Consider the following 105712-nt stretch of genomic DNA (forward strand, 5'->3'; position numbering starts at 1 on the left):
CGCCTGGCCGTTGCGGGCAGTCGTGGGCAACATTCTCGCGGGAATGGTCTCGGCGGTCCTGATGGTCGCGCTGATCCCACTCCTACTCGTGGGCATCACAGCCAACCTCCGGACCGCGATCTGGACGCCGGTGCTGGAGTTGGAAGCGGCGCGCCTGGCACTGATCGACCCCGAGATGTCCGATCGCGTTCGCGGCGACACTCGTGCGGCCATGGCCCGAGGCGGATTTCCCGCGTTGCGTCATCTCGCCTACCTCATGTTCCTGACCGTAGTGATCGGCCCCGCCGCGTTCTGTCTGACCGTATTCATGCTCGGGCTCGACACGGTGTTGCTCGCCGCGCCATGGCTTCTCGACGACCGGCCGATCAGTGTCCTGTGGTGGCGGATCGAGACGATGCCGCAGGCGTGGATTGCGATGGCATGTGGCGCTCTGGCCGTGGCACTGACCGCCTATCTGCACGGCCTGCTCGCGGCCGCCGGTTCGGCGCTGGCGGGGCTCACGCTCGTCGGAGATTCCGAACTGCGGCGCGAGGTGGTTCGGCTCACCGACTCGCGCGCCGCTCTGCTCGAAGCCGTTGAGCAGGAACGTCGCCGGATCGAGGCCGAGTTGCACGATCGCGTTCAGCATCGACTGGTCGCCCTCGCGGTAACTCTCGGGATCGCCGAAGCCGCCCACGGCGACAACGACACCGGCAAGCTGGCAGCACAGGCTCACCAGCAACTCGACGCCGTGCTCGCCGAGCTGCGCTCGGTCATCCTCGGCGTGCAGCCGCGCGCGCTGAGCGAGCACGGATTGGCCGCCGCGGTCACCGACCTCGTCGGTCACTGCCCACTGCCGGTGCACGTCGATCTCCGGAACACGCAGTCCCCGAATCGATTACCCGCCGCGGTCGAACAGACCGGCTACCTCGTGATCACCGAGTCGCTGACCAACATCATGAAGCACTCCGACGCTCACAATGTGACCATCTCCGCCGACCGCACCCGATCAGCGTGGCGCCTGAGCATCACCGACGATGGCCGCGGCGGTGCCTCGGCCGTGCCCGGTCACGGCCTCGACTCGCTGATCAGCCAGGTCGCGGCCATCGATGGCATGCTGACGATTACCAGCCCACCCGGAGGACCGACCGAGATAGCTATGCGATGCCCACTGCCGAAGAACTAACTCCGCCAACGAAATTGCGAATCGTCCTGGCTGAGGACAGCCCGCTGCTACGCGCCGGGATCGCCGCCGTCGTCGAAACCGACGGGCATACGGTATGCGCCGCGGTGGATACCGGGGACGGCCTCCTCGACGCCACCGAAGCGCACAATCCGGACCTCGTCATCACCGATGTCCGCATGCCTCCCACCCATACGGACGAAGGGATCCGCGCCGCGGTGCGACTGCGGATAATCCGACCGGAGCTACCGGTGCTCATCTTGTCCCAGTACACGACGGTCGCCTCCCTGGACCAGCTCATCGACAAGAACGCTCGAACCGGACAAGGCGGCCTCGGGTACATCCTCAAAGACCGGGTCGCGCACGTACGCCACTTCCTGGACACGATGCTCACCATCGCGCACGGCGCGACGGTGATCGACCCCGACGTGATCACCGCCCTGATCGGAAAATCCCGCCACCACGGAGCGTTGGCCGCCCTGTCGCCGCGCGAACAACAGGTACTCGCCCTCATCGCGCAAGGAATGACCAACAACCAAATCGCCCGAGAACTAGTCGTCTCCGAAGCCGCCGTCCGCAAACACGTCGGCAGCATCTTCGCGAAACTCCCCCTCGACGGAACCGGAGACCGCCGAGTCCTCGCGACAATCGCCTACCTCAACAGCCGCCAATGAGCCGCCATGCTGCGCGAAGGGCGCATCGAGTAGAACGAGAACGCCTCCGCCGCAGGCCCGTTCACTTGGCCGGTAGCCCACGTTAGGACCAAACAGCGCCGCAAGCACCGTCCAATACTCAGGGCAGCCGTGGCCAGACCTCCATCCAACCGTGAACTTCGGTTGCCTCAGCCGCACTGGAGTGTTGAAGATTCCGAAGCACGTTGAGCTCGTTCTTGATTCGCCGGAGCTCAGCGATCCGGTCAATCGGCAGACTCTGCCAGTGCGACGAATCGGCAGTCGCGCAGGCAAGTTGACCGGAGTGGCGGTCGAGAAACCATCGGTAGACGGAGGTGCTATCGCGCACCGGATCGTCGATGGCGGGACCGAACCTGTTGATCATTTCCACACGCAGGTTCATGGCATTCCGGATCTGAGTCTGCCGATAGGACTCGTCACCGGTCGCCTTGGCGATCAGTTCGCGCACAGCGATCGAGACGCGAGCCCAGTCGAGAGCGGTGTTGTCCCGGATGCGCATCGCTTCGTGTCCGGCGACTTCGGCGAGCCCGAGCCAGTTCGATTCGGCCGACGGCGCGTGTGCCCGCAGCCAGTCCTCGACGTCGGCCGGTGGCAGCAGAACAAGCTGATCCAGCAGTTGCGCAATGTCACTCATCACCGTTCTCCGCAGGTAGGAAGACGATCCCGAAGTGCAGTCCGAAAGCCGAGATGTCCGGACGATTGTCGGAGAGCTCAGGCGCGGATCGCGGCCTGAGCTCGACCGGTGTCAGATCGCCTGGGCGTGGGTCCCGTAGTCCGAGCGGTCCTCCTCACGCGCGGTCATGCGACCGTTCACGAAGATGGCGGCGTAGGCGTAGTGCGCATCCTTGTTGCTGACAGCCGACCACACGTAGGTCTCCTTGGCGAACAACACGTCGACCGAACGGCACCAGGTGCCGCCCTCTTTGGCCTCGGGGAAGGTGGCGATCTCCTCGCGCTTGCCCAGGTTGTCGTAGTACGTGATCTTGTTGTTGTCCTGGGAGTCCGAGCAGAAGACGTAGCGTACGTTGCCGTACTTGGGCACGTCGGCGGCGTGTGCGGCACCCGCGCCTGTGACGAGAGCTCCGGCGAGTGCGCCGGCCACGCCACAGGCGGAGAGTGCACGTCGCGACAGTGTCCGTGTCATATGAGAAATCCTTCCGATCCTGACCGGAGCCGGGTGGTTCCCGTCTCCGGTGGCCCGCGTGGCTGTGCCAGCGAACCGGACATTTAACCATGCCAACATGTTTGGTGGTCTACTCGGGACGAGCAGATCAGCGCGCTCAGCGTGAGGACGGACGCCAAGGCAACACCCTCGCTGTAACTGTCCGGTGGGCACTGCAACCACTAGCCAACAAACGGCAGTTGTTCGCCAATCCAACTAGGCTGCAAGGCAAATCGGGAGAGGGGGGACCACAGTGACGAACGTGGTCTTGATTCTGGCAGTCCTGGATATCGCGTTGATGACGGTGCTGGTGATCCTCCTCCGCATCCCGCCGCTAGCCCGCAGGCTGACGACAATGCTTGTTGCGCACGGCTATTGGCGGCCAACGTGGCCGACAATTGGGGGTCTGATCCCGGTGCTACTTCTCGCCCTGGTGGGCGCGTTTTGGGGACTCGTACTCCTGCTGTGAGGTCCACAGTCACCAAAGGTGCCTGGACTGCCGTGCCACTGGCACCTTCAGTTGGACACCGAGGTATCGGTCACCTGCATACGGTCGGGGTCGAAAGTGGAGATCTGCATCGGCTCGCCGTTGCGCCGGTCGATGCGGATGGTGGTGTTGTCAGGGAACCAGACACGGGGGCAACCGGATTCGGTCATTTGCCAGATCAGGGTCTGGCGGGCGAAGAGGCCGTCGGGTTCGCGGAGCAAGACTCGGCAGGACGGGTCGATGATGCCGTAGAAGCTTTCGGTGACGGCGTGTACCCGGCCGTCGGGACTTGGCTGGACGGCCACAATTCTGGGGGCGGTGACATCGTTCGGATCGGACTCTTCCAGCGCGTACAACCACAAGGGAAACAGCAGAATGCAGAGGAAGGCGGAGAGCGTCATCAACGGCACCGCGCGTTTGGCGGCCAGTCGGGGTGCGAAGATTCCAAGGAGAGCGAAAGCGGCAGTCCAACAGGTCAGTTCGAACAATGGGTGAACGAAATCGAGCCGGTAGAACCGCGATACGTCAACCACGAGCAACACCGCGCATCCCGCCCCGAACAGCGTGAGCATGGCGAGAATCCAGACGATTCGCTGCCGACGCAGTGGCCGAGCAGCATGCTCGGCACTCGCCCCGGTGAGCGAAACCTGCTCTCCAGCTGTCCTTTCCGTCAAGAGCCCCCCACCTCACGCGATTCTTTCCGCCCCGCCCCACAACAGCCTATCGGCCTTCGGGCGGCACCAGATTTGGGCAATCCTCCGTCCAATGGCGGTAAACCGCACCCACCCCGACACTGACTACTCCGAGTAGTCAGTCGTGATGTAGAAGAACGCGTTCGGTCTACGGATTTCGCGCGGCATGTCTTCGTCCAGCCAGTCCTGATGGACACCACCGTCGAGATGGCCGTTCCCGACCCCCACAATCACTCGCCACGCCGTTGCCTGAAGCTTCCCGATCACCTGGCAGGGGAGGCCATCGGGCACCTTGGTCAAGTGGACTACGTAACGCATTCGGTATCGGTCCTCTCGCACTTGCAGGGCGTTCCACAAGCTACGTGCGATACGCCCACCCGGATATCCATGTATGTCGTGGTAATCGGTGATGCCGCTACGTTGCAACACCCCCGGAACGATCTTGCTAGGTTGACTGCGTGCGCGTGCTCGAAGTGTTCAACGACTATGTCAACTGGCTTCGAACGAACGTGCCGTTGGCGTACGAGAACCTCGCCGGGCCTGCTCGTCCCCGGGAACTTCTCGCGCTGGAACGAACCATCGGCCGGCCACTTCCCGATGAGGTGAAAGCTGTTCTGAGCGTGCACAACGGCCAGGTGGCCTCCGAAGTCGGCGACTACGACCACTGGCGTGCCGTGCATCCCGACCCTGGTCTTCATGTCCACCAGGAAGATTCGCCGGACGTGGACGCTCTGGCGCAGCATCGAGCAATACCCCGACACCGAATCACTCCAGGAGTCGGGTGCGGTCTACCCCGGAGCCGAGGGAATGATCAAGCCGCTCTGGACATCTCCGGGCTGGATCCCGCTGTGGTCCGACCCGACACGGCCCGATTACATCGGTTTGGATCTCGACCCCGGCCCCGCGGGCACCCCGGGCCAGATCATCAACTTCGGCCGCAACGAGGAACGCCATTTCCTCTGCGCGCACAACTTCACCGATCTACTCGAGTTCTTACTCGCCGAAGTCACCACCGGCGCATGGCCTGCCACGGCAATCGTCGATGATGACGAGGACGAGCCCTTCCCATGGTTCGGCGACCCTGAGAAATCCTTCTTCAACACCCTCCACGACCGATTCGAAACCCACTCCCGGCAATGACCACACACAACCCGCGTGCCTGCACCGTCGATGTTCTTGTTCGTACGTCATCCCGACCAGCGCCTGTAGGTCGTGTGCGGGCTGGTGGTGCTGTCTGTGGCGCTGGTGGCTGTTCGATGGTTCGTAGGGTGCGAAGTCGTACGTCAGGGGCGCGAAGGCAAGATCGATCAGTCCTCAGGTGGGTCGAAAGTTCAGTAGCCAGTTAGTGTCCGGCCGAGGGGAAACGCCGGTGCGCGCCAATGTCGAATAACGTGCAATCTCCCGGCGAAGCGCTCTGGGTCGGGCAATGTCGGCTTGGCCTGGTGTACGAGGATGAGCAGGGTGCATTCACCGATCTCGAATGACCTCGAAAGGCGATTGACGAGCAGCATCAAGTCTGCAGTGTGGGGCGGGCTGATGGAAGAGTCCGAGCGATTCGCCGTCGTGGCAATTTCGCTACGGCGAGAAATTGACGTCAAGCTGAGCACTGACCAGCAGCGCGTGGTTGAACCAGATGTCGAGGTGCAGCAGGCCGCACCAATCTGGCACACAGGTAGCAGCGGGGATCTTGAAATGCCGCTTTGCCTGCTGATCGAATCGGTCGCGAAGTAGATGGGCTGTCGCAGCCTCGAACCGCCTGAATGCTCAAACGGCAATCGCGTCGAATTGCTTCTCTAAGCCACTGAAATGCCCTCTGTGACAGTCGGTATCGCCATCATCCAACATCTCAACGGTCAGACGGGGTCGGAGAGTGGCCGTAGATATTGAGTTGCTGTGTGAGGGGTGGGCCGCCAGTATCGGCCGCATGGATGTCGAACTGCCTGCGGCTCTGGCGCCGGGCGTGTGTCCTCCGCAGCGAATTGTGGTGGAGGATATGCTGATACGCCGGTGGGAACCGGAGGATTTCATGCCGCGGTTCGAGGCTATCGCGGCGTCGTACGAGCACATCCATCCGTGGATGGCGTGGCTGGCGGAGCGGCCCACCCTGGATCAGCAGCGCGTGTTCGGTGAGATCGTCGCCGAGAGTTGGCCGACCGCGGATCGGGCTTTCAACTACGGCATCTTCGGTGGGGACGGCTCAGTGCTCGGTGCGATCGGGTTGCACGACTGCCTTGGTCCGCCTGCCGTCGAGATCGGCTATTGGTGCCATGTAGAGCACACCGGTCGAGGGGTTGTGACTCGCAGTGCGGCTGCCCTGACCAGAATCGCGTTCGCGTTGCCCGGCGTTGACAGGGTCGAGATCCATTGCGATGAAGCAAATGTCCGCAGTGCGGCCGTCGCGCGTCGGCTCGGCTATCGCCTTGATCGGATCGAGCCGCGTGAGAAGCGTGCTCCCGCCGAATCCGGTCGCGGGATGTACTGGGTCATGGAACGTTAACTGCCGCAACAACGGTCGGCAGGGCCGGTAATCTCACCGGGCGTCGTGTCACCAGGCGCCGTGATCAATCAGGCCCAACACGAGGACCGCGACGGCGGTTGCGAGAAAGACGATTCCGCCGATTATGTTGCGTGAGCCCACTCGCAGGTGCGCGGCGATGGCTCCGATGAAGTACAGCACCAGGCCAATGGCGGCCAGTGTTCCGAGGATCGGCACGGCGAGACCGGCCAGCAGGCCGATGGCGCCTGCGGCAAGCAAGGTACCGAGGACGGGCACGTACTTGCGGGGGATCCCCTTCATATCCGCTTGGGTTTTGGGGTAGTCGTGGCCGATCAGATACGTGACGGCCGCAGCGCCGTTGAAGAGCACGCCCAGGATGCTGACCGTAACGAAAGCGACAAACACGTTCTCTCCGAACATTCGGCTGATAGTTCAGCGCCGCTGTCGCGATCGATTCGTGGCCCGTAAACGGTCAAGATCCTCCAACGGGCACCTGCCGAGACCATACAACACCAGATACAAACAGCTATTCCCAGGCTTGGGAATTCTGGTGCCGCAGTTAGTTTGTCGACCTGAGAACGGAGGTGATCATACGGTCTTGATCGCTCCGCCGTCGATTGCGTAATCGGCGCCGTGGACGGCTCCCGCCAGCGGCGAGGACAGGAAGGCCACCAGTGCGGCGACTTGGCGTGGGTCGGCGAAAGCGCCTGTGGTGACGCCCATTTCGCGTGGAATATCGGTCAGGACCTGTTCGACGGTTACGTTTCGGGCGGCCGCGTATTGCGCGCCGTAGCCGCCGGGCGCTGTCCACTGTTCGGTGAGTACGGGTCCGGGGGAGATCGTGTTCACTCGGACGCCGCGGGGTCCGAACTCCTCGGCGATTCCCTTGCTGAATGTGCTCACCGCGCCCTTGGCCGCGGCGTAGGCCAGCGGTGAGGTGTGCGGGATTCGCGCGGTCATCGACGAGAAGTTCACGATGCTGCCGCGGCGTTGGATCAACTCCGGCAGGAAGGCGCGGGTGGTGCGAACCATGCTGAAGAAGTTCAGGTCGAAGATCTCCGACCATTCGCGGTCGGTGGAATCCAGGAAGCCCGTGGCCATTTCGGTTTCACCGCCCCCGCCGAGGTTGTTGACCAGGACATCGACTCCGCCCAGTTCGTCGCGTGCCTGATCGAGCAGTAGCGCGGGGCCGTCGGGGGCGGTCAGGTCGGTGATGATCGGAACGGCCCCACTGGTTTTCAGCCCGTCCGTGAGAGTGCGCGCACCGGCGCCGACACGCATGCCACTGGCGATGAGCTCGGTGGCGATCGCCAAGCCGATGCCGCGGCTGGCTCCGGTGACGACGGCGGTCTTGCCTGCCAATTCCAAATCCATCATGCTCCATCCCTTCAGTACGACTGTATGGCATTTATCGTACAGTAGTTCGGGAACGGTACGTAAGTATGTAATTAGACGTACAATCAAACTATGACCACCGCACACCACCCCCGCCGCGAGGAACTGCTCGTTGAAGACGTGCTGGCCGCACTCGGCAATCCCGTGCGCCTCGGCATCGTGCGCGACCTCGCCACCTCCACCGGTGAGCGCACCTGCGGCAGTTTCCCGGTCGAGGTCACCAAGGCAACCGCCACCCATCACTGGCGGGTACTGCGCGAATCGGGTATCACCCGCGAACAGAAGATCGGCCGCTACAAAGCCGTCGAATTGCGACGCGAAGACCTCAACGCTCGCTTCCCCGGATTGCTGGACGCCGTACTCGCCGCGGCACCCCCGACCTCGGTCGGCGAATAGCGGCCGGTCCGTTCGTTATTACCCGGACCGTGGGGAGGTGCGGGTTCGAGCGCTAGGTTCTGGCTCTCCTGGCACGCATCTTGTGTCTGTTGCCGCAACGGTCCATGGAGCACCAGCGGCGGGCGCCGGGGCGGGAGGTGTCGAGGAACATGAGGTAGCAGCGATCGCCGCCGCACATTCGGATTCGGTCTGCCTGGGGGCCGCTGAACAGGTCGATGGCATCTCTTGCCACGGTTGATAGGAACTGCGTGCAGTGCACTGGCGTGGCCCAGCCGTGGTGCAGGTCCTCGCCGAGTAGAGGTACGAGCGGCGGTGCCGCGGCCACCGCATTGAGGGTGGCTACCGGTCCGAGGGCCGACTGTGCGGGCTCGGAGATTCCAGGGCCGTTTTGCTTGGCCGTGTCACCGGCAGCTTGGACGGCCAGTCGGTGTATGGCCGCGCGCAACTGTTTGGCCGTGCGCAACTCGGTCTCGGTTACTGCCACCGGGGACGCAATTCCCAACCGCGCCTGCGGGATCCACGCGGCCAGATCCTCGGGCGAGTGCAGCGACTCCCACGGTTCGAGCGAGCCGGTCAGCAGGAACTCCAAGGACAGTGCGCCCGCGTCGAACCCGAAACTGTGTCCGTCGTGCCCGGTGAGAACCATCTCCATTGCATCCATTATACGACACCGGTTAAAGTGGTGTCCGTGGACAAAGAGATTATCGAGCTGACCGAAAAAGCCTGGGAAGCCAACCGCAACGGGGACGCGGCCTTCTACGACAACTACCTCGCCGACGACGTCATCAGCGTCTCCCCGTGGGGCGTGATGACCGACCGGCCGGCGATCCTGAAGATCTTCGAGGCCAACAACAATCCCTACACCCGCACCGACCAGTCCGATCACCACGTGATCCGACTGAGCGACGACGTCGTGCTGCACTCCAGCACGATCGAAATCGATTCCGCGGGACCGCCGCCGCGCACGACACGCATGCTCGCCACCACCGTGATGGTGCGCCGCGACGGGCAATGGAAGGCCTCGCTGTTCCAGGTCACGCCCGCGGCCTGAGCCGCGACACCGGTCGAGGATGGAACGGGCAGCTGGTTCGCGGGTACAGCTCACCGCACTCGGAAGTCTGCGGATCGCGGCGACGGTCGGTCTCGTATGGGGAATCCGGTTCCCGCTGTTCGCGATCGCCGCCGCGATCGGGTTGGTGCTCTACTTCATCGGGGCGATCGTCGCCCATATTCGCAGCGGCGACCGGAACATGTTGGGCGCCAGGGTCTTTCTCGCGCTCAGCCCAGCGTGAACGTCGCGCGGCCCGCGATGTGCTCGAGATCCGCGTTCTGCGGATAGACCTCGGAGTACGTGTCGATCCACGCCTCCACCTTCCCGGCGCCGGGGCCCATGCCCATGCCGGTGATCACGTTGTCCGGCAGGCCGACCACGCTGGTGCCTTCGACCTTTTGCGACTGTCCACTGGTCAGGCCGGTGCCGACGTTCTTCCAATGCACGGTGAGGTAGTAGGCACCGCAGGACTGCCCGGTCTGGGTGATCTTGACCCGAACACCGAAGGTACCGGACTGCGGCTGGGCCACGGTCTCGGCGTTGAGAATGGCGGCGCAGTTGGATCCTGGAACCCTGGTCAGGGTCGAGGTGAACTGGGCCACCGGATCGGTGGGGTTGGCACCGGCGGTCCCGGTGAACCCGCTCCATACGGCCACCATCGCCGCCGCGACCACACCCGTACGGAACGTGAATTGTTGCAGGGAAACGTTTTTCAGGCTCATGCCTTGTTAGTCGTGCTGAGCGCGAACGGCGTTAAGCCTTCCCGAGCCCTCAGTTTCATGGGCTGGCCATCGCCCGGCGCCGGGTGAGATCGCGCGCGAGTGCGATATCGCGAATCCGGCGACCACCGATGAATTTCGGGTGGATACGTCGTCAGAGGAGCAGGATAGATCGACTGAAGGAGTCCGGACATGACCAGACCATTTCGTTTCGGGGTTGTCGCCCCGCTCATGACAGATCTGCCGACGTGGCGAGATGGTGTGCGCCGCATCGCCGATAGCGGCTATTCGACGCTACTGGTGCCCGACTTCCCGCTGACGCAGCCGGCCCCCGCCGCCACCTTGGCCACCGTCGCGGCCACGACCGACCTGCGCGTGGGCACCTGGGTGTACGCCTCCCCGTTCCGCCCGCCCTGGCTCACGGCCTGGGAGGCGCATTCGCTGTCGCTGCTGACCGAGGGGCGATTCGAAATGGGCATCGGCACTGGCCGCCCGGGAATCGAGGATGAGTTGCGCGACAAGGGAATTGCCGATGTACCGTCGCCATCCGAGCGGCTGGGACAGATCCGTGAGGTCGTCGCGAGGCTGCGAGATCTCGACGGCCCCGAGGTACATACACCGGTCGCGATGGCCGTATTCGGTCCGAAGGCCCGGGCGCTCGCGGCCGAGGTCGCCGATACCGTCACCTTCGTGCTCGGCGGTCAGCCCCGGGACGAAGTAGCCAGGCTCGCAAACGATTTCCGCGCTGTCGCGGATACCGAGCTCGCACTCGCGGTGCCGGTGGTCGGTGATACGGTCGCGCCGCATATGGCGGGTCCCGGCACCGACCCCGCCGTGTGGCGCGCGGCCGACGCGATGACCGTACTCCCGGATGACCCGGCGGCCGCGATCGAGGAGATCCAGCGCCGACGCGAGGAAATGGGCTTCTCCTACTTCGTCTTCGGTGCCCACGTCGCCGAGAGCTTGGCTCCCGTCGTCGCGAAACTCGCCGGGCACTGATCGGCCGGAAAGCCCGGTCCGGCGCTGGATCGTCCGCGACTTCCTATGCGGCAGAGGGGTTTTCCAGGACGATGGCGACGCCCTGGCCGGAGCCGATGCAGACCCCGATCGCCCCGTACCGCACATTGCGTTCGCGCAGTTCGGTGGCCAGGGTCAGGACATAGCGCGCGCCGGTGGCGCCGAACGGATGGCCGATCGCTACCGCGCCGCCGTTCGGCGTCAACTTCTCGTCGGGAATGACGAAGCCGCCCAACTGATTCGGCAGTTCGCGCAGTACGCCCAACGCTTGGGCGCTGAACGCCTCGTGCACTTCCCAGATGTCGATTTGCTCGGGTGTCAGTCCGGCCCGCTTCAGCGCCAAGGGCAGCGCCCATGCCGGAGCCAGACCCATATAGAGCGGATCGATTCCGTACACCGCGGAGGACACCACCCGCGCCAGCGGTTCGACGCCGAGTTCGGCGGCGCGCTCACCCGACGCCAGCACCAGCGCACTTGCCCCATCGGTCAGGGGAGTGGAGTTTCCGGCGGTCATCTGCGTGGTGCCGGGCTGCGGCGGCAGTGCGGCGAGGCGTTCGGCCGTGGTGTCGTCGCGAATGAACTCGTCGTGCTCGAACAGGCGAGCGGGCACCTTGCGGGTCCCGGCGATCTCGACCGGCATGATCTCCTTGGCCAGCCGTCCGGAATCCCTGGCCGCCTTGGCATTTCGCTGCGTGCGGAGCGCGAACGCGTCGATCTCCTCGCGGGTGAGCCCGTAGCGGTTGGCCACGTTCTGGGCCGTCTCGATCATTCCGATGTAGGCGTTGCGCGCCAGCAGCGCCGGATTGGCCGGACCGCCCGCACCCGCCCACATGGTGTCGAGCAGGATCACCGGCCCGCGCGGCCCGAATGGTGCGTCACTCTTCATGTACGCCCAGCCCGACCGCGACATCGATTCGACGCCGCATGCGATCCCCACGCCCAGGTCTCCGGCTTTGATCGCGTGCGCGATATTGACCGTCGCGCTCAGCGAGGATCCGCAGAACCGGTTGATCGTCGCTCCGGCGACGGTGTCCGGAAATCCCGCCGCCAGTGCGGCCCAGCGCGCGACATCGCCCATGCCTTCGTGGGCCGGGTTCACGCAACCCGCGACAATGTCCTCGATCTGGTCGAGTCCCACGCCGACGCGCTCGCACGCGCCCTTCATGGTCATTCCGAGCAGGTCATCGGCCCGAATGTGCGACAGCGAACCCCCGTAGCGGGCGAACGGGGTCCTGACGCCACCGAGCACGAACGCATCCGTCATCACGATCTCCTTCGAGGAGGGTCCTCAGTGTCCGCGAGGATCGACCGATCTTGGCGTTATCGATCTTGCCAGTTCCGCTGTCAGTCGGCGATGCCGAAGAGGGCCGCGACGTCATCGTCGGTGCCGTCGGCGACCGTGAGCGTCAGGTGGGCGAAGGCCGGGGCCAATGCCGCGAGGGCGGCCGGACGGTCGCCCTCGATGTCGTGCTCGTGGATGTACACGCTGCGGAGGGTCAGGGATTCCAGTTGGGGCAACAACGGGGAATCGGCCAGCGTGACGAGCGTGTCGTAGTCGTCGGTGTCGAACTCCGCGGCACCGAGGTCGAGATGGCGTAGTGCGGGGAACCCGGCCGGGTCGAGGGCCGCCAGTTGCTCGCCGGGGCATACGGTGCCGAATACGTCGGGGCCGAACTCCAGGGTCAACGAGCGCAGGCTGGGCACCTGCTGCGGGAAGACCGCGCCGTCGGCGAAAACTGCTCCACGCAAACGCAATTCGGTCAGCTCGGGCAGTGCCTTGCCGTCGATGTCGTCGAACAGCAGGCCGCCCTCGGCGCTGAGTTCACGCAACGCGGGCAACGCCTCCCACAGGTTGTTCGCGATATCGTCGACGAACCCTTCGTGCAGCCATTCCAGCGGGTCGATCGTGCTTCCGGCCGAGGTCGGGGCGGGCTCGAAAAGGCACTCGAAGTCGTGCCCGAAGTACAGGACGGTCAGCTGTTCGCGCCGGAATCCGGCCAGCGCCCGTGCGGCCCGGCGTGCGGAATGATGAAAGTCCTTCAGGTGCAACTCGAGTCGCCGTAGACCTGCCGAAGTGGGGTCGGTGAGCAGCGCCTCGATCAGCGTTGCCTCCCACTGCTCGGGGTCATTCGCGTCCGCGTCGAGCTGTTCGACCAGCGCGCCCCGTGCGGCGGCGGTACTGGGGGACAGCCGGAAGACGGCTTCCTCCAGTCGGTTGTCGGACCAGGTGAGTTGCCAGGAACCATCGGCGGCCAGTGCTTCGAAGTCGATCACGGCGGCATAGTAATTGGCGCATAGGACATTCCACGCCGCACCCTTGGCACTTCCTCCGGCACCTGCTACTGTCTGAGACAGTTCGCTGTGTAATACAGCGCGAGCGACAGCAGGACTTTGGCAAAGGAGCCGACCATGTTTCGAGGCGCATCCGACCCCGACTCGGTATTGATCACCGGTGCGGGCAGCGGCATCGGCCGCGCCACCGCGCTGCGCTACGCGGGGATGGGCGCGCGGGTCATCGTCACCGATATCAATGGCGACACCGCCAAGCACACCGCCGACATGATTCGCGATCGCGGCGGGCGTGCGGAGGTCTACGTTCTCGATGTCACCGACGATGATGCCTGGAATGTGCTGGCACGCAGCGTAATCGAACACCACGGACTGCCCGACATTCTCATCAACAACGCCGGATTCGGGATCGCGGGCGGCTTTCTCGAGCACTCCAAAGCCGACTGGGATCGTCAAATGGCGGTCAATCTCGGGGGTGTGGTGAACGGCTGCCGAGCCTTCGCCCCCTTCATGGCCGAGCGCGGCAGTGGTCAGATCGTCAATATCTCCTCGGGACTGGCCTACATCCCCGTCGCGATGGTGCCCTCGTACTGCGTCTCCAAGGCCGCGGTTCGCATGTTCAGCGAATGCCTGCGCAGTGAACTCGCGCCGAAAGGCGTTGGTGTGACCGTGATTTGCCCCGGCGCGGTGGGTGGGACCGGCCTGCTGTCGAACGGGCAGCTGGTCTCGTCTCTCGATGGCATGGCCGAGGAGAACAAAACCGAACTGCAACGGGTCGCCGGTGCCTTCGCGGAGAAATACGGCCCGCTGCTGACCTCGCCGGACTACATCGCGCGCGGCATAGTCCGCGCCGCTCGGCACAATTGGGGAGTGGTCCCGGTTCGCCCCGAATCATGGTTGATGTTCGGGTTGCACCGCCTCTCCCCGGGGCTGCTCCGCAGCAGCGCGGCACTGCTGGCTCCCGAGCGCGTGGAGCGCGGTTTCGCCTTGGTCTCGGACCGAATTCCGCAGCGGCTCATCGAATTCGCACGCAGTCGCGCCAACATTTGAAGGTTCGCGGCGTTGTGCACCGTCGCCGACCCCGGCGGGCAACACTCTGAAGACAGGATTGAATGCAGATGGGCATCAGCTGCCGGCATTCCACTCCCGGCAGCGTGAAATCGCCAGCCGGACAAGGCGAATCGACGTGGAGTCCTGCCAAGACGCTGCACTGGCGCGGTGCCCGTCTGCTGAATATCGTTTTTCAGCCGCTGTTCGATATGACCTCCGGCCGCCTGCGGCTCGGGCACATTCGGATGGTGGAACTGGTGACCATCGGTCGCAGGACGGGATTGTCCCGGACGGTTCTCATGCCGTGTTTCCTCATGCGGGGCGACTCGTTCGTCCTGTTGGCCTCGTACGGCGGTGGTAGGAGCCAACCGGCCTGGTACTGGAACATCACCGCGAACCCGCAGGTCCAGGTCCGAGCCGGTGGCCGAACCCGCACGATGCGGGCGCGGATCGCCGAAGGCAGTGAGGCGCGCGGCCTGCTACAGCGGATATTGCTGCGCACGGGCGGTAGCTACCTGTTTCTGGTCGCGCCGGCGCGTGCGGCGGGGCGGACGGTGCCGATCGTGGTACTCGATCCGATATCCGGCGAGCCGCGCTAGGCGAGCTGGTCCTGCTCGCGCTCGGTGGCCAATGCTATTGCCTTGTCGAATGTTTCGGTGAGGACCGCGCGCCGCTGGAGTTTGAAATCGTCGCTCGGGCCGAGTTCGTCGATGTATTCGTCCCAGACGCGCAGATACCGTTCGCGCCATTCGCTGAGCACGGCCACCGCAGGGAAACTCACGCCGACCCGCGTGGGTTCGGCTATCTGGATGAGGATTTCGAGCCAGGCCGGGACCATGTCCCCGCCCCATTCGTCGGGTTGCAGCGCGGTGTCGTCGGAGGGGTCCTGGAATTGTTCGGTGATGTGATCGGTCAGCTCGCCGAGCCCGTCGGCGGCGGTATCGCTATCGAAATTTCCCGGACCCCAGACACCCATGACAACCCTTCCGACCGAACGCTTTTGGCGACGGCAGCCTAGCAACCTGTCTTCACGAGTTGCAGGGCGGTGGAACGATGACCGGCGCACTACCCAGCAAACGGCGGATCTCCTCGTCCGGATACGGGATCCTGCGGCTCTGCTGCTGGAACGCGAGCATGAACGTGGACATCACCGCGGCGACCGGTGCGTTCCGGGTGAGGACATCGGCGATGCCTTCCGAGATGCCTTCTGGCCGTTTACCTTCGGCGATATCGCGCACCATCGCGGCACGTGCCTCGCGCCCTGTCACCCCGCACACGGCGGTCAGCAACCAGTTCACCAGATAGGTGGCAGTGAATCCGCGGTCATAGCTCTGTATCCCGTCGAAGAACGCGGCCTCCTGCGGTGAGAGATCGAATCCGGAGGAGAGCGCGAGACCGTAGTCGGCGAAGTAGAGCCGTCGGCCATCGGTGAGAATGTTCCACACGTGCGCGTCGAGGTGCAGCAGCCCACGGCTGTTCATGAACGCGGTGCCCGCGGCCAGCTCCCGCTCCACCACGGCGCATGCCCGGTCGGCGGTCTCACCGCCGACATCGATCTGGTTGTTCAGCCATTCGTGCAGTGTCTGTGGGATGTACTCGAGGAACAGCGCGATGCTCGCCGAAGAGTCCCGGAGCGCCTCGATCCGGCGGCGTACTTGCGCTCGGCCATCCCAATAGTCGACGGCACGATCGATATCGGCGAGCTCCTGCGGCAACGGCGTCGAGTCCGGCAGCACGCGCCAGTGATACATCAGCGGGAATCCCGAATAGTGTTCCGCGAGCACCCAATTCGTCGTCATGGTGTGCACCGCGAGCTCACGCCAGGCCCCGAACCCCGCACCGCCGATGAGGCCGACGCCGTAGTGATGGAACAGCGGCAGCTCGAACAGATTCGCCGTGGACCGCACATGTTCGGGCTGCCGTTCCAGATCGGTGAGTGGCACGCGCTTCACGAAGACCGGGGTTCCGGCGATCTCCAGTAGCGCCGACTCCCCGCCGATTCCGGAACCGAGCGGAGTGGCCGCATCCATGAGCTCGCGCAATGCGAAGTCGCTGTGCAGTGCCAGTGCGGTGGAGACTTCACCATGGGTGTGCACGCGCGCCGTGCGAGACAGGTCGCGGGCCGCCGCCGGGTCGGGTGGCATGAACCCGGCTGCGGCAGGGCCTTTCGTATTCACGTTATGTCGACCTCGATTCGGTCAAGGCCGCGCGGGGATGACCCGCGAGGCGGAGCCGGTGCTGATTGATATCTTCACTGGGCGTACATGATCCGCCCAATCGGTGCGGCCATCGCGTTATCGAAGTCTTTCTCGACCTGGAATTGAAGGCATGTTGGATCGTCCCGCTCATACGACGGACTGCGGGTTCGCGGAGTGGTTGGAACAGGTGCTGGGCGCGATGGCGGTCACCGATCCCTGCGCGCCGGACTTCGAGCGCCGTGCGTTGAAATACGACTACAGCGGTGAGGCCGCGGTGCCGCGTGCGTGGTTCGATGACCCGGTGGTCCCGCGCGACTCGGAATTAGTTGCTGTCCAATGGGATTCCTTCTTCTCGGCAGCCTACGCCGGGAACAACCCGTACCTCGTGCCGGTCGCCGCGGTCTGAGTTTGTCGGCCCAGATCGGTAATGTCTCCCTGGTGAGCGAAGCTAGCGACCTGATGCGGATGTATCTGGCCGATCCGGACCAGCCCTTCCCGCCTGTCGAGCTCGCGGACGACGACGGGCTGATCGCGCTCGGCGGGGATCTCTCGCCGGAGCGGTTGCTGAGCGCCTACTCCGCGGGCATCTTTCCCTGGTACAACCCGGGCGAAACGATCCACTGGTACTCCCCGGACCCGCGCAGCATTCTGGTGCCGACCGATCTGCGGGTGTCCAAGTCCTATCGCCGAGCCGTCGCGGTCGCCGACTACGCGGTCACCATGGATCATGCCTTCGCCGATGTGATGTCCCATTGCGCCGGACCCCGTGCCAAGGAAGCCGGAACCTGGATCGGCTCCGACATGCTGGCGGCCTACCAGCGATTGCACGAGCTGGGTCATGCGCACTCGGTGGAAATATGGCGCGACGGTGATCTCGTCGGCGGACTCTACGGTGTCGCGCGCGGCCGATCCTTCGCGGGCGAGTCCATGTTCTCCCGCGCCCGCGACACCTCCAAGATCGCGCTGTACTGGCTCTGTACTCAGCTGGCCGCCTGGGATTTCGCCCTGATCGACTGTCAGGTCACCACCAGTCACCTCGCGTCCCTCGGAGCCATCGATCTGCCCCGAGCGGACTACCTGCACCTGCACACCCAAGCCGCCGCGCGCCCCGCTCGCCCCGGCCCGTGGCAATTCGAAATCCCAGTTCCCAACTCCGCCAACCACTTACCGGTGTGAGCGACTCTCGCCCTCTCCATCGGCGAGCGAGATGGAATCGGTGTCGGGTAGATGCGACATCATGACCGGGTAGCGCACCAGCCGCGCGCTGGTGAAGGAGATGTCGCGGACGTTAGTGAAGTTCGACCATAAGAGCTTGCCGCCTTTGAGCAGCAATGCGGGGCGAACTCGTTTGCGGACCTGCTCGAGTTCGGCGGCGGTCGCGGGGCGTGCGGCGCTGACCGTGCCGTACAGCCGTACACCCGGCGGGGAACTGAATCGGCCGAAAAGCAGTGCGCGGAGCCAGAATAGCGATCCGCGATTGACCGCCATCAGGCATACCTGCGGATTGGCGTCGAGATTGTGTGCCAATGCGGTTGTGTACTGGTCGAAGTAGAAGGCGGTGCGATCATCTCGAAGAAAGACGGTTCCCACCGGGGTGATGTTCGGCATGCCATCGGCATCGACCGACGCGATCGCGAAATGGCCGGTCGATTTGCGGCCCCGATCCACGATCGCGCGGATTTCGCGCCACTGTTCGTCGAGGTCGTTCATCGTGCGGCTGTGGTCTGCGCCGTGCCCGCCGGACTGCTGAAATCGCCACTGGCGCAAGGCATGACGTAACGAATTGAACCCCACCACTTCATGGATCGCACACTAACACTTGTTGTGACCTCAGCAGCCCGTGTACCCAGCCTTCGACCCTGGTCATTCGAAGTCGTTCTGCCACTGGTCTGCCCACTGTGACAGCGGTGCGAGTCGTTCGACGAGCGTGCGCCCGGTGGCGGTCAGCCGGTAGCCCTGTTCGTGTTCGACCAGACGTGCCTCGGTGAGCTCGGTCAGTCGACGGGTCAGCACGCTCGAGGACAGGTCGCCGCAGGCGGTCCGGAGTTCACGAAACGTGAGTGGGTTCGGGGCGCGGTCGAGTTCCCAGATCACCCGCAGCATCCAGCGGCGTCCGATCAGATCGAACAGGGCCATGATCGGACGCCCGGTGTTCGATCCGCGCACCTGCCGCCCGGGGAGTGGTGTTTCGGCGGCCATGATCACACCGCCTGGGGCGGGGGCGAATCTTCCAGTCGCCGAGCCATTTCCGCGATGGCGGCGCGCAGTACCCGATATGGCCGCAGGAACAATGTCACATGCGTCAGTCCGCCGGTCTCGGAGAGCTCTTCGCGCAGCACGCCCTGAAGCTCCTGATCGGCGAATCGCGCGGTGAACGCGAACATCGCCTGCCGGTCATCGATCCACTGCCGGGTCGGATGCACTGAGTCGAGCACGGTCGCGATCGTGCCGAGTAGATGCGCGGCGCGATCGCGACCGTGGTAGTCGGCGACCGGACTCGAGAACGTCGCCTCCTCGTCGAGCACGTCCAGCAGCTGTGCGGTGTCTTTGGATTGCCATACGCGTAATACGAGACTATCGGTCATGCCTCTATTTTAGAGGCAAGCCGGGATCGGTGCCAGGCCGCACGCGATAGACGATTTCGACCGAACCACCCGCAAGGGCGCGCGAACTCTCGAAATCCAACCCCGTCGAGGTGCTCAGCGCATCGGTCAAGCGCATCCCCGAGCCCACCAGAAACGGCAGCACAACCAGTTCCAGCTTGTCGAGAACACCCAGCGCGCGGAAGGTTTCGATGGTGCTGGGACCACCGATCAGGTGGACATCGCCGCCCCGGTTGGCAGCACGCATGCGATCGAGCAGCCGGACCGGGTCATCGTCGAACACGACGTCATCGGGTGTGCCTTCGGGTCGCTTCGAGCCGAGCACGAACACCTGCAAGCCCGGCCACGGCCATCGGTCGGTCGTCAGTGCCGGCTCGAAGGTAGTCCGGCCCATGACCGCTGCCTCGACCGTCTGCAGGAAATCAGCCACTCCATGGCTGCCCGGCCCGTGTACCGGGTCCAGCACCTGCGGTGGCCAGCCGTCAGGAGTGGTGACGTAGCCATCGGCGCTGATGCACAAGCGGGCGAGAATCTGCACGATAGGGCTCCTGTCGATATGTGGTCGCACTTGATCGGACGGAGCGGGCGATGGAAATTCATCGCTACCGGAACAACTTGCCGTGGTGCCGAGATGCGAGAAGTCCTCGCGCCCGGCCGCGAAGATCGGACTTGCTCCTGACGTAACGTCAGGTTTTAGCGTCGTCGATACCGGCGCGAGGTGCGCCGGTGGAAGCGAGTGGAAGCGGATGAACGTGCGGGGAACCGAGTCGGTGTGGAAAGTCGGTGAGCTTGCGGCCGAGGCGGGATTGACGGTGCGCGCGCTGCACCACTACGACCGCATCGGGCTGGTGAGTCCGGCGAAACGCAGCGGCACCGGGCACCGGCTGTATACGGCGGCCGATGTCGAACGCCTGTATCAGGTGCTGGCCCTGCGTCAGTTGGGCCTGAGCCTCGACCAGATCGCCGAGGTGCTCACGGGTGCCGTGGCTATGCCGGAAGTGCTTGCCACGCACCGTGATTACCTGGCCGCGCAGCTCGTCGCGACCCGGGAACTGCATGCCCTGGTGGCGAGGCTGGCCGCGACCGCGCAGGGTCGCCCGCAGATATCCGCAGATCGCTTCCTGGATTTGATCAGAAGGACAGTCATGGTCGACGACATTCTCGAGAAGCATTTCACGCCGGATCAGTTGGCGCAGCTTGCACAACGCAGGGAGGAACTCGGCGAGCAGCAGATCCAGCGCGCCGAATCCTCTTGGAGCGAACTGATTCCGGAGGTCGATGCCGCGATCGAAGCGGGTATGGACCCGACCTCGGCGCAGGCGCAGCAGCTGGCGGCGCGATGGATGGATCTGCTGGAGGAATTCCACGGCGGCGACGCCGGACTGCGCGAGGGCATGAACCGGATGTACACCGGTGCCGACGCGAGCCAGGCCGAGGTCTGTGGCCCCTCGCCCGCGCAGCTCGACTTCATCAACACCGCGAATTCCGCACGCCGATAACCAATTTCACGATGTGCGAGCGAACGTCCCGAGATCGTCTCGGGGCGTTCGCGCATCAGACCGCGCTAATAGACCTGCGCGTAGTAGTCACGCTTTGACCGGTCTCTGTCGTTACTCTCGCGTCATGGGAGTTGAAATGCGGGTGGATCGGGCGGGGGCCGTCGAGATCGCCGAGGCGGCAAAGAAATTCGAGTGGACCTGGACGCGGGAGAATATAGAGCGGTTTGCCGCGCACGTTGGGTGGAGTGCACCGGGGGGCTCGGGGACGGAGGGTGTGTGGCTCGAATCGGAGACCGGCCTGCTCGTGAACCGGCCGCGGGCAGAGGTTTTCGGTTCGGATGGCCAGGTGGACTATCTCGTGGTCACGGTTGCCGATATGACGGACGGTCCGGACGAGGCCGGGCCGGTCGTATCGGCGGCGCTCCACCACGTGGTGATGGGATTGTGGGTCCCGGTGGATCCTCCGTCCGAGCGAACTGTGCTGTTCGAATTCGGCGCCAGTTGGATTCTCGACGATGTCGTAGTGGGACTTCGGTCGGTTGAGCGGTCGGTCGAGCTGTGCCTGATCGCTCCGGCCGAGCGTAAGCGGGTGCTCGCGGTGCGGTGGGCGGCCATCGACAATTTCACCTCCGGTGCACAGTGGCATGCCGGTGCGACGGCGATATCGACACTGGCGCAGGTGGATCCGGCGGATTGGTCGCGGGCCGCGATGGATCGCATCGTCGCCGCGATCGGATGGGAGGTCGACGCCGAGGCCGAGGCGAAATACAGCGCCTTGCGATCGGAGTCCGAGTTCGGATCGCTGTGGGTGGGCCGGTCCGATGCCAACGACCATGGCTACGGATTCGGCGAGTACCACAGTGCGAGCCTCTCGCTGAGCTTCACGGAGGCCACATTTCGGATCGCGTACCTCACCGCGCTCGATCTGTGTGTACGGGAACTCGGTGCGCCTTCGCTGGTCGGCGGTCCGAGCGCGTTTGCGACGTGGCGGCGTGGGCCGATCACACTGACGCTGTCCCGGCGGATGCCCTGGCTGGGTTCGGGTGAGGTGAAGTTCGAGCTGATCCCGACCGAGGCCGCTGAGAACGAGGACTACACCTACTCGAAATACGATGAGCTGTGGGATCCGTCGTACTGGTGGCGGGTGCGGCCCGACCGCGACGCCGACCGATCCGACATCATCGGCATGTACACCCCCGGCGAACGGCTGGTCGGTGACTGGGAGGAGTTCGACGCTCGCGTCGACCAGGTTTTCGGTTCTCTCGGTGCCGATGTCCCGTACATCTTCCGCTTCGCGGCGAACGTCGTGTGGGTGATCACATCCGTCTCGGATTCGAAATTCGTTGCGCAGGGCTGGTTCTCGGCCGACGAATGTCATGTGGAAACTCATGAGTCCGGCGAAATCGTGTTCCGAGTCTTCCCTCCGGGCCGTTCGGGCGCCGAAGAGGTCGCGGGGATTGTGAAGTCCGCGGTCCGGGCCGCGGTCGATTCGCCGGAGCGGCTGCGGCACTACGCCTTCGTGCCCAGCGCGCCGCAGCAGCTGTGGGATTTCCGCCTGGGCCTGGCCCGCGACACCCGAGAAGAGCCCTGAGCGCGATCCGATATCTGCGGCAGTGTAGGAAAAGAGCTGTCGGCAGAACAACAGGAGATCGATCATGAAGTTCAAGACCGAGGTCGAGCCACCCGAGCCCATGCGCGGGCTGGAAGTCCCGCCCGAGGTGGTGGAAGCGCTCGGCGAGGGCGCACGCCCACCGGTGACGATCACGATCAACGGCCATTCCTGGAGAAGCCGCATCGCCCTCATGCGCGGCCGCCACCTCATCGGCCTCAGTCACGCCAACCGGCAGGCCGCAGGAGTCGAGATCGGCGAGCAGATCGAGGTCGAGGTCGAACTGGACACCGAGCCGCGCGTCATCGAGGAACCCTCGGACTTCGCCGCGGCCCTGGACGCCGACCCCATCGCCCGCGCCGCCTACGACAACCTCGCGCCCAGCCGCAAGCGCGAGCACGTGATCTCCATCGAGAGCGCGAAGAAGCCGGAGACACGTCAACGCCGCATCGAGAAGGCCATCACCGCTCTGCGCGGCTGAGACCCAAGGGTGCGTGGTCTGTGAAACGTCTTGGGCCGGTTACTGTTCGCGAATGAAGTTTGACATATCACGCTTCACTACTCGGACCGTGCACGGTAGAGCGACCGTTGTGGAAGCGCGTCGGCAACTTCGTCCAGGAGTTGGGTTCCCTCCGAGCTCGAACAACGCGTGGCGTACCTGCTCTCGCAGGGTGCGGGTCCCGGGGAGAATCTGGAACCGTATCCGCCGACGTCAGCCACCTGGGACCGCATCCGCAAGGTGACGGCATGGTCGGCGCTGCTGAGATTGGCCATCTTGGCCGGGGGCTGGCCCGAACCTGGCGAGACGGTCACAGATCTTGTCAGCGGCCAGGTACGCCTGAGCGATGTGCTGTCAGCGATCCTGCAGATCACTGCGATGATCGAGCCCTGCGAGGAAGAATTCCGCACGCATTATCAGCGACCCGGAGGTCCAGCTGCATTCTGTGCCGATCATCCGGATGCGTTCGCGGCGATCGAGGACGCAGAGGAGATACTCTGCGACCCCTCGCACATCCTGGATTTGTTGGATGAGATTTGGACCGGACTCCTCCGCCCGGAATCAGCGTGCTGGTGACCGCTTGGTTCCCGACCGAGAATCGAGAACGTCGTATGTCCTTGGGGCACAGCCGATCACGCTGGCCCGTTTCGCGTCGCCACGTTTCTCTCGTCCCAGTAGGCGGGGTCGCGGCCGTAGTTGGGTGTGGTGAACGCACGATCCCATTGCGCGCCTTCGGCTATGAGCTCCCGCCACGGAGCGACTTCGACATAGAGGACGCGCATCGAGTTGAGGGCGGCGTAGTGCAGGTCAGGACCGTCGGTGGAGACGGCGTCCTCGGCGACGGCAACTTCGTAGTTACGTTCGAGCGCGGCGCGCACGGTCGCTTCGACGCAGACGTTGGTCTGCAGTCCGGCGATCAGGAGGCGTTGTACGCCAAGGCTTCTCAGAATCGGATCGAGCTCGGTGTAGGCGAAGAAGCTGTGCCGGGTCTTGTCGATCACCAGGTCCCCGGCTGCGGGCGCGACGAGATCGATAATGCTGCTACGCCATTCGCGCTCGGCGGCGGTCAACGCCGGGAGCCTTGAGCCTCGAATTTTCTGGTGTCGCGCGGCTCGCGGGTTAGCGGCCAGCAACCCGGCCGGACTGGCTGTCTGCCGTGAATACACAATCGGTATATCGGCCGCTCTTGCCGCCGACAGCAGATTCGCGCATTCCTCGACCACGTCGGTCAAGCGCCAGATCGGCGGCCAGCCCAACAGGTCCCGGACGTGATCCTCGGCGATGTACCCGTTCTGCACATCGATCATCAGCACTGCGAGACTGGTCATTTCGAACCTTCCCTCACCCTGAAGCTGCCCCCTGACCAGCATGCCCGATCATGCTGATACTTACGGTCGAAGCGGATGAGCTGATCGAATCCATTGAGTAGCAGGCAAACTCCGCCGGAATCGCACATGCCGATCGTGTCCCTATTCGATGGCCGAGTTTCGATGGTGCCCATATAGTCGATGAGGTGGGGCGTGGGCTGTGGATTTCGCTGGTGTTGAGTGTGGGGTTGAGCGTTTCCGGGTGTGGCGTCGTCACGGACGATGAGCGCGGTGGTGACGATGTGTTCGCCTATCGAACGGATCGGGAATTGGTGCTCGCTGCTGCGGCGGGAACGATCGTCAGGGTTCCCGTTGGGGTTGATGACGATCCGAATGTTGATTTCACGTTGGGCCGGGATGTCGCATTCACGGTCACCGGCAAGACCATTGTCGGCGCGGCGGCGGCGCGGGGTTCGTTTGCCGGGGTTCCGTGCGATTGCCGGCGCGCTTTTCCGCAGTCGGGTTCACGGGTTGTGTGGTGGCGGGGGCCCGACACCATCATGTCGGTCAGGCTCGACCCTGTCGAGGATGCCGACGCCGGTGGGTCATCGGCCCCCGGGTTGGCGCCGAAAGTTCTTCGCACAGTGGTATTCCCGGACATGCAGGCACCCCTTGATGCTGTGGATACCGTGTCCGATGACACCGAGATCGTCGCGGCCTCACCGATGCATATCGTGCTGAATCGGCTCGAGCACCGGCTCGGCGACCGGGGGACGGTCAATCATCTGTACAGCGTGGACCTTCGCACCGGTGCGGTTCACTCGTACGGCACCGTGCCGGAAGTCAATATGCCCCTGCGCAATGGTGTCCATCAGCTGTTCGACAGCGCCTCTCCACCGACCGGACCCGACCACTTCTATGTGCTCGGGGAGATCCGAACCGACACTTCGCGCAGTGATGTCGTTCTGGACATCGACACCACCGCGGGGACCATTGTCAGCTCAACCCCGGTAAACGGTGCGCAACTGGTGAATCTGCGCGGCGAATCGGGTGGCATTGCGGTGACTGCGAGCCCATCGACTACCTCGGACCGCCCGATTCCTCTTGTCTGGCAACAACATAACGGCCGATGGTCTCAGGAACGTGATGAGGCACTCCTTGATAGAATCCGCCTACCAGGCTCGGACTCGGCAACCCTGGATCTGATCCCCGCCGATTCCGGGCGGGCGAACCTGTGCCTGAACCAGATCGCAGGTTCCAAGCAGTTGGCCACAAATGTCGTATCCATCGCGGTCGCACCGGCTGTCCTCCGGTTGTGAACCCGTCATCGAAAGGATGTGTGTGCCATGCAATCCGGTGGCTGCTTGTGCGGGAATATCAGGTATCGGGCGGCGGGGGAGTTGTCGTTTCCGCATTTGTGTAGTTGTCCGCATTGCCAGCGGTTGTCCGGCGCTCCGGTGATGTCGTGGGTGGATTTTCCTCGCGACGGGTTCGAGTGGACCGGGCCCGGTGGGGAGCCGATCTGGTACAACACGTTTCCCGATTCGCAGCGGGGGTTCTGTGGGGTGTGTGGGAGTTCTGTTGCGGCTCAAGATGATAGTGATGCGGAGTTGGTTGGTGTCACGATGATGAGCCTTGACGATCACAGTGCGCTGGTTCCCGAGCGGCAGAGTTTTCGTCCCAATGCTGTGTCGTGGCTGCCGATTGTCGGTGCGCAGGACTGACCTTCGTCATGGATGGGCGTTCGGGCAGTCGGTGATTGCGTGCCTCTTCCTAAGTTGTGGCGGTAGGTGTTTCGCCGAGCCGGAACGCCAATCCGTCGAGCAGGCAACGTAATCCGTATTCGAAGGCGGCGTCGGCGCGTGCAACTACCTCGGCGGGGGCGGCGGCGATCGCGGTGGTGAGGTGGGCGTGTTCGGTGGGGTTGGCGGCCCAGATTTCGTCGGGTGCGGATAGATCCAGGGCTGAGCCGAGGGCGAAGCTGTCCAGGACCATGATGACCGGGAGGGCTTCCTCGCGGGGGAAGCCTGCCGCGATGATGACGCCGGCGATGTATTCGTACTGTTCGAGGACCTCGGGGGCGGAGATGGTCTGGCCGATGAGCAGGCGCACCAGGTCGGGGTAGGGGCTGAACGCGGAGCGGTATTCGCGCAGCCAGGTGGCGAGTACCGTGCGCCACGGGCCGTTTCGGTCGAGGTCGCCGAATTCGCGTCCGGCGATGCGGCCGCGGATCAGTTCCACCAGTTCGGTCCGGTTGCGGACGTGGTGGTAGACCGAGGACACCGAGACACCGAGTTTGTCCGCCAGGCCGGGCATGGTCAGCCCCTTGGATGAGGAGACCAGCTCCAGCGCCGCGTCGACGATCATCGCCCGGTTCAGGCGCGGGGTCTTCGGTCTGGCCATGCCCGGGGACCGCCTTTCTGTTTTCACGAAGTTACCGCGACGCCTTGACGGGACCGCTGTCGTCCCTCAGCATAGTTAATCGAATCACATTCGATTAATCTTCGTGCCGGTGTCCGCGCCCGGAGAGCTCTGGAAGGCCGTGCGCCTATGTCTTCACTCGATCAGTCGATGGCTGCCGATCGTCCCGGTGACGGTCTGAAACGAAATGCCCTGGGAGCCAGTGGGATTGCCTTCATGGTGATCGCCGCTGCGGCGCCGCTCACCGTTATGGCGGGCGTCGCGCCACTGGCTTTGGCGGTTGCCGGGCCGGGTGCGCCGATCGCATACCTGGCCGCAGGCGTCATCTACGCGGTGTTCGCGATCGGATTTCTGGCCATGACCCGCCATATCGGGGGAGCGGGCGCGTTCTACAGCTACATCACTCTCGGGCTCGGCAAATCCGTCGGCCTCGCTTCGGGTGTGCTGGCGGTCGTCTCGTACAACGCGCTGCAGATCGGCGTGTATGGGCTGATGGCGGTGCAGACCCAAGCCGCCATCGATCGATTGTTCGGCGTCCAGGTCGACTGGCCGATATTGGCGCTGGGTGCGGTCGCGATCGTCTGGTTCGTCGGTCGGCGCGGCGTCGATGTCGGCGCGAAATTCCTTGGCGTGCTGCTGATCGCGGAAACCGCCATCCTGCTCGTGCTGGCGATTTCGGTGGTCGTCAAGGGCGGCGCGAACGGCATCACCTTCACCTCGTTCACCCCTAGCGCTGCCTTCGCTCCCGGCATGGCCGGAGTCCTGTCCTTCACCTTCGCCGCCTTCATGGGCTTCGAATCGACCGCCGTATATCGCTCCGAAGCGCGTGATCCCGACCGAACCATCCCGCGCGCAACGTATTTCGCGGTCGCGTTCATGGCGCTGTTCTACTGCTTCATCGTGTGGTCGATCGTGCAGGCGTTCGGTGACGCGAATGTGCAGGCGGCCGCGCAGCAGGACACCGCGGGGCTGTTCTTCACCGCGATCGAACAGTACGTCGGGGCCTGGTCATCGGATGTGATGTCGGTGTTGATCGTGACCAGTGCGTTGGCATCGCAGATCGCCTTTCACAATGCCATCAACAGGTACACGCTCTCGCTCGCTCGTGACGGTGTGCTGCCCGCGTGGCTCGACCGCACGCACCCGACGCTCAAGTCGCCGAATCGTGCGGGCGCGCTGCAAACCGTGCTCGCCGCTGTGGTCGTGATCGGGTTCGCTGTGGCGAAAGCCGATCCGTACCGTCGCTTGCTGATCTTCGTAAATACCCCGGGGATCGTGGGAGTCATTGCCCTGCAAGCGCTTACAGCCGTCGCCGTGGTGGCGTACTTCGTGAAGAAGAAGGCCGTCTCGGTCGAACGTGCCGGGGTCGTCGCCGCTGCTTTCGGGGCGGTAGCTCTCGGTATCGCCCTGTTCCTGGTGATCTGGTTCATCAATCTGCCCACCGCCACGACGGGCACCACCAACGCCGTCCTCATCGGTGTGGTGCCCCTGGTCATGATTCTTGGCGCGGCGGCGGCCCGCTGGTTCCGCAGGTACCGCCCGAAGGCCTATGCCGCCATCGGCGGTTTCGGCGAGGACCGCGACACAACCATCCCCATCAACCTGGAAAGCAAGGAAACCTCCCTATGACAACGGCCGATGTGATCATCACTGCCGCAACCGTTCACACTCTCGATGGTTCGCGCCCCGACGTGCGGTCGGTGGCCATCGCCGATGGGCGTATCGTCGCCGTCGACGATGAGGATGACACCCGGGCCTGGCGCGGTGCCGCCACCGAAGTCATCGACCTCGGAAACGCTACTCTGACACCGGGACTCATCGACGGGCACATCCATCCGGTCACCGGCCTGAATCTGACCTATGGCATCGACCTGTCCAGTGTTCGCGACCTCGACGGGCTGCGCGAAAGCCTCTACGAGGCAAAGGAAACCATCGACACCGACGGGTGGATCCGGGGTTGGGGTTTGGATCCCAACGTGTTCGGCGATCTCCCGGTCACCCACGCCCCCATACTGGCGGCGATCGGATCGGACATTCCGGTATTCATCGAAATGTTCGACGCCCATTCGGCATTGGCGAGCCCCGAAGCGTTGCGCCGCGCGGGCATCACAGGTCCCCGTGAATTCGCGCAGCACTCGCGCATTGTCTGCGACGACACCGGAACCCCCACCGGGCATTTACTCGAACCCGCCGCCATGGCCATCGTCCGCGAGATCCTGCCCCGCGAATCCACACACTCGCGCCGAATTCGCCTGCGCGCCATACTCGATGGCATGGCCGCCGTCGGCATTACCGCCGCGAACGCCATGGACTTCGAAGGCGACAGCGGCGACCTGATGTTCGACCTCGAATCCGAGCGAGACCTCCCCATCCACCTGCGCTTCGCCCCCTTCTGTCTCCCCGGAAGCGACCGCGCCACACTGGATCACATCATCGAACTGCAATCCACCCGCGGCCGCCGCTGGCGGGTCGACGGCGTGAAATTCATGATGGACGGCACCATCGACGGCGGCACCGCCTGGCTGGACGAGCCCGACACCCACGGCGAATCCACCGCCCCGTTCTGGCCCGACCCGTCCGAATACCGCCGCGCCGCACAGTATCTGGCGCAGCATGGCGTCCCGGTCGTCACCCACGCCATCGGCGACGCCGGAGTCCGCTATGCCCTCGACACCCTGTCCCGCGCCGCCGCGCCCGCCAACGGCGCGCGGCACCGCATCGAACACATCGAAACCCTCCCCGATGACCTGGTGTCCCGCTTCGCCGAACACGGTGTCGTAGCCAGCATGCAACCCACCCACTGCACCCACTACACCCGAGCCGACCACACCGACAACTGGTCCACCCGCCTCGGCCCCGAACGCGCCGCCCGCGCCTTCCGCACCCGCGATATCCGCGATAACGGCGGCACCCTGGCCCTGGGCTCGGATTGGCCCGTGGCCCCGTACGATCCGCGCGCCATCCTGGCCGACGCCCAACTCCGCCGCCCCGCCGGCCACCCCGACATCGCCCCCGTCTGCCCCAAACAATCCCTCTCCGCCCTGATGGCCCTCGAGGGCTACACCACCCACGCCGCCACCGCCGCAGGCCAATCCGCGCTGACCGGCCGCATCGCAGTCGGCATGCGCGCCGACCTCACCGCCTTCACCGTCGATCCCCTCGCGGCCCCGCCGGACGAACTCGCCGACGCCCCGATCGCCCTGACCCTCAACTCGGGCCGAATCACCCACCGCCACAACTGAAGAATGCCGCCATTGCCGGACTGCACCGAAAGCCTCGATGCAGTCTGGGCTGACGTGCAGTCCCGGGCATCATGACGAATACGTGGGTGCTGCTCCAAGCGGTGGAGACCAACTCTCGCCCGGGCGCGCATATCTCGCCGACCGTCGATTGGTTACCTACGTGGCGATTACGGACGGGTGTGCTGCCGTGACGCAGCGTTGAAGTGGGCTTGCGTGCAGCGAATGCACGGTCGGCTTGGTATGCGCGGCTTTTCGACAGGTCGGTCTTCCGCCGTGCAGGGGAGAAGCGTCGTTTTCCGCACCGCACGAACCGCTCGACACCGCACCCGATGTCCCGAATGTGGTTCTGCGGCAAGACTCCGGTCTGCGCAGCGATCACGGTCTGTGGTCAGCGTGTTCCGAGGAAGTACGTTCGCGGGTTGCCGCTGATCCCCGGTGAGTCAGGGCGATGCCCGATCCAACCAGGCCGATCAAGGTCAAGGCGATGGCGATGCTGGGCCAGCCCGCGGTCTTCCAGTACACGTCCTGCAAGGTGATGAGTAGCGCCGCCTCGTCGACGATCAGACCGAGTGCGATGCCCAGCACCAGACCCATCCAGGTGCGGGCACGCGGGCTGCGATCGACCAGGCCGAAGATGGCGACGCCCGCGAGTAGCAGGATTCCCCACAGGTAGTGATGCAGGTGAACGCCTCCGGCGGAGACGTTGCCGACATTCTTCGGGTCGATCTGGATCAACCAGGTCACCAGGCGCGCGCCGCCGAAGGTGATGGTGAACGCGATCCAGGCCAACACGATGCCGCGACGGGATTCGTCGATGTCCTTCCATCGCCGGGGTATCCGGAAATCCGATCGATCGCGCGCGAAGTTGATCATGCATACGGGCTACCCTTTCGGCGCTGCGGCAGTCGCGACGTGAGGTGGCAGGTGGGCGTCATGATCGTCACAATCCGGCGCGTGTCCGGAACTGGTCACCAATGAGCTGGATTCAGGGAGTCCGAGCGGTTTTCCTGGTGATCAGCTTGAGGATTCCCAGCAGGATCACTGCGCCGATCAGGCAGGTCAGCAGGCTGAACAGTAGGCCGCCGCCGGATACGTCGACCCCGAAGCCGCGTAGCAGGAACCCGCCGATCAGTCCGCCGACGATTCCGACCACGATATTGAGCAGGATCCCCATCTGTGCGTCCGTCTTCATGAGCTTGCTGGCAAGCCATCCCGCCAGACCGCCGATGACGATCCAGCCGATCACACCGAGTGTGAGCATGTGTCCTCCTTGGGTGTGTCGCGTCTGTCGTTACCGAACTGCCCACCGCGGCGGACTTTAACCACCGCCTGGTTAACTCCCTGGTGGACAGCGGGATTCGGTGTTCCGGGGTCAGTGGAAGCGTGCTCGCGGCTGACCCGTGCCACGTAGAATCGACTGATTCGAGGTCGATGGGGGTGGGTGGACGATGGCCGACAAGCCGCAGAGTTTCCGCAACGTCACTCAATACTGTGTGTTCGTCGATTCGGACAACCTCAAATTGCCTGTGGTTCTGGACATTCTGTCGCGGAATCAGGTGAACAGGGGTGTCCTCTACACCGCCGATTCGGCTCGTGCGAAGGTCGTTTCCAATGGGCTCGCGGAGCAGAGCTATCCGGTCCGGTCCCGATCGGAGGACTCGAGCGTCGACCAGGCGGCGATCAGCAAGTTCAACACCGGCGAAATCCGATTCCTGACCGCGCCGCACGCGTTGGTCGTCGAAGGTGCGATTCCCCTCGTGGTCAACTACGACCTGCCACCCGATCTCGATACCTACGCCGCGTGCGCGGCGAATGACTCCGGGCGCAAACGAATCATGATCAGTCTGGTGCTGCCTTCGGACAAGGACCGCCTCGATGCGATGAACCTAGATATCAGCACCCTGGTCCTCAACTCCGGCTAGCCGGCTATCTGCGGGCACTCGGTCCGCCTGGCTATGTCGTCGGCTGTTACGAAGCTGCCAGTGAAAGGTGGCAGGATAGCTGGGATGAGTGCGCTTAGCAGGAACAATGTCGTCGTCACGGGGGTTGTGGACGGTCCGACGGTGTTGTTGGCGCACGGGTTCGGGTGTGATCAGCACATGTGGCGGTTGATCGTTCCGGTGTTGGCGGAGCGGTTTCGGGTGGTGTTGTTCGACCATGTGGGAGCGGGGCGGTCGGATACTTCGGCGTGGAGTGCGGAGCGGTACGCGAGTTTGGACGCGTACGCGCAGGATATCGTCGAGATCTGTACCGAGATGGATTTGCGGGAGGTTGTTCTCGTCGGGCATTCGGTGTCGGCGATGATCGCGGTGCTGGCGGCGAATCAGGCGCCGGAACGGTTCGCGAAGCTGGTGCTGTTGACCCCATCGCCTCGCTATGTCGATGACGATGAGTATCGCGGCGGGTTCAGCGCCGACGATATCGCCGAACTGCTCGACTCACTCGACGCGAATTATCTCGGCTGGTCCCACACCATGGCGCCGGTGATCATGGGCAATCCCGAACGGCCCGAACTCGGGCAGGGGTTGACCGAGAGTTTCTGCCGCACCGATCCGAAGATCGCGCGGGTGTTCGCCAAAGCCACGTTCCTGTCGGACAATCGGGCCGATCTGCCGAAGGTCAGCGTCGAAACGCTGGTGATCGAGAGCGCGCAGGACGCGATCGCGCCGCGCGGGGTCGGCCGCTACGTGCACGAGAACATCTCCGGCAGTTCACTTCTCACCCTCGATGCGACCGGGCACTGCCCGCAATTGAGCGCCCCCGAAGCCACCGCAGCGGCCATCGTCGCATTCGCGGAAACTAGATGATGGCCTGGACCGGCGACAGCATCAGCCCGCAGCTGCCGGGAGACGGCGCGGCCGATCCGGTGTTCTCGGCATTGCTCGAGGACAGCGCCGAGGATCTGTACGAGAACGCGCCCTGCGGTTATGTGTCCACGCTGATGGACGGCACGATCGCGAAAATCAACACGACCCTGCTGGGCTGGCTCGGCTACGAACGCGAAAACCTGGTCGGGCGAAAGCATTTCGCCGATCTGCTCACCGTCGGCGGGCGCATCTACTACGAAACCCATATCTGGCCGATGCTCTCGCTGCACGGCGAGGCGGGCGGTCTGGCCCTGGAGCTGGTGCGCGCCGACCGCACCCGGCTGTCGATTCTGGTGACCTCGGTGGTCAAGGCCGGACCGGATGGCACTCCGCAATTGATCCGCACCACGATCTTCGACGCGACCGACCGGCGCGCGTACGAACAGGAATTGCAACGCGCCCGCGATAGCGCCGACCGCGAACGCGAGAAGGCCGAGCTGGAACACCAGCGGGTCCAAAAGCTGGTCACCACACTGCAACGGTCGCTGTTGCCGCCGGTGTTGCCGCAGGTCCCCGGTATGGAGGTCGCGGCCTACTATCACCCGGCCTCGGCGGAGAACGTGGGCGGCGACTTCTACGACCTGTTCCCCCTCGCGGGTGATCGCTGGGGATTCTTCCTCGGCGATGTCTCGGGCAAAGGCGCCGCGGCGGCCGCGGTGACATCGCTGACCCGCTACACCCTGCGCGCGGCCGCGGTCTACGACCCGGACCCCATCGCGGTGCTGGACAACCTCAATACCGTGCTGCACCACCGCTATCGCAATGACGAACCCCGTTTCTGCACAGTCGTTTACGGCTCGCTCACGCCGGGGGCCGACGGCGCGGACCTCGTGCTGAGCACCGGCGGGCACACGCCCGCGGTGCTTGTCCGCGCCGATGGCACCACCACGCTGGTGGAGTACCGCGGCGGAATGCTTGTCGGCGCGGTCCGCAAGGCCAAGTTCACCAGCGTCGAAATCCGTTTGTGCCCAGGGGATACCGTCCTGTTCTACACCGACGGTCTCACCGAGGCTCGCACTCACGATCGCGAACGCTTCAGCGAGGAACAACTACGCGACCTCGTCGCCGACCTCGGACCGACCACCGCGCCCGCACTGATCGAGGCGATCACCGCGGTGCTCACCCGATTCGGTGACGGGGTCGACGACGACACCGCCCTACTCGCCATGAGCATTCCACCGGCCGGAGGCCAGCAAGCGTGAGCACCGATTTCACCGTCACCCAGCACACCGGCCCGGCGGGTCCGGTGCTCACCTTCACCGGTGAGCTCGACGCCGCGAGCTCACCGACCGCGTTCGAGGCCATCCGGGCACTGAAACTCGTTGCCGCCCAATTGCTTCTGCTGGATTTGACCGCGCTGGGCTTCTGCGATTCGAGCGGCATCACCGCATTCCTGGCCGCGCGCAACAGCGCCGAGGACGCCGATGCGGCAATGGCATTGGTCGGGATTCCGGACCAGCTCGCACGCATCTTCAGCCTGATCGGCCTCGACAGCATTTTCACCATGTACGCCACCGTCGCCGAAGCGCATACCGCCTGGACCGCCGCCGGGTCGGCAGCGGCGGACTGATTCAGCCTTTGCGTGGAATCCGTTGCGGCGGTGCGGCAGTGGCGGATTCGGCGAGCTGAGCGTTCATCGCCTCGGTGAGCTCGGTCAGAAAGGTATCGAACTGACGCAGCTGCTCGGGGGAGTAGTGGGCCATGACGGCCGCGACGCGTTCGCCGAGCGGACGGAAGAACTCGTCGGCGAGGTTCTGCACGTGGGCGCTGCTGCGGAGGGTCACCACGCGCCGATCGCTGCTGTCGCGAGTGCGCTGGACGTGCCCCGCCTGTTCGAGCCGGTTCAGCAGCGCGGTGGTCGCGGGCTGGGACAGTGAGATTCGCTCGCTCAGGCGCGCGGGCGAGAGCGTCGCACCGCGTTCCTCGGCCGCGAGTATCTCGATGAGGGCCTCGGCATCGGTGGAATGCAGGCCCAGCCATGCCGCGAATTGCCGGCTGAACTCGCGAAAGTTCGCGCCGTAGGCCCGCAGTCCCTCGGTCACCTGCTCCTGCTGCGCCCGAGTAGCCGGGTGGTTCATCTGTTCCTGCCCACCTTTCTCATGCCGGAGCGGTACCGGCGACACCGTTTGACAACCTACCCGCATTCTAGATACTTTCACCATGGAATGATTCCACCATGGAAGTAGGTAAAATGGACGAGACGACGACGTCTTCCCGTCGCTGGCTCGGGTTGATCGCCATCGCGCTCGGCGTGGCACTGATCGTGGTCGACACCACGATCGTGAACGTGATCATCCCGTCGATCATCGAGGGTTTGCATACGGGATCGACTCAGGCGCAATGGATTCAGGAGTCCTACGCGATCGTGTTCGCGGCGTTGCTATTGGTGGTCGGACGGATCGCCGATATCGTCGGCGCACGGCGGGTGTTCGTCGCGGGCGTCGTGGTGTTCGGTGCTACCAGCATTCTGGCCGGACTCGCACCCGGTGGCGGACTGCTCGTCATTGCCCGATTCCTACAGGGAGCCGGCGCGGCGATGATCCTGCCGACCTCGCTGGCGCTGCTCAACGCCAACTTCACCGGCAAGGCGCGCGGTCAGGCGTTCGCGATCTGGGGTTCGACCATCGGCGCGGCTGCGGCACTCGGTCCGCTGCTCGGTGGCTGGTTGGCTGAAAACGTTTCGTGGCGTTGGGCTTTCGGTATCAATGTGCCACTTGCGGTGCTGATCGTGGTCGGCGTGCTCACCTGCGTCGCGCCCTCGCCGCGGGTGCCGGGGCGCATGGATATTCTCGGATCGATCCTGTCGGTATTGGGCTTGGGGCTGCTGGCCTTCGGTCTGGTCGAGGGCCGCACGTACGGCTGGATCACCACGACCCAGCCGCTGGGCATCGGCGGATTCTCCTGGGGCAGTGGACCTTCCCCGGTTCTGGTCGCGCTCGTGCTGAGCGTCGTCGCACTGGGCGGATTCCTGTGGCGGCAAGCGCAATTGCGTCGTGCGGGAGCCACCGACAAGGCGCTGATGGATCTGGGCCTGTTCTCGCTGGCCTCGTTCCGCAACGGCAATATCGCCACGCTGATCATCGGCCTGGGTGAGTTCGGCATTGTCGCCGTGCTGCCGCTGTGGCTGCAATTCACCCTCGGCTACAGCGCCGTACAAGCCGGTCTTGCGTTGGTGCCCATCGCAATCGGCAGTTTCATCGCCAGCGGTGCGAGCTTCGGTATGGCGGGCAAGGCCTCGCCGCTGAACCTGGTTCGGCTGGGATTGGCGCTCGAGGTGCTCGGGCTGGCCGGGCTCGCCCTGGTCGCCTCGACCGACAGCTCCTGGTGGTCGCTCGCCCTGGTGCTGTGCCTGTACGGCGTCGGCGTCGGTTTCGCGACCGCTCAGGTCACCAATGTCGTGCTCGCCGACATCCCGGAGAACGACAATGGCCAGGCCTCGGGCATCCAGAGTGCCTTCCGCCAACTCGGGTCCGCACTCGGAATCGCCATCCTGACAACGGTTTTCTTCACGACGCTGAGTTCACAGGTCACCGACCACCTGAAGGCCGACGGTGTGCCCGTGGCCCAAGCCGAGCAGCACGCGCACGCCATCACCAATAGCGCGGGCGCTGCGATCGAGGGGTATGCGGCCCAGCCGCAGACACAGTCGATCGCCGACGCGGGACGGGCCGCCATGACCGACGGCGTTCATCTGGGCGGGTATCTCGCAGCGGGATTCGTGCTCTTGGGCCTGATCGCCACGGCGCTGATCCCGAAATCGGAAGCGAGCGAAGAGGAATCGGGTAAGGCCGCCGCACCTCCGGCGCACGTCTGACCGAAGCGATCCCCGGCCCGGTATTCGATGGGCCGGGGATTTCGCATTGCTGGGCACCCGCCGTGCTTTGCCGGGGTCGCCGGTAGCGCTATGAGTTCTCGGCAGCCTTCTTGATCCCGCCGACCTGGGTCTCCCACATGCCGCGCGCATGCGCCGCTTCGTCTTCGCTGGCGTTGTTGTCCTGGCTCAGCGTGAGGTGGGTGGTCGATCCGTTCCCGGTCAGCTCATAGGTGAGCGCGTGGTAGTTCTCCGGCACGTCGGGCTGGCCGGTGAGCGGGCTGAAATGGGTGATCTTCAGGAGGCGGCCGGGTTCGAAGGCGAGGATCTCACCCTTGTCCTCGTACTGTTTTCCCTGGTATTCGCCCTTCCAGGTAATCGGGCTGCCCACCTGCCAGTCGGTGCGCACCTCGGCCCCGAACCACAGCTCGGCGAGCTGTGCGGGGTCGGTCAGCACGCTCCACACCTGCTCCGGGGTGGCGGTGATATCGGTTTCCGCGGTGGCGATGTATCCGGTCATGGTGCAACTCCCATGGGTAGTTTGCTTGCCTTCCACCCTAGGAGCGCGGTGATCGATGGTCTTGTACATACGCGTCACGCGGTGGCATTGGGTGGCTACCGACCAGTACGGGTCCAGTGGCGTCCACTCACGAAGTCCGCAGGCAGGAGCTTCCGGTATTCACCCCCTGGCCGACGACCTGGAAGGGGATGCCGCGGCCGCTGGCGAGTCCGCCGGGCTCGATTTGGATGGCGGCGATCATATGCTCGCCCTTCCAACCCGGAGTCCAGAGCGTGGTGACGGTGCGTGTGTCGGGGTGATAGTCGCCCGCTCCCGGTATCTGATTGGCGTGGTCGTAGAACGTCACCGCTCCGGGAACATACGGCGGGGTGCTGACGTCCGCGGCGACGGTGTAGGTGCAACCGGCCAGTATGCCCTCGGGGCCGGCGAGCACCGTTATGCCCGTCAGCTCGGAGGTCGCGTTCGGTGCCGAGAACAGCACCAGTGCGGCGAATGTCGCGGAAGCCGTTGTGGTGGAACAGAGTTGAGCTGCTCTCGGGCTCATGGGTCAGCCCGCGTTGCCGGTGCATTCGGTGTGCGCGATTGCGGCCGGGGGATCACCCGCGCTCAGTGAAACCAGATCGGGCGGGCCGAAGGCGTCGAGTGCGGCGCGTTCGGCGTCGGCGCGGGTGGGGCCGACTCCGCCGAGTAGGCGGTGATCGTGTTGGGCTATGGATCCGCAGCCGTCGACGAATCTGGCCAGCACCACGCAGTTACCGGATTCGCAGTGTTGCAGGGCGGCGGCATCGGCCTGGCCCCAGTCGGGAAAGTTGACTCCCCACATGACCTGGAATCGGTCGCCGAGGTCTCCGGCGGCCAGGGAGCCGTAGTAGCGGCCGTCCGGGCCCGGCTCGGCGGCAGCGACGCCGATGGTCGCGGCACCCGTCACGATCACGATGAACGAGAGAATCCCGAAAGCCTTGTGCGCCAGTACCATTGCCGTCACCCTTCCTGCTTTGGAAGAATCGATCTCGGACCGGACCCGAGCCACTGTGAGCGGCGGTCGGCCGAAGCCGGCCAGCTAATTGACAGCTAAATCGTTGGAGTCGGATTCCGTGCCGGAATCGCATAACGATCTTGAATCATCGCTGCCGATACCGGAGAAATAGCCGGTCAGGCGGTTGCTCACGCCGAGTCGGCGAGGCGCAGAGCGCCCTGGATCTGTGCCAGCGTCGTCGGGGTCAGTCCGAACATGGCTCGGAAGGTATCGCTGAAGTGCGAAGGGGAGGAGAAACCGGCATCGGCCGCCGCCCGGGTGAAGTCGTGGCCGTCCGAGAACGCACGCGCGACATGCAGCATTCGTGCCCACAGGATGTATCGCCGGAAGCTGGTCGCTGTTTGATCGGAGAAGAGCCGCAGAAAGTGCGAGGTCGACAATCCCGCCGTGCGGGCGGCGTCGGCGGCGGGATGCTTGCGCCCGGGCTCGGCCCGGATTGCCGCGGCCGCGGCGGCGATTCGCTCATCTCCGATATCGATGACCGGAACGCTGGCCAATTCCAGCAATCGCTCGAAATCGACTGTGCCGCTGCACACTTCGATCAGTTCGGTCTCGCGACGGTGGTCGACGCCGAACGGGCCGAGTGTGCGGTGCATTCCGGCGATGCATCGGGCCATTCGGGCCGATGTCGGATCGAAGAAGCAGAACAGCATGCGCCCGCTGCTTTCTACGATCTCGTGGGTGACGCGGGCGCGAAACAGGAAGCTGCGCACCGTTATCGGGGAGATCTCCGCGGCGGAGACCACGAACGGTTCATCGATTCCCACGGCCAGGCACGCGATCGCGGTGGAGTGCGCGCCCAGCGGCAGCGACGGTCCCAGATACACCGCGTGCCCGTGCCGCAGCCACAGCTGGGCCGATGCGGCAGGGGCGGGAAGTTCCGAGACCGTCATAGCCGTGAGAATACGGACCGCGGTGTTGACGGCTGGTCCGGAGTTCGGTGAAGGCACTGACGCGGGTGCGAGATCACACCCGGGACCGCACGTTTCTGGAAGCGCTCACCCCTGCCCGGTCGCGATGCTGGGAGTCGAACCACTCGAGGAAATGGGGTATCGGAGTGACAACCAGGGATGCTGCGGGCGAACAGCGCTGCGTACCAACACGATTGCGTGATGCTCCGTTCGAATCGGTGCGACTGCCCGCCGGTGAAGTGGAATACCGCCGGGTGGGGTCTGGGACGCCGTTACTGTTCGTCCACGGTGTATTCGTCAACGGTGAGCTGTGGCGTGATGTCGTGGACGGCCTGTCCGCGGATTTCGAGTGCATCGTGCTCGAGATGCCGTTGGGCGGGCACCGTAAACCGATGAATCCCACCGCCGACCTGACGCCGACCGGGTTGGCCGACCTCATCGGACAGGTCATCGAGACATTGGGGCTCGGGCCGGTCCGACTGGTCGCCAACGACAGCGGCGGAGCCCTGAGCCAGATCTTCGCATCCCGCCGCCCCGACCTGGTCCATTCGCTGGTGCTGACCTCGTGCGACACCTACGAATACTTCTTCCCACCACTGTTCCGGCCGCTGCCGCTGCTGGCGCGCAGCAGTGCGGCGATGGCGCTGATGAGCCGCGCCCTGCAATGGCGCTGGGTGCGCCGGACCCCGCTCGCATTCGGCTGGGCGACCAAGCGGCCCATGGCTGCGGAGGTGGAAAAGGGTTACGTCCGACCGCTTCTCGATCGCGACATCCGCCGCGATGTGGCCAAGGCGCTGCGCGATGTCCGCCCGAGCTACACGCTCGAAGCCGCCGAGAAATTGCGTGGCTTCCACAAACCGGTGCTGCTGCTCTGGGGTGAATACGACAGGTTCTTCCCCGTGCACACCGCGCACCGACTGGCACGCGACCTGCCCGACGCCCGGCTCGAGTTACTGGCCGACACCGGCGCGTTCGTGCCCGAAGACGCCGCTGACCGGGTCGTCGACGCGATCATCGATTTCTATGCCGCCGAGTCGCAGAGCTGACAGTCGTGCGCCCGGAGTGCGTTGAATTAGGCTCGATGGATGCGCGCTTGGCGGGTTGAGCAACCGGCGGCGATCGATGACGGGCCGTTGCGGTTCGCGGATCTGGCGGTGCCGGAACCGGCGACGGGAGAACTGCTGGTTCGGGTGCTGGCCTGCGGTGTGTGCCGGACGGATCTGCATGTGGCAGAAGGGGATCTGCCGGTGCATCGGGCCGGAGTCGTGCCGGGCCACGAGGTGGTGGGGGAGATCGTGGGGCTGGGCTCCGGTGACACCGGGGCATTCGCCGTCGGGGACCGGGTCGGGATCGCGTGGCTGCGGCACACCTGCGGGCAGTGTCGCTACTGTCTGCGCGGTGCGGAGAATCTATGCCCGAACTCGCGCTACACCGGATGGGACGCCGATGGCGGCTACGCCGAATATGCCACGGTCCCAGCGGATTTCGCTCATCGACTACCGACCGGCTACAGCGATCCCGAACTCGCCCCGCTGCTGTGCGCCGGGATCATCGGCTACCGGGCGCTCGAACGCGCCGCGATTCCGGACGGTGGGCGGCTGGGTATCTACGGCTTCGGTGGCAGCGCCCACCTCGCAGCACAGGTCGCTCTCGCCCGCGGTGCGCAAGTCCACGTCATGACCCGCGATGCCGCGGCACGAGAACTCGCGCTCGACTTGGGTGTGAGTTCGGCGCAAGACGCCGCGGACCCGCCGCCCGTCGCACTCGACGGCGCGATTCTCTTCGCGCCCGTAGGTGACCTGGTCCTACCCGCACTCGAAGCCCTGGACCGGGGCGGCATCCTGTCCATAGCTGGAATCCACCTCAGCGACATCCCGGTCCTGAACTACCAACGACACCTCTTCCAGGAGAAGCAGATCCGCTCCGTCACAGCCAACACCCGCGACGATGCCCGCGCATTCCTGGAATTCGCCGGAAAGCACCGCCTCGAAGTGACCGTCAACCCGTACCCACTCGACGCAGCCGACCGGGCGCTCGCCGACTTGGCACACGGACGCTTCACCGGCGCGGCAGTGCTGATGCCCTAGATCCGCCGCCGACTGGTGCCTGGTCTACCCGCCCATGAGGGGAAATCGAGAGGCGAGACTTTCTGCATTGGCTTACCTCGCTCATTCCGGGGGATGTTTGGCTGAGACCGTAGGATCGGGCGCATGCTGCACACCATGAGTCGAGTTCGGACCGTGCTTTGCGCGGTTGGGTTCGTTGGTGCAGTGTCGGTGCGGTTGTCCTCGTTGCCGAAGTCGGAATCGTTGGTGGGGCATTCGATTGCGGTGGGGGTTCTCGGGGTTGTGGCGCTCGGGGTGGTGCTGTTGTCGGTGGTGATTGGTCGGGGAGCGTTGGTCGCGCGCGGGCGTTCGTTTGCTGTTGCGATTGGTGCGGCGCTCTCGGTTCTTTTGCAGGTGGCGAAAGTTGTATTCGCGGCCAGGGGGCATCGGGAGTTGCGGTTCGAGGATCATGTTCTGGTTAATTCTGCGGAGTCGCTGGTTTACTTCAATGTTCCACTGGTGGTTGTGAATACGGTGGACATACTGATTTGGCTTGTGTGCCTGGTTCTTTCGGTCAGTGTGACGCGTTCGCTCGGGCGTCGGGAATTGGGCTGACGGTCGCGACGCATCGTCAATTCATTCCGCAGATGTGCCAGGTGTCTCCGATCTTCTGATATGTGCCCGAGAATCGAATGCTGTTGTCGGGGCTCAGGCCCTCGACGTGCCGCTCGTATCGGAGGGTTACCGCGGCGGTCGCGAACTCGTTCAAGGCTTTGATGTCGGTGATGTCGGCCACGGATCCACGGCCGCGAGCATCGAGGTCTGCGGCTGATTCCGCGGCGAAGCCATCGGGTTGTGCGGGGTCCAGTTCGGATTTGAGCTGACCGCAGGAGATCTCCAGGAGGTCGCGCAGGTTTCCGTTGTTGTAGTCGTCGACCGTGCGGGCGGTTACGGATTTGATCTGCTCGCGTGTCGTCGAATCAACCCTGTCGTCGCGACTCTTCAGTATCTGGCTGGCGGGCGTCGTGGAAGCCTTGTCGGTGTCGCCGCCATTGGTGCAGCCTGCGGCGAGCGGTAGCGAAAGGGTTATCAATGTCAGAGCTGTGACCAATCGTCGCACGGTGTTCTCCTCGGCTATTGGGGATGCTGATCGATGAGCGCTCGCCACTACCACGTCCCGTTCTTCCCTGGTAACGGTGGTTGCACCAATGTGACTGCCGCCCAATACACTTCGGCATTCTTGTAGCAATATTCCAGCCGGGGATCGACCGAACCGTACGTATATTTACAGTTCTGGCGCATATCCGTATAGAGCTGATTGTTGCAAAAATTGTTCGTGCCGCCGTTCTCCAGGCACATGTCATGGCGTGCGCACGGCCCACGGAAATCCGCGTTCGCACCGGGGCTCGGTAGTTGGTCCGGCGAGGCCGAACAGTAGTCGTGCATGTAGACCCAATTCGAGCAGGATCGGCCCGCGGGAACCTGTTCGCAATCCGGGTCGTAGATGTAGTCCTCCGGGATCTCGACCTTCTCGCCCGACCCGTTCAAGACGCCATGTCCTCGGCAACTGCCGTCGGGGTTGCGCCCCAGGGGGCACAGCGCGGCGTTCTGGACGGGGAGCGCCGGACCATCGACGTGCGGGACGACGGTCTCGGGCACCGGCGGTATCGGCGGTCCCGGTTCGCTGTTCGGTACGGGCAAGGGCGGGATGCTGTTGCGGGGCACTGGATCCGACGGAATCACCGGGACAATGGGCGTTCCGTTGCCCGGTCCGACCGGAGGCGGCGTGAGCGCACCGGCATTCGGTCCCGCGCCGGTGCCACCCGGCGGCTGTCCCGGCATCTCCAGTGTCGGGAGCGGAGGCGGGGTCGACGGTGGTCCCGGCGGGGGCGTCGGCGGATCGGGCACATCGATGCAGGGCCAGCCGGGGTGCATCTGCTGCCACTGTGCACAAGGAATGTACGGCCCGGCCTGCGCCGACGCTGCGAGCCAGCGTCCGGAGCAGGTGAGTGCGGCGAACACGAGCAGGGCGACCGAGATGCCCAGCACGACAGCGGGACGTGGCAGGTGTCGTTTTCGTGGGTGCGTGGAAGTCATCGCGCGGTCTCCTTCATCCGGCTCGGTGTGGTGCGGGTGGTCAGAGCCAGATGGGGTCGCCGTAGACGGTGACGGTGTTGTCCGCGGTGGGGGTGGAGATGCGGGCGGTCGCGTAGGAGCGCAGGGTGACCGGGCCCATGCAGGCGTCGATCTTGACTTCGATTTGTTCGGCGGTGATCGAGGCACGTGGTCCGGCAAGGGGTTTGGAGCCGAAGTCGATGGTGGCGATCGACCCTGGTTTCAGCGTGGTGGAGATATTGGGGTTGATCGCGGCCTGCGCGCCGACGCTGACCGAAGGGAATTGGGAGATGGTGACCGAGGCGTTGGGGCCGATGGAGAAACCCATGCCCAGGGTGAGGCCGTTGGAGACATCGACCTGACAGCCCATCTGATACCCCAGGGTGAGGGTGCCCGCGGAGATGGGTTGACCTCCGGTACCGGTGATCTCGGCGATGGCTTTGAGCGAGACGAAACCCTCGCGGGTGAACATGGTGGCGGCCAGGTTCGGGTAGCGGTCGAGATTCTCGCTGGTTTTCGTGACGGCCAGGGTCCAGCCGTCATCGGTGAGGGTTTGCCGGTTCTTGTCCGGCACTGTGTCCGCGTCGGCGATACCCGAGCTCAGGGCGAGCAGGCCGGTGGCCAGGGTCGCGGTGAGCGCGGTGGTGAGTGTGGTTCCCATGACCTGGTTCCCCCTTCGTGAATCGATGCGTCGGGCGGCATCGATGGGGGCAACTAGAGCTGGAACACGGGTGTCAACGGAATCGGCACGGCTGTCACATCGGCGTGGAAACCCGCTGTCACACCGGGGTTTCCACGGGTCGTGAGTGCATTCGAGGCCACCTATTCGGCGAGGTGATCCACGCCACAGTGACAGTGTGGGTGCCGAACTACACCGGGGTGGACCACCGTTGCGGCCTCGGTTTCACAAGCAAAATGTTCTTCTGATTTCGCCTGGTACGGTCGCGTTCTGTGATCGTGGGCGGGAGGGTTGGTGGCCAAGGCGTCGGGCGATATCGCGCGGACCGTGCCGATTGATTTCGTGCGTGCCGCGGTCGCGCTCGCCGCTGCGCGCGGTGTGGATACCGAGGAGTTGCTGCGGTCGGTGGGGGTGGCCCCGGATCTGATCGCGCAGGATCGCGCACGCGTCACCGTCGAGCAGATGAGCCGTACGGTGCGGCAGCTGTGGCGGATATCCGATGATGAGATGATCGATGTATCGGGGCTCAATGATCCCGCGCATCTGATGACCTCGTTTCTGCTGGCGTCGGCGCATCGGTTGATGGCGTGGGGTATCGGTCGGCGAGTTCCGTTGCGGCAGGTCGAGTTTCCGTTTTCCAGGCCGGGAAATACCGCCGACTTGGATCTGGTGTTCGATGCTCCGCTCGTGTTCGGATGTGACAGCGCCACCAACTCGCAGGCAATTACCGTGCCCTGGACGATAATCGGACCTGGCGTGCCCTCGACGGCAGTGTGCAAGGCCCATTTCACTCGGGCACCCGCGAATCGCTGCTCCCGGTGATGCCCGGGGAAATCACCGAATACAACATCAAGATCCGCCCCGCCTTCCATGTCTTCGCGCCGGGCCATCGCCTCCAAATCGCCATCGGCACAGGCGATTTCCCCACCCACCTGCTCAACCCCAAGGACTATCCGGCCCTGCTCGGCAGCTCCTACGACGTCCAGCGCACCGATACGCCGCATCGTTCCTGACAATTCCGCTCGCACCCGCCATCGGCCGGTAAGCACCGGTTAACGGGAGCGGTGCGGCATTACCGATACGGCGGTCCCGCGATTGTCTGAATGATCACCTTCGCAACCTCGCAAGCATTGGTTTTCTTGGGGGAGGGGTTGCGGCGCTCTACAGTGTGGTGGGCTGGCGGGTTTCCTCGCTGACTTCCCGGGTAGCCGGGGGCTATCCCGATCTGGCGAGTGGAGGGTGAACGCGATGACCGGACCCCTACCGGTGGTTCCCGAGGACGGCGGGCAGGTAGCACAGTTCGACCTCGAGGAAATGCACGGTTGGCAGGTCCGTGAGGCGGTGCGCGAACTGCTCGCGCCCGGCACCGGCGTCACCGTCGAGGATGCCGTGCTCGTGATCGAGGAAATGGTCGCCAACGCGCGCGAACACGGCCGCTCGCCGCGCCGATGCCGACTCGAACTACAGCCCGGGCGGTTGCGGGTCGAGGTCGACGACAGCGGCAGCGGCGACCCCCGCGTACGCACCCCCGACCTCGCCGGTGGGCGGGGCATGATCGTCATCGATCGCCTCGCCACCGACTGGGGCGTGATTCACTACGAGGGATTCAAGACCGTCTGGGCCGAGCTACCGCTGGATCGTCCGCGGTTCTCCCCGCTATCCAAGGCATTCGAACCGAACCCGCGCGACACTCGCAACGATTCCTAAGCTTCCGGCTCGCCGGCCAGGGCTTCTTCGACGGTGTGGTACAGCGCCAGGATCTTCTCCAGACCCGAGATTTCCAGCGGCCGGATGACCGGGCGATTGGCATCGACCACGATGCGCAACGGTTCCCGGCGGACCGCGGCTTCCAGATTGGTCGCGGCGAGTGTCTGCAAGCCCGCGCCACCTAGGAATTCGACATCGGTCAGATCGAGGATGCAGTACAGGGCGCGAGTCCGATCGAGACCGGTCTGTACAGCGTCCGCGAGCTGATTGGCCGTGCTGCCGTCGACTTCGCCCTGAATCGCCACCACGGCGACATCGCCGATCATCCGATGCTCGATACGAAGGTCGGGCGTACGCGATTGCTGCTCATGATCCGTCACAGTCCCGCACTATATGGGGTGCCGCCGACGGGTAATCGGCGGTTGACCGCGATCGGGCCGGTGCGAGAGCCGACTTTCGTGAGGTGTCAGCGGCTTTCGGCGTCGGCTTCGAGGTTGTGTGTCATGCGTTGCAGGACATCCATCATCAGCGAGAACTCGTCCTGGCCAATGTCTTTCGCGACGATATCCCTGATCGTGCCGACTTCTCGTTCGGCGGTGGCGGTTGCGGCGGTGCCCGCGGCGGTCAGTGTCAGCGTGCCGTCGGGTTGCCGTTGTGCCCAGCCGCGGCCGACGAGGTCGTCGGTGAGGTCGTTGAGGTTCTCGTTGTTCACTTCCCAGAACGGACGTAGCGCATCGATCAGTTGATCGCGGGACTGTGGGCCTCGGGTCAGGGTGTTGAGCGTTTGCCATTGGCGACGGGTGAGTCCCGCGGTGCCGAGCAGGCGGTCGAAGGTCGATTCGATCAGCTGGTCCAGGCGCTTGAGTCGATAGCCGATCATTCGATCCTGGCCGCCGTCCGGGCCGCCCGTCGTCGTTGTTGTGGCCGGAGTTGATTCTTGGCTGCCCGAACCACATGCGGCCGCCAGTGATGCGGCGGCCATGAGGGACAGGGTGATGACCAGTACGCGAAGTCTCATTGCGGTGTTCCTTCGAACGCGATGTAGATGAAGAGTTACATGTATATGTAAAACTACAATTACATGTCAAGAGGTATTCTGTTCGCGTGGATGAGGTCGAACGGGTCGAACGCGCGATGGTCGCGATCAGGCGCAGGCAGAGTCGGCGGGCGCTCGCTCCGGCCGGTGAACCTGCCGGTCAGGCCTTCGAGGTGCTGGATGTCGTCGAATCGACGACGGACGCGACGGTGTCGATGGTGGCGGCCGCGCTGGGCGCGGATCAGCCGCGTACCAGCCGTCTGGTGGCGGCGGCGGTCGACTCCGGGTTCATCGAACGGGTCGCCGATCAGCAGGACGGTCGCCGCTCCAAACTCGCGCTCACCGAGGCCGGGCAGGAGGTGGTGGCCGCCGCCCATCGCCGCCGGGCCGCGATGGTGGCCGAGGCGATGGATGACTGGACCGCGGCTGAACGCGCCCAGTTCGCCACCTTGATCACCCGTTTCGTCGAACGGCTACCAGGTTCGAGGACCTGAAATATCAAGCCCGTCAGGCGAATTCGCCGTGCATCTCCCAGATCAGGACTTCGCTGGAATCGACGGCGGTGATCGATTGACCCCCGGTGCGGGTCAGGCGCACCGCGTCACCCTGTTCGAGTAGGCCGGTCTCCTCGAACTCGACACGGCCGCGGGCGATGAACACGTGGCCGAAGGGGGCGTCGGGAATGGTTACGGTCGAACCGGGTTCGAGCCGCGCGACGTGTAATGCGGCATATTTGTTGTGCAGCGTGATCGCGGTCTCGTCGCGGTGGCGGCGCATCCCCGAGGCGACGGTGACGAGCGAGTTCCGCGCCAACTCCCCGGCGACATCCATTTCCTGATAGCCGGGGGTGAGACCGGATTCGTCCGGGGGAAGCCACATTTGGACCACGTGCAGCGCGGGCTTCTCATAACGCCCCGCACCGTTCTTCTCCGAATGCAGAATTCCGGTACCGGCCGTCATGCGCTGCGCCAGCCCCGGATTGATGATGCCCGAATTCCCCGCCGAATCCTGGTGCACCACACTGCCTTCCAACACCCAGGTGATGATCTCGGTATCGCGATGCTGATGCGTGTCGAAGCCCTCGCCCGGATCGACGAAATCTTCGTTGTGCACCATCAGCAGCCCGTGCGCGTTCGCGGCGAGATCGAAATTGCCGGTGGCGGGAAACGATTGCCGCGAGTCCAGCCATTCATTGCGCCAGTGGTGCCGATCCGCGCCGCGGATCACCCTGACCGCGACCGTCTGTGCCGACATCGAGAACCGCCTTCCGTGCGTAGCTGACGATCCAAGCGTGCGGCGGGCAATGGATATTCCCTCAGGAATTCTCGCCCGAATGAGGGATGCCGGACGAAAGCGGGGTATGCGGTCGATAGGGGTCCGGCCCGGAGCCGAGCGCCCGATGACACGCGAGCGTCGATGTTGATGGAGGTAGCCATGTTCCCCGCCGCCGAGAACGAGCCGTATCCCCCCAAGGGACTCGAACCCGAGCAGGTCCGGCCGCCCACCCATGACACACCGCCGCCACCCCCGCCGCCCGCCGCACCGCCGGTCGCCGAACCCGCACCCAAGCCGGTCCGAATCAGGCGAACCAGGGCAGGCAGCGTCTGGGTCGGCCTGACCGCAGGCGGCATCTTCCTGGTGGTCCTACTGATTTTCGTGGTCCAGAACACCGAAAGCTTCCGCTTCGGCTTCCTCGGCTGGCATTTCGATATGCCCGTCGGCGTCGCCATCCTGGTCGCCGCCTGCGCGGGCCTGCTGGTGATGGCCATGGCGGGCGGAGTCCGAATCATCCAGCTACGCCAGCAATTCACACGCGTCTCGCGTGCGAACCAACAGGTCCCGCCCGCGTGACAGCCTCCAAGACTCACGCCTCGCGTCGGCCTGAATAGCCGAAAAGGTGCCGGGTAGGCGCATCTGACATTTTCGTTTTCTGTCTCGGGCTCGCCGAACCGGGCGTAAACCGGACTGACACCGGCGGTGCGCGGGTGCGAGGCTGGAACGGCGTCAGGCCGAAGTAGGACACCGACTCGTGCATACGTCAGTCGGACCCGAGGCGAATCTGTGGCGCGGGAAGGTTCATTTTCATGACCAGCCACGGCACCATCACCGCTACCACCGCTCAGCCGCCGCGACGGCGGGAACATAACTCGTACAACGGAATTGAAACAGCACTGCTCGAGCTAGCTACCTTGATCGAAAGGTCCGGCGAGTATGCGCGGCTGCGCGAGGAGATCTTGAAGCGCTGCCTGCCTCTGGCCGATCACATCGCTCGCCGCTTCACCGGGCGCGGGGAGTTCTACGACGATCTATTCCAGGTCGCCAGCCTCGGATTGATCGCGTCGGTCGATCGATATGACCCGCACCGCGGCACTCCGTTCCTGGGCTTCGCGGTGCCCACGATCATGGGTGAGGTTCGCCGCCATTTCCGCGATCACGGCTGGGCGGTGCGAGTTCCGCGCCGTACCCAGGAGATTCAGCAGCGTCTGGCCGCGGCCATCGAGGCGTTCAGCCATCGTCATGCACGCATGCCCACGGCTCTCGATATCGCGGTCGAGCTCGGGGTGGATCTGCTCGAGGTGACCCAGGCGATGCTGGCCGCGAACGCCTACCGCAGCGATTCGCTCGACACCTCGAGCTACGAAAGCGACGGGGAGGTCCCACCCAATGTCGCTGCGGGACTAGGGGATACGGACCCCGGCTTCCAGTTCGTCGAAGACGCGATCACGGTCGCGCCCCTGCTCGAGGACCTGGACTCCCGGGAGCGCGCTGTCCTGCATCTGCGGTTCTATCGGGGCCTGACTCAGGTTCAGATCGCGGACCACCTCGGCGTCTCGCAAATGCAGGTGTCCCGGGTGCTGTCCAAAACCCTCACCGAACTGAGAGAGCGTGCACTGGACCAGGATGCGTGAGGTCCTCATGCCATCGACCTCGGTTGGTTGAATACTGCGATCGCGGGTAGCCGCCCGGAATGACCGACTCCGCGAGCGACGCGCTTAACGGCAATCCGGCCCCGCCGCACCCAACCGGGACCGAGGGCATGAGCGAGCCCGATATCGTTGACGCACAACTCTTCTCACTCGGTCATCGTAGTATGCGGCGACTGGCCGTACACGCGTCGATATGCGATCGCGAAACGGCCCGGATGCGGGAACCCCCACCCGGCGGCGATGCCGGTGACCGTCGCTCCGTCCCCCGGCATACAGTCTTCGAGCTCCTCGTGAGCCGCGCGCATGCGCAGGTCTCGCAGAAACGCCATCGGGGTGGTGTCGAGTTCGTGGCGGAACGCCAACTGCATCGCGCGGACCGAGACGAAGCTCGCCGCGGCGATATCGGCGACGTCGACCTCCTCGCGCAGGTTCTCGTTCATGAATGCCACCGCGCGTCGCACCGACTCACCGGCCGGACTCAATACGGCCAGGATCTGCGCGGGAGTGGGGTCGGGCGGCAGTATCGCCTCCGCGCACGCCGACAGATAGTCGGCGGACTCTCCGGCCAGCCCGAGCGCCGCGGTCATCTCCTTGATGCTGTGCTGGTGCGCGATGACCGCGCGCACCACGGCCACCGCTTCCATATCGGGGGCGGGCCCGTCGTACTCGGCGGCGGTCACCTCCCGCAGAAACCGCTCGATCGCTGGAACATCCCGACCGTCAAAACGATTCGCCCTCACCTGGGACACCTCCGGCCAACCTCCGCACTCCTCGGCCGGCACCGATGCCGGCCTACGCAGCCACTTCCTCCCGCCATACCCCCTCGTCTCACATTGACACCACCGGCCCGCCCGCGGCGAAGTCCACGCCGGTCATCCCCGGATGATTCCGGCACGGGAGTCTCGGCGCAGCCATGAGGCCGGTGCCGGAAGTGCTCGGTGGCGGGGAAATACGGTGGGATGTGACCGACGCCGAAGGGTGCTTCCTCATGCGCCCACAGGGTGAGCTGACGGCGTCGACCTACCGCGATTGCGCCGACAACCTGGTGAGGTTCGCCATGGACGAACCTCGCGCGCTGATCGTGGTCCTGGACGGGTTGCGGGTGGCGTCGCCGGCGCTGTACACCGCGTTCACCAGCGCCCGGCTGCGGGTGCACGAATGGCCGGGCGTGCCGATCGTCCTGGTGATTCAGGAGCAAGCGCGTCGGGATCGTCCGCGTACCAGCGTCGAACGGCGCTGGATTCCCCTGTACGCCAGTGTTTTCGATGCTCTGCGAGGACTGGGGGAGCAGCCCGCACGTCAACGAGCGGCCCTGGATTTGGCTCCCCTCGAGGACTGCGCTCGATTCGCCGTGCGCTTCGTCGACATGACCTGCTCGCGCTGGGCCATTCCGGACCTGTGTGCCCCCGCCCGACTCGTCGTCACCGAACTGGTCGAGAACTCACTGCGGCACAGTCGGGTGAACGGCGACCTGCGGGTGCGCCTGGAATTACGCGGCGGTCTGTTCACCATCGCCGTCGGTGACGACGACCCGCGCGAAGCGGTGCTGCGTGAACCCGGGGCGCACCCGTCTCCGCATACCGGCCTGCATATGGTCGCGGGCTTGGCACGCGCCTGGGGCTGCACGCCGCAATGGCCCAAAGGCAAAGTGGTGTGGGCCGTGCTGGGTGCCCGGAGGGCAGGCTGATATCAGTGCGGGGTGTCCCGGCGCTCGGTGAGCAGGTCGTCTATCGCACGGATTCGCGTTTCGATCACGGTTTGCTCCGTCCTGGCGGCGACATACTTCTCGCCTTCGGGCGGGGCACCGAACTGCCGCACGTGGAGAATGAACTTGCGAAGTTTCGAGTGGTCCGCGATGAGAACATCCCGTTCCGCGTGTAGTTTCTCGAGTTCGGATTCTGTTGTCCCCATAGGTATTTCCTCTCGTGTGGTAGCGCCCGCCAGGCTGCGGGCCAGCATCGCAATACCCGATTCGGCGGCGGTGATGTCATCCTGCGTGCGATTCGCGCGCGGTCGCCTCCGCCCGCAGTGATGGCGACAGGCCGTTCAGAGGTTGGCTGTCGCTCCGGCCGCGACCCGGTCGATGGGTACCGTCGCGGTGCGGCGGCCGAGGTCGTCGAGGAGGTGGCCGAACTGTTTGACGGTGCGGTAGGCGATGGCGCGGTCGTTGATGATCAGACTCGGAATGGACTGGCTCAGTTCGGCTTCCAGGCGCTGGGAGTCCGCGATGGAGTGCAGGTAGGAGACCAGCCAGACATTGCGGGGGCCCGCCAGCGCCAGGCACGTGCGAGTGTCAGGACGCTGTCGTAGCTGAGCGCCGATTCGCGGGAGTTCGGCGGCGGGTGCGGTGCCCCAGTACACGGCGGTCACTTCCCAGCCGACCTGGGAGCGGGCCAACTCACAGCGCAGGGCCAGATGGCCGCTCGTGGTGAGTGCGTCGATGCGGCGGCGCACGGTCGCGGGACTGACGGAAAGCTGTTGTGCCAGTTCAGCGCTGCTGGCTCGGCCGTCGACGTGTAATGCGCCGATCAGTGCGTAATCGGTGCGGGTCAGTGGTTTGGGGCGTGGGGCCGAGGTGAGCGCGGCTCGGGTGAGCCTGGCGCGCTGATCGCGGTCGAGCACGTCCAGGTGCCAGCCACCACCGTCCGCGAGCAGGTGGGTCACCAGGTTGGCGCGGACGCCGGTGACGCCGGACAGTCGGCCCAGATGGTCGTGGACGTACTCCGATATCGAGGCGAGGCTGCGGGTCGCCACCACGACGAGCAGGTCGCATCGACCCGCGATGTGCTCGACGGTCAGCGCGTGTTCGTCCTGGCTGATCCGTTCCGCGACCCGCAGGACGCGACCCGGAGCGCAGTCGAGTTCCACCAGCGCGGTGTACATCGGTTCGATCAGCATCGGCGTCGGTGAGGTGCTCACCCATGCCCAGCCGTCGGCGGCGAGCCGAGTCCAGCGGCGGCCGACGGTGGCGGGATCCATGCCGAGCACGGATCCGATCAGCTGCCAGGAGGCCCGCGGGTGCAACTGGAGGCTGTGAACCAATTCCTGGTCCATCAAATCGATAGTGACCGATTCCTGCGCCATTGATCAAAGTTTAGTCGAAACCATGCATTTTCACGGAGATTCTTGTCTCGGCCCGCACCATGGACTTTCGAGCACGCCCGCCTCGGCGGACGACCCGGAGAGGATCCATCGAATGGTTGAGACGGCAGACGAATGGCAGACTCGCGGGCGGTACCTCGAGGTTGGCGCGAATCAGATCTTCGTCGTCGAATTGGGGACCTCGGGCACACCACCCATCGTCATCGTGCACGGCTTTCCCGGTTCCTCGCACGACTTCGCCGAGGTGGCCCATCGCCTGTCCCGCGAGCGTCCGGTTGTGCTGATCGATCTGCTCGGCTTCGGCTTCTCCGAAAAGCCTTCCACCGCGCGCTATTCCCTGTTCGAACAGGCTGACCTGGTCGAATCGGTGTTGTCCCGCTTGGGTATTCGCCGGTGCGCTCTGGTGGCGCACGATATGGGCGACACCGTCGTCGCCGAGCTACTGCACCGGCACAATGCCGGCCTGCTCGGCTTCACCGCCGAGGCCGTGGTCCTGACCAACGGCTCGATTTTCATCGATCTCGCCGCGCTGACACCGGGCCAGCGCGCGCTGTTGCGATTGCCCGCCGCGCCGCTGCCATTTCCGCTGCCCCGATGGCTGCTCGCACGTGCGCTGGCACAGAGCTTCACTGCCGCGACCCCCGCGCCACCCGGCGCGATCGACACGCTCGTGGACTCCATCCAACGCGGCGGCGGAGCACGATTGTTGCCGCGCCAGAACAGATATCTGCTCGAGCGCCGACAGCATCAACCTCGATGGACCGCGGCTCTGGTCGACTACACCGGTCCGCTGTCGCTGATCTGGGGCGCACACGACCCCATCGCAACCCGGGCGATGCCCGATCGACTGCGCGAGCTCCGTCCACGGACCCGGGTCATCACCCTGGCCGAGGTGGGCCACTGGTCATCGCTCGAGGATCCGACACTGCTGGCCGTCCACATTGAGGAGGAACTGCGAACCAGCTGAAAATAGCTCGCCGCGAATCTGTTCCGTGAATCCATCAACATCCGGGAGGCATCATGAGCAAGATCGACGTTCTCGACTCGCACATCGCGTACACCGATGTCGGCGCGGGGGCTCCCGTGGTATTCCTGCACGGCAATCCGACATCGTCGTATATGTGGCGCAATGTCATTCCGCACCTCTCCGGTGAGATGCGTTGTCTGGCACCGGATCTTATCGGGATGGGCGATTCGGGTAAGCCCGATGTCGACTATCGCTACGACGACCATATGCGCTACCTCGACGCCTGGTTCGAGGCGCTGGATCTGAGCGATATCGTCATCGTCGGCCACGACTGGGGTGCCCCGCTCGGTGTGGACTGGGCGCGCCGACACCCCGATCGGGTGCGCGCGATCGCACTGCTGCAACCGGTGCTGCGCCCGCTCACCTGGCCGGAGCTGGGTCCGGTCGCGGAGCTGTTCGCCAAGTTTCGCGGTCCCGAGGGCGAACGCCTGATTCTCCAGGACAACGTCTTCATCGAAGGAACACTTCGCAGCACCACGCCCAGCCTGACGGAGTCGGATATGGCGATCTACCGCGCGCCCTACCCCGACCCGGAGTCGCGCCGTCCACTGCTCGCGTGGCCGCGCGAACTCCCGATCGACGGCGAACCCGCCGATGTGGTCGACCACGTGCTGACGAACGGCAAATGGCTCGGCACGACACCCGAAGTCCCCAAACTGCTTCTGCACGTCGATGATGAGCCGGGAATCGCGATCCCACCCGCCGCCCGCGCGTGGATAGTCGACAACGTTGCCGCCGTCGAACTGGTCGCGGTGGGTCCCGGCGGTCACCATTCGCCCGAGGATCAGCCGGACACGATCGGCCGGGCGCTCGTGTCCTGGCTGCGCGACAACAACTTTGGCTTCACGTCCCGTTGAAACGACGAGTGTCGGCAGCCACCGGGCGACGCGCCTCGGTGGCTCGGGCGAGAGTCAGTGCTGCGTCGCGATTTTGGCCTTGATCTTCTCGATGTCGGGGTGCGTGTTGATCCATGCCGGGAGTTCCGCGGGGCTGGTGGCGCGCAGGATGTGCTCGACGATATTGGGGTCGAGCCAATTGCTGTTGTCGCGGTACAGGATGCCGAGTTCTTCGGCCTGGAAGGTGTCACCGGTGTTGCGGGCGACCCATTTGGTGCCGAACCTGATGTGGCCGACGAATTCCAGTCCGGCGGGTTCGCCGTACGCGGCCGCGTAGTCGGGGACTTCGAGCTGAAGGCCTGTCAGGCCGATCTTGCCCTTGGGGTGCGTACCCACGTACGGCCAGCCGACCACGGTGATCAGGACCAGTCCGCGCGGTTCCCGGTTCAGCCGGGTGTTCTCCAGTACGCCGCTGAACAATGTGTGATTGTCGGTGGAGGACTCCAGGTACGACGACATGCCCGGATCCTGGCTGTTGCCGTAGGTTCCCGCGTGCGGGTTCCGGAAGATGATCACATCGAAGGGCCCGAATGAATTGCCCTGTGTCGCATCCACTCCGAGCGCCACATTGACTCCGTTGGCCCGCAGAGCGGTGATGTTCTGCTCGACCCGGTCACCGTACTGCTGCTTCAGGTCGGTCAGTGCCCGCAGCTCGGTGGCCACCAGGTCCACCGGCATATGCGGGTTGTCGGCGTTCGGGTCGAATGGAACGAATGGCGGCAGCTTCAGCACCTGCATGGTGTCGTTCAGGTAGTCGATCACGTGGGAGAAGTCGCCGCAGCCGTAGAGGAGTACACGCATGGGAATTACCCGCGATTCTGCATATCGAATGCGTTCCGGCCCGACGCCGGAAACACGCCCGCTAATTGTAGAAGCGGATGTTGTTGTGCCGCAGGGGATTAGGAGCGGCATACCATAACGTCCGGTCGGAATGCCGGCGGTGGTGTCAGCGGGCCGCGGAATCGTCCGGGGCGGCATCGAAGCGAGTGCGGGCGTCGTCGATATGGCCGAGGTACTCGTGGGTCCAATCGCACATCCCATGCACGAGCTCGCGCAGCACGTGGCCGGGCTGAGTGAGGGTGTAGTCCACGCGGGGTGGAACGGTGGGGTACACGGTGCGCTCGATCAGGCCGTTGCGTTCGAGCATGCGCAGGTTCTGGGTGAGCATCTTGTGGCTGATGCCCTCGATCGTATTGCGCAGCTCGCTGAATCGCATCGTGCGCTCGCCGAGCAGATCGACGATCAGGAACGACCATTTGTTGGCGATGTCGGTGAATATCTCGCGGGCGAGCGAATCCGCGCGCGTCACATCGGCCGCGTCGAGCGGGCTCTCGAAGTGCTTGGTTCCCATCCGGTTCCTCGGTTACCTGAAGGTGCGTTCTTCCCTGTCCGCGCTCACTCTCCTACGGTGACCGAGTATCCGCAAGTGACTAAGTGGGAGGACGGCGCTATGGGCATCGAACTGACGAATGTGGACGGACTGCCGAAGATCGAGCTGTACCACCAGGTATCGGTGGCGACCGGATCCCGGCTGGTGCATATCGCCGGTCAGGTGTCATGGGACGCCGAGGGAACCACCATCGGTGCCGGCGACCTGGCCGCTCAGGTGGAGCGGTGCTATCTCAATATCGGCGCTGCCCTCGCACAGCTCGGTGGCAGCTTCGACGACGTCGCCAATCTCACTGCCTACGTGGTGGATTGGACTCCGGACAAGATGCCCGAGCTCGTCGACGGCATGGCGCGCGCGGCGGCGAAGCTCGGGACCACCGCCACGCCACCGGCCACCCTGCTGGGTGTCGCCGCGCTCGATATCCCCGATCATCTGGTCGAGATCACCGCCACCGCGGTTCTGGAGTAGGTCCGGCTCTCAGGTGAGGGATTGGCTTGCTGTGCGCAGATCTCGCAGGGCCGCAAGGGTATACGGCGCGAGTTCGGCGTCCTGGCTGGCGTCGAGCCAGTTGGCGTAGCCGCATTTGAACGCGAGAATGCCCAATTCGGCCGCGAGGTGCGCGGTGGGATTGGGCACGTCGCGGGCGAGCAGGGCATCGGTCATGGCCGCTGCCATGCCGACGCTCTTGAGGGCGTCCCGCTCCTGGAGTTCGGCATTGGCGGCGATGGCCGCGGCCAGGCGCGGTGCGAGTTCGCGATTCATCGGACCCATTGCGCCGGAAGCGCGTTCGAGGCCCGCCGCGACCGCTTCGAGGGGTGTCGCGTCCGCGGGGGCTTCGGCGATGCCCTCGGTCAGCAGTTGGCTCAGGGTCTGCTGACCGGCGCTCAGAAGTTCGCGTTTGTCCGAGAAGTGGCGGAAGAACGTGCTTTTGGTGACTCCGGCGCGCTCGGCGATCTGGGTGACCGTCGTGGTGTCGAAGCCCTGTTCGGTGAACAGGTCCACCGCGGCCAGCACCAGCCGCTCACGTGCCCCGGGTTCCCATCGCGCCATGAGAGCCATGATAGGTGATGGGACAAAAGTTCCATCGGGGTGTTCCTTTCATGAATTCCCGATAATTTCTCGGCTATTCCTCGGATTCGGAAGAATATTCTTTTGTCGATTTTAATTCTCGAATACATTTCGGAGGCCGATTCGAAATACCGAGAGAAAGTAGGGTTGAAATGGCCATCTCTATTGAACGAAGCGCCGAGCAGCGCCGCAATCGCGTTCCCCGCACCCTGATGCGCACCGTCGCGGCGGGCGGCGTGCTGGCCATTGCCGCTGTGCTGGCGCAGCAGGCTGCCGGTATCGCATCGGCCGATGCGCCCGCGGCGGAATCTGTCGGCTGGTACGGCTACGACTGGCCGAACCTGGCTCGGCCGCTGTACGAGACCCCGCCGCCGGTCTACGGGCCGCCGGTGTACACCCCGCCACAGGTTTACGCGCCGCCGCCGGCGTACACCGCGCCGCAGATTCTGGTGCTACCTCGTTCCGGCAGCGCGGGCGGTGGCAGTTCGGCCGGAAGCTCCACCGGAAGCTGATCCCGTCTGGCCGAGGAATGGCGGATGATATGCCGATTCCTCGGTCAGCAAGGTGGAGAACGCCGTGGTGATGAAATCCCCGAGCATATTGATCGCGAGGGCCGAGGTCGGCGGTGGATAGTCGGCGAGGGCGAGCTTCACGCACGCGGTGGTGAGCGCGCTGGCACCGACATCGATCACCAGGTTCACCCGGTCCAGCTGATGTGCGGTCACGTCCGGTCTGCGCAGGTAGCACACCCCGATCACGATCTGGGACAGCGCACGGTCGATCACCGCGTGCAGACTGCCCTCCCTACTGCCGGGGATCTCCTGGTCGAGCAGCCGGATAGCGTCACGCTGTTGCCAGACGGCTTCGAAGATCGCGCGGGCCACCGCTACGGCGGCACCGCGGGGTCCGCCCGGATGGGCGCGGGAGGTCAGCTCGAGGAATGACGCGTCCAGTGCGGTCTGCACCCGGTGCGCGGTGCGGACCCGCACGGCCGTGATCAGATCCTCCTTATCGGCGAAATAGCGATACAGCGTGCCGATTCCGATTCCCGCGCGTTCGGCGACGGCGTTGGTGCTGAGTTCGGCGTATCCGACGCGGGCAAGGACCTGGGCGGTCGCCTCGATAATGTGGTCCCGGGTTTGTATCGCCCGTGATTGCACCGGGCGACGGCGACTTCCGGACGCGGGGGTGGTTCGGCCGTTCACGCTGATTTTGTCGATCATTCGATGCACTCCGTCCATTCCTTACACGTGTTCCATGAGCGCCGATGCGGGATATTCGGGCAGCATCAGCAAGGTCGCGATCAGTGGGGTATTCGGGCTCATCACCCCGAGCAAACCGGAGGCGCGCACCAGCGGAGCCAGCTGCCTGATTCGATGACAGTGCAGGCGATATTCCTCGGGAAACCGCCACGGGTCGATGTCGGTCACCGCTCCCGCCAGCATTACGAAGGCGGCTACCGCACCCTGCTGCGGATTGATCTGAGGTTTGGCGTGCGAACTCATATCCATGACACGAACTCCTGTCCTCGAGGTGCGGATCCAGCCCAGCTCGCGACTCGTAACCGGGGGATTGCGAATGAGAAGAATGTTTGAACGCGCTCGTTGTGCTGTCAACGAGGCTGACGCCTTGTGGGAGGCAAAACCGCAGGTGGGATGTCCACGACCAGGTTCCCGGGACGGTATCTCGTAACATGATGGAAACGCGAAATCTCTTGACAAGGTGCGATATCGCTTGCCGGCTGGCTGCTACCGTCTGCGTAGTCGCGAGCACGGTGTGTAGTCGTTCCGCCCATCGAATGTTCCGGGAGTCCGCGTGGTAGCAGGTGGGCGTGACCATTTCGCCGAGCGACTGACGAGATTGTTCGCCCTCGCGGGGAATCCCGTCCTCAAATCCGTTGTCCGTCGCGCCAACTCCCGCAGCGCGCCCGGTGCGCCCAAGGTGACCGGTCAGCGCATCAGCGACTGGCGGCGTGGAAATACCGTCCCCTCCAGTTTCGAAGCGGTGCTGCCGGTGCTCGCGGTGCTTATCGACACCGCGCTGGAACAGCCGCGGTCGAACAATGCGGATCCGCGGCTATTCGACCTGATTCGCTGGCGCGAGCTGTGGACTCGCGCGAAACAGGATTCCGCGCAGACCGCCCCGCGCGTCCGCGAATTCGGTTATCCGCCCTACCGCGGACTTTCGCCATACCGAATAGAGGACGCCGACCTGTTCTTCGGCCGTGAAATCGCGCACGCGTCGGTGCTGCGCGCGATCGACGCCGCCGAATTCGGTACCGGTGATCCGCGGATCGTTCTGATCGTCGGGGTCTCCGGGGCCGGGAAATCCTCGCTGCTCTCGGCCGGTTTGCAGGCGAATTCGGGTGGTCGCGCGACCTTGCGGGTGGCAGTGGGCGAGCGACCCGACATCGCATTGCGTGCAGCGGCCGGTCGGATGCGCGGTGATTCGGACGTGCTATTGCTCATCGACCAGGCCGAGGAATTGTTCACCCTGTGCCGAGACGTCGCGATCCGCCGGGCATTTCTCGACGACCTGCGGTCATTGACCCTCCCGAGGCCCGGTGGCAGGCGGGTGACCGCGGTCCTCGCCTTCCGCTCGGACTTCTTCACCGACCTCATCGGATATGAGCCGCTGGCCACCGCGATGCGGAAATCCTCGGTCATCGTTGGCGCGATGACCGAGCCGGAACTCCGCGAAGTCATCACGCGACCCGCGCAGGCATGCGGGCTGACGGTGGAACCCGCGCTGGTTGACGTGGTCCTGCACGACCTGACCGCCGCCACCTCAGAAGATGGCGGGGCCGCGTTGCTGCCCTTGCTCTCCCACGTACTCGAGGTGACTTGGCAACGCCGTCGCGGCCGCACCCTGACCCTGGAGGCCTACCGGGACGCGGGCGGACTGGCCGGTTCGGTCGCCGCCGCGGCCGAGCGAGCATGGACCGCGCTCTCACCGGCCGAGCGGGACTCCGCCCGCGGCATCCTGATGGCGCTGACGGTGATCGGACCGCATTCGGTCACCAGGAATCGGGTCGCCATGAGCGTGCTGGTGCTCGAATCGGCCGATCCGCAGGCGACGACATCGGTCGTCGCACGGCTCACCGACGCGCGCCTGGTCATCGTCCACGATGAGCAGGTCGAATTGCTGCACGAGGCGGTCCTGCACGCGTGGCCGCGAATGGCGGAATGGATCGAGGCGGAGAAGGAGTTCGGGCCGACACGCCATCGCATCGAGGAGGATGCGCGATCGTGGTACGCGCAGGGCAAACCACGGGAAATGCTCTACGACCGCAAACGGCTGGAAGTGGTCGATACCGTTGCGGGCGATACGGATTCGATCAATCCGAGGGCACGGCTGTTCGTCGCCGAATCGGTCCGGAATCAGCGCCGATCCGCGTCGCGGCGACGGACCGGGTGGATCATCGCGGCGGTGCTCTGCACGATGACCCTGCTGGCGGCCTCGATCGCGGTGGCGGAGCGGCACGCCACCTCGCACGAACGGATCGCGGCCCAGGTGACCCGTTTGATCCAGGAATCGCAACGCGTCGAGAACTTCGATCCGGTGGCATCGACGCGAATGGCGTTGGCGGCGTATCGAATGCGTCCGGACAGCGTCGACACCCAGGCACGTTTGCTGTCCACGCAGGCCGCTCCGATCGTCACCGCATCGGCGGAACGACATGCGGGGCCGATCACCGAGCTGGCGTACGACCCGAACAAACGTGTCATCGCCAGCGCGGGCAAGGATGCGCTGGTGCGGTTGTGGTCCCTCGACGATGCGGGCATTCCCCGTGAGATCGGGGACGGGCTGCACGGGCATCGGCGCAGCGTCATGGATCTGCTGTTTGTTCCGGGCAGTGATGTGCTGGTCAGCGCGGGCTATGACGGGAGCATCCGTTTCTGGGATGTGCGGGATCCTCGGCAGGTCGGTGCGCTGGGGGTCATCGAGACCCCGTTTCCTGTTCTGGCACTGGCGTATTCGCGGGCGGGACGGTCGATCGTGGCGGGGGGTGCGGACGGGCAGCTCACGCTCGTCGATGCCGCTGATGCGGCGGCACCGCGCCTACTGCGCAGAGTGCCCGCGCATTCGGATTCGGTCGAATCGCTGACGACGGATCCTGCGGGCACACGGCTCGTCAGTGGCGCCGACGATCACACGATTCGGGTCTGGGACATGGCGGAGCCGGGGACGATGACCCCGATCGGTGCCCCGCTCGCGACCACCGGCGCTGTCACGGCGCTGGCCTGGGGGCCTGACGATCGTGTTGCCGCGGGAACCGGTGAGGGCGCCGTCGGCATGTGGTCGCTGGCCGACCCCGCTGACCCGCGCGGGCTCGGGTTGCCACGCACGGTGCACCAGGGCGCGGTCACAGCGTTGATTTTCAGTCCGAATGGCGAGATGGCATCGGGCAGCACCGACGGCATGATCTGCCTGTGGCGACTGACGCCGTCGGAGTTCTATCCGTCATCGCAGCCGGTCGGCGGCAATCGAGGCGCGATCAACGGGTTGCGACTGATCGGAGCGGACCGTGTGATTTCCGGGGGCGACGACGGCCGGGTCCGGGTGTGGTCTCGCGCGTCCGCGGATGTGCCCGTCGCGACCTCGTCGCCGTTCACGTCGGCTGAATTGAGCGCCAGCGGTTCGCGGCTGGTCACCAGCGGTAAGGACGGTCGTTTCCAAACCTGGTCGGTCGGTCCGGCGGAGGTCCGAATGACCGCCGATGTACAGGTGGCGACCCAGCCGTTCAGCGGTGTGGTGGCGGATATCCGTCCGGATGGCCAAGTGGTGTCCATCAGCGATATGAAGGGCGGGAATTTCCGGCTGTGGAGTTTGGCGGATCCCTCGGCGCCGGTTCCGCTCAGTGCCCCGATCAGCACCCGCACCAGGTATTTCACGGAGGCGGGCTTCACCTCGGACGGCAAGATCCTGGTCACCGGCGACACCGATATCGCGATTCAGCTGTGGGATGTCAGCGCTCCGGAGAATCCGCGCCGGCTGGGCAGCGGCACCGTGGAGGGGAGTCGGGTCTTTCGATCATTGGCGATATCCGCCGATGGGCGGTTGGCCGCGGTCGGATCGATGGACGGCACCATATATCTGTGGGATATCGCCGATCGCGATAAACCGCACGTCCAAGCTCGGCTGACCGGTCACCTGGGACCCGTCGCGACGTTGAGTTTCGGTGCGGACGGGCGATATCTCTACAGCGGCGGCCAGGACGAATCGATTCGGACCTGGGACGTGGCCGCGGCGGTGGCCGGTCGGCCCGCCGCCGCCGGTGTCATTCGCACACCGTCGGTGACGAATATGGCGCTGGATCGGACCGGCCGCCGACTGGTGACGGCAGGCGTCGATCAGTCCGTGCGGCTCTGGACTCTCGGTGATCCCGCGCATCCGCGGCCGCTCGGCGGCTCGATCTCCACGGCCGGGAGTTCGAACTGGTTCGTGCATTTCGACAATTCCGATGGAAGCCGGGTGCTCGGCGTCTCGGATATGGCGGCCGAGCGCTGGAGCACCGATCCGGAGCGGGTCGCGGCGATGCTCTGCCGAACACCGCTGACTTATCCGGGCAATGACAGTCCGCTCGAGGCATCGGTGCTCGATTCGAGCGTGGACCTGTGCCCGAAGTGAATTGTCGAGCAAATTCACTATTTGCGGACTGATCCTCGCTTTCGACGGAGTTTGCGTTGACGGTGAATTGGCGACCAATTAGCGTCCTGTTTCGGGGAAGCGAAAGGGAAGCCAATGAATCATCAGCTACGCAATGTCGTCATTATGGCGGCCGCCGCAATTTCGATCTTCGGCGCAGCTACTGCCGAATCGTTCGCCGCACCGGCGAACTTGGAGCCCGTGGCATCGTCGGGTAGCGGCGGCTCGAGCAAAAGTTCAGGATCGAGCGATATCACCCAATTGCCGTCCACACTTTCGGCTGACGCGAAGACCGCGTTCTGCGTATTCGAAAACGGCAGTTCGCTGTGGAAGCTCTTCTGGAAGTGCGTGCTGTAGCAGGAAATAGTCTTCGGATCGAGTCACGATCCGATCGAAAGAAATACAGGAGATTGACGTGGGAATTTCTGGCAATTCACATCGCGGTGGTATCCGGGTGATCGCCGCTGCCGGGGCAGGCGCGGTCGCGCTGTCCGCCGCCGCGCTGCTCGGCACCGCTGTCGCCAACGCCGACATCGAACTACAGCAGGTCAGCCCGGTTGCGGCCGACCAGAACACCGGTTCGGCCGGGTCCGGTTCGTCGCAGTCCAAGATCGAGGACAAGTCCTCGGGCTCCTCGCACTCCAAGACGGAGAATTCGTCGGGTTCGTCCTCCATTCTGTTGGACCTCGGGCGCCTGGGCTCGGGTTCGGGAAGCAAGGGCAAGTAGACGATCCGAAGTAGAGACTGCCGCCCGGCCGAATAGATTCCGGCCGGGCGGCAGTCCCTCACCCGAGAAGGTGCGGCATGCTCGATATCGTGCTGATGGTAGAAGCCGCGGACCGTGTGGCGGCATTGTTCGACGACCCGCGATTTCGGAAGAAGATCGCGTCGATCTGTGAAACCCGGCAATTGGCGGCCTTCGCCCTGCTGCTGGAGCGAGCGGGCAATATCGAAAGCGCCGAGCACTTGGTAACGTCTGATCGCCGGGCACATGCCGGGTCGAATTCGGTCATTGCGAATGTGCGGCACCGATTGTGACTGTGCGTCAGGGGAGCTGAGCGACGGTCGGTGTGGTCAGTTCGTGGCCTGGTCGTTGAATTCGGGGCAGTAGAAAGTGATGGCCTGGTTCACGATCTTGCGGGCCTCATCGCTGGTGTACAGCGGAGATGAGGTGGTTGCCGGGATGGCGGCGACCGTTTTCACCTCGTCGGCGGCCGTGCGCCCCTGTTCGCGCATCTCCCGGCAGACGGTTTTCGCGGTGGCGAAGATGTCTCCGTCCTCGGTGGGCACCTGCTCGTGCTTGACCGCGGCCAGGAACGCGACGTCTTTGGTGGAGGGTGACTCGGTATCCGAGCCGCACGCGGTCAGGACGGCAATGCTGATCGCTATCGGCAACGCGGCCAGAAGTCGTGCGCTCATGCCACCTCGAATTGCCTCGTGGGATACGGCGTTTCAGGATCATCACACAGTCGCGCGGCCCGGCGTGAGATTCGCCGCCGAGGCCGGAGGCGTGTCGGCGATGCCGGGTATGCGGGTCAGTCGTCGATCACAGCGTGCAGCGCGCGTCGGCGGGTGGGCTTCGGAGTTCGACGAGGTAGTCCTCGACGGCTTTGTTGACGCAGGCGTTGGTGGCGGCGAAGGCGACGGTGTGCTGGTTGCCCTCGACTGTGAGCGCGGTGCCGCCGAGGGCCGCGGCCAGTTTCAGGCCGCCCTCGTAGGGGGTGGCGGGGTCGCCGGTGATCGAAATGGTGAGGGTCGGGGGCAGGCCCTTGATGCCGGTGGCGTACGGGTAGCTGAGAGTTGTTGTGGCGGGCCAGAATTCGCAACCGTCGCGGGCTCCGTCCGGGCCGCGGCCGGGATCCAGGAAGGGGGCGACGCGGTAGATGTCTCTGCGCAGGTCGGTTTCCTGTTCGGGGGTATGACGCTGCTCGTCCATACAGTTGATCGCGTAGTTGGCATCGGCGATATTGGGCCAGCGGCCGTCGGTGCCGCGGCCGCCGAAGGCATCGCCGATTTTGCGGAGTGTGTCGCCGTGCCCGGTGCGGATCTGGGCGAGGCCGGCGGTGAGGGCGGGCCAGACCGCCGAGTCATAGAGTCCGGCGATCACGGACCCCACCGCGAGTGGATAATCCGCAATTCGGTTGTCTCCCGCCGGAATCGGATGATCCAGCAGCGGCCGCACAATGCGCTGAAATTCCGTGACGGCCTGGCTCGCGTCGGTGCCCAGCGGACAGTCGGGTCGGGTGGCGCAGTCGGCGGCCATGGCGTCGAAGGCTCGCTGGAAGCTCGTGAACTGCGAAATTCGACGCTCGGCCGTGCCGGTGGTGGGATCGATTCCACCGTCGAGCACCATCGCGCGTACTCGATCCGGAAAGAGCTCGGCGTACACCGCGCCCAGCCGCGTGCCATAGCTCTGCCCGAAATAGGACAGCTTGGTGTCGCCGACAGCGGCGCGCAGGATATCCATGTCCCGTGCCGCATCGCGGGTGCCCACATGGGCGAGTGCCTCTCGGCCTCCGGAGCCCTTCGCGCACCGGTCGACCAATGCGCGGGTGTCCGACTCGGTGAACCGGCCCACCGTGGCGGCGGTGGGGAAAACGGCTGCGCCACTGTCATCTTCGGCATCGGTATAGCAGCGCATCGACGGGCTGGAAGCGCCGACGCCGCGCGGATCGAAGCCGATCAGATCGAATCGCTCGCTGAGCCTGCTCTGCGCCCACGTTGTCGCCGCCGCGGCGGCCATACCCATCCCCGGCCCGCCCGGCCCACCGGGATTGAGCAGCAGCGACCCGAGGCGCTCACCCCGCGCGGGCACCTTCAGCACCGCTATCCGCATCGTGTCCCCGCCCGGGTCGGCGTAATCACGCGGTACCTCCAGCCGCCCGCACCCGAATCGGGGATCGCCGAAAGCCTTCTCGTCCGACGCGGTGGTCGCGTACCCGTCGCATGAGGAGAACACCAGTTTCTGGTCATAGAACCGCTGCAAGCGCTCGGAATCCGACTGCGTGCCGGAACACGCCCCGAGCGCCACGGTCAGCGCCAAAACCGAAGCGGCCGTTGTCGATATCCTCATTCCCGCCACTCCCGAGCCCCGCGAATACTCCACGCCATTGCGCTCCTCCTCGCTGATCCAGGACCGGTTGATTCACCCCACTGGCTGTGCCCCATCGGCGAACACACAAACACGCGAAGTCCATTCGCCCCCGCCGCAACGCCGAGCGGTAACAGGCAGACACGCCGGTTCTCTCACTGGAGCGGCCCGTTGGTCTTTTCGACTACCGCGCCGGCTGCAATGTCCCGCGGTGTGGCGAATACGCGAGATGATCGTCAGCCACACACTCGCAGACCATAGAATTGATGCTCGCTCAGACTCTGGCACAGAGCTTGACGTAGATGTCGAAAACCTGGAGGGACGCACGACTTCGACCTGTATGGCGATCCGGTAGATGTCGATGACCTCAGCTGACAGAACGGCGCAAGCAATCAAAGAAGGGGTTGGTGCGGGTGCCCGGTCCGAGGCTCTCCAAGGGACAGAATCTGCCGTTGCCGGACTACGTGCGGCGGATCCGCGTAGTAATCGGGTGGACGGATCCGCAGATCGATATCGATGCCTCCGCGCTGCTACTCGGGAGCAACGGAAAGGTGGCCTCGGACAGCGATTTCGTCTTCTACAACCAACCCGCGTCACCGGGCGGATCGGTTCGATTCCTGGGCATCAGTGCCACCGATGACGGCGTGGAGGCTCGAATCGCGATGGACCTGTCGACATTGTCCAGTGCTATCCGCTCCGTGGCTGTGGTCGGAAGTCTCGATTCCCACTCGTTCGGTGCTCTCGGCGATCTGACCCTCACCATCGTCGATGAGAACGAGCACGTGCTGGCGGAGTACATCACGGTCGACGCCACCACGGAATCAGCGCTCCAGTTCGGGGAGGTATACCGTCACGGTAACGGCTGGAAGGTCAGGGCGATTGGACAGGGCTGGGCGTCTGGACTCGCCGGTCTGGCAACGGATTTCGGTGTAGACGTCGACGGAGAGGCCGGGCTCGAGCCTGCCGAGGTTTCGGTTGAGTCCTCTGCGCCGGAACCATCTCGGTCTGCTATGCCTCCGGTCGAGATTGCGCACCACGATATTGGCTCTCCGTACAGGCTGTGGACCCAGGCGCGGAAGTTCTGCGACTACGAGCTCACCGTCGAGCCGCAGTATCTGCCGGCGATTCGCAGCCTGTACCCGAGGGACTTCCCGGAGAAGGACGGTGAGCTGAGGCCAGTGGTGGAACTCATTCCCGAACCCAATGGGCCATTGGGGCAATGGGCGGTATCGGTTCGAACAGCGGACCGGACGATCGGTTATCTCGGAACCGAGGACGCTCGGCGCTGGGCAGGGGTTGTGCGGAGAATCATCGCTTCAGGATTTGTGCCGACGACCTCCAGCCGAATTTGGGCCAGGGAGGACGACGGGTTCGACGGAGTCGAATTCCGTGCGTATGTTCAGCTCTCACTCGGCGATCCCGACGATGCCATCCCGCTGAATGAGCCGCCTGCGGCTCCGTACACAATGCTGCCGCGGTCGTCAATCGTCCAGGTTACGAAAGAAGATGAGTATTTCGATTCGCTTCGGAAGTTCGTCCCGCACAAGGGCTTCGGACTGCTGTTCGTCACTCTGGGGGAGAGCGTGCCCGATACGGGCAGAGGCAAGCCGCATGTGGAGGTGCGCGTCGACGGTGAGAAGGTCGGGCAATTGACCCCGCAGATGAGCCAGCGATTCCTTCCGATGATTCGGCACCTGCGTGAACGCGGACTTATTACGGCTTGCTGGGCAGACATCACCGGCTCGGCGGTTGCGGCGAAGCTCCGCATCGACGCGATCAAGGCCAACGAAGCAACCTCGGAGGTGCTGGACGGTCCACCTGCCACCATTCCGAAGCTGGGGTCCGCGTTGCCGGATCCACTCGCCTACGACCTCACACCTTTGCGGACGAAACTCGTGCCGCTCGCGCCGATTCCCCCGTTGCCGACAGCACCCATACCCGCGGAGCCGCCGGAAGGGTCGGTAGTACGTTTCGAGAAGGGCGGTCGATACAACTATGTCGCCGTCCGGCGTGGTAACCGATGGGAGACCACTGCGACAGGGGACTGGGGATCTATCAACGAAGCAATGGCCTGGACGCAATTGGCGTCCAGGGTCCGCAAGTTCGACATCGCGACCGCCTGGAGTCCGATAGATCCACGCGACGACGCTCGGGTGCGTGTTCCTCTGGCGGTCATACGATTCACAGTGGGTGCCACGTACATCGCGGCCATCAATGTCCGCGTCGGCGGCCGCCAGGACGGTGATTGGTACACGACAATCACAGCGCAGGCTGAGGAGCGATTACCGCTCAGCGCCTGTCCGGATTGGTCGGAGATAGTTCAGTCCGGCCGACAGATTCAGGTGGTTACCGCCTGGGCGCCGATCCGTGTGTCTTGACGCATGACGGAGTTCGTATGGCGTGCCGGATCCACTGCACTCCAACGCTATTCGATGCTCCATCGACCAGATAGAGTCGAGTGCGGTCTTTGTTCGAGGGGAGCTTCCAGGTGTCGATTGCGTCAAATCCATTGGTTGACGGCGAATTCTGGTACATCGAAGCCGAATCCTTGCCGGAGGGCCTGCAGTCGAAACTGCGTGAGCGCAGTCAAGCCGGATACCGCGAGCCACGCCCGGTCTCTCCGAATGAGCTCAGGCGCCTGGATTCAGAGGTAGTGCGGTTGGAGGACCGAGCCCGGCAAGCACTGCTCGATAGGGCTGACCCGAGCCATATTCGACACCTCAAAGATCTCGTCAAGCACACCAAATCGCAACGGCTAGAGTCGATTTCTGGGGAATCTCCGGATGCGCTCGTCGTCGAGTTCGGGCGATGGTCGATCATCGCCGCGCCGTTCGTCGCGATGGCGAGTTTTGCGGCTCTGGCAGCGAAGGACGCGGGATTTCCGACAGCGGTAGTTGTCCCGGTTGTGCTGGCCGCCTTCATGGTTGGGCTGCCATTCTTACTTCGGCCCTCGGGCTCGCTCGCGCTGAGCGGTGCCGAACTCACGTTGATCCGAGAAGCGACTCGTAGCATCCGGATATCCGACAGGAACCGGGCCGTCGCGCTACTGAGGAAGCATGAGCGTCCCAGAGACGCTGCCGATCTGGTAGCCATCGCTGCCCATCTCGGAGAGCTTGTCACAACAAGCCCAGCCTGGACCAGCCGCTATCTGGAATCGCATCGCTCGCAGTTCGACGTGCACGAAGAGGTCCGGCAGATCGCGAGGAACGCCGCGAAATACCACACGATGTTGCAACGGCTGAAGGTGGCGCCGACGGGCGCCACCCGCACCGCGGAACTTGCGAGCACAGCCCAAGACAGAGCGAGACAGCAACTTTCGGTCGTCTGGACGACGCTGCAGAAGCGTGTTGATGCGCTCGCCGAATTCTCTTCGCACATAAAGCAACTCGAGATCGAGCTGCACAATGCCGAACTGACCCGTCAAGCGCTGGACATGGATGATGACTTGGCCGAACTCATGGCCTCGTCCGCGGCAAACGAGATCGCGGCAAGCCAATTACGCCACATGAGTGACCAGGCCGAGGGATTGACCCTCGCCATCCATGAGCTCGTCGACCAGCTGCACGCCGACCTGCAGACGTTGCGCGCGCTCGCGCCATCGGCCTAACAACGCGCGGGCATCTTTTCCGGTGCGGCCTGCTGGAAGATCTGGAGAATACTCAGCCGTGATCGGCTGAGTACGGAAACCCGGACCTGCCGTCCTGTACTTGGCGGTCGACTATGAGACCGTTTGCAGTACAACGAGTTCTACTCGCCATCTCGAGGAGCGGGCAGGAGCAGGCCGTCGGTGACGGTCCAGGTCGATCCGTCGAGTTCGACGCCGGTCAGCCCTTCCAGGTAGGCGGTCCCGACCAGTGCCAGCGCGGCGGGGTCGGCGATGGTGGCGACGATCGTGTCGCGGGCGGACCAGGTGGTCGACCACAGCAGCCGCCGGGTCATCTGCGCCCACCCCAGCCGAGGCCCCGTCATGATCCACAAATCCGTTGGGGCGGTGGTGAATCGGCGGGCTTGGCGCAGCCACGATGCCGCGGTCTCGGGCCAGGTGATGTGGTCGGCGATCAGCCCGCCGCCACGTTCCCATTGGTCCGCGACCGCGGCCGTTGTCGCTATCGCGGCGGGTGTGCGCCCCGATCCCAAAGTCAGGGTGCGGGCACCCCGCGCGCGAGCCGCCGTGATGATGGCGGCGATCAGGGCGTCGGTCGGAGCGGGAATGTCCTCATCCGTGTGGGATATGTTGTGCAGCAATGGGGTTGGTGACACCGCGGTCATCGACTTCGTTCCTTCCAGGTGAGGTAGCGGTCCGGGCAGCAGATCGCGCACGGTCGGTAGCCCGCTGCGACCGCGGTTGCCTCGTTCGCGAAGAACACCCGGAACTTCACGTAGTGTCCGGCCGCGATCGCGCGCACCGCCGAGCGGCAGTCCAGCCGCCCGTAGATCCTGCTGCGCCGATGCCCACCCCACCGCCCGGGTGTGCCGGAGCGATACGCATTCCCGGTGGCATCGAGCAGCAGGTAGGTGCGCGGCAGGTCAGGCATTGGGGAACGCCGTGGCCGTCATGCGGCCTCCAGGTCCAGCAGCAGATGCTTGGCCTCGGCACCGCCGACATATCCGCCGAGGCTGCCGTCGGAGCGCAGCACCCGATGGCACGGCACGACCACCGGCAGCGGATTGGTCGCACATGCCGTGCCGACCGCCCGCACCGCCTTGGGATTGCCGACCAGCTCGGCGACCTGGCCGTAGCTGCGGGTCTGCCCGTATCCGATCTCGGGCAGATGCTGCTGCACGATCTGCCGGAAGCCGTGCGACAGCGAAAGATCCAGCGGCAGATCGAAAGACGTACGCCGCCGGGCGAAATACTCGTCGATCTCACGTACGGCGTCATCGAGGCGTCCCGGGGCCCGCAGGATCCGCGGGCTCACCTTGTGGGCGAGGGTCTCGAGCACGCCGTCGTGGCCCTCCCTGGCATAGGCCACTCGAATCAGGCCCTTCGGTGTGGCGGCCAACAGCAACCGCCCGACGGGGGTGTCCATGGTCGTGTAGGCGATGTCGATCAGCTCGGCCTGCTCGGCCTTGCGCTCGAGCAGTCGGTGCAGCCGAACCATCGTGGTTTCGTCCACGGATGCCGACAGAGCGGCGAGCACGTCATCGTCGTGGTGCAGCTCGTTCATCGTGTCGCTCCTTTCAATGTCGCGTCCGGATAGGTTTTGCGCAGGTTCTTCACACCGTCGGCCGCCGCGCGTCGTGCGGCGTCGGTGCTGCCGCCGAGGATCTGCGCGATCTCGGTGTAGGGCAGTCCGGCCACATAGTGGTAGGCGATGGCTTGACGTTGTTTGTCCGGCAATGCCGCCACGGCCGCCCAGACTCCGGCATCGTCGGCCCCGACAACTCCGTTGCCGATCGGCTCGTCGGGCATCTGCTCGACCGGCAGCGGATTGCGTTTGGTCGCGCGGACCGCGTCGATCGCTTTGCGGTGTGCGATGGTCACCAGCCACGCCTCGATATTCGCGGTGTCCGGCAGCTCCGGGTACGCGCGCATCGCGGCCAGAAATGTCTCGGACCAGGCATCCTCGGCATCGTGCGTGCCGAGAATGACCCGGCAGACCCGCAACACCGTCGGCCCGTGTTCGGTCACGACCGCCTCGAACGGTGGCTTCACGCTCAGAACAGCCTTCCCGCGCTGACCATCGCCGGCTCTTCGAGCTCGAGCAGCGCGCGTTTGCGCTTCAGCCCGCCCGCGTATCCGGTCAGCGATCCGTTCGCCCCGATCACCCGATGGCACGGGATGAAGATACACAGCGGATTGGCCCCCACGGCCTGTCCGACCAGGTACGCCGCCGACCGATCACCGAGCTGTTCGGCGATCTGCCCGTAAGTGACGGTCGCCCCGAACCCGATCGCGCCGACCCGCTCCCACACCCGCCGCTGAAAGTCGTTGCCGGCCGGACTCATTGGCAGATCGAACTCCCGCCGCTGCCCGGCCAGATACTCATGCAACTGCCCGGCGGCTTCGCCCAGTAGATCGTCATCGACAATCGACACCGCCGCCCCGAACAGCTCTTGGGCCGGTCGCCGAACGTGATGCCGGAAATACACCCCGGTGACAGCATCATCGTCCGCCACGATCGTGACCGGGCCGAGCATGGCGGTGTCGATCACCGCGTGCCGAGTAGTCATCTGCATCCCCTTCTCTCGTTCTCACCCTGTAGACGTCGGGCAGGCTTGAAACGTGAGATCGGGATGAGAGATCGGATCGCCGGGTTCGCTGTGCCCGCGTTTCCGGGCCGAGGACAACGGTGTCCGGTTTCCACCTGTCGGAGGATGCGTGCACACTGGTGCGGTGACGGAGATGGAGTCGGCGATCGCTGAGGACGCGGCCGAGGTAGAGCAGTCGAGCGGCCCGGTCGGCGCCGATGAGATCGCCGAAGTGGAATCTGTGATCGGTGCGGGGACGCCGCAGCCCATCGGTAGTTTTCGCTTCTGGTTCACCGAGCAGCGCTGGGAGTGGTCCGACGAGGTCGCGGCCATGCACGGTTACGCGCCCGGGGAGGTCGAGCCGACCACCGAGCTCTTGCTCGCGCACAAGCACCCCGAGGATCGCGACCGCGTGGCGGGTGCCATCACCAACATGATCGAGAACGGTGAACCGTTCTCCAGCCGGCACCGGATCATCGACACCGGCGGTTTCGAGCACGAAGTGATCGCGGTGGCCGACCTGATGGCCGATGATCAGGGTTCGATCGTCGGGACTCTGGGCTACTACATCGAGATCACCGATATCGTGCAGGAAAACCCGGAGGAAGCGCTCCCCGAACTGTACGAGGGCCGCGAAACGATCGAGCAGGCCAAGGGTGCGCTCATGCTGATCTACGGGTTGACCCCCGACCAGGCCTTCCGACTGCTCAGGTGGCGATCACAGGAGACCAACGTCAAGCTACGCGCATTGGCGACCCGGTTGGTGGCCGAGCTGCGGCCCCTCACCAACGAGATACCGCAGTTCCGGACGCGCTTCGATCATCGTCTGCTGACCCTGCACGAACGCATCGTCTCCGACTGAGGTCTTCATGAGGCCCGGCTCAACGGCCAGTCCGCAGGCAGCATCAAGCGGGCTCCGATCATGCGTAGCGCGGTGAGCAGGGCCTGGATCTCATCGAGACCCGATGCGATCGCAGGCGGTTTGCCGTCGATGCGGAATTCGCAGATGTAATAGCGCTGTCCGGGCGCGCGGGTGGGTCTGCCGATTTCCACCGCGCAGGGGCCCATCCGGGTGATCAGGATGCGTAGCGCGATCAATTCGCTCCCGTCCCCACCGGTCGTCGGCGTCGGATCCGATCCGGTGCTCGGCGCCGCGGGAAAGCCCTGTTCGGAGGAGTCGAGCACGGTGAATCGGTGGCCATTGCTGTTCGCCCGCGTCAGAACGGCGCCTATGTCCACCAGCGCGTTGTAGAGCGCGGCCACGTCATCGCTGCCCGTGGCCGTGTATTCCCCCAGGCCCTCGATGCGGAAGCCCGCCGTTCCTCCACCATCGAGGGCCTGGGCGGGCCTGCCCATCTCGATCAGCACCGGTCGATCGCCATCGGTCACAGCCCTGGTCGCGATGACTTCTCCCACTTGATCACTCAACGTCACTCGCCTCTCCCACTAGCCGCCACTTCATGGCGGTACCCATTGGGCGGTGGCGCAACCGGGTATACGACCTGGGCTGCCGCTACCCAAGTGTCAGCGGGCCAGCCACGCCGCGAAGCGATTCGTCAGCAGTGGCATGATGCCCCACACCATGGCCGCCACCGCCACCGGCACGATACAGGCCAGCCGCAGCGGCGTCGGCAGATGTTCGAGGAGTGGACCGGAGACCGTCACCAGCACCGTCAGCATCGGGTAGAGCCCGAGCACGGTCAGCAGCCAGAACTTCCATTTGGCCGGGTGCGCAACGCTTTTGGTGGTGGCCGCAGCAGCGTGCTCTACCTGGATAACCTGTGTCGCCGACATCGCTGATGCCTTTCGTTCGCTTACATCGTCATGGGATAGACGACGCAGCGGGCTCGGATGTGACACGGCCCTTGGGGATTCTCGAATTCGAGTGTTGTGTGTTCGCCTGCCCGAGCCGCGCCACCGGTGGAAACTGTTTCGGGGCTTCGGGTTTCGGTGTCGCGCGGAATGCCTCGATCACATAGGCGGCGAAGCGGCGTGAGGCCGCGACCCGCACCGGTTGCGGTGCGTCGTGCAGACCCCGATGCGCCATGAGCATGAGGATCAGATCGTCGACGACGAAGTCGGGGCGCAACTGACCGGTGTGCTGGGCGCGTCGCGCCAGTTCGGCGATCGCGAGTGTGGTTCGGGTGCGGTCGGCGGTGAAGTCCATTGCCTCGGGGAACGCCGACATGAACGCGTCCGCGAATCCTCGGCTGTGCGCGTGTAATTCGCAGATGCGCTCGATCAGGTTCTCGAATCCGCGCCAGGGATCGGTGTCCGCGAGCGCGTCGCGGACCGCGCGGTGACAGGCGCGGCGTTGTTCGGCGAAAGTGTGCTCGATCAACGCCTGTTTGGTCGGGTAGTGCCTGTACAGGGTGGCCGGTCCGACTTCGGCATGCCGGGCGATCTCGCGCATCGGTGCGCCCAAACCGCTTTCGGCGAAGACCACGCGCGCGGCGTCCAGGATCCGAGCCTGGTTATCGCGGGCGTCGGAGCGAAGCGACTGAGACAAACGGTCGGTCATCGATATCACTTTAGCGAAGCGGACGCCGGCGTCCGTTACTGTCCGGCGGATGGCGCTGCCGGCAGCGGCGGGCGTTCGATTCGAGGAGTTCGACGATGAAAGCTGTTGTGGTCGGAACATTCGGGAAGCCCGAGGGGCTCGAGGTGATCGACCTTCCGACGCCTGATCCCGCCCCGGGACAGGTGCTGATCCGCACCGAGGCGATCGGAGTCGGCGGCGTGGACGCGGTCATCCGTCGGGGAACCCTTGCGGCATATGGCTTTCGGGAAGGCCATTTGCTCGGCAGCGAGGTGGCGGGAATCGTCACCCGAGTGGGGGAGCGCGTGGACTCCGCATGGATCGGGCGGCGCGTCTGGGCGTTCACCGGCTTGTCGGGTGGGTACGCCGAACAGGCGGTCGCCGCGCTCGAGGATGTGCTGCCGCTGCCAGATGGCCTCGGTGGCGCGGCCGCGGTGACCATCGGCGGATCCGGGGTGGTTGCCCACTTCGCCTTACAGCGCGCACATTTGGCGCCCGGGGAAACCGTCCTCGTGCGCGGCGCGGCGGGCAGTATCGGGATCGCGACCATCCAGCTCGCCGCCAAAGCCGGTGCGGGCGCGATAGCGGTCACCGCATCCTCGCCCGGACGTGGTGACCGCTTGCGAGACCTCGGCGCGACCCACGTCCTGGATCGATCCGGTAACGGCGGCCCGGGGGCGATCGCGGGCTTCGACGTGGTGATCGACGTCGTGGGAGGTCCGCATCTTCCACAGTTCCTGGACACGCTGAATCCCAACGGGCGATACGTGGCAGTGGGAGTGATCGGCGGTGAACCGCCCGCGGATTTCGGCATGCGGCTGATCGAGAACTTCCGTAAATCGCTCTCGTTCGCCACCTTCAGCGCCGACACCGTGCCCGGCCCCGACCGCAGTGCCGTGCGCGCGGCCCAATTCACCGACGCCGCTCACGGAGTGCTCCGCACCATCGTCCACAAGACGATGCCGCTGGACCAGGCGGTCCTGGCACACACCGAGATGGACGCGGGGCAGGTACTCGGGCGAATCGTGCTGGTGCCCTGAGATCGCACAGCACGCACACCGGATCTCCACACACGGTCGCTACATTGGCGGCTGTGAATCGAACGAGATGGCTGTCGGCGGCCGCTGTCGCGCACTCGGTGATCCGAGTTGTGCTGTCGCTGGCCATGATTGGCTTCGGGATGGTGAAAGTCATTCCGACGCAGTTCATTGCCTTCACGCTGCCGGGGGAGATGTTGGTGCCGCTGGGGGAGTCGTCCCCGTCCGGGATGCTGTGGAAATTCATGGCGAGTTCCACGCCCTACGTGGTTATCGCCGGGTCGGTGGAGGTGATCGGCGGGGTGCTGTTGATCTTCCGGCGCACCGTATTGTTCGGCGCGCTGGTGTGCATGGTGGCGTTGATCCAGGTGAGCACCCTCAATATCGCCTATCACGTGCCGGTGATCGCGCCACCGCTGGTGATGCTGGCCATGGCGTTGGCGGTAACGGTGCCATGGTGGCCGCGACTGATCGATGTGCTGTTCCGCAACCGAGATTCGGCGGCGCTACCGCAACCCCGCGCGGATCATCGGCGAATTCTGCTGGCGGGCACCGTCGCCCATCTGATGGCCGCGATACTCGTCGCAGTGCTCATGGGAGCCAACGGCATTCGGACCTATCACAACTACACCGAACGCCTCTCATCTCTCGACGGTGTATGGGCGGTGGACGAGTTTCGTGGCGACGGCCCCCGCTGGGTCCGGGTGGCGATCGATGACCGCCCTGCCTCGCGCCGGCTGGTCCTGCTCCGCGAGGACGGCGAGCTGACCGCGCAGGATCTGACCGTCGCGGAAGCGGTGCTGCACGTCGGCGAGTGGACGCTGCGATACACGGAGCGGGCCGACACCGGACTGCAACTGAGCGGCGATTTCGACGGAGCCCCGATGGACACGACCCTGCACCGCATCCCGCTGCGCACCGACGCACGCGACTTCCGCTGAAGAGCGGATACCCGCACGCGGTTTCTGTCGCGGAAGACAATGCCGGGCCCGGGATTTGTTCGTTCGATGCAGTGACTCAGACGGTGGCGGGCATCGATACTGGTGGCGCTGTCGCAGAGTTTTCGGGGTTGTAAGGGGATATTGAAGGTGCGCAACACATTTCGCGATCCGGGCATTGCCGACGGCGAGCTGTCCCGGTATGTGGTGACGGTCGGGGACGATCCGGCCGAGTATCAGATGTCCGCGCTGGTAGAACATGACGGCGAATCGAGTTATCGCACGAATCTGACGGTGGAACTGCCGGACGATTTCAGCATGCGGGTCGCGCAGATCTTCGACCGCTCCGGGGGCCGGTTGTCCACGGTCAGCTACACCGCCGAGAGCAAACTGGGCGATACCGTGGTCAGTCGCGAGGAGGGCAATTTCGCGGGCACCTCACATCTGCAATTCGGCGGCAAGGTCGAACCGTTCCCGAGCCCGCTCACCTCGCTGCTCGGCGGCGCGACGACCTTCCGGGGGCTCGATTTCACCAAGGGGGCCAAGGCGACGATCAGCCTGTGGCTCGCGTATTCGATCCACTGGCCGGTCGAGGTCAAAGTCGAGAAGCGCACCACCATCGATATCGCCGCGGGCAGATTCGATGCCTGGCAGGTGAAGGCCAAACCCAGCTTCGCCCACATCAATGGCCTGCTGGACAAGGTGATCCACGGCATCCTGCCCGCGTTCACCTTGCATTTCGAGGCGGCCGCCCCACACCGGATGCTGCGCTTCAGCTTCCCGACCGGCCCGCTCCCGTGGGATCCCAAGGGCTTGGCCCAACTCGCCGAAGCCTGATCGGGTCCGGCTCGCATGGCTGTGCGACTTCGAATAGATTGGCGAATATTCGGCAATTGCTAATAAATGCCAATTGATATCGGTTTGGCAACTCGCTGACGTGCATCAGCGAATGTTCAGCGAACCAACCGGTCGGTGCATAGCCTCGTGACTATGACGCCGTCGGATCGCGAGCAGTCGTCTTCGGAAAATCCTGGTGTGGAGCCCGCCCGTGGCAAATTGTCGAGGCGTTCGATTCTGGGCGGGTTCGCGGCGGCGGGGATGGGCGCGGCCGCGGTCCCGTTCCTGGCCGCGTGCGACAAGAACGGCGGTGACGGTCCACCCGGGTACGGCACCGGCATCAACGACGGGTTCGACGGCAAGATCGAACTCGATGTGCGGGACTCCACGCCGGACTGGAAACCGTTCGAGATCAAGAAGGCCCCGGACGGCGCGCCCAATGTCCTGGTCGTGCTGTTCGACGACACCGGGCTGGCATCGTGGTCGCCCTACGGCGGGCGCATCAATATGCCTGTGCTGCAACGGCTTGCCGATAACGGCCTGACCTTTACGCAGTGGCACACCACCGCGCTGTGCTCGCCGACCCGTTCCACCTTCCTCACCGGGCGCAATCACCACGTGAACCGGTCCGCCTCGATTACCGAAGGGGCCGAGGGATTTCCGGGCGCGGCGGGCCGCCTACCTGCCCAATGCGCGACGGTCGCACAGGTGTTGCAGGACAACGGATATGCCACCTTCTGGATCGGCAAGGACCACAACGTCCCCGAAGAGGATGTCTCGAGCGGCGGCAGCAAGTCCGAATGGCCGGTGCAGAAGGGATTCGACCGCTTCTACGGCTACCTCGGCGGTGAAACCAATCAGTGGTATCCGGATCTGGTGGAGGACAACAGGTTCATCGATCAGCCCTACGGTCCCGAACAGGGCTACCACCTGTCGAAAGACCTGGCGGACAACGCCATCAAGATGCTGCGCGATCAGCGGTCGACCAATCCGTCCAAGCCCTGGTACATGTGGTTCTGCCCCGGGGCGAACCACGCTCCGCATCACAGCCCGGCCGAGTACGCCGAGAAGTACCGCGGCCAATTCGATGACGGCTACGAGGCGTACCGAACCTGGGTATTGCAGCGCATGATCGACAAGGGCATCATGCCCAAGGGCACCGCGCTGACCCCGATCAATCCCTTGCCGAAAGACGTTGCGCTGGACGCGGATGCGGTGCGGCCGTGGGATTCGCTCAACCCCGACGAGAAGCGCCTCTTCTCCCGCATGGCCGAAGTATTCGCCGGATTCTCCGAGTACACCGACGCCCAGGTCGGGCGCATCGTCGACTATCTCGAACAGACGGGACAGCTGGACAACACCGTCATCTTCTACTGCGCCGACAATGGCGCGTCGGGGGAGGGCTCGCCGAACGGTTCGGTCAACGAGAACAAATTCTTCAACGGCTATCCCGACGACCTCAACGAGAACCTGAAGTACATTGACCGGCTCGGCAGCCCCGACACCTACAACCACTACCCGACCGGCTGGGCGGTCGCGTTCTCCACCCCGTTCCAGATGTTCAAACGCTATTCGCAGTTCTCCGGCGGCACCTGTGATCCGCTGGTCATCCACTGGCCCAAGGGAATCAAGGCCAAGGGGCAGATCCGGCACCAGTATCACCACTGCACCGATATCGTGCCCACCATCTTCGAGGTGACCGGGATTTCGATGCCGGAGGAGTTCCGCGGCGTCAAGCAGTATCCGATCAACGGGGTGTCGATGCGATACACCTTCGACGACGCCGATGCCGCCACGAAGAAGAAGCGCCAGTACTACGCCATGCTCGGCACCCGCGGGATCTGGCAGGACGGCTGGAAAGCCTCCGCCGTACACGCCGCGCTCAGCGACAAAGGGCACTTCAACGATGACAAGTGGGAGCTGTACCACGTCGACGAGGATCGCTCCGAGTCGAAGAACCTCGCCGACCAGAATCCGGACAAGCTCCGTGAACTGCGCGACGCCTGGGATGAGGAGGCCAAGAACAACTTCGTACTACCGATCGACGACCGCCCCGCGGTGGACCTGTTGGGCGTCGAACGCCCGCAAGCGGAACCGCCGCGCGATCGGTACGTCTACTATCCCGACGCCTCCCCGGTTCCCGAAGGCGTGGCGGCCAATATCCGCGGCAAGTCCTACAAGATCATCGCCAGCGTCGACCTCGCCCCCGACGCCCAGGGAGTGATCTTCGCGCACGGCTCCCGCTTCGGCGGCCACACCCTGTTCGTCAAGGACGGCACCCTGCACTACGTCTACAACTTCCTGGGCATCGAACCCGAACAGGATTACATCGCCTCCGCGCCGCTGAGCCCCGGCAAACATACTCTCGGCATGGAGTTCACCCGCGAGAAGTCCGGCCAGTACGGCGAATCCCTCGGTAGTACAACGCTTTACATCGATGACCAGCCTGTCAACAAGGGTGCGATGCGCGCCCAGACCGGCAAATTCACCCTCGCCGGTGACGGCCTGTGCGTCGGCTACGACAGCGGTGACAGCGTGTCCCAGCAGTACCGCACCCCGGGCACCTTCACCGGCGGAACCATCCAGAACGTCACCATCGATGTCGGCAAGGAATCCTTCACCGACCTGCAACGAGAGGCCGCGGCCGCCCTGGAGCGCAACTAGCGGACTCGTGTGAAAACAGCTGCCGCCCCGTGGTTCTCGCGTGTACGGGGCGGTCCGCCGTAACCCCGGAGATCCGACTGCGGGGTACCACACAGAAATGAGTACTGCGCTCGAGCCGGGTTAGGGCGTTGAATGGTTCACATGGGAACACCGGTGAATCGGCAGACCGTGGACTTGTCCGGATACCCCGATCTGATCGTCATCTACCTGGGCATGCGGGTCAACCGACTGTACGGGTTGCGAACGCTGCTCGGCTTCGGACCGAAGATCGCGACCTCGGTACAGGACCAGCCCGACGGCCTGCTGCTGCACGAAACCGTTGTCTACTCGCTGTTTCCGGCGAATGTCGGCATGCGCCAGTACTGGCGGGATATGGACTCGCTCCTGGCCTTCGCCCGATCGGAACCACACCGCCTGTGGTGGCGAGACTTCCTGCGCGACAGCGGCGGAACCGGATTCTGGCACGAAACCTATTCCATGGCAGGGGGAATGGAAGCGGTCTACGACGACGTCCCCGAGGCGATCGGATTCCTCCGCTTCGCCCCCAACATCCCCGCCCGCGGCCCGATGTTCGGATCCGCCGCCCGATTGCGCCGCGAGGACACCGCCCAACCCCCCGTCCCCGAAGCCGACCTGTACGGGTTATCGCCTGACACAGGCGAATAGGCGAGTTGCTGAGCGGCGTGCTCCGTCCCATCAATGGCACGTCGCTCCCGGCCATTCGAAGTGAAATCAACTGGGAGCCAGTCGAAACGAGCAGTCGATGCAACAATCCCCGAATCGGACAAAGGGGGTTGCCGGTTCGGCTACCGTGAAACATCATGAGTCGTGGCAGCAATCGCTGAGCAACAGCAAATCGACGAACTTCTCCTGCGCCTCGAGCGGAAATATCCCCGCGCCACCACCGAAATGGTCACCGTGGTCGTGCGCTCAGCCCACAGCCGCTTCGCGAACCGCCCAGTCCGCTACTTCATCCCCCTACTTGTCGAGCGAATCGCAGACCGCACCCTCGACACAGCCACCCGCTGAACGGCCGCTCGTATATGCGAAAACCCGGATATGGCCCAGGCCCGCGTCTACTGACCACACACGGAAAGCCGTCCCACGATCTTGTCCGCTCACAACCGTAGAGTCGCACCCGTGTCTGTAAACGTTCACCTCTCGTTGTACATCGAAAAGCTCACCTCCCCAGCCGAAGCCGACGCCGTCGAGGCCGCCGTGCAGCAGGTGCTGGAAGACCACGGCATCCACTCATGGATGTACGTCGGCGCATTCCACAACCCGCCATGGGTCAAGGTCAGCAGCGAACACGGCCCGATCATCATCCGAGGCTTCGGCGAATGGCAACCGGTCTTCGAACGAGACCTCACCACGGCCATCCGCGATATCGCGCCCGACGCGGATATAGATCTGGAGTGGGGCTACCCGGACGAGCGCTGAACCCCAGCCGCCACAGAGATCCTGCCTCGGCTCGTTGTCGAGTGAGGGCTCGGCGCGATTGCGAAAATGAGTGACGGGACTTTAGTCCCGTCACGATGCTACGGTGATGGGACTGAAGTCCCATCACTCTCGGAGGTAACGCCATGCATGTCTTCGTCACCGGTGGCAGCGGCCTGGTCGGGTCGACCGTCATTGCCGAACTGGTCGGCAACGGGCACTCTGTGCTCGGGCTTGCGCGGTCGGATCCTTCGGCCGCGGCGTTGACTGCGCTTGGGGCGGAGGTGATTCGCGGTGATCTCAATGATCTGGCGGTGCTTCGTGCGGGTGTGGCGCGTGCCGATGGTGTGATTCATCTGGCGTTCGATCACAGCGGATTCAGTGCCCCTGATGCGCTGGCCGCGGCGGTCGCGCAGGAGGGTGCGGCGATGGCGGCGCTGGGGGAGGAGTTGGTTGGTAGTGGCCGGCCGCTGGTTACGGTGTCGGGTACGCCTGCGGTGGACGGGCGCGCGTCCGTCGAGGGCGATCCGTCGGTGACCGACGGGCCCGTGGGTGGGCGTGGGCATTCGGTGAATGCGGTGTTGGAGTTGGCGGCTCGGGGGGTGCGTAGCGCGGCGGTGCGGTTGCCGCGCACGGTGCATAACGAGGGTAAGGGTGGGTTTGCGGGGATGTTGACCGATATCGCTCGTCGCACAGGGGTTTCCGGTTATCCGGGTGATGGCGCTCAGCGGTGGCCCGCGGTGCACGCGCTCGATGCGGCGGTGCTGTTCCGGCTGGTGCTGGAGAAGGCGGAGCCCGGAACCGTATGGCACGCCGTGGACGATGAGGGTAATGCCGTGCGGGATATCGCGGGGGTCATCGGCCGTAGGCTCGGTCTCCCGGTTCAGTCGGTGCCGCAGGAGACTTTCGGTCCGCTCGGCCCCATTTTCGCCTTTGATCAGCCGTCATCGAGCGCCCACACCCGCCACACGCTGGGCTGGGAGCCCAAGCATCCGGGCCTGCTGGAGGATCTGGAGAACATTCAGCCCTGATCGTCTGGCAGGTCGCTCGGCAAATGTGGTGCAGCCCATATTCATTTCAGGAATGAGAGTGTGTCACTCTAGGTTTCAGCGCTAGGAGAGCGGCAGTGTGGCCGACGGACCTTCCGAGGAGGGAGTGCTCATGTCAATGGCCATTATTGTGACGATCGGTGTGCTGACGCCGATTACCGGCGCGATCGCCGCCTACGCGACCGTCGCCGCCACCTACTGGTGGGAGAAGCGCAGCAGTCACACCCCGGGTTGATTCCCCCGAATGCCGTCATCGAGACGGCGACTGCGATTGCGCCTCAACCGCACCCGATAGCAGACGCCGCTACGCGTTCACCCCGAGCACGGTGATCGCGAGATCGGTGATCGCCGGAATAGCTTCGGACAAATCGCCTTCCGCGCCAACCATGGTGTCGAACGTCTCGAAGCTGGTGAGGGCCAACAGGATTCGCAGCTGAGCATCGATGCCCCCGTCGACGGGCTTGGTGTCGGTGAAGCGAGCCGCCAGCACCGCCAGGCCTTCGCGGCGTCGGTCGTCGCGGGCGCTGATAACCGCGTGCACGTCGGCGTCGAGTGCGGCCAGGGCGCGGAGCCGGCGCATGGCGGGGCGGTCGGCCTGCCAGAAGCGGGCGAAGCAGGAGATGAATTCGGTGAGGGCCGCGTGCGGGTCGGGGTCGGTGAAGGCTTTGACCAGTTCGGTGAGTCCGCCTGCCGCGCCGAGGTCGTCGCAAACCGCTTCCAGCAGACCGGTTTTGGATTTGAACTGGTAGTAGACGGTGGCGCGGGCGACGTCCGCGCGTTTGGCGATCGCGTCGAGGGTGAATCCGGTGTAGTTGTCGGCACCGCCCAGCACTTCCCGCGCGGCGTCGAGCACCTGTCGGCGGCTCTGCTCGATCTGCGCGGTGCGCTTCCCCAGGTTGTATTGACGCGGGCTCATGGCCTTGACAGTACCTGGCGATGCTGATTTATTCATACAGACCGTCTAACTAAATGAGTGCGGACGAAAGGACAGAGGCGTGACCACTTCGGGCCTCATAGTGATGGCCAGTCATCCGGATCTGGCCGGTAAGACCGCCGTGGTGACAGGCGGTTCGCGTGGAATCGGCGCGGCCACCGCAATTGCCCTGGCCCGCAACGGAGTTGCCGTAACCGTGGTGGGTCGTGATCGGAGCGCGCTCGACGGCGTCGCGACCGCGATCACCGATTCGGGCGGCCAAGCGCTGGCGGCCGTGGCCGATTGCACCTCGAAAGCCGACCTGGACCGGGTGCACGCCCAGGTCCTGGACCGCTTCGGCGGCGTCGACATCGTGATCGCCTTCGCCGGTGGCTACGGCCAGCCGGTGCCCTCGGCAGCGGAAACCGCCGAGCATTGGCGGCAGGTCGTGGACTCCGATCTCACCGCGACCTTCCTGACCATCTCCACCTTCCTGCCGGAGTTGACGGCGAGTCGCGGCACGGTCGTCACCATGGCCTCATCAGCCGGCCGACAGGCGTCCCGCGCCGCGGCCGCATACGCCGCGGCCAAGGCGGGCGTGGTGGGAATGAGTCGCCATCTGGCAAATGAGCTTGCGCCACTAGGGATTCGGGTCAACTGCATCGCACCCGCCACGATCGAGAACGAGCGGCTTCGGCGCGTGATGTCCGACGAACAACGTGACCAACTGGCGCGCACCTATCCGCTGGCACGGCTCGGAACTCCCGAGGACATCGCCGCCGCGACCCTGTTCCTGGCCTCCTCCGCGTCCGCGTGGATCACCGGCATCACGCTCGATATCACGGGCGGCTCGGTCATGCCGTGACAGCGCGTCCTGTTCCAAACACGCATCGCAGCCCAAAACAATTGCACGAGAACGGTTCAAGACAATGCTGAACGATCACAGACCCGCCACGAAGATCGACTTCTTCGGAATGTACCTCGCGCACGACGCCTGCATGCGCGACCTGATCCGACTCACGGCCGCCGTCGCCGAGAACCGCCTGGGCGAGCGATCGGTGCGCATCGGGTGGGAGACCTTCCTGCGCCAGCTCGACCGGCATCACAGCACCGAGGACGCCGCCCTGTGGCCGCTGGTGCGCGCAGCGGCCGATGATCCCGCGGATCTGGCGATCCTGGACGAGATGGAGGCCGAGCACGAGGGCATCGTGAATCTGCTGTCCAAGGTGGAGTACGGCGTCGCCAATTCCGTTCCCGCCGAACGATTGCGGTCCGATGTGGACGCCCTGGCCGCGGCGCTCGATACGCATTTCACCCATGAGGAACAGGTGGCCCTGCCGCTCATCGACCGCACGGTCGGCGGCCGCGGCTGGGCCGCGTTCGGTGAGGAGATGCGCAAACGCAATGGCACCCGCGCCATCACCGAGTACCTGCCGTGGGCGCTCGACGACGCGGCGCCCGAATCCAAAGCAAAGATGCTCGGTTTCATGCCCACCGCGGTTCGGGGCCTGTACCGCTTCGTGCTCGAACCGCGCTATGCCAGCCGCCGTCGCGGCTGGATCTGACCGTCGGGGCGATCAGGTGGCGGTGTTCTCGCTCCGAGGGGTGTGGGAGAACACCGCCACCAGAAAGTCCGAAGTATCGGCGAAGGGGCGCAGATCCCAGGTGGCGAGTTCCAAATCCAGTGTGAGACCGGCTTTTTCGGCATCGGCGCGGAATTCGGGGAAGTCGTAGCCGCGATCGGCGCCGAAGCCGGTGACCACGCGTCCGGTCGGGGCGAGATGTGCGGCGAAGCCGGAGAGCACCGCCGCGCGGGTGGATGGCGCGAGGAAGGTCATCACATTGCCCGCGCACACGATGACATCGAAGTCGCCGTCGACACCGCGCGCCGGCAGATCCAGTTCGGCCAGATCCCCGACCAGCCAGGTCGGGCCGGGATAATCCTGCTCGGCCGCGGCGATCAGCACCGGATCGACATCGACGCCGACCACGGTATGGCCGACCCGATGCAGATACCCGCCCACGCGCCCCGGCCCGCACCCGGCGTCGAGCACCCGGCTACCCCGATCGAGCATGGCATCGATCATCCGTGCTTCCCCGGCGATATCGGTGCCCTCGGCTGCCAGGGTCCGGAATCGCTCGACATACCAGGCCGAATGCGCGGGATCAGCGGCGACGAGCTCCTCCCAATGGCTGGGGGTACGACCGCTCATCGTCAGCTCCTCCTGGTTCGGACCGGGTGTCGGCTCCACTGTGCCACCACCCGCCCCTGCGCCCGCGATCGCCCGCCTGCCGACGGGGTCAGACGACGTAGGCGGAAATCTGTGGATTCGGCAGTGGTGAGGGTTCGCCGGGAGTCGGCGGTTCGGGGAAGGGCCGCACGGGTTCGGCGGGTGTGGGCGGTTCGGGGAACGGCCGCGCGGGCTCGGGAACAGGCGGCACCGGCGAGGGTGCGGGTGGCGCGGGCACCGGCGACGGTGGTGCGGGCACGGGTTCGACGGGCGGTACCGGTGGCACCGGCTCGGGCGGGTCCAGCGGTGGATTCGGCAGCACATCCGCATGCCAGTTCAGGTCGGTCATGACCTGATTGAGACGGATGAGGGTGGCTTGCGCCTCCGCGCCCTCACCATAGGATTCAGCGTGCATCGCGGCCTCCTCGAATAGTCGACGTCCTCCTGAAAAAGTGACATCACCGCCGTTCCCGGAATGCCCGGGTTCAAACAATCGCTTGGAAATCTCAGTCGCACAGCGGGATTAGCTTGCCGAACGGTGTGCCGGTCTAGCCCCAGGACAATGCGCGCACCAGGGCATCCAGCGCGTGCGGATAGGCGCTGTCCGAGGGTGCGCCGAATCCCACGACAATCCCCTGCGGCCGATTCGATGCGTCGGTCGAGGACAGCCACATGCCGGACAGCCCTTCGATGTCCAACCCGTATTCCCTTGCACGGGAAAGGACTTCGTCCTCGGTGAGCCCGGCGGGCTCGAGCCGGATCAGCGCGTGCAGTCCGGCGGCGATCCCGGCGAGCGCGAAACCGGTGAGCGGGCGGCCCGCTCGGGGTGTGAGGCGGTCCGCGAGCAGATCGCGGCGGCGGCGATAACGCAGCCGCGATGACCGAATGTGCCGGTCATAGGCGTGCGAGGTGATCATTTCGGCCAGGGTGAGTTGCCCGAGCGTCTCGGAGTGATTGTCGGCGAGGCGTTTCGCCTCGGCGACCGGGCCGACCAGGCGGGGTGGGAGCACCATCCACGCCAGGCGGAGCCCGGGACCGAGCGTTTTGGAGGCGGTGCCGAGGTAGACCACATGATCGGGCGCAATGCCCTGGATCGCGCCGACCGGTTGCCGGTCGTAGCGGAATTCACCGTCGTAGTCGTCCTCGATCACCAGCGGCCCGGTGCGCGCCCAGTCGGCCAGATGCTGTCGCCGTCGCGGGCTCAGCGTCGAGCCGAGCGGGAACTGGTGGCTCGGTGTAATCACCGCCGCCCCAACGGAATCGAAAGCCGCGCTGGAGAGCAGGTGCACCTGGGCACCATCATCGTCGACCGGCAGCGGTGCCACGGCGGCACCGGCCGCGCGCACCGTATCGCGGAACGACGGGATGTACGGGTCCTCCATCGCGATGGTGGTCGTGCCCGAATCAGTCAGCACCGTGGTCAGCAGCGCCAACGCCTGCTGCACACCGGAGGTGATGACGATCCGGTCCGGTGTGGCCAGCACCCCGCGAGTGCGGCCCAGATAGTCGGCCAGCGCGGAGCGCAGTTCGATTCGCCCGCACGGGTCGCCGTAGCCGAATGCCTCCGAGGGCGCGCGATCGAGCGCTCGGCGGGCCGCCCTGAGCCAGACGGCGGTGGGGAAACGGCTGACATCCGGGCTCCCGGCGCGCAGCGTGTGTCGCGGTGCCGCAACCGATTTCGGCCTATGACCGGGTGCCGCACCGTGGGTGCCGACGGTGTCGGCGACCCGCGTACCCGACCCCTGTTTCGCGATGAGATGCCCCTCGGCCGTGAGCTGGTCATAGGCCGCGCTGACCGTTCCGCGCGACAGCCCGAGCTCGGTGGCCAGGGTGCGAGTGGAAGGCAGACGCACCCCCGCGGCGAGGCGTCCGTCCCGGATGGCCTCGCGCAACGCCTGCTCCAACCCCGCCCGCCGACCCGAGTCCGACGCGACGGGCAGGTGCAGGTCGACATCCAAAGTGGACCAATAACTAGGCATTGAATTGGCTCCTCACACTGAGCCATTATCGGCCTACCGTCGAAGTATGACAACGACATCGAGCACCTACATCCTGCCGACCACCCGCCTCGCGATCGATGAACTGGCCCCGGAAATGGCCAAGGCCCTCAACGGTCTCGAGCGCGCTTCGCAGCACACGGCGCTGGAGAAGCCGCTGCGCGAACTGGTGAAATTGCGCGTCGCTCAGATCAACGGCTGCGTCTACTGCGTCGATATGCACTCGCGTGACGCGGTGGCGGGCGGCGACACCTGGCGTCGCGTGAACCTGGTCGCGGTATGGCGCGAGGCCCCGTTCTTCACCCCGCGCGAGCGCGCCGCCTTCGCTCTCGCCGAGGCGATGACCCGGATCGCGGATGGCGAAGTGAGCCAGGGAATTTGGGACGACGCCGCGGCTCAGTTCGAGGAGAAGGACCTCGCCGATCTGGTATGGCACATCGCGCTCATCAACACCTGGACCCGCCTGGGCGCGACCGCCCGTCCCTGGACCCTGTCCGGCGACGAAAACGCCTGAGACACAACGCTCGACATACAACGCTCGACACACAACCGAGGGAGTTCGATCATGTCCACCGTCGTCATCACCTACTGCAAACCCTGCGGCTATCTCGGCCGCGCCCAGGCCGCCGCCGAGGCGCTCGGCACCCAACTCGGCATCGCGCCGGAACTGGTGCCGGGCAAGGGCGGCGTCTACCGCGTCACCGTCGACGGCGAAGTCGTGGCCACCAAGTCCCGGCAGGGTTTCCCCACGCCCGAGGTGATTGTCGAGGCGGTCGCCGAGGCCATCGCCTGAATGCCGGGCCTCGCTATGCGCCGGGAGCGAGACCGAGTTCGATGAGCAGGTCCCGAATGCGGGCGCGAATGTGATCGCGAATAATTCGGACCTGCTCGATCCCCTGACCTGCGGGGTCGTCCAGTGTCCAGTCGCGGTACGAGACGCCCGGAAAATACGGGCAGGTGTCGCCACAGCCCATGGTGATCACGATCGTCGAGGTTTCGACGGTGTCGGGAGTGAGGATCTTCGGGGTCTGGCCGGTGATGTCGATTCCGACCTCGGCCATGGCCTCGACGGCGATCGGATTGACGGCGTTCGCGGGTGTCGTTCCGGCGGAACGGACTTCGACTCGATCGCCCGCGAGCCGGGTGAGGAAGCCCTGTGCCATCTGTGAGCGTCCGGCGTTGTGGACGCAGACGAACAGCACGCTCGGCTTATCGGATGTCATTGCGGGATAGCGCCTTTCAATCCGTGGTCGCGGGATGTGGAATGACGACATCCTCGGCGGCCGCGGATGCGGTGGGGTAGAAGTATGCGACGGCACCGAGCCCCGCGAGTGCGCCGAGCACCTGGGCGATGATGAACACCGGTGCCGAGGCCGGTGCGATTCCGGCGAAGGTGTCGGTGAAGATCCGGCCGATGGTCACCGCCGGGTTGGCGAAGCTGGTCGAACTGGTGAACCAGTAGGCCGCGCCGATCCAGGCCGCGACCGCCGCCGGGGCCACCGCGGTGCGGCCGGTGCGGGCCAGGGTGAAGATGAGCGCGATAAGACCTGCGGTGGCGACGATTTCGCCGATGAAGTGGCCGGTGCCGGCCCGGTCGTGGGTGGAGATCCGCGCGGCCGACTCGTCGAACATGAGGTTCGCCAGCACCGCTCCGGCGATTGCGCCACCGGTCTGCGACAGGCAGTACGCGCCCGCATGCGCTGCCGTCAGTCCGGTGCCGGTGCGGCGGCCCGCGAGCCAATCGGCAAGGGATACAGCGGGATTGAAGTGCGCACCCGAGACCGGCCCGAACAGCAGGATCAAGACCGCGAGCCCGAAGACCGTCGCGGTGGAGTTCTCCAGCAATTGCAACCCGACCTGATCCGGTGAAAGTCGCTGTGCGGCAATCCCCGAGCCGACGACGATCGCGACCAGGGCCGCGGTGCCGATCGCCTCGGCCGCCAGCCGCCGCGACAACGGCGGCGTGTTCGACTCGTTCACGCGGGGGACAGGGTGGATCCGGCGGGGGCCAGGATGCCGGAAAGGCGTTGCAGCGCCTGCGGAACGACCCGGTAGTACACCCAGGTGCCGCGCCGCTGCGAGGTCAGCAGGCCCGCCTCGCGCAGCACCTTGAGATGGTGCGAGATGGTCGGCTGGGACAACTCGAACGCCGTGTTCAGCTCGCATACGCAGACTTCCTCGCCACCCGCGGCGGCGATCAGCGACAGCAGCCGCAGTCGGACCGGATCCCCGAGCGCCTTGAACGCGCCCGCCAGGCTCACCGCGGTCTCGGGGTCCAGTGGTGACGACAGCGTCGTCGTGCAGCAGTCCGCCGAGGCGAGCAGTGGAAGTTCTTGTTTCGACACTCGTCAATATTGACAGATATCGATACAACGCGCCACACTTGCATCGACAGTCGTCAATACAGCCCGGTGGAAGCCGAAAATCAACGGTCGCCGGGTGCGTCGAAAGGACGTGAGTCCCATGTCAAAGCCCATCGATGAACTGCGCGAGACCGTGCGCGAGCGCTACGCCGCGGCCGCCCTCGCGGTCGGTCATGGCGAGCCCGCACAGGATTGCTGCGGTAGCGAATGCTGCGCGACCGGGGTGATCGATATCGATGAGAACTTCGGCGCGAGCCTGTATCGGGCCGATGAGCGCGATCAGCTGCCGATCGCCGCGGTGGCGGCCTCGCTCGGCTGCGGAAATCCGACCGCCGTCGCCGATCTGCGCGCGGGCGAGACCGTACTGGACCTCGGCTCCGGCGGCGGTATCGACGTACTGCTCTCGGCCCGCCGAGTCGGCCCGACCGGTAAGGCTTACGGCCTGGATATGACCACCGAGATGCTCGCCCTCGCCCGGGATAACGCCACCAAGGCCGGAGCGACCAATGTCGAGTTCCTGCACGGCACAATGGAATCGATCCCCTTGCCGGACAACAGCATCGACGTGATCATCTCCAACTGCGTTATCAACCTCTCGACCGACAAACCGGCCGTATTCGCCGAAATGGCGCGAGTCCTGGCCCCGGGCGGTCGAATCGGAATCACCGATGTGGTGGCCGAGGACGCCCTGAGCCCCGCCCAGCGTGCCGAGCGCGGCGACTACGTCGGCTGCATCGCGGGCGCGCTGTCCTTCACCGAATACCGAGACCACCTGACCGCGGCCGGATTCGCCGACATCGAGATCACCCCAACCCATTCCGTGGCCGACGGCATGGTCTCGGCGATCGTCAAGGCCGTCAAATCCGCGCCCGACGGCCCCTGCTGCGGTCCGAGCTGCTGCGAGTAATACTCGAGGGTCTATTGGTGGGTGGGATCCGGCCACGAGCCGATCGAGCGGGACCGGACCGGTTCGATGAAGCGCGGTCCCAGCGTGCCGTCATATCCGGGACCCCAGTTCGTGGGCGTCCCGGACATGGTCACGGCGGCGTCGTCGGTGTACCAGTCGACCAAATCGGAATCGGAGCGGACCAGCCAGGTACAGCCCTGCTCGGCGTCGGCGGTGAAATCGCCGTGCCGGATCAGGGCCGGACGCCAGAAGTAGGTGCCGGGCCACATCTTGCCGAAGTTGTAGTCGAAGCCGCCGTCGAGGCAGTACGCCTCTTCCGAGCACGGATGGTGCGCCAGCGGCGCTTCGCGCCAGCCCGGTTTGGCCTTGATGAGGCGACTGTAGAAGCCGGTCTGCTCATCGCGATGCAGCAGTTTGATGTACAGCCCGGGGACCGGGGTGCCGCCGAGATCGAAACGCATTGGGCTGCCGTCTTTTACATCGATCCACGGCATCTCGGCGGAGTTCAGCACGATGAGTCGCTGGTCGGGCCGGACGAAGTCGCGATCGCCGTCGGCGAGGTCGAAGTGCCAGTCGCCGTATTCGCGGAACAGCAGGATCTCGGTGCCCGCGGTGACGGTGATCGAAGGGGTGAGCACGCCGGTGGGCGCCATCCAGAATCCGTCGGGGCCGAGCACGGTATCGCCGATGGTCACCTGGCCGGACAGGACGAACCATTCGGTCTCGGCGTGGTGTACGCCCGCCGGGCGCGACCAGTCGGAGCTGAAACGCACTTTGAGAGAGGCGGATCCGTCTTCTTCGTCGTAGCTGAGGTGGCGTTGGGTGGCGCTGCCGGTGGCGTGTTCGAACTCGGCGAGATGGTCGATGAGATCGCGGTCGGCGATGAGTTCTACATGTGGACGCATCGGTCCTCCTGGGTGCAACGGTATTTGCGATACAAAATGTAGTTGTTATCAATAACCAAAACAAGATGTATCGTAAATTTCATGACCGGACCCGGACGTCCCGCGGGACCCGCCGCCGATACCGAGGCGCTGGTGCTGACCGCCGCGCTGGATTTGCTACTGAGCGAGGGCGCGACCGCGCTGACTCCGCAACGGCTGCACTCGATTACGGGTGTGGCGCGCACGACCATCTATCGGCACTGGCCCACGCCCCGCGAGGTGCTCGCGGCATTGATCGCGGTGGCCCCGCACCGGCCGTCCGAGCCCAGCGGCGATCTGGCCGCCGACCTGCACGCCGAGGTCGACCTGCTCTGTGATCGCCTGCGGGACAAGCCCGTTGCCGCGTTTCTGCGCGCGCTGGTGATGGCCTCGTCCGGTGACTCCGGATACGCCGAGCTGCGGCGGCGCTACGTCATGGATCTGCTCGAACCGTTTCGAGCGGCCGTGCGCGCCTTGGATATCGGCGATGAGAGCTACGCCGAGGACGCCGCCGCGTCCATCGCCTCCCCGCTGCTGGTCGATGTGCTGCTGCTCGATCGCCCGGTCGCGCGCGCTCGCGCCCATCGTGCCGTGGACGATCTGCTCGCCAAGACCACCGCACCCTGACCGTCTCGGAAACCCTCAGCGCCGCAAGGACTTCGCCATGACCAATGCCGTAGGACACCGTGCCGTATTCGGTGTCATCGTGCCCAGTACGAACACCGTTGTCGAGCACGACTATTGGCGTGCCGCCGTACCGGGCATCGCCTATCGCGCCGGATCGATGTACATCCCGAATCCGGTCATGGGTGACGACGCGGACTTTCAAGGGCTGCTCGGGCAGATCCGCGCCTCCATCGACACCGCCGTGCGCGACGCCCTGACCGCCGAACCAGATCGCATGGTCATGGGGATGTCCGCCGAAACCTTCTGGGGCGGAGTGCAAGGCAATGCCGCGTTCGAGCAGCGGTTGCGCGATCGCACCGGCCTGCCCGTCACCACCGGTGCGAGTTCGTGCCGCGCGGCGCTGCGTGCGCTCGGTTGCCGCCGCATCGCGGTGTTCTCGCCGTATCAGCCGATCGCGGACAGGGAGGTCGGAAGATACTTCACCGAGGCCGGATTCGAGGTCACCGCCATCACGGGTCTGCGCTGTCCGACCGCGATGGATATCGCTCGGGTGCCCGATGATCGGCTGCGCGAGATGGTCGCCGACATCGACAGCCCCGAAGCGGAAGCCATCGTCCAGGTCGGCACCAATCTGTCCTTCGTCGCGCTCGCGGACCGCCTCGAGGCCGAACTCGGCAAGCCGGTCATCGCGATCAACAGCGCCACGCTGTGGCATGCGTTGCGCGAGCACGGATTCGACGATCGGATCGGGGGAGCCGGACAGCTGCTCCGCGAGCACTGACCACCGCCGCCGGCGCTAGGAGCCCGCGAGCAGATCGGCGGCGAGACCGTGCGACACCAGATCGCGGGCCTGAGGTTCGGCCGAACCCGTTGCCCCGGTCAGGAAGTCGTCCGACCAGCCCAGGGCCAGTGTGCGCAGCGCACCGGAGTTGACCGGCGTCGGGGTTCCGCAGAACAGGGTGCCGAGCAGATCGCTGCTGTCACCTTCGGCATCGGTGTGCGCGCCGCCGTGCAGGCGCACGCCCACGAAGGGGCGGTGCAGTTGGGATTGCACGGCGGCGGTGCCGAGGCCGAAGCTGTTGCACAGCGCGGGCGGTGCGGAAATGGTGAGGATCGGCAGCCCTGTGGGATCGAGTCCGGACAGCGCACGGGCGATATTGTCCCCGACGAAGGATTTGACCGGATCGAGCAGAATCACCCCGCGCAGCCCGCTCCAGGCGTCCGGATAGGTGCTGCGAATGCGATCGGCCACGAAGGTGACGGCCTCACCGCCCGCCGAATGTCCGAGGAAGATCAGATCGTGGGGCAGTGCCGGTGCGGGCTGTCCCGCCCGGCTCGCCGCCGCGGCCAGGCTGGCGGCCAACGCGCCACCGGGATCGGCTGCGGTGCCGAACAATTCGGCGACGTGGTTGAGGAATCCGGAGTTGTCGCCGAGGTTCTGCAGCGTGCATCCGGACAGCTGCATGAACGGCAGGCTGGGCGTGAAGACCAGATAGCCCGCATCGGCGAAACTCCGGGCCAGTGCGCCGACCTGGGTATCGCTGCGGGCGAATCCGTGCTGAATCCACACGAGCGCGCGCGGCGTGCCGGTGGGCAGATACCAGTCCGCGCTCTGGTGCAGTGTGTCTGCGGCACAGCCGATATCGACGTTGCCGGGCAGTTGGGTGGCGGCGGTGGCGGGTGCGGCGAACGCGGCCGCGAGTAGGACGGTGGCGACGGTGGTCGAGACCGGGCGTCGAAGAATCATGGTGACTCCCGCGGAGCGTGCCGTTTCCTGTGGCGAAATGGCGTTTCGATGGTGCGAGATCATTAGCACCCACCGGAAGACCGCTGTCAAGCGCTGCGCTGAACTGTGGACACCTTCGTGATTGATCGCTATGTTTCCATGTGTGAAACGCTGTTTCATTGTTGAACGGGGTGGCGATGCGATCCGCGCTGTACGTACCGGGTAACCGTCCGGAGCTCTTCGACAAGGCATCGGCCGGTCCGGCGGATGTGATCCTGCTCGACCTCGAGGACGCGGTTCCGCTGCGGGACAAGGATTCCGCGCGCACCGAGGTGGCGGCGTGGCTGCGCACCCGCGTGGATACCCGGCGGCGAATCTGGGTGCGGGTCAACACCGGCGAGGCCGGGGAGGCCGATCTACACGCGGTGGCGCAACCGGCCGTGGCGGCCATCTGTCTGGCGAAAACCGAATCGGCGCAACAGGTCCGGACCGCGGGTGCGCTACTGGGCACACTCGAGAGCCGTCCCGGATCCATCGCGATCTGCGCCCTGCTCGAAACCGCCGCCGCTCTCCTGGCCGCACCCGACATTGCCGCCGCCCCACGGGTCGCCCGGCTCCAGATCGGCGAAGCGGATCTGCGCGCCCAGCTGGGCATCACCCCCGGTGCCGACGACCGTGAGTTGCTCGCCCTGCGCACCCAGGTGGTGCTGGCCAGTGCCGCCGCCGGTATCGGACCCCCGCTCGCACCGGTGAGCATCGATTTCCGGAACCTGGACGCCTTCCGCGAATCCACGCGTGCGCTGTGGCGGTTGGGATTTCGCGGGCGAGCGTGTATCCACCCCGCGCAACTGCCGATCGCCAACGAGGTCTTCACCCCGAGCCCGGACGCCATCGCGCGCGCCCGCGCCCTGTTGCGCCGATTCGAGAACGCCTCCGGTGGAATCGTTCTCGACGACGCGGGCCGGATGGTCGATCACGCCGTCATTCGCCAGGCCCGGCGTCTGCTCGACGATGCCGGATAGTCGCCGTATCCCGCGCCCGGGATTCGCTCAGCGCCGCAGCTCATGCTTGGGGGAATTGCCGTAGACCTGTTTGTAGAGCTGCGCGAATCGGCCGGGATTGGTGAATCCCCAGCGCGCGGCCACGACCGCAACCGTGAAGCCATCGCTGGGCTCGGCCGCGATCAAATCCGCCCGGGCGCGATCCAACCGGACCAGCCGCAGATACTCCAGCGGCGTCATATCGTGCTGAATCCGGAACGCGTTCTGCAAGGCTCGCACGCCGGTGCCCGCGTGCGCGGCCAACTCGGCAACGGTGATCGGGCGTGCCGGATTGGCCTGGATGTAGTCCACCGCGCGCTGCACCGCCGAGGGCGGCACCGCGCCCGGACCCGATTGCAGGTGCAGGTCCATGGTGGTGTTGGGAAAGACCGCCAGGGCCGCGGCGGCCAGGGTCCGCGTGAGGTTCTGCACCACCAGTTCGGTCAGCACCGGAGAGCCGGGAGCGGTGAGTTCGTGGTGGGTCAGATCGAATAATCGGCCCCAGAAGCGCTCGGCGCGTGCGTCTCTCGGCTCCAGCGAGGTGAATCGGAAAGTGGCGGGGTCGATTCCCGATTGCACGGCCAATTCGGTGAGCAGGGTGTGCGGGATATGCAGCAGATTCACATCGTGGCTGTCGCAGTCCGCGATGATCGGCACCCCGAACGGAAACACCACGAGATCATTGCGGTGCTGCTGAAAGTCGGCTCCGCCGCCGCGTAATCGGGCCCGCCCGCGTATCGAGCGCTCGAAATAGACGTGGTCCCGCAGCGGCGCGATATGGCAGCTGTAGCCGATCGTGCTGCGGATCTCGGTGGCGATGACCTCACCCCAGACCATCGCGCTGGTGCGGACACGGCACTGCGGCGGGGCATTCCAGAACCGCAGCGCGTTATCGGAGTACATCTGGGTCACGAAGGCCACGGCCTCTTCGGCGTCCCGCGATAGGAGTTCCTCGCGACGCGCCTCGATCATTCGGTGCTCGATCATTGCGGAACCTCATTCGGGTGGAAGCTCGCGATTAGCAAGCAGTATCCGCCCGTCCGCACCGGTGAGTGCCAGGATTCGGCCCTTTGGATCACATCCTGTCCGGAAAACGATGATCGGCGCGAGCAGTCCTGGCCAGTTCGCGCACATCCGTTGAACGCGTTGACATCGGTTCCTATCGTCGAGTCATGCACTCGGTTGGCGATGATGGCTCGTGCTTCGAGCAAGGAATTCTCCGATGACCACCATCAACGAGGGTCGAGTACTCGCGTCCCTGAACTCCAGCACAACGCCGTTGACCATGCAAGGTTTCGAGACCGGAACTCAGCTCAGCGCCAAGGTGATCCGCAGATCCCTTGCCACGCTGATCCGTTCGGGCCTGGTCGAACAGGCAGACGGTCCGCCGCAGCGGAGCTGGCAGCTCAGCGCCCGTGCCCGCCGCTGGCTCGATACCGCGATCGGCCGAGCGGCACTGGACGTTCCGGTCAGGGGAACGGAAGTCATCACCCGCCGCCCACACTGATCGGGTCGCCGCCGCTCAGTGCTCGCGGAGCAAGGTGCCCGCGCCCTCGATACGATCGTGGATATCGTTGTCGCGCAGGGCCATCCACCAGGTGGCGGCATTGATGGCGATTACCGGTTTGCCGAGCCAGCGTTCTGCCTCATCGGCCAGGCGCACCATCGACAGATTCGTACCGCATTGAATGAGCGCGTCGATATCGTCGCCATCTGTTTCCAATAGCGCGGTGCGCAACTCGTTCTCGGTGACGTGCGCGATGGAAACCGCTGTGGGGCAGCGTAATCCCTTGATCGCGGCGACTTCGAAGCCGAGTTCGCCGAAGAAGCGGATGACGTTCTCGTCGCCGATCGGCTGGTACGGGGTGACGACGCCGATTCGTTTGGCGCCGAACAGTTCCAGGGCGCGCCGGCAGGCCTCCGCGCCGGTGGCGACTTCGAGCCCGGTGACGTCGTGGATTTGCTTGACGAATTGGCGATTGCCCGCGATACCGCCCCAGAAGGTTTCGGCGGACATGCCCATGACCATGTAATCGGGTTCGCAGGTGAGCACTCGTTCGCAGGCGGAGACTATTTCGGTGCGGATCTGCTCGAGCAGGCGATCCATTCCGGCGTCATCGCTCATGTTCTGGTCGCGGATATGGATTCGGGCGAAATGCGAGGTCACCCCGGGCACGGTCATGCGATGGAAGTCGGGCTCGACGATGGTGTTCGTCGAAGGGGCTATGACGCCGAATTTGCGTCTCCAGCCCAGGGCGTCGGTCATCGGATCATCTCCTTGTCTTTCACCGCGGCGTTCGCGGCCGACAGTCGCCAGGCGGCGGCCAGGAATGCCAGTTGCGCGGCGGTATTGCAGAGTTGTTCGGTCCACTGCAACGCCACCGTCTGATCGGGACGCGAGGCGAGCGGGCCGAGCAGGAAGAACACCAGCAGCTGGATACCGAGCAGGGCGGCCGAAATCGTATCGGCGCGGGCACGCGCCAGGCCGATCAGATGAATGCTGGCGATGGTGGCGAAAACGGTGGTGCTCACCAGCATGGGCAGGGTGTCCCGCGCCAGGATCGCCCCGAGCGCGCAGGCGGCGGTCAGGCTCGGGACCAGAATCGCCAGCCAGCGTGGCACCCGGCCGGACCCGTCGCGCAGCAGTGCGAGCGCGAGCAGGCCGAATCCGAGCGTCAGGAATGGGAACAGCATGCCGCGCAACCAGATCAGGTCCGGTCCGCCCGCCGCCGCTACGAGTTTCGCGGTGGCCTTGGCGATCCCGCCCACCCCGAGGCAACCCGCCGCCACCCGGACCACGGTGCCGTTCGGCGCTATCCGATGCAGCAGCAGCACGCCGAACGCGGTGCACAGCACGGGTACGTAATCCTCGACGGCCAGGGAGATCGGATAGTCCACCGCGCTCATGCGTCGAACAGTTCACGTCGGCGCAGCGGTGCCAGTGCGAAGCGGCCGATCACCTTCGAGGTGGTCAGCCAGCGCACATGAGCGCCGTTGCGGGTCTGGGTGACCGCCTGCTGAGCCAGCCACGGCGCGACGGTGTCGACCGTATCGGCGAGGATATTGAAGACCTTGCGCGCCTTGGCCAATTCGGCCGGATCGTCGTAGCCGTGGGTGAGCAGGTCGGTGACGACCATGCCGGGACTGAGCAGTCCGACCGAGACGCCCGGTGGCGTCTCGGCGGCGAGGGCTTTGGTGAGATAGGTGACCGCGCGCTTGGTCGAACCGTACGCGGTCAGTCCGGGGACGGTGCGGCCGTCGCTGCCGAGACCCTCCATATTCCAGACGTGACCGCCGCCGGCGGCGGCCATACCGTTCATGGCCACGGCCGAACCGTGCAGCACACCGAGCAGATTGGTATCGACGACCGCGCGTGCGGTCTCGACCGGCAACTGCCACAGCGGTTTTCGCTCATGGGAGATTCCGGCATTGTTCACCCAGACATCGACCCGGCCGAACTCGCAGACCGCGGCGTCCCAGAAGCGTTGCAGCTGTTCGTGATCGGTGACATCGGCGACCACCGCGAGCACATCGCCGCTCAATTCCGCCCGCACCTTGTCCACGCGTTCGGGATCGACCCCGCACAGCGCCACCCGATGCCCGCTGCCCAGCAGCGCCCGCGCCATGCCCAATCCGATGCCGCGGGTGCCACCGGTGATCGCGACGGTACTCATGAGCGCTCCAGTACGCCGTGCATGACGGTGGTCAACGTGTTGTGCTCGAAGACCTGATACACCACCGCCAGGGTGCTGCCCGAGCCCATTCCGGGTTCGGCGTCGACCATGAATTCCCGTCCGCTCACCCGGCGGCCGTCCGCGGTATGCCACCGCACGAAATTCGCTCGGCCGTAGGAGTTTCCATTGCCCCACAGATCGGGGCCTTCGTGGAAGGATCGCACGCCGTCCCGGCGCACGGTGGCGCGCCAATCCGCTTCCAGCCCACCCGAGATGCGCAACCGATGTTCTGCCGCGAGCAGGTTCACCGGCTCGATCTCGAGCGCCATATCGACGGTACCGAGGGGGCGCTGCGCCGCGCTCCAGAGTTCGAGCTCACCGGCATAGCGGCTCTTGTCTTTCGTCGGAATGGTGAACACCACTGGACCGCACCGTGTTTCCGTCTCCAGGCGCTGGTCGGTCAGCTTCGGGTCGCGGGTGTAGACGCCGTTGAACACCCCCACCATGGCCGGACCCTGGTGCAGCACCGACGAATACACCTGGGTGTCGCCGAGCGTGTGATTCCAGGTGTTGAGCGATACCTGCCAGCCCGGCCCGTAATAGTGCGCGTCCACGAATCCGCCGTAGGGCTGGCCGGATCCGAAGAAGTCGGGCCCGGTGTAGAGGCGATCCTGGTCCGAGTCGCGCACCCCGAACGCGAAGGGCGCGCCGAGGGCGAATCGGCCCGCCAGTTCACCGCCGCCGGTGAGCCCGCCGTCCATGTAGTAGGTGGTGCTCCCATTCTCGAAGACCGAGGAGCGCCGGATGTCCTCGAAGCCGCGCCAGCTCCCCTGCGCGTCGAAAAGCGAAGGGCGGCCGACCCATTCGCCTTCGATCCGCTGCTGGAATTCGCTGGGTGCGAGCGTGCCGGACTCGCTCATGAGACCAGCTCCCCGCGCACCCGCTCGGCCTGTTCCACGCCGAGCAGGGCGGTCACCCGCGCCCAGACGGGATCGACATCGGGACTGAACAGATTCGCCCGGTTGGCCAGATCGCGGGCCGCGAGATCCGCGGTGACCTCGGGAACTCCCTTGTGCACCAGACTGAGCCAGTGATCCAGGTAGCGCTCCACGGTGCCGTCCAGTGCGCGGAAGGCGTCCTCGGAAGCACGGCACACCACCATCCACGGCGACATCATGGCGCGCTGCCGGGGGCCGATGGCGGCCTGGGAAATCCCCTCGAGTTCCCAGGCCTGATCCAGCAGCGGACTCAGCGGTGCGAAGACCTCGTCGAGGTATTCGAGGTTGACCGCCAGGTCCACGCGCGGGATCAAATCCAGGTGCATGGCGAAGTATTCACCGCCGTGCACCGCATCGAGCGTGAAATGCGGTACGGCGCTGTCGCTTTCGGTGAACGCGAAGATCATATGGCTGTCCAGTCCCAGCTGCGACACCACCAGATCGACCGTCACCACCTTGTCGATGGGGCCGCCGCGCAGCACGCGCAGCCGTCCGACCGGTTCCGGCGATATGGGGCTGGTCAATGCCAGATCCTCGCTCTCGCGCAGATCGAACGAGGAGACCAGGGTGTCCAGGGTGCGCTCATTGAGCGCGGCGGGCAGACTCATTGCGGATTACCTCCGGTGCGGGCCTTGTGCACCCAGGCACTGGCCAGTTCGGGATTGTCGCGGCGGGCGGGCGAGGCGATCACCGTCGCGGTGCGGCGCGGGGAGTCGCCGGTGATGATGTCGTCGCCACCGACCCACCAGCCCTGTTTGATCAGTTCCAGGCGGCGTCGCCGATACGCGACCTGCAAACTGTCGCTACGCACATGCAGTTCATCGGACAGATCGAACGGCAGTAGTTCGGGGCGTTGCGACTCGACCACGGGCCGATCCTGCAACAGGATCTTCTCGATTCGCTTGCGCGCGTTGGCATCGGCCCACCCGCCGGTGAAGAAGTTGCGATAGCCCAGAATCTTGATGAGCGTACGGTCCTGCGAGAGCGGGATATTGAAGTCGTACAGCAGCAGATCCCCGATCGGCAGCCGCACGTGCAGTTTCACGATATTGGGCAGATACCAGGCATTGGTGACGGTGACGTACTCCGCGCGCTCGCGCCGCCGCGCCAGCAGCCCCCACAGCCCCTTGGGCAGCGGCGGGCTCAGTTGGATATCGGCCTCGGCCGACCAATCCGTCTGCTGGATACGGAAATCCGGGATCTCGGGCTTATCCGGGTTGCCGAAGGAGGTGCCGTGCACGAACGGGGTGTGCGCGGCGTCCACGACGTTCTCGAAGGCGCGTTCGTAGTTGGCCTCGATCTCCATCTCGAACTGGACCATGCGGAACGAGGGATCGTCGTGCTCGGGTATGACCGGAATGGGCGGTCGTTCGGCCTCGGGCAGATCGCCCAGGAAGGCCCAGACCATCCCGTACCGTTCGGTGGTGGGATAGGCGTCCACCCGGGCCTTGCGCGGAATCTTGCGTTCCTCGGCGTTGGCGGGGATCTTCACGCACACCCCGTCGGCGTCGTACTGCCAGCCGTGATAGGGACACGCGATGCAGTCCCCGGTCACGGTGCCCATCGACAGCGCGCCGCCGCGATGGACGCACAGATCCGAAAGGCACACCGCCGCACCGGATTCGGTGCGATACAGCACGAAATCCTGACCCAGGCAGGTCACCTTGCGGGGTGTCCTGCTCACCCTGTCCGCGAATTCCAGTGCGTACCAGAAGTTCTTCAGCATTGTCTCGCTCCTATCGCCGCGTCAGGTGCACGCCGTCGCCGCAGTCGGCCAGCTCGTGCGCGGCCGCCGCGTCACCGCGCAGATGCGTTCGCAGGAACGCCGAGGTGAGCGCGGCGAACGGGCCGAGTGCGTCGGTCTCGGCCGGGCCGTCCAGAAAGGCGCGCGCCGCGGTGGGATCGGCATCGGCGATGCCGAAATGATTGGCCCCCGGTATGACCGCCAGCAGGTGATCACCCGGCGGCAGGGCCTCGGTGAAGGTGCGGCGCACCGGATCCGGTCGATCCGCGCCGTCCTGGCCGTAGCGGTCGGCGCTGCCCTGGATGACGCCGTCATTGGTGCCCACGCCGAGCAGGACCGGGCACTCCACCTGCGCGGGCAGCACCGTGCCCGGATCCCAGCCCAGCATGGTCGCCACCATCGTGTGCGCGCCCCAGGCGAAAACCGCCGCCACGGCAGGGAAATAGCGCGCGGACTGCAAGACCACGGTGCCCCCGGCGGAGTGCCCGCCGAGTGCGATCCGGCCCAGGTCGAGCGCTCCGCGCAGCGGGGGCTGCTCGTTCAGTTCGGTGAGCGCGCCCAGAATCTCGCCGATGGCCGGACAGGTGGGGCGGGTGCCGTAGGCGTCGGGCCGGGCGGCGTCCAGGTCCACGCCGGGCGTCAATCCCTGCTGACCGCCGAACAATTCGGCGACCCGGTCCATGGTGACCACCACGAATCCGGTCTCGGCGACGGCGGTGGCGAAGCGCCGATAGGAGTCCTGACCGACATTGACCCCGGACAGGAACACCACCACCGGGTAGGGAGCGGCGGCCGGATCGGGTCCGAAGACGCCGGTGAGCCGTTCGGCGTCATCGCCCGCGGCGACGGCCGGGTAGTAGATCTTGAGATGCGCGGTGTCGAACGGTGCTTTGCCATCGGTGCGCACCGACCACCAGAGTGAACGAATCATGCGGTCGGCCTGGGTAGTTCACGGTCGCCGCCCCAGAGCGCGCGGACCAGCCGCCGGGTCAGGTCCGGGCCGAACATGCGCTCGCCCATCACATTGGCCGGATCGCGCTCGGCGATATTGCGCCGCACGGTCAGGTCCCGTTCCGCCAGTGCCGCGCGTTCGTCGGCGGGCACGGGTTCGGCCTCGTCCACCCAGCCCAGCCACTGGTCGACCCGCGCGGACAGCATGTCGCGCACCAAATCGAGGTTGGGCCGGGTCGCCGGGAAGGAATAGCAGTAGGCGGTGGGGGAGAGGCTGGCGCGAATGAACCCGGTCCGGCTGGTGAACCAGGTGAAATCCGGATGCTCTTGCTTGAACGCCAGCCAGGGTGCGTCCGCGTCCGCGTAGTAGCGGTCGAAATACGCACCGTCGCCGACCAGATCGCCGCGGGGAATGGCATCGACGTAGAACCAGCCCTCCGGCCACAGCAGCAGCGCGGCGCCCAGGTGCGGTACGCGCACCTGCGGTCCGAGCCATGCCGTGAGGTGCAGGTTGACGAAACCCGTTCGCGGATCACCGATCCACGAATGCACCAGCCAGTCGATCTCGGGACCGGAGTAGGCCGCGAGACTGCCCGCCGGACCGGTCTCCGCGTCGCCGTAGGATTCCAGCGATTCGGTGGAGGGATCGCGGGTCAGGGTGAATCGTTCGGCCAGACGGGATTCCAGACTCGTGGTGAGTTCGCGCCACTCCCGGAAGGTTTCGGTCACATCGACCCGGGGCGTCTCATCGACCATTTGCTCTACGTGTCGCAGGGTTTCACTCATGGTTGCTCCGATGGTGTTCTCATATGGCTGCTTTCGTCAGTGCGTGCGGGCGGTGCGGGTGTCCAGCGGCCGGGACGGACGGCCCGCGACCAGGTCGGTGCCCCGGGAGACGGTGCGATTCATGGCTTGAGCGGGTCGAATGGTGGCGCGAACCATGAGTGCGCCGGGCTCGGCCGCGGTCACCTCGGGATGGCTGATGACGCCGGTGAACGGGCCGCTCCAGGCGGTCCAGAGCGTGAAATCCGGGCTCAGTGCGCAGATTTCGCCGGTGAGGCCCTGCGGTGCGGACCCGGCGGCCACGATATTGAGCCGGTTCTCCGCGGCTCGTTCGGGCAGGCCCAGGCGCAGTTCCCAGGATTCGGCCGGAGTGAACGGCACGGCAACGACATCGGCGTCCGCGACCACCGCCAGCCGGAACGTCTCCGGGAAGATCGAGTCGTCGCCGATCACCAGGGCCATACGGCCCCAGGGCAATTCGAAGATGCCGAGCTCATCGCCGAGCGTCGTCAGCCACGGGTAGCGGCCGGTGCGATGCAATTGCCGCTGACGTCCGACAATGCCCGAGGCATTCAGCAGTAGACCGTCATGGGCCGCGCCGTCGCGCACGGTGGTGACGACATGGGTGTCGGTGCCCGCGAGCGCGAGCATCACTTCGGCAATCGGGACATCCGCCAATTCCGGTAGCACGATCAGATCTGTGCCCGCGGAAGCCAATTCACGAATCCCCGGGATCGAGGCCGCGGCAATGGCGGTGGAGATGTTCGGCGCACCGGCTCCGGCTTGTCGTTCGCGCGGTTCGGCATTGAGGGGTTCGTAGAGTTCGGGACGGCGTGCGGCGATGACATCGGTGCCGTCGGGGCGTGATTTGTCATCGGCGCGTGCGATATCGATATCGGCGATGACGATCGCCTCGCCCGCCGCCGGAGCCATCGCGACGCAGGTGCCGTCCGGTGCGACGATCTGACTCTCGCCCGCCCCGTGCAGGCGATTCGGCGGCACGCCCAATCGTGCGGCGATGGCCGGGAGCTGTGCCTCCGGGAGCAGCGGCCCGACCTTGTTGGCCGCCACCACCCACACCCGGTTCTCCGCGGCCCGCACCGGAATGTGCAGGCTCGCTTCGTCTGTGGCGAACGAATTGAGGCTGTTGAGCAGCAGTTGCGCACCGCGCAGGGTGAGGGACCGGGTGACCTCGTTGATCACGCCCTCCATGCAGGCGTACATCCCGATTCGGCCCAGCGGTGTATCGATGACGGGTGAGTCGTCGAGTCCGCGATCGAGGTGGTCGTTCTCCGCGCCCATCAGGATCTGCTTATCGGACTCGCCGAGCAGCTCCCCGCCGGGACCGAAGAGCAGGCTGGTGGCGGTGGTGCGGCCGTCGCCGCGGGCCAGCGTGACGCCGATTTTCACGTGGATCCCGTGCGCGGCGGCCCGCTCGGCGACGGCGGTGAGAAACCAATCCCCGGGCGTGCAGGCCATTCGGCGCGCATGAGCCCGATCGTCGTACCAGGATAGGTGGTTACAGAACTCCGGCAGGACCACGAGTTCGGCGCTCGCCTCGGCGGCGGCGTCGATCATGCGCAGGCAGGCGTCGAGATTCGCGGCGACGTCGGTCCCGGCGGCGAGCTGTGCGGCCGCGACTCGTGTCATGCGTCGCACCCTTCTACTCGGCGCTGTGTTTCGGACATCGAAACACTGTTTCCAATCATGCTGATTCTGTACCGGCCCCGGTGATCTGTCCAGGGCTGGTTCCGGATTTCACGACCCGGTAATTCGGCGCAACCGAATCGTCTTGTTTCCCTCCGGGTTACGGAGTTGCCCGCCTTGACACCCGGTCCCACCGCGGGTTCAATATGGCAATTCCGAAACTGCGTTTCCCTGAGAGAAACGGACGCGGGAGGGTAGGCATGGCGACCTGCGGTTCATCCTCGAAAACTGTTGCGGCGCTGTCGGCGAGCGGTGTGCTGGCCGGTCCGATCGCGGGCGGGCAGCTGGTATTGCTGTCGAAACCACTGGGCGGTGTGCTCGGCATACCGGGCGCGGTGGTGGGCTATATCGCGCTCACCGTGCTCACGGTCGGCGGCGTGACGGCGCTGTTCGCGGTCCGGCGGCAGGTGCCGAGTCCGGTGGCCGGTGCGTGCGCGCTGGTCGCGGGCGCGGGATTCGCGGTGGCCGGATGGGTTTCGGCGCCTTGGCAGTTCGTCGTGGCCGTGCTGGTCGCCGGCGCGGCGGCGGGGCCGTTGGTGGTGACCGGTCGGGCGCTGGCATTCGACTCGCC

135 protein-coding genes (2 of these 135 cut by a window edge) are annotated in these 105712 nt (G+C 65.2%); 67 read left to right on the plus strand and 68 right to left on the minus strand.

The window, feature by feature from the left end; genetic code table 11:
• Window positions 1-1165: the 3' portion of a sensor histidine kinase gene (locus ACFVUS_RS29475; RefSeq protein ID WP_387773545.1), read on the plus strand. Its footprint begins 74 nt before the window's first position; only the last 1165 of its 1239 coding nucleotides appear in the window; the start codon falls outside the window, past its left edge; its stop codon occupies window positions 1163-1165.
• Window positions 1144-1836 (plus strand): LuxR C-terminal-related transcriptional regulator, encoded by a 693-nt coding sequence (locus ACFVUS_RS29480; protein WP_387773548.1) that lies wholly within the window; start codon window positions 1144-1146, stop codon window positions 1834-1836. Before ACFVUS_RS29475 ends, ACFVUS_RS29480 begins: the two co-directional genes overlap by 22 nt.
• A 118-nt stretch (window positions 1837-1954) precedes the next feature.
• On the opposite strand, the gene ACFVUS_RS29485 is transcribed toward ACFVUS_RS29480, so the two are convergent.
• Both ACFVUS_RS29485 and ACFVUS_RS29490 read right to left on the minus strand, forming a co-directional pair.
• Window positions 1955-2488 carry a hypothetical protein gene (locus ACFVUS_RS29485; protein ID WP_387773551.1) on the minus strand — a complete coding sequence of 178 codons (534 nt, stop codon included), beginning with the start codon at window positions 2486-2488 and terminating at the stop codon, window positions 1955-1957.
• A 111-nt stretch (window positions 2489-2599) separates the two neighbouring features.
• The gene (locus tag ACFVUS_RS29490; protein WP_387773554.1) at window positions 2600-2998 is read right to left on the minus strand and encodes a hypothetical protein; all 399 of its coding nucleotides are present in this window, start codon (window positions 2996-2998) and stop codon (window positions 2600-2602) included.
• Between the two features lie 271 nt (window positions 2999-3269).
• On the opposite strand from ACFVUS_RS29490, the gene ACFVUS_RS29495 reads away from it, so the two are divergent.
• Window positions 3270-3485 (plus strand): hypothetical protein, encoded by a 216-nt coding sequence (locus ACFVUS_RS29495; protein ID WP_387773557.1) that lies wholly within the window; start codon window positions 3270-3272, stop codon window positions 3483-3485.
• A 47-nt stretch (window positions 3486-3532) separates the two neighbouring features.
• Here ACFVUS_RS29495 and ACFVUS_RS29500 read toward each other — a convergent pair whose 3' ends face one another.
• Window positions 3533-4075: a hypothetical protein gene (locus tag ACFVUS_RS29500; protein WP_387773560.1), complete on the minus strand. Its 543-nt coding sequence runs from the start codon at window positions 4073-4075 to the stop codon at window positions 3533-3535.
• Between the two features lie 225 nt (window positions 4076-4300).
• A complete protein-coding gene (locus ACFVUS_RS29505) occupies window positions 4301-4495 on the minus strand; it encodes a hypothetical protein (RefSeq protein WP_387773563.1) in 195 nt (64 codons plus the stop codon).
• A gap of 396 nt (window positions 4496-4891) precedes the next feature.
• On the opposite strand from ACFVUS_RS29505, the gene ACFVUS_RS29510 reads away from it, so the two are divergent.
• The 3 genes from ACFVUS_RS29510 to ACFVUS_RS29520 all read left to right on the plus strand — a co-directional run bounded on the left by ACFVUS_RS29510 (window position 4892) and on the right by ACFVUS_RS29520 (window position 6692).
• Window positions 4892-5335 carry a hypothetical protein gene (locus ACFVUS_RS29510; RefSeq protein WP_387773566.1) on the plus strand — a complete coding sequence of 148 codons (444 nt, stop codon included), beginning with the start codon at window positions 4892-4894 and terminating at the stop codon, window positions 5333-5335.
• Window positions 5336-5656: 321 nt separating this feature from the next.
• The gene (locus ACFVUS_RS29515; RefSeq protein WP_387773569.1) at window positions 5657-5926 is read left to right on the plus strand and encodes a hypothetical protein; all 270 of its coding nucleotides are present in this window, start codon (window positions 5657-5659) and stop codon (window positions 5924-5926) included.
• Between the two features lie 193 nt (window positions 5927-6119).
• The gene (locus ACFVUS_RS29520) at window positions 6120-6692 is read left to right on the plus strand and encodes a GNAT family N-acetyltransferase (protein WP_387773572.1); all 573 of its coding nucleotides are present in this window, start codon (window positions 6120-6122) and stop codon (window positions 6690-6692) included.
• A gap of 48 nt (window positions 6693-6740) precedes the next feature.
• Here the strand turns inward: ACFVUS_RS29520 and ACFVUS_RS29525 are convergent, their stop codons facing one another.
• Window positions 6741-7112, minus strand: coding sequence for a DoxX family protein (locus ACFVUS_RS29525; RefSeq protein WP_387773575.1), 372 nt, complete (start codon window positions 7110-7112; stop codon window positions 6741-6743).
• A 168-nt stretch (window positions 7113-7280) separates the two neighbouring features.
• Window positions 7281-8069: an SDR family NAD(P)-dependent oxidoreductase gene (locus ACFVUS_RS29530; protein WP_387773578.1), complete on the minus strand. Its 789-nt coding sequence runs from the start codon at window positions 8067-8069 to the stop codon at window positions 7281-7283.
• A 90-nt stretch (window positions 8070-8159) separates the two neighbouring features.
• Between ACFVUS_RS29530 and ACFVUS_RS29535 the strand changes: the two genes are divergently transcribed.
• Entirely contained in the window at window positions 8160-8483 is a 324-nt protein-coding gene (locus tag ACFVUS_RS29535) for an ArsR/SmtB family transcription factor (protein ID WP_387773581.1), read from the plus strand.
• Window positions 8484-8535: 52 nt separating this feature from the next.
• On the opposite strand, the gene ACFVUS_RS29540 is transcribed toward ACFVUS_RS29535, so the two are convergent.
• Window positions 8536-9135 carry a CGNR zinc finger domain-containing protein gene (locus ACFVUS_RS29540; RefSeq protein WP_387773584.1) on the minus strand — a complete coding sequence of 200 codons (600 nt, stop codon included), beginning with the start codon at window positions 9133-9135 and terminating at the stop codon, window positions 8536-8538.
• A 30-nt stretch (window positions 9136-9165) separates the two neighbouring features.
• Between ACFVUS_RS29540 and ACFVUS_RS29545 the strand changes: the two genes are divergently transcribed.
• Together ACFVUS_RS29545 and ACFVUS_RS29550 are read left to right on the plus strand one after the other, a co-directional pair.
• Window positions 9166-9534, plus strand: a complete 369-nt coding sequence (locus ACFVUS_RS29545) for a nuclear transport factor 2 family protein (protein ID WP_387773587.1) — start codon at window positions 9166-9168, stop codon at window positions 9532-9534.
• 19 nt (window positions 9535-9553) lie between these two features.
• Window positions 9554-9775, plus strand: a complete 222-nt coding sequence (locus ACFVUS_RS29550; protein WP_387773590.1) for a DoxX family protein — start codon at window positions 9554-9556, stop codon at window positions 9773-9775.
• Here ACFVUS_RS29550 and ACFVUS_RS29555 read toward each other — a convergent pair.
• Window positions 9762-10256, minus strand: coding sequence for a hypothetical protein (locus ACFVUS_RS29555; RefSeq protein WP_387773593.1), 495 nt, complete (start codon window positions 10254-10256; stop codon window positions 9762-9764). The two genes, ACFVUS_RS29550 and ACFVUS_RS29555, sit on opposite strands and share 14 nt — an antisense overlap.
• 189 nt (window positions 10257-10445) lie before the next feature.
• Between ACFVUS_RS29555 and ACFVUS_RS29560 the strand changes: the two genes are divergently transcribed.
• Window positions 10446-11252 carry an LLM class flavin-dependent oxidoreductase gene (locus tag ACFVUS_RS29560; RefSeq protein ID WP_387773596.1) on the plus strand — a complete coding sequence of 269 codons (807 nt, stop codon included), beginning with the start codon at window positions 10446-10448 and terminating at the stop codon, window positions 11250-11252.
• Between the two features lie 43 nt (window positions 11253-11295).
• Here the strand turns inward: ACFVUS_RS29560 and ACFVUS_RS29565 are convergent, their stop codons facing one another.
• On the minus strand, window positions 11296-12534 hold the full coding sequence (locus ACFVUS_RS29565) for a thiolase family protein (RefSeq protein ID WP_387773599.1): 1239 nt from the start codon (window positions 12532-12534) through the stop codon (window positions 11296-11298).
• 80 nt (window positions 12535-12614) lie between these two features.
• A complete protein-coding gene (locus tag ACFVUS_RS29570; protein ID WP_387773602.1) occupies window positions 12615-13544 on the minus strand; it encodes a hypothetical protein in 930 nt (309 codons plus the stop codon).
• Window positions 13545-13679: 135 nt separating this feature from the next.
• Between ACFVUS_RS29570 and ACFVUS_RS29575 the strand changes: the two genes are divergently transcribed.
• Together ACFVUS_RS29575 and ACFVUS_RS29580 are read left to right on the plus strand one after the other, a co-directional pair.
• On the plus strand, window positions 13680-14609 hold the full coding sequence (locus tag ACFVUS_RS29575; RefSeq protein ID WP_387773605.1) for an SDR family NAD(P)-dependent oxidoreductase: 930 nt from the start codon (window positions 13680-13682) through the stop codon (window positions 14607-14609).
• Window positions 14610-14677: 68 nt separating this feature from the next.
• On the plus strand, window positions 14678-15208 hold the full coding sequence (locus tag ACFVUS_RS29580; RefSeq protein ID WP_387773608.1) for a nitroreductase family deazaflavin-dependent oxidoreductase: 531 nt from the start codon (window positions 14678-14680) through the stop codon (window positions 15206-15208).
• On the opposite strand, the gene ACFVUS_RS29585 is transcribed toward ACFVUS_RS29580, so the two are convergent.
• Both ACFVUS_RS29585 and ACFVUS_RS29590 read right to left on the minus strand, forming a co-directional pair.
• Entirely contained in the window at window positions 15205-15585 is a 381-nt protein-coding gene (locus ACFVUS_RS29585; protein ID WP_387773611.1) for a DUF4259 domain-containing protein, read from the minus strand. The two genes, ACFVUS_RS29580 and ACFVUS_RS29585, sit on opposite strands and share 4 nt — an antisense overlap.
• Before the next feature lie 52 nt (window positions 15586-15637).
• A complete protein-coding gene (locus ACFVUS_RS29590; RefSeq protein WP_387773614.1) occupies window positions 15638-16786 on the minus strand; it encodes a protein kinase family protein in 1149 nt (382 codons plus the stop codon).
• A gap of 151 nt (window positions 16787-16937) precedes the next feature.
• On the opposite strand from ACFVUS_RS29590, the gene ACFVUS_RS29595 reads away from it, so the two are divergent.
• Together ACFVUS_RS29595 and aat are read left to right on the plus strand one after the other, a co-directional pair.
• Window positions 16938-17213, plus strand: coding sequence for a hypothetical protein (locus ACFVUS_RS29595; RefSeq protein ID WP_387773617.1), 276 nt, complete (start codon window positions 16938-16940; stop codon window positions 17211-17213).
• 32 nt (window positions 17214-17245) lie between these two features.
• Window positions 17246-17983 (plus strand): leucyl/phenylalanyl-tRNA--protein transferase, encoded by a 738-nt coding sequence (aat, locus tag ACFVUS_RS29600; RefSeq protein WP_387773620.1) that lies wholly within the window; start codon window positions 17246-17248, stop codon window positions 17981-17983.
• Here aat and ACFVUS_RS29605 read toward each other — a convergent pair.
• The 4 genes from ACFVUS_RS29605 to ACFVUS_RS29620 all read right to left on the minus strand — a co-directional run bounded on the left by ACFVUS_RS29605 (window position 17972) and on the right by ACFVUS_RS29620 (window position 19948).
• Window positions 17972-18517 (minus strand): pyridoxamine 5'-phosphate oxidase family protein, encoded by a 546-nt coding sequence (locus ACFVUS_RS29605; protein WP_387773623.1) that lies wholly within the window; start codon window positions 18515-18517, stop codon window positions 17972-17974. The genes aat and ACFVUS_RS29605 overlap by 12 nt on opposite strands.
• Before the next feature lie 153 nt (window positions 18518-18670).
• Complete coding sequence (locus tag ACFVUS_RS29610) at window positions 18671-19006, minus strand: winged helix-turn-helix transcriptional regulator (protein WP_387773626.1); 336 nt, start codon at window positions 19004-19006, stop codon at window positions 18671-18673.
• A 2-nt stretch (window positions 19007-19008) separates the two neighbouring features.
• Window positions 19009-19392: a hypothetical protein gene (locus ACFVUS_RS29615; RefSeq protein ID WP_387773629.1), complete on the minus strand. Its 384-nt coding sequence runs from the start codon at window positions 19390-19392 to the stop codon at window positions 19009-19011.
• A 4-nt stretch (window positions 19393-19396) separates the two neighbouring features.
• Complete coding sequence (locus tag ACFVUS_RS29620; RefSeq protein ID WP_387773632.1) at window positions 19397-19948, minus strand: dihydrofolate reductase family protein; 552 nt, start codon at window positions 19946-19948, stop codon at window positions 19397-19399.
• 85 nt (window positions 19949-20033) lie between these two features.
• Between ACFVUS_RS29620 and ACFVUS_RS29625 the strand changes: the two genes are divergently transcribed.
• The 4 genes from ACFVUS_RS29625 (at window position 20034) to ACFVUS_RS29640 (ending at window position 23593) form a co-directional block, all read left to right on the plus strand.
• A complete protein-coding gene (locus tag ACFVUS_RS29625) occupies window positions 20034-20909 on the plus strand; it encodes a MerR family transcriptional regulator (protein ID WP_387773635.1) in 876 nt (291 codons plus the stop codon).
• 136 nt (window positions 20910-21045) lie between these two features.
• Complete coding sequence (locus ACFVUS_RS29630; protein ID WP_387774741.1) at window positions 21046-22500, plus strand: DUF6301 family protein; 1455 nt, start codon at window positions 21046-21048, stop codon at window positions 22498-22500.
• A 64-nt stretch (window positions 22501-22564) separates the two neighbouring features.
• Window positions 22565-22999, plus strand: coding sequence for a YdeI/OmpD-associated family protein (locus ACFVUS_RS29635; protein ID WP_387773638.1), 435 nt, complete (start codon window positions 22565-22567; stop codon window positions 22997-22999).
• 168 nt (window positions 23000-23167) lie between these two features.
• The gene (locus tag ACFVUS_RS29640) at window positions 23168-23593 is read left to right on the plus strand and encodes a hypothetical protein (RefSeq protein WP_387773641.1); all 426 of its coding nucleotides are present in this window, start codon (window positions 23168-23170) and stop codon (window positions 23591-23593) included.
• Between the two features lie 56 nt (window positions 23594-23649).
• On the opposite strand, the gene ACFVUS_RS29645 is transcribed toward ACFVUS_RS29640, so the two are convergent.
• A complete protein-coding gene (locus tag ACFVUS_RS29645) occupies window positions 23650-24345 on the minus strand; it encodes a cysteine hydrolase family protein (protein ID WP_387773643.1) in 696 nt (231 codons plus the stop codon).
• A gap of 185 nt (window positions 24346-24530) precedes the next feature.
• On the opposite strand from ACFVUS_RS29645, the gene ACFVUS_RS29650 reads away from it, so the two are divergent.
• A complete protein-coding gene (locus ACFVUS_RS29650) occupies window positions 24531-25643 on the plus strand; it encodes a hypothetical protein (RefSeq protein ID WP_387773645.1) in 1113 nt (370 codons plus the stop codon).
• Between the two features lie 27 nt (window positions 25644-25670).
• Window positions 25671-26048, plus strand: a complete 378-nt coding sequence (locus ACFVUS_RS29655; RefSeq protein ID WP_387773648.1) for a GFA family protein — start codon at window positions 25671-25673, stop codon at window positions 26046-26048.
• A gap of 49 nt (window positions 26049-26097) precedes the next feature.
• On the opposite strand, the gene ACFVUS_RS29660 is transcribed toward ACFVUS_RS29655, so the two are convergent.
• Complete coding sequence (locus ACFVUS_RS29660) at window positions 26098-26727, minus strand: TetR/AcrR family transcriptional regulator C-terminal domain-containing protein (protein WP_387773651.1); 630 nt, start codon at window positions 26725-26727, stop codon at window positions 26098-26100.
• Window positions 26728-26895: 168 nt separating this feature from the next.
• Here ACFVUS_RS29660 and ACFVUS_RS29665 point away from each other — a divergent pair, with 168 nt between their 5' ends.
• Both ACFVUS_RS29665 and ACFVUS_RS29670 read left to right on the plus strand, forming a co-directional pair.
• Window positions 26896-28374, plus strand: a complete 1479-nt coding sequence (locus ACFVUS_RS29665; protein WP_387773654.1) for an APC family permease — start codon at window positions 26896-26898, stop codon at window positions 28372-28374.
• Window positions 28371-29987, plus strand: a complete 1617-nt coding sequence (locus ACFVUS_RS29670) for an amidohydrolase (protein WP_387773657.1) — start codon at window positions 28371-28373, stop codon at window positions 29985-29987. The genes ACFVUS_RS29665 and ACFVUS_RS29670 overlap by 4 nt, the downstream gene beginning before the upstream one ends.
• A 375-nt stretch (window positions 29988-30362) precedes the next feature.
• On the opposite strand, the gene ACFVUS_RS29675 is transcribed toward ACFVUS_RS29670, so the two are convergent.
• Together ACFVUS_RS29675 and ACFVUS_RS29680 are read right to left on the minus strand one after the other, a co-directional pair.
• Window positions 30363-30860, minus strand: coding sequence for a hypothetical protein (locus ACFVUS_RS29675; protein WP_387773660.1), 498 nt, complete (start codon window positions 30858-30860; stop codon window positions 30363-30365).
• A gap of 112 nt (window positions 30861-30972) precedes the next feature.
• A complete protein-coding gene (locus ACFVUS_RS29680; RefSeq protein ID WP_387773663.1) occupies window positions 30973-31248 on the minus strand; it encodes a GlsB/YeaQ/YmgE family stress response membrane protein in 276 nt (91 codons plus the stop codon).
• Window positions 31249-31435: 187 nt separating this feature from the next.
• On the opposite strand from ACFVUS_RS29680, the gene ACFVUS_RS29685 reads away from it, so the two are divergent.
• The 4 genes from ACFVUS_RS29685 (at window position 31436) to ACFVUS_RS29700 (ending at window position 34424) form a co-directional block, all read left to right on the plus strand.
• Window positions 31436-31909 carry a hypothetical protein gene (locus tag ACFVUS_RS29685; protein WP_387773666.1) on the plus strand — a complete coding sequence of 158 codons (474 nt, stop codon included), beginning with the start codon at window positions 31436-31438 and terminating at the stop codon, window positions 31907-31909.
• Between the two features lie 84 nt (window positions 31910-31993).
• Window positions 31994-32794 (plus strand): alpha/beta fold hydrolase, encoded by an 801-nt coding sequence (locus tag ACFVUS_RS29690; RefSeq protein WP_387773669.1) that lies wholly within the window; start codon window positions 31994-31996, stop codon window positions 32792-32794.
• Window positions 32791-34056, plus strand: coding sequence for a SpoIIE family protein phosphatase (locus tag ACFVUS_RS29695; protein WP_387773672.1), 1266 nt, complete (start codon window positions 32791-32793; stop codon window positions 34054-34056). Before ACFVUS_RS29690 ends, ACFVUS_RS29695 begins: the two co-directional genes overlap by 4 nt.
• Window positions 34053-34424, plus strand: a complete 372-nt coding sequence (locus tag ACFVUS_RS29700) for an STAS domain-containing protein (RefSeq protein ID WP_387773675.1) — start codon at window positions 34053-34055, stop codon at window positions 34422-34424. Before ACFVUS_RS29695 ends, ACFVUS_RS29700 begins: the two co-directional genes overlap by 4 nt.
• Window position 34425: 1 nt before the next feature.
• Here ACFVUS_RS29700 and ACFVUS_RS29705 read toward each other — a convergent pair whose 3' ends face one another.
• Window positions 34426-34932 carry a MarR family winged helix-turn-helix transcriptional regulator gene (locus tag ACFVUS_RS29705; protein WP_387773678.1) on the minus strand — a complete coding sequence of 169 codons (507 nt, stop codon included), beginning with the start codon at window positions 34930-34932 and terminating at the stop codon, window positions 34426-34428.
• Between the two features lie 98 nt (window positions 34933-35030).
• On the opposite strand from ACFVUS_RS29705, the gene ACFVUS_RS29710 reads away from it, so the two are divergent.
• On the plus strand, window positions 35031-36668 hold the full coding sequence (locus ACFVUS_RS29710) for an MFS transporter (protein ID WP_387773681.1): 1638 nt from the start codon (window positions 35031-35033) through the stop codon (window positions 36666-36668).
• An 88-nt stretch (window positions 36669-36756) separates the two neighbouring features.
• Here ACFVUS_RS29710 and ACFVUS_RS29715 read toward each other — a convergent pair whose 3' ends face one another.
• The 4 genes from ACFVUS_RS29715 to ACFVUS_RS29730 all read right to left on the minus strand — a co-directional run bounded on the left by ACFVUS_RS29715 (window position 36757) and on the right by ACFVUS_RS29730 (window position 39114).
• Window positions 36757-37185: an SRPBCC domain-containing protein gene (locus tag ACFVUS_RS29715; protein WP_387773684.1), complete on the minus strand. Its 429-nt coding sequence runs from the start codon at window positions 37183-37185 to the stop codon at window positions 36757-36759.
• 127 nt (window positions 37186-37312) lie between these two features.
• Entirely contained in the window at window positions 37313-37729 is a 417-nt protein-coding gene (locus tag ACFVUS_RS29720; RefSeq protein ID WP_387773687.1) for a hypothetical protein, read from the minus strand.
• Window positions 37730-37732: 3 nt separating this feature from the next.
• Window positions 37733-38161 (minus strand): DUF4189 domain-containing protein, encoded by a 429-nt coding sequence (locus ACFVUS_RS29725; protein WP_387774744.1) that lies wholly within the window; start codon window positions 38159-38161, stop codon window positions 37733-37735.
• A 188-nt stretch (window positions 38162-38349) separates the two neighbouring features.
• The gene (locus ACFVUS_RS29730) at window positions 38350-39114 is read right to left on the minus strand and encodes a helix-turn-helix transcriptional regulator (RefSeq protein ID WP_387773690.1); all 765 of its coding nucleotides are present in this window, start codon (window positions 39112-39114) and stop codon (window positions 38350-38352) included.
• Between the two features lie 164 nt (window positions 39115-39278).
• Here ACFVUS_RS29730 and ACFVUS_RS29735 point away from each other — a divergent pair, with 164 nt between their 5' ends.
• The 3 genes from ACFVUS_RS29735 to ACFVUS_RS29745 all read left to right on the plus strand — a co-directional run bounded on the left by ACFVUS_RS29735 (window position 39279) and on the right by ACFVUS_RS29745 (window position 41792).
• On the plus strand, window positions 39279-40178 hold the full coding sequence (locus ACFVUS_RS29735) for an alpha/beta fold hydrolase (protein ID WP_387773693.1): 900 nt from the start codon (window positions 39279-39281) through the stop codon (window positions 40176-40178).
• A 39-nt stretch (window positions 40179-40217) separates the two neighbouring features.
• Complete coding sequence (locus tag ACFVUS_RS29740; protein WP_387773696.1) at window positions 40218-41219, plus strand: zinc-binding alcohol dehydrogenase family protein; 1002 nt, start codon at window positions 40218-40220, stop codon at window positions 41217-41219.
• A gap of 123 nt (window positions 41220-41342) precedes the next feature.
• Window positions 41343-41792, plus strand: coding sequence for a hypothetical protein (locus tag ACFVUS_RS29745; protein ID WP_387773699.1), 450 nt, complete (start codon window positions 41343-41345; stop codon window positions 41790-41792).
• 16 nt (window positions 41793-41808) lie between these two features.
• Here ACFVUS_RS29745 and ACFVUS_RS29750 read toward each other — a convergent pair whose 3' ends face one another.
• The 3 genes from ACFVUS_RS29750 to ACFVUS_RS29760 form a co-directional block, all read right to left on the minus strand.
• Window positions 41809-42297 carry a hypothetical protein gene (locus ACFVUS_RS29750; RefSeq protein WP_387773701.1) on the minus strand — a complete coding sequence of 163 codons (489 nt, stop codon included), beginning with the start codon at window positions 42295-42297 and terminating at the stop codon, window positions 41809-41811.
• Window positions 42298-42344: 47 nt separating this feature from the next.
• The gene (locus ACFVUS_RS29755; RefSeq protein ID WP_387773704.1) at window positions 42345-43226 is read right to left on the minus strand and encodes a hypothetical protein; all 882 of its coding nucleotides are present in this window, start codon (window positions 43224-43226) and stop codon (window positions 42345-42347) included.
• An 88-nt stretch (window positions 43227-43314) separates the two neighbouring features.
• Window positions 43315-43953 carry an MspA family porin gene (locus ACFVUS_RS29760; protein WP_387773707.1) on the minus strand — a complete coding sequence of 213 codons (639 nt, stop codon included), beginning with the start codon at window positions 43951-43953 and terminating at the stop codon, window positions 43315-43317.
• 312 nt (window positions 43954-44265) lie between these two features.
• On the opposite strand from ACFVUS_RS29760, the gene ACFVUS_RS29765 reads away from it, so the two are divergent.
• From ACFVUS_RS29765 to ACFVUS_RS29775, 3 genes are all read left to right on the plus strand, one after another.
• A complete protein-coding gene (locus ACFVUS_RS29765) occupies window positions 44266-44793 on the plus strand; it encodes an AraC family transcriptional regulator ligand-binding domain-containing protein (RefSeq protein ID WP_387773710.1) in 528 nt (175 codons plus the stop codon).
• A complete protein-coding gene (locus ACFVUS_RS29770) occupies window positions 44745-44984 on the plus strand; it encodes a CocE/NonD family hydrolase C-terminal non-catalytic domain-containing protein (RefSeq protein WP_387773713.1) in 240 nt (79 codons plus the stop codon). The genes ACFVUS_RS29765 and ACFVUS_RS29770 overlap by 49 nt, the downstream gene beginning before the upstream one ends.
• 235 nt (window positions 44985-45219) lie before the next feature.
• Window positions 45220-45678 (plus strand): ATP-binding protein, encoded by a 459-nt coding sequence (locus ACFVUS_RS29775; protein WP_387773716.1) that lies wholly within the window; start codon window positions 45220-45222, stop codon window positions 45676-45678.
• On the opposite strand, the gene ACFVUS_RS29780 is transcribed toward ACFVUS_RS29775, so the two are convergent.
• Window positions 45675-46058: an anti-sigma factor antagonist gene (locus tag ACFVUS_RS29780; RefSeq protein WP_387773719.1), complete on the minus strand. Its 384-nt coding sequence runs from the start codon at window positions 46056-46058 to the stop codon at window positions 45675-45677. The genes ACFVUS_RS29775 and ACFVUS_RS29780 overlap by 4 nt on opposite strands.
• An 86-nt stretch (window positions 46059-46144) precedes the next feature.
• Entirely contained in the window at window positions 46145-46696 is a 552-nt protein-coding gene (locus tag ACFVUS_RS29785) for a MarR family transcriptional regulator (protein ID WP_387773722.1), read from the minus strand.
• 86 nt (window positions 46697-46782) lie between these two features.
• Here ACFVUS_RS29785 and ACFVUS_RS29790 point away from each other — a divergent pair, with 86 nt between their 5' ends.
• A complete protein-coding gene (locus ACFVUS_RS29790; RefSeq protein WP_387773725.1) occupies window positions 46783-47208 on the plus strand; it encodes a MarR family winged helix-turn-helix transcriptional regulator in 426 nt (141 codons plus the stop codon).
• A gap of 13 nt (window positions 47209-47221) precedes the next feature.
• Here ACFVUS_RS29790 and ACFVUS_RS29795 read toward each other — a convergent pair whose 3' ends face one another.
• On the minus strand, window positions 47222-47968 hold the full coding sequence (locus ACFVUS_RS29795; RefSeq protein WP_387773728.1) for a pirin family protein: 747 nt from the start codon (window positions 47966-47968) through the stop codon (window positions 47222-47224).
• A gap of 162 nt (window positions 47969-48130) precedes the next feature.
• Between ACFVUS_RS29795 and ACFVUS_RS29800 the strand changes: the two genes are divergently transcribed.
• Window positions 48131-48565, plus strand: coding sequence for a lipopolysaccharide assembly LapA domain-containing protein (locus ACFVUS_RS29800; protein WP_387773731.1), 435 nt, complete (start codon window positions 48131-48133; stop codon window positions 48563-48565).
• Window positions 48566-48798: 233 nt separating this feature from the next.
• Window positions 48799-49623, plus strand: coding sequence for a SigB/SigF/SigG family RNA polymerase sigma factor (locus ACFVUS_RS29805; RefSeq protein WP_387773734.1), 825 nt, complete (start codon window positions 48799-48801; stop codon window positions 49621-49623).
• Between the two features lie 164 nt (window positions 49624-49787).
• On the opposite strand, the gene ACFVUS_RS29810 is transcribed toward ACFVUS_RS29805, so the two are convergent.
• Window positions 49788-50321 (minus strand): helix-turn-helix transcriptional regulator, encoded by a 534-nt coding sequence (locus tag ACFVUS_RS29810; RefSeq protein ID WP_387773737.1) that lies wholly within the window; start codon window positions 50319-50321, stop codon window positions 49788-49790.
• A 281-nt stretch (window positions 50322-50602) separates the two neighbouring features.
• Here ACFVUS_RS29810 and ACFVUS_RS29815 point away from each other — a divergent pair, with 281 nt between their 5' ends.
• The gene (locus tag ACFVUS_RS29815) at window positions 50603-51328 is read left to right on the plus strand and encodes a sulfate transporter (protein ID WP_387773740.1); all 726 of its coding nucleotides are present in this window, start codon (window positions 50603-50605) and stop codon (window positions 51326-51328) included.
• A gap of 2 nt (window positions 51329-51330) precedes the next feature.
• Here ACFVUS_RS29815 and ACFVUS_RS29820 read toward each other — a convergent pair whose 3' ends face one another.
• Together ACFVUS_RS29820 and ACFVUS_RS29825 are read right to left on the minus strand one after the other, a co-directional pair.
• Entirely contained in the window at window positions 51331-51552 is a 222-nt protein-coding gene (locus ACFVUS_RS29820) for a hypothetical protein (protein WP_387773743.1), read from the minus strand.
• A 135-nt stretch (window positions 51553-51687) separates the two neighbouring features.
• Complete coding sequence (locus ACFVUS_RS29825; protein WP_387773746.1) at window positions 51688-52725, minus strand: Lrp/AsnC family transcriptional regulator; 1038 nt, start codon at window positions 52723-52725, stop codon at window positions 51688-51690.
• A 112-nt stretch (window positions 52726-52837) separates the two neighbouring features.
• Between ACFVUS_RS29825 and ACFVUS_RS29830 the strand changes: the two genes are divergently transcribed.
• Both ACFVUS_RS29830 and ACFVUS_RS29835 read left to right on the plus strand, forming a co-directional pair.
• A complete protein-coding gene (locus ACFVUS_RS29830) occupies window positions 52838-53710 on the plus strand; it encodes an alpha/beta fold hydrolase (RefSeq protein ID WP_387773749.1) in 873 nt (290 codons plus the stop codon).
• A gap of 53 nt (window positions 53711-53763) precedes the next feature.
• Window positions 53764-54627 (plus strand): haloalkane dehalogenase, encoded by an 864-nt coding sequence (locus ACFVUS_RS29835; RefSeq protein ID WP_387773752.1) that lies wholly within the window; start codon window positions 53764-53766, stop codon window positions 54625-54627.
• Between the two features lie 54 nt (window positions 54628-54681).
• On the opposite strand, the gene ACFVUS_RS29840 is transcribed toward ACFVUS_RS29835, so the two are convergent.
• The gene (locus ACFVUS_RS29840; protein WP_387773755.1) at window positions 54682-55467 is read right to left on the minus strand and encodes a Rossmann-like fold-containing protein; all 786 of its coding nucleotides are present in this window, start codon (window positions 55465-55467) and stop codon (window positions 54682-54684) included.
• Window positions 55468-55612: 145 nt separating this feature from the next.
• The gene (locus tag ACFVUS_RS29845; RefSeq protein ID WP_387773758.1) at window positions 55613-56017 is read right to left on the minus strand and encodes a winged helix-turn-helix transcriptional regulator; all 405 of its coding nucleotides are present in this window, start codon (window positions 56015-56017) and stop codon (window positions 55613-55615) included.
• Window positions 56018-56092: 75 nt separating this feature from the next.
• On the opposite strand from ACFVUS_RS29845, the gene ACFVUS_RS29850 reads away from it, so the two are divergent.
• Window positions 56093-56524 (plus strand): RidA family protein, encoded by a 432-nt coding sequence (locus ACFVUS_RS29850; protein ID WP_387773761.1) that lies wholly within the window; start codon window positions 56093-56095, stop codon window positions 56522-56524.
• Between the two features lie 9 nt (window positions 56525-56533).
• Here ACFVUS_RS29850 and ACFVUS_RS29855 read toward each other — a convergent pair whose 3' ends face one another.
• Window positions 56534-57106, minus strand: a complete 573-nt coding sequence (locus tag ACFVUS_RS29855) for a TetR/AcrR family transcriptional regulator (protein ID WP_387773764.1) — start codon at window positions 57104-57106, stop codon at window positions 56534-56536.
• Between the two features lie 170 nt (window positions 57107-57276).
• On the opposite strand from ACFVUS_RS29855, the gene ACFVUS_RS29860 reads away from it, so the two are divergent.
• On the plus strand, window positions 57277-57636 hold the full coding sequence (locus tag ACFVUS_RS29860; RefSeq protein WP_387773767.1) for a hypothetical protein: 360 nt from the start codon (window positions 57277-57279) through the stop codon (window positions 57634-57636).
• Here the strand turns inward: ACFVUS_RS29860 and ACFVUS_RS29865 are convergent.
• Together ACFVUS_RS29865 and ACFVUS_RS29870 are read right to left on the minus strand one after the other, a co-directional pair.
• The gene (locus ACFVUS_RS29865; protein WP_387773769.1) at window positions 57577-58347 is read right to left on the minus strand and encodes a TetR/AcrR family transcriptional regulator; all 771 of its coding nucleotides are present in this window, start codon (window positions 58345-58347) and stop codon (window positions 57577-57579) included. The two genes, ACFVUS_RS29860 and ACFVUS_RS29865, sit on opposite strands and share 60 nt — an antisense overlap.
• 21 nt (window positions 58348-58368) lie before the next feature.
• Window positions 58369-58635: a hypothetical protein gene (locus ACFVUS_RS29870; RefSeq protein ID WP_387773772.1), complete on the minus strand. Its 267-nt coding sequence runs from the start codon at window positions 58633-58635 to the stop codon at window positions 58369-58371.
• Between the two features lie 304 nt (window positions 58636-58939).
• Between ACFVUS_RS29870 and ACFVUS_RS29875 the strand changes: the two genes are divergently transcribed.
• The 4 genes from ACFVUS_RS29875 to ACFVUS_RS29890 all read left to right on the plus strand — a co-directional run bounded on the left by ACFVUS_RS29875 (window position 58940) and on the right by ACFVUS_RS29890 (window position 63811).
• Window positions 58940-62755: a hypothetical protein gene (locus ACFVUS_RS29875; RefSeq protein ID WP_387773774.1), complete on the plus strand. Its 3816-nt coding sequence runs from the start codon at window positions 58940-58942 to the stop codon at window positions 62753-62755.
• 144 nt (window positions 62756-62899) lie between these two features.
• On the plus strand, window positions 62900-63130 hold the full coding sequence (locus ACFVUS_RS29880) for a hypothetical protein (protein ID WP_387773777.1): 231 nt from the start codon (window positions 62900-62902) through the stop codon (window positions 63128-63130).
• A 58-nt stretch (window positions 63131-63188) separates the two neighbouring features.
• Window positions 63189-63500: a hypothetical protein gene (locus ACFVUS_RS29885; RefSeq protein WP_387773780.1), complete on the plus strand. Its 312-nt coding sequence runs from the start codon at window positions 63189-63191 to the stop codon at window positions 63498-63500.
• 77 nt (window positions 63501-63577) lie between these two features.
• The gene (locus ACFVUS_RS29890; protein WP_387773783.1) at window positions 63578-63811 is read left to right on the plus strand and encodes a hypothetical protein; all 234 of its coding nucleotides are present in this window, start codon (window positions 63578-63580) and stop codon (window positions 63809-63811) included.
• Window positions 63812-63847: 36 nt separating this feature from the next.
• Here ACFVUS_RS29890 and ACFVUS_RS29895 read toward each other — a convergent pair whose 3' ends face one another.
• Both ACFVUS_RS29895 and ACFVUS_RS29900 read right to left on the minus strand, forming a co-directional pair.
• Window positions 63848-64192 (minus strand): DUF732 domain-containing protein, encoded by a 345-nt coding sequence (locus ACFVUS_RS29895; protein ID WP_387773786.1) that lies wholly within the window; start codon window positions 64190-64192, stop codon window positions 63848-63850.
• Between the two features lie 127 nt (window positions 64193-64319).
• Entirely contained in the window at window positions 64320-65846 is a 1527-nt protein-coding gene (locus ACFVUS_RS29900; RefSeq protein WP_387773789.1) for an alpha/beta hydrolase, read from the minus strand.
• A 431-nt stretch (window positions 65847-66277) separates the two neighbouring features.
• On the opposite strand from ACFVUS_RS29900, the gene ACFVUS_RS29905 reads away from it, so the two are divergent.
• Window positions 66278-68242, plus strand: coding sequence for a TerD family protein (locus ACFVUS_RS29905; RefSeq protein WP_387774747.1), 1965 nt, complete (start codon window positions 66278-66280; stop codon window positions 68240-68242).
• A gap of 110 nt (window positions 68243-68352) precedes the next feature.
• Window positions 68353-69471, plus strand: a complete 1119-nt coding sequence (locus tag ACFVUS_RS29910; protein WP_387773792.1) for a hypothetical protein — start codon at window positions 68353-68355, stop codon at window positions 69469-69471.
• A gap of 140 nt (window positions 69472-69611) precedes the next feature.
• Here ACFVUS_RS29910 and ACFVUS_RS29915 read toward each other — a convergent pair whose 3' ends face one another.
• The 5 genes from ACFVUS_RS29915 to ACFVUS_RS29935 are packed head-to-tail and all read right to left on the minus strand — an operon-like array spanning window position 69612 to window position 72038.
• The gene (locus ACFVUS_RS29915; protein ID WP_387773795.1) at window positions 69612-70133 is read right to left on the minus strand and encodes a hypothetical protein; all 522 of its coding nucleotides are present in this window, start codon (window positions 70131-70133) and stop codon (window positions 69612-69614) included.
• The gene (locus ACFVUS_RS29920; RefSeq protein WP_387773798.1) at window positions 70130-70399 is read right to left on the minus strand and encodes an Ada metal-binding domain-containing protein; all 270 of its coding nucleotides are present in this window, start codon (window positions 70397-70399) and stop codon (window positions 70130-70132) included. The genes ACFVUS_RS29915 and ACFVUS_RS29920 overlap by 4 nt, the downstream gene beginning before the upstream one ends.
• Window positions 70400-70417: 18 nt before the next feature.
• Window positions 70418-71032 (minus strand): methylated-DNA--[protein]-cysteine S-methyltransferase, encoded by a 615-nt coding sequence (locus ACFVUS_RS29925; RefSeq protein ID WP_387773801.1) that lies wholly within the window; start codon window positions 71030-71032, stop codon window positions 70418-70420.
• A complete protein-coding gene (locus ACFVUS_RS29930) occupies window positions 71029-71520 on the minus strand; it encodes an RNA polymerase sigma factor (RefSeq protein ID WP_387773803.1) in 492 nt (163 codons plus the stop codon). Before ACFVUS_RS29930 ends, ACFVUS_RS29925 begins: the two co-directional genes overlap by 4 nt.
• Before the next feature lie 2 nt (window positions 71521-71522).
• Window positions 71523-72038, minus strand: a complete 516-nt coding sequence (locus ACFVUS_RS29935) for a methylated-DNA--[protein]-cysteine S-methyltransferase (protein WP_387773806.1) — start codon at window positions 72036-72038, stop codon at window positions 71523-71525.
• A gap of 172 nt (window positions 72039-72210) precedes the next feature.
• Here ACFVUS_RS29935 and ACFVUS_RS29940 point away from each other — a divergent pair, with 172 nt between their 5' ends.
• On the plus strand, window positions 72211-72918 hold the full coding sequence (locus ACFVUS_RS29940) for a PAS and ANTAR domain-containing protein (RefSeq protein WP_387774750.1): 708 nt from the start codon (window positions 72211-72213) through the stop codon (window positions 72916-72918).
• 5 nt (window positions 72919-72923) lie between these two features.
• Here ACFVUS_RS29940 and ACFVUS_RS29945 read toward each other — a convergent pair whose 3' ends face one another.
• From ACFVUS_RS29945 to ACFVUS_RS29955, 3 genes are all read right to left on the minus strand, one after another.
• On the minus strand, window positions 72924-73490 hold the full coding sequence (locus tag ACFVUS_RS29945; RefSeq protein WP_387773809.1) for a DUF6968 family protein: 567 nt from the start codon (window positions 73488-73490) through the stop codon (window positions 72924-72926).
• A gap of 90 nt (window positions 73491-73580) precedes the next feature.
• On the minus strand, window positions 73581-73850 hold the full coding sequence (locus ACFVUS_RS29950) for a hypothetical protein (RefSeq protein WP_387773811.1): 270 nt from the start codon (window positions 73848-73850) through the stop codon (window positions 73581-73583).
• Between the two features lie 28 nt (window positions 73851-73878).
• Window positions 73879-74577, minus strand: coding sequence for a TetR/AcrR family transcriptional regulator (locus ACFVUS_RS29955; RefSeq protein ID WP_387773814.1), 699 nt, complete (start codon window positions 74575-74577; stop codon window positions 73879-73881).
• 95 nt (window positions 74578-74672) lie between these two features.
• Between ACFVUS_RS29955 and ACFVUS_RS29960 the strand changes: the two genes are divergently transcribed.
• The 9 genes from ACFVUS_RS29960 (at window position 74673) to ACFVUS_RS30000 (ending at window position 82792) form a co-directional block, all read left to right on the plus strand.
• A complete protein-coding gene (locus ACFVUS_RS29960; protein WP_387773817.1) occupies window positions 74673-75635 on the plus strand; it encodes a zinc-binding dehydrogenase in 963 nt (320 codons plus the stop codon).
• A 53-nt stretch (window positions 75636-75688) separates the two neighbouring features.
• The gene (locus tag ACFVUS_RS29965) at window positions 75689-76573 is read left to right on the plus strand and encodes a hypothetical protein (protein WP_387773820.1); all 885 of its coding nucleotides are present in this window, start codon (window positions 75689-75691) and stop codon (window positions 76571-76573) included.
• Between the two features lie 147 nt (window positions 76574-76720).
• A complete protein-coding gene (locus ACFVUS_RS29970; RefSeq protein WP_387773823.1) occupies window positions 76721-77407 on the plus strand; it encodes a hypothetical protein in 687 nt (228 codons plus the stop codon).
• A 153-nt stretch (window positions 77408-77560) separates the two neighbouring features.
• Window positions 77561-80071, plus strand: coding sequence for an arylsulfatase (locus tag ACFVUS_RS29975; protein ID WP_387773826.1), 2511 nt, complete (start codon window positions 77561-77563; stop codon window positions 80069-80071).
• A 141-nt stretch (window positions 80072-80212) separates the two neighbouring features.
• On the plus strand, window positions 80213-80737 hold the full coding sequence (locus ACFVUS_RS29980) for a DUF4188 domain-containing protein (protein ID WP_387773829.1): 525 nt from the start codon (window positions 80213-80215) through the stop codon (window positions 80735-80737).
• Between the two features lie 162 nt (window positions 80738-80899).
• Window positions 80900-81100 carry a three-helix bundle dimerization domain-containing protein gene (locus ACFVUS_RS29985; RefSeq protein WP_387773832.1) on the plus strand — a complete coding sequence of 67 codons (201 nt, stop codon included), beginning with the start codon at window positions 80900-80902 and terminating at the stop codon, window positions 81098-81100.
• Between the two features lie 111 nt (window positions 81101-81211).
• Window positions 81212-81511, plus strand: coding sequence for a hypothetical protein (locus ACFVUS_RS29990; protein ID WP_387773835.1), 300 nt, complete (start codon window positions 81212-81214; stop codon window positions 81509-81511).
• 143 nt (window positions 81512-81654) lie between these two features.
• On the plus strand, window positions 81655-82539 hold the full coding sequence (locus ACFVUS_RS29995; protein WP_387773838.1) for an SDR family oxidoreductase: 885 nt from the start codon (window positions 81655-81657) through the stop codon (window positions 82537-82539).
• Between the two features lie 130 nt (window positions 82540-82669).
• Complete coding sequence (locus ACFVUS_RS30000) at window positions 82670-82792, plus strand: hypothetical protein (protein WP_387773841.1); 123 nt, start codon at window positions 82670-82672, stop codon at window positions 82790-82792.
• A 69-nt stretch (window positions 82793-82861) separates the two neighbouring features.
• On the opposite strand, the gene ACFVUS_RS30005 is transcribed toward ACFVUS_RS30000, so the two are convergent.
• Window positions 82862-83473: a TetR/AcrR family transcriptional regulator gene (locus ACFVUS_RS30005; protein ID WP_387773844.1), complete on the minus strand. Its 612-nt coding sequence runs from the start codon at window positions 83471-83473 to the stop codon at window positions 82862-82864.
• Between the two features lie 79 nt (window positions 83474-83552).
• Here ACFVUS_RS30005 and ACFVUS_RS30010 point away from each other — a divergent pair, with 79 nt between their 5' ends.
• On the plus strand, window positions 83553-84335 hold the full coding sequence (locus ACFVUS_RS30010; RefSeq protein WP_387773847.1) for an SDR family NAD(P)-dependent oxidoreductase: 783 nt from the start codon (window positions 83553-83555) through the stop codon (window positions 84333-84335).
• A 64-nt stretch (window positions 84336-84399) separates the two neighbouring features.
• Entirely contained in the window at window positions 84400-85035 is a 636-nt protein-coding gene (locus ACFVUS_RS30015) for a hemerythrin domain-containing protein (protein WP_387773850.1), read from the plus strand.
• A 12-nt stretch (window positions 85036-85047) separates the two neighbouring features.
• Here the strand turns inward: ACFVUS_RS30015 and ACFVUS_RS30020 are convergent, their stop codons facing one another.
• The 3 genes from ACFVUS_RS30020 to ACFVUS_RS30030 form a co-directional block, all read right to left on the minus strand.
• The gene (locus tag ACFVUS_RS30020; protein WP_387773853.1) at window positions 85048-85683 is read right to left on the minus strand and encodes a class I SAM-dependent methyltransferase; all 636 of its coding nucleotides are present in this window, start codon (window positions 85681-85683) and stop codon (window positions 85048-85050) included.
• An 88-nt stretch (window positions 85684-85771) separates the two neighbouring features.
• Window positions 85772-86116, minus strand: a complete 345-nt coding sequence (locus ACFVUS_RS30025; protein ID WP_387773856.1) for a hypothetical protein — start codon at window positions 86114-86116, stop codon at window positions 85772-85774.
• Between the two features lie 133 nt (window positions 86117-86249).
• Window positions 86250-87680, minus strand: coding sequence for a PLP-dependent aminotransferase family protein (locus ACFVUS_RS30030; RefSeq protein WP_387773859.1), 1431 nt, complete (start codon window positions 87678-87680; stop codon window positions 86250-86252).
• A 46-nt stretch (window positions 87681-87726) separates the two neighbouring features.
• On the opposite strand from ACFVUS_RS30030, the gene ACFVUS_RS30035 reads away from it, so the two are divergent.
• Both ACFVUS_RS30035 and ACFVUS_RS30040 read left to right on the plus strand, forming a co-directional pair.
• Entirely contained in the window at window positions 87727-88212 is a 486-nt protein-coding gene (locus ACFVUS_RS30035; protein WP_387773862.1) for a carboxymuconolactone decarboxylase family protein, read from the plus strand.
• Between the two features lie 51 nt (window positions 88213-88263).
• Window positions 88264-88491, plus strand: coding sequence for a SelT/SelW/SelH family protein (locus tag ACFVUS_RS30040; RefSeq protein WP_387773865.1), 228 nt, complete (start codon window positions 88264-88266; stop codon window positions 88489-88491).
• A 13-nt stretch (window positions 88492-88504) separates the two neighbouring features.
• Here the strand turns inward: ACFVUS_RS30040 and ACFVUS_RS30045 are convergent, their stop codons facing one another.
• From ACFVUS_RS30045 to ACFVUS_RS30055, 3 genes are read right to left on the minus strand one after another with little or no spacing between them, the layout of a single operon-like run.
• Entirely contained in the window at window positions 88505-88921 is a 417-nt protein-coding gene (locus ACFVUS_RS30045; protein WP_387773868.1) for an arsenate reductase ArsC, read from the minus strand.
• Between the two features lie 16 nt (window positions 88922-88937).
• Complete coding sequence (locus ACFVUS_RS30050) at window positions 88938-89678, minus strand: aquaporin (RefSeq protein ID WP_387773871.1); 741 nt, start codon at window positions 89676-89678, stop codon at window positions 88938-88940.
• A complete protein-coding gene (locus ACFVUS_RS30055; RefSeq protein ID WP_387773874.1) occupies window positions 89675-90043 on the minus strand; it encodes an ArsR/SmtB family transcription factor in 369 nt (122 codons plus the stop codon). Before ACFVUS_RS30055 ends, ACFVUS_RS30050 begins: the two co-directional genes overlap by 4 nt.
• Before the next feature lie 118 nt (window positions 90044-90161).
• Between ACFVUS_RS30055 and arsM the strand changes: the two genes are divergently transcribed.
• Complete coding sequence (gene arsM / locus ACFVUS_RS30060; protein ID WP_387773877.1) at window positions 90162-90968, plus strand: arsenite methyltransferase; 807 nt, start codon at window positions 90162-90164, stop codon at window positions 90966-90968.
• Window positions 90969-90979: 11 nt separating this feature from the next.
• Here arsM and ACFVUS_RS30065 read toward each other — a convergent pair whose 3' ends face one another.
• The gene (locus ACFVUS_RS30065) at window positions 90980-91873 is read right to left on the minus strand and encodes a DUF4437 domain-containing protein (RefSeq protein ID WP_387773880.1); all 894 of its coding nucleotides are present in this window, start codon (window positions 91871-91873) and stop codon (window positions 90980-90982) included.
• An 81-nt stretch (window positions 91874-91954) separates the two neighbouring features.
• Here ACFVUS_RS30065 and ACFVUS_RS30070 point away from each other — a divergent pair, with 81 nt between their 5' ends.
• Together ACFVUS_RS30070 and ACFVUS_RS30075 are read left to right on the plus strand one after the other, a co-directional pair.
• Window positions 91955-92518, plus strand: a complete 564-nt coding sequence (locus ACFVUS_RS30070; RefSeq protein ID WP_387773883.1) for a TetR/AcrR family transcriptional regulator — start codon at window positions 91955-91957, stop codon at window positions 92516-92518.
• 37 nt (window positions 92519-92555) lie between these two features.
• Complete coding sequence (locus ACFVUS_RS30075) at window positions 92556-93299, plus strand: arylmalonate decarboxylase (RefSeq protein ID WP_387773886.1); 744 nt, start codon at window positions 92556-92558, stop codon at window positions 93297-93299.
• A gap of 15 nt (window positions 93300-93314) precedes the next feature.
• Here the strand turns inward: ACFVUS_RS30075 and ACFVUS_RS30080 are convergent, their stop codons facing one another.
• On the minus strand, window positions 93315-94265 hold the full coding sequence (locus ACFVUS_RS30080) for an alpha/beta hydrolase (RefSeq protein WP_387773889.1): 951 nt from the start codon (window positions 94263-94265) through the stop codon (window positions 93315-93317).
• A 176-nt stretch (window positions 94266-94441) separates the two neighbouring features.
• Here ACFVUS_RS30080 and ACFVUS_RS30085 point away from each other — a divergent pair, with 176 nt between their 5' ends.
• Window positions 94442-95266 (plus strand): HpcH/HpaI aldolase/citrate lyase family protein, encoded by an 825-nt coding sequence (locus ACFVUS_RS30085; protein ID WP_387774753.1) that lies wholly within the window; start codon window positions 94442-94444, stop codon window positions 95264-95266.
• Window positions 95267-95293: 27 nt separating this feature from the next.
• Here the strand turns inward: ACFVUS_RS30085 and ACFVUS_RS30090 are convergent, their stop codons facing one another.
• Window positions 95294-96271: a helix-turn-helix transcriptional regulator gene (locus tag ACFVUS_RS30090; protein WP_387773892.1), complete on the minus strand. Its 978-nt coding sequence runs from the start codon at window positions 96269-96271 to the stop codon at window positions 95294-95296.
• A gap of 235 nt (window positions 96272-96506) precedes the next feature.
• Here ACFVUS_RS30090 and ACFVUS_RS30095 point away from each other — a divergent pair, with 235 nt between their 5' ends.
• Window positions 96507-96791, plus strand: coding sequence for a hypothetical protein (locus tag ACFVUS_RS30095; RefSeq protein WP_387773895.1), 285 nt, complete (start codon window positions 96507-96509; stop codon window positions 96789-96791).
• A 15-nt stretch (window positions 96792-96806) separates the two neighbouring features.
• On the opposite strand, the gene ACFVUS_RS30100 is transcribed toward ACFVUS_RS30095, so the two are convergent.
• Genes ACFVUS_RS30100 through ACFVUS_RS30140 form a run of 9 tightly spaced genes read right to left on the minus strand, consistent with a single transcriptional unit; the run spans window position 96807 to window position 105084 of the window.
• A complete protein-coding gene (locus tag ACFVUS_RS30100) occupies window positions 96807-97550 on the minus strand; it encodes an arylmalonate decarboxylase (protein ID WP_387773898.1) in 744 nt (247 codons plus the stop codon).
• Window positions 97547-98191, minus strand: coding sequence for a hypothetical protein (locus ACFVUS_RS30105; protein ID WP_387773901.1), 645 nt, complete (start codon window positions 98189-98191; stop codon window positions 97547-97549). The genes ACFVUS_RS30100 and ACFVUS_RS30105 overlap by 4 nt, the downstream gene beginning before the upstream one ends.
• Window positions 98188-98958 (minus strand): SDR family oxidoreductase, encoded by a 771-nt coding sequence (locus ACFVUS_RS30110; RefSeq protein ID WP_387773904.1) that lies wholly within the window; start codon window positions 98956-98958, stop codon window positions 98188-98190. The genes ACFVUS_RS30105 and ACFVUS_RS30110 overlap by 4 nt, the downstream gene beginning before the upstream one ends.
• Window positions 98955-99878 (minus strand): hypothetical protein, encoded by a 924-nt coding sequence (locus tag ACFVUS_RS30115; protein WP_387773907.1) that lies wholly within the window; start codon window positions 99876-99878, stop codon window positions 98955-98957. Before ACFVUS_RS30115 ends, ACFVUS_RS30110 begins: the two co-directional genes overlap by 4 nt.
• Window positions 99875-100564 (minus strand): hypothetical protein, encoded by a 690-nt coding sequence (locus tag ACFVUS_RS30120; protein ID WP_387773910.1) that lies wholly within the window; start codon window positions 100562-100564, stop codon window positions 99875-99877. The genes ACFVUS_RS30115 and ACFVUS_RS30120 overlap by 4 nt, the downstream gene beginning before the upstream one ends.
• Window positions 100561-101682 (minus strand): Rieske 2Fe-2S domain-containing protein, encoded by a 1122-nt coding sequence (locus tag ACFVUS_RS30125; protein ID WP_387773913.1) that lies wholly within the window; start codon window positions 101680-101682, stop codon window positions 100561-100563. The genes ACFVUS_RS30120 and ACFVUS_RS30125 overlap by 4 nt, the downstream gene beginning before the upstream one ends.
• A gap of 10 nt (window positions 101683-101692) precedes the next feature.
• Window positions 101693-102631, minus strand: a complete 939-nt coding sequence (locus ACFVUS_RS30130) for an alpha/beta hydrolase family protein (RefSeq protein WP_387773916.1) — start codon at window positions 102629-102631, stop codon at window positions 101693-101695.
• A complete protein-coding gene (locus ACFVUS_RS30135; RefSeq protein ID WP_387773919.1) occupies window positions 102628-103437 on the minus strand; it encodes an oxidoreductase in 810 nt (269 codons plus the stop codon). The genes ACFVUS_RS30130 and ACFVUS_RS30135 overlap by 4 nt, the downstream gene beginning before the upstream one ends.
• Window positions 103438-103473: 36 nt before the next feature.
• Complete coding sequence (locus ACFVUS_RS30140; protein WP_387773922.1) at window positions 103474-105084, minus strand: nitrilase-related carbon-nitrogen hydrolase; 1611 nt, start codon at window positions 105082-105084, stop codon at window positions 103474-103476.
• A gap of 257 nt (window positions 105085-105341) precedes the next feature.
• Here ACFVUS_RS30140 and ACFVUS_RS30145 point away from each other — a divergent pair, with 257 nt between their 5' ends.
• Window positions 105342-105712 carry the start of a hypothetical protein gene (locus ACFVUS_RS30145; RefSeq protein ID WP_387773925.1) on the plus strand. The gene runs 760 nt beyond the window's last position, so 371 of the gene's 1131 nt are visible here — the first part of the coding sequence; it begins with the start codon at window positions 105342-105344; its stop codon lies beyond the right edge, outside the window.

Origin of the sequence: Nocardia sp. NPDC058058, assembly GCF_042885355.1 — a bacterium.
Classification (GTDB): Bacteria; Actinomycetota; Actinomycetes; order Mycobacteriales; family Mycobacteriaceae; genus Nocardia.

Excerpts from the sequence above, each read along its gene's own strand:
- ACFVUS_RS29480 (WP_387773548.1), top strand. The coding sequence starts at position 1,144 with ATGCCCACTGCCGAAGAACTAACTCCGCCAACGAAATTGCGAATCGTC.
- ACFVUS_RS29485 (WP_387773551.1), bottom strand. The coding sequence starts at position 2,488 with ATGAGTGACATTGCGCAACTGCTGGATCAGCTTGTTCTGCTGCCACCG.
- ACFVUS_RS29490 (WP_387773554.1), bottom strand. The coding sequence starts at position 2,998 with ATGACACGGACACTGTCGCGACGTGCACTCTCCGCCTGTGGCGTGGCC.
- ACFVUS_RS29500 (WP_387773560.1), bottom strand. The coding sequence starts at position 4,075 with ATGCTCACGCTGTTCGGGGCGGGATGCGCGGTGTTGCTCGTGGTTGAC.
- ACFVUS_RS29510 (WP_387773566.1), top strand. The coding sequence starts at position 4,892 with ATGTCCACCAGGAAGATTCGCCGGACGTGGACGCTCTGGCGCAGCATC.
- ACFVUS_RS29520 (WP_387773572.1), top strand. The coding sequence starts at position 6,120 with ATGGATGTCGAACTGCCTGCGGCTCTGGCGCCGGGCGTGTGTCCTCCG.
- ACFVUS_RS29525 (WP_387773575.1), bottom strand. The coding sequence starts at position 7,112 with ATGTTCGGAGAGAACGTGTTTGTCGCTTTCGTTACGGTCAGCATCCTG.
- ACFVUS_RS29530 (WP_387773578.1), bottom strand. The coding sequence starts at position 8,069 with ATGATGGATTTGGAATTGGCAGGCAAGACCGCCGTCGTCACCGGAGCC.
- ACFVUS_RS29535 (WP_387773581.1), top strand. The coding sequence starts at position 8,160 with ATGACCACCGCACACCACCCCCGCCGCGAGGAACTGCTCGTTGAAGAC.
- ACFVUS_RS29540 (WP_387773584.1), bottom strand. The coding sequence starts at position 9,135 with ATGGAGATGGTTCTCACCGGGCACGACGGACACAGTTTCGGGTTCGAC.
- ACFVUS_RS29550 (WP_387773590.1), top strand. The coding sequence starts at position 9,554 with ATGGAACGGGCAGCTGGTTCGCGGGTACAGCTCACCGCACTCGGAAGT.
- ACFVUS_RS29555 (WP_387773593.1), bottom strand. The coding sequence starts at position 10,256 with ATGAGCCTGAAAAACGTTTCCCTGCAACAATTCACGTTCCGTACGGGT.
- ACFVUS_RS29560 (WP_387773596.1), top strand. The coding sequence starts at position 10,446 with ATGACCAGACCATTTCGTTTCGGGGTTGTCGCCCCGCTCATGACAGAT.
- ACFVUS_RS29565 (WP_387773599.1), bottom strand. The coding sequence starts at position 12,534 with ATGACGGATGCGTTCGTGCTCGGTGGCGTCAGGACCCCGTTCGCCCGC.
- ACFVUS_RS29575 (WP_387773605.1), top strand. The coding sequence starts at position 13,680 with ATGTTTCGAGGCGCATCCGACCCCGACTCGGTATTGATCACCGGTGCG.
- ACFVUS_RS29580 (WP_387773608.1), top strand. The coding sequence starts at position 14,678 with ATGGGCATCAGCTGCCGGCATTCCACTCCCGGCAGCGTGAAATCGCCA.
- ACFVUS_RS29585 (WP_387773611.1), bottom strand. The coding sequence starts at position 15,585 with ATGGGTGTCTGGGGTCCGGGAAATTTCGATAGCGATACCGCCGCCGAC.
- ACFVUS_RS29595 (WP_387773617.1), top strand. The coding sequence starts at position 16,938 with ATGTTGGATCGTCCCGCTCATACGACGGACTGCGGGTTCGCGGAGTGG.
- ACFVUS_RS29605 (WP_387773623.1), bottom strand. The coding sequence starts at position 18,517 with ATGAACGACCTCGACGAACAGTGGCGCGAAATCCGCGCGATCGTGGAT.
- ACFVUS_RS29610 (WP_387773626.1), bottom strand. The coding sequence starts at position 19,006 with ATGGCCGCCGAAACACCACTCCCCGGGCGGCAGGTGCGCGGATCGAAC.
- ACFVUS_RS29615 (WP_387773629.1), bottom strand. The coding sequence starts at position 19,392 with ATGACCGATAGTCTCGTATTACGCGTATGGCAATCCAAAGACACCGCA.
- ACFVUS_RS29630 (WP_387774741.1), top strand. The coding sequence starts at position 21,046 with ATGCGGGTGGATCGGGCGGGGGCCGTCGAGATCGCCGAGGCGGCAAAG.
- ACFVUS_RS29635 (WP_387773638.1), top strand. The coding sequence starts at position 22,565 with ATGAAGTTCAAGACCGAGGTCGAGCCACCCGAGCCCATGCGCGGGCTG.
- ACFVUS_RS29645 (WP_387773643.1), bottom strand. The coding sequence starts at position 24,345 with ATGACCAGTCTCGCAGTGCTGATGATCGATGTGCAGAACGGGTACATC.
- ACFVUS_RS29655 (WP_387773648.1), top strand. The coding sequence starts at position 25,671 with ATGCAATCCGGTGGCTGCTTGTGCGGGAATATCAGGTATCGGGCGGCG.
- ACFVUS_RS29660 (WP_387773651.1), bottom strand. The coding sequence starts at position 26,727 with ATGGCCAGACCGAAGACCCCGCGCCTGAACCGGGCGATGATCGTCGAC.
- ACFVUS_RS29665 (WP_387773654.1), top strand. The coding sequence starts at position 26,896 with ATGGCTGCCGATCGTCCCGGTGACGGTCTGAAACGAAATGCCCTGGGA.
- ACFVUS_RS29670 (WP_387773657.1), top strand. The coding sequence starts at position 28,371 with ATGACAACGGCCGATGTGATCATCACTGCCGCAACCGTTCACACTCTC.
- ACFVUS_RS29675 (WP_387773660.1), bottom strand. The coding sequence starts at position 30,860 with ATGATCAACTTCGCGCGCGATCGATCGGATTTCCGGATACCCCGGCGA.
- ACFVUS_RS29680 (WP_387773663.1), bottom strand. The coding sequence starts at position 31,248 with ATGCTCACACTCGGTGTGATCGGCTGGATCGTCATCGGCGGTCTGGCG.
- ACFVUS_RS29685 (WP_387773666.1), top strand. The coding sequence starts at position 31,436 with ATGGCCGACAAGCCGCAGAGTTTCCGCAACGTCACTCAATACTGTGTG.
- ACFVUS_RS29690 (WP_387773669.1), top strand. The coding sequence starts at position 31,994 with ATGAGTGCGCTTAGCAGGAACAATGTCGTCGTCACGGGGGTTGTGGAC.
- ACFVUS_RS29695 (WP_387773672.1), top strand. The coding sequence starts at position 32,791 with ATGATGGCCTGGACCGGCGACAGCATCAGCCCGCAGCTGCCGGGAGAC.
- ACFVUS_RS29705 (WP_387773678.1), bottom strand. The coding sequence starts at position 34,932 with ATGAACCACCCGGCTACTCGGGCGCAGCAGGAGCAGGTGACCGAGGGA.
- ACFVUS_RS29710 (WP_387773681.1), top strand. The coding sequence starts at position 35,031 with ATGGAAGTAGGTAAAATGGACGAGACGACGACGTCTTCCCGTCGCTGG.
- ACFVUS_RS29715 (WP_387773684.1), bottom strand. The coding sequence starts at position 37,185 with ATGACCGGATACATCGCCACCGCGGAAACCGATATCACCGCCACCCCG.
- ACFVUS_RS29720 (WP_387773687.1), bottom strand. The coding sequence starts at position 37,729 with ATGAGCCCGAGAGCAGCTCAACTCTGTTCCACCACAACGGCTTCCGCG.
- ACFVUS_RS29725 (WP_387774744.1), bottom strand. The coding sequence starts at position 38,161 with ATGGTACTGGCGCACAAGGCTTTCGGGATTCTCTCGTTCATCGTGATC.
- ACFVUS_RS29730 (WP_387773690.1), bottom strand. The coding sequence starts at position 39,114 with ATGACGGTCTCGGAACTTCCCGCCCCTGCCGCATCGGCCCAGCTGTGG.
- ACFVUS_RS29740 (WP_387773696.1), top strand. The coding sequence starts at position 40,218 with ATGCGCGCTTGGCGGGTTGAGCAACCGGCGGCGATCGATGACGGGCCG.
- ACFVUS_RS29745 (WP_387773699.1), top strand. The coding sequence starts at position 41,343 with ATGCTGCACACCATGAGTCGAGTTCGGACCGTGCTTTGCGCGGTTGGG.
- ACFVUS_RS29760 (WP_387773707.1), bottom strand. The coding sequence starts at position 43,953 with ATGGGAACCACACTCACCACCGCGCTCACCGCGACCCTGGCCACCGGC.
- ACFVUS_RS29775 (WP_387773716.1), top strand. The coding sequence starts at position 45,220 with ATGACCGGACCCCTACCGGTGGTTCCCGAGGACGGCGGGCAGGTAGCA.
- ACFVUS_RS29785 (WP_387773722.1), bottom strand. The coding sequence starts at position 46,696 with ATGAGACTTCGCGTACTGGTCATCACCCTGTCCCTCATGGCCGCCGCA.
- ACFVUS_RS29795 (WP_387773728.1), bottom strand. The coding sequence starts at position 47,968 with ATGTCGGCACAGACGGTCGCGGTCAGGGTGATCCGCGGCGCGGATCGG.
- ACFVUS_RS29800 (WP_387773731.1), top strand. The coding sequence starts at position 48,131 with ATGTTGATGGAGGTAGCCATGTTCCCCGCCGCCGAGAACGAGCCGTAT.
- ACFVUS_RS29805 (WP_387773734.1), top strand. The coding sequence starts at position 48,799 with ATGACCAGCCACGGCACCATCACCGCTACCACCGCTCAGCCGCCGCGA.
- ACFVUS_RS29820 (WP_387773743.1), bottom strand. The coding sequence starts at position 51,552 with ATGGGGACAACAGAATCCGAACTCGAGAAACTACACGCGGAACGGGAT.
- ACFVUS_RS29825 (WP_387773746.1), bottom strand. The coding sequence starts at position 52,725 with ATGGCGCAGGAATCGGTCACTATCGATTTGATGGACCAGGAATTGGTT.
- ACFVUS_RS29830 (WP_387773749.1), top strand. The coding sequence starts at position 52,838 with ATGGTTGAGACGGCAGACGAATGGCAGACTCGCGGGCGGTACCTCGAG.
- ACFVUS_RS29835 (WP_387773752.1), top strand. The coding sequence starts at position 53,764 with ATGAGCAAGATCGACGTTCTCGACTCGCACATCGCGTACACCGATGTC.
- ACFVUS_RS29840 (WP_387773755.1), bottom strand. The coding sequence starts at position 55,467 with ATGCGTGTACTCCTCTACGGCTGCGGCGACTTCTCCCACGTGATCGAC.
- ACFVUS_RS29845 (WP_387773758.1), bottom strand. The coding sequence starts at position 56,017 with ATGGGAACCAAGCACTTCGAGAGCCCGCTCGACGCGGCCGATGTGACG.
- ACFVUS_RS29855 (WP_387773764.1), bottom strand. The coding sequence starts at position 57,106 with ATGGCGCGATGGGAACCCGGGGCACGTGAGCGGCTGGTGCTGGCCGCG.
- ACFVUS_RS29860 (WP_387773767.1), top strand. The coding sequence starts at position 57,277 with ATGGCCATCTCTATTGAACGAAGCGCCGAGCAGCGCCGCAATCGCGTT.
- ACFVUS_RS29865 (WP_387773769.1), bottom strand. The coding sequence starts at position 58,347 with ATGATCGACAAAATCAGCGTGAACGGCCGAACCACCCCCGCGTCCGGA.
- ACFVUS_RS29870 (WP_387773772.1), bottom strand. The coding sequence starts at position 58,635 with ATGGATATGAGTTCGCACGCCAAACCTCAGATCAATCCGCAGCAGGGT.
- ACFVUS_RS29880 (WP_387773777.1), top strand. The coding sequence starts at position 62,900 with ATGGCGGCCGCCGCAATTTCGATCTTCGGCGCAGCTACTGCCGAATCG.
- ACFVUS_RS29890 (WP_387773783.1), top strand. The coding sequence starts at position 63,578 with ATGCTCGATATCGTGCTGATGGTAGAAGCCGCGGACCGTGTGGCGGCA.
- ACFVUS_RS29895 (WP_387773786.1), bottom strand. The coding sequence starts at position 64,192 with ATGAGCGCACGACTTCTGGCCGCGTTGCCGATAGCGATCAGCATTGCC.
- ACFVUS_RS29900 (WP_387773789.1), bottom strand. The coding sequence starts at position 65,846 with ATGAGGATATCGACAACGGCCGCTTCGGTTTTGGCGCTGACCGTGGCG.
- ACFVUS_RS29915 (WP_387773795.1), bottom strand. The coding sequence starts at position 70,133 with ATGACCGCGGTGTCACCAACCCCATTGCTGCACAACATATCCCACACG.
- ACFVUS_RS29920 (WP_387773798.1), bottom strand. The coding sequence starts at position 70,399 with ATGCCTGACCTGCCGCGCACCTACCTGCTGCTCGATGCCACCGGGAAT.
- ACFVUS_RS29925 (WP_387773801.1), bottom strand. The coding sequence starts at position 71,032 with ATGAACGAGCTGCACCACGACGATGACGTGCTCGCCGCTCTGTCGGCA.
- ACFVUS_RS29935 (WP_387773806.1), bottom strand. The coding sequence starts at position 72,038 with ATGACTACTCGGCACGCGGTGATCGACACCGCCATGCTCGGCCCGGTC.
- ACFVUS_RS29940 (WP_387774750.1), top strand. The coding sequence starts at position 72,211 with ATGGAGTCGGCGATCGCTGAGGACGCGGCCGAGGTAGAGCAGTCGAGC.
- ACFVUS_RS29950 (WP_387773811.1), bottom strand. The coding sequence starts at position 73,850 with ATGTCGGCGACACAGGTTATCCAGGTAGAGCACGCTGCTGCGGCCACC.
- ACFVUS_RS29955 (WP_387773814.1), bottom strand. The coding sequence starts at position 74,577 with ATGACCGACCGTTTGTCTCAGTCGCTTCGCTCCGACGCCCGCGATAAC.
- ACFVUS_RS29960 (WP_387773817.1), top strand. The coding sequence starts at position 74,673 with ATGAAAGCTGTTGTGGTCGGAACATTCGGGAAGCCCGAGGGGCTCGAG.
- ACFVUS_RS29975 (WP_387773826.1), top strand. The coding sequence starts at position 77,561 with ATGACGCCGTCGGATCGCGAGCAGTCGTCTTCGGAAAATCCTGGTGTG.
- ACFVUS_RS29980 (WP_387773829.1), top strand. The coding sequence starts at position 80,213 with ATGGGAACACCGGTGAATCGGCAGACCGTGGACTTGTCCGGATACCCC.
- ACFVUS_RS29995 (WP_387773838.1), top strand. The coding sequence starts at position 81,655 with ATGCATGTCTTCGTCACCGGTGGCAGCGGCCTGGTCGGGTCGACCGTC.
- ACFVUS_RS30000 (WP_387773841.1), top strand. The coding sequence starts at position 82,670 with ATGTCAATGGCCATTATTGTGACGATCGGTGTGCTGACGCCGATTACC.
- ACFVUS_RS30005 (WP_387773844.1), bottom strand. The coding sequence starts at position 83,473 with ATGAGCCCGCGTCAATACAACCTGGGGAAGCGCACCGCGCAGATCGAG.
- ACFVUS_RS30015 (WP_387773850.1), top strand. The coding sequence starts at position 84,400 with ATGCTGAACGATCACAGACCCGCCACGAAGATCGACTTCTTCGGAATG.
- ACFVUS_RS30020 (WP_387773853.1), bottom strand. The coding sequence starts at position 85,683 with ATGAGCGGTCGTACCCCCAGCCATTGGGAGGAGCTCGTCGCCGCTGAT.
- ACFVUS_RS30025 (WP_387773856.1), bottom strand. The coding sequence starts at position 86,116 with ATGCACGCTGAATCCTATGGTGAGGGCGCGGAGGCGCAAGCCACCCTC.
- ACFVUS_RS30030 (WP_387773859.1), bottom strand. The coding sequence starts at position 87,680 with ATGCCTAGTTATTGGTCCACTTTGGATGTCGACCTGCACCTGCCCGTC.
- ACFVUS_RS30035 (WP_387773862.1), top strand. The coding sequence starts at position 87,727 with ATGACAACGACATCGAGCACCTACATCCTGCCGACCACCCGCCTCGCG.
- ACFVUS_RS30040 (WP_387773865.1), top strand. The coding sequence starts at position 88,264 with ATGTCCACCGTCGTCATCACCTACTGCAAACCCTGCGGCTATCTCGGC.
- ACFVUS_RS30045 (WP_387773868.1), bottom strand. The coding sequence starts at position 88,921 with ATGACATCCGATAAGCCGAGCGTGCTGTTCGTCTGCGTCCACAACGCC.
- arsM (WP_387773877.1), top strand. The coding sequence starts at position 90,162 with ATGTCAAAGCCCATCGATGAACTGCGCGAGACCGTGCGCGAGCGCTAC.
- ACFVUS_RS30065 (WP_387773880.1), bottom strand. The coding sequence starts at position 91,873 with ATGCGTCCACATGTAGAACTCATCGCCGACCGCGATCTCATCGACCAT.
- ACFVUS_RS30070 (WP_387773883.1), top strand. The coding sequence starts at position 91,955 with ATGACCGGACCCGGACGTCCCGCGGGACCCGCCGCCGATACCGAGGCG.
- ACFVUS_RS30075 (WP_387773886.1), top strand. The coding sequence starts at position 92,556 with ATGACCAATGCCGTAGGACACCGTGCCGTATTCGGTGTCATCGTGCCC.
- ACFVUS_RS30080 (WP_387773889.1), bottom strand. The coding sequence starts at position 94,265 with ATGATTCTTCGACGCCCGGTCTCGACCACCGTCGCCACCGTCCTACTC.
- ACFVUS_RS30085 (WP_387774753.1), top strand. The coding sequence starts at position 94,442 with ATGCGATCCGCGCTGTACGTACCGGGTAACCGTCCGGAGCTCTTCGAC.
- ACFVUS_RS30090 (WP_387773892.1), bottom strand. The coding sequence starts at position 96,271 with ATGATCGAGCACCGAATGATCGAGGCGCGTCGCGAGGAACTCCTATCG.
- ACFVUS_RS30095 (WP_387773895.1), top strand. The coding sequence starts at position 96,507 with ATGACCACCATCAACGAGGGTCGAGTACTCGCGTCCCTGAACTCCAGC.
- ACFVUS_RS30100 (WP_387773898.1), bottom strand. The coding sequence starts at position 97,550 with ATGACCGACGCCCTGGGCTGGAGACGCAAATTCGGCGTCATAGCCCCT.
- ACFVUS_RS30105 (WP_387773901.1), bottom strand. The coding sequence starts at position 98,191 with ATGAGCGCGGTGGACTATCCGATCTCCCTGGCCGTCGAGGATTACGTA.
- ACFVUS_RS30110 (WP_387773904.1), bottom strand. The coding sequence starts at position 98,958 with ATGAGTACCGTCGCGATCACCGGTGGCACCCGCGGCATCGGATTGGGC.
- ACFVUS_RS30115 (WP_387773907.1), bottom strand. The coding sequence starts at position 99,878 with ATGAGCGAGTCCGGCACGCTCGCACCCAGCGAATTCCAGCAGCGGATC.
- ACFVUS_RS30120 (WP_387773910.1), bottom strand. The coding sequence starts at position 100,564 with ATGAGTCTGCCCGCCGCGCTCAATGAGCGCACCCTGGACACCCTGGTC.
- ACFVUS_RS30125 (WP_387773913.1), bottom strand. The coding sequence starts at position 101,682 with ATGCTGAAGAACTTCTGGTACGCACTGGAATTCGCGGACAGGGTGAGC.
- ACFVUS_RS30130 (WP_387773916.1), bottom strand. The coding sequence starts at position 102,631 with ATGATTCGTTCACTCTGGTGGTCGGTGCGCACCGATGGCAAAGCACCG.
- ACFVUS_RS30135 (WP_387773919.1), bottom strand. The coding sequence starts at position 103,437 with ATGAGTGAAACCCTGCGACACGTAGAGCAAATGGTCGATGAGACGCCC.
- ACFVUS_RS30140 (WP_387773922.1), bottom strand. The coding sequence starts at position 105,084 with ATGACACGAGTCGCGGCCGCACAGCTCGCCGCCGGGACCGACGTCGCC.